The organism is Paenalcaligenes sp. GW821-LYS-B07-1 (assembly GCF_058803365.1).
On the sequence record NZ_CM179516.1, the window covers coordinates 452,420 to 567,762 of the forward strand.

At 50.7% G+C, this 115,343-nt stretch carries 108 protein-coding genes (1 of these 108 cut by a window edge); 51 read left to right on the plus strand and 57 right to left on the minus strand.

Going from position 1 to position 115,343, the window contains the following annotated elements; translation table 11 throughout:
* The 8 genes from AC3QL0_RS02195 to AC3QL0_RS02230 form a co-directional block, all read right to left on the minus strand.
* Positions 1 to 211: the 5' end (the start) of a delta(1)-pyrroline-2-carboxylate reductase family protein gene (locus tag AC3QL0_RS02195; protein ID WP_493009881.1), read on the minus strand. 692 nt of this gene lie to the left of the window's left edge; the window shows 211 of its 903 coding nt (coding positions 1–211); the start codon lies at positions 209 to 211; the stop codon falls past the left edge of the window.
* A gap of 42 nt (positions 212 to 253) precedes the next feature.
* Positions 254 to 844, minus strand: coding sequence for a helix-turn-helix domain-containing protein (locus tag AC3QL0_RS02200; protein WP_493009882.1), 591 nt, complete (start codon positions 842 to 844; stop codon positions 254 to 256).
* A gap of 39 nt (positions 845 to 883) precedes the next feature.
* Positions 884 to 1,609: an ABC transporter ATP-binding protein gene (locus AC3QL0_RS02205; RefSeq protein WP_493009884.1), complete on the minus strand. Its 726-nt coding sequence runs from the start codon at positions 1,607 to 1,609 to the stop codon at positions 884 to 886.
* Entirely contained in the window at positions 1,606 to 2,433 is an 828-nt protein-coding gene (locus tag AC3QL0_RS02210; RefSeq protein WP_493009886.1) for an ABC transporter ATP-binding protein, read from the minus strand. Before AC3QL0_RS02210 ends, AC3QL0_RS02205 begins: the two co-directional genes overlap by 4 nt.
* Positions 2,426 to 3,919: a high-affinity branched-chain amino acid ABC transporter permease LivM gene (livM, locus tag AC3QL0_RS02215; protein ID WP_493009887.1), complete on the minus strand. Its 1,494-nt coding sequence runs from the start codon at positions 3,917 to 3,919 to the stop codon at positions 2,426 to 2,428. The genes AC3QL0_RS02210 and livM overlap by 8 nt, the downstream gene beginning before the upstream one ends.
* Before the next feature lie 3 nt (positions 3,920 to 3,922).
* Positions 3,923 to 4,840: an ABC transporter permease subunit gene (locus AC3QL0_RS02220; RefSeq protein WP_493009889.1), complete on the minus strand. Its 918-nt coding sequence runs from the start codon at positions 4,838 to 4,840 to the stop codon at positions 3,923 to 3,925.
* A gap of 60 nt (positions 4,841 to 4,900) precedes the next feature.
* Positions 4,901 to 6,022 (minus strand): branched-chain amino acid ABC transporter substrate-binding protein, encoded by a 1,122-nt coding sequence (locus tag AC3QL0_RS02225; protein ID WP_493009891.1) that lies wholly within the window; start codon positions 6,020 to 6,022, stop codon positions 4,901 to 4,903.
* Between the two features lie 62 nt (positions 6,023 to 6,084).
* The gene (locus tag AC3QL0_RS02230) at positions 6,085 to 7,266 is read right to left on the minus strand and encodes an NAD(P)/FAD-dependent oxidoreductase (protein ID WP_493009893.1); all 1,182 of its coding nucleotides are present in this window, start codon (positions 7,264 to 7,266) and stop codon (positions 6,085 to 6,087) included.
* A gap of 196 nt (positions 7,267 to 7,462) precedes the next feature.
* Between AC3QL0_RS02230 and amaB the strand changes: the two genes are divergently transcribed.
* From amaB to AC3QL0_RS02245, 3 genes are all read left to right on the plus strand, one after another.
* Entirely contained in the window at positions 7,463 to 8,962 is a 1,500-nt protein-coding gene (gene amaB / locus AC3QL0_RS02235) for an L-piperidine-6-carboxylate dehydrogenase (protein WP_493009895.1), read from the plus strand.
* Positions 8,963 to 9,516: 554 nt separating this feature from the next.
* On the plus strand, positions 9,517 to 9,930 hold the full coding sequence (locus AC3QL0_RS02240) for a YidB family protein (protein ID WP_493009896.1): 414 nt from the start codon (positions 9,517 to 9,519) through the stop codon (positions 9,928 to 9,930).
* Positions 9,931 to 10,106: 176 nt separating this feature from the next.
* Positions 10,107 to 10,454, plus strand: a complete 348-nt coding sequence (locus AC3QL0_RS02245; RefSeq protein WP_493009898.1) for a response regulator transcription factor — start codon at positions 10,107 to 10,109, stop codon at positions 10,452 to 10,454.
* Here the strand turns inward: AC3QL0_RS02245 and AC3QL0_RS02250 are convergent.
* Positions 10,405 to 11,055, minus strand: a complete 651-nt coding sequence (locus AC3QL0_RS02250; RefSeq protein WP_493009899.1) for a hypothetical protein — start codon at positions 11,053 to 11,055, stop codon at positions 10,405 to 10,407. The genes AC3QL0_RS02245 and AC3QL0_RS02250 overlap by 50 nt on opposite strands.
* A 347-nt stretch (positions 11,056 to 11,402) precedes the next feature.
* On the opposite strand from AC3QL0_RS02250, the gene AC3QL0_RS02255 reads away from it, so the two are divergent.
* The 7 genes from AC3QL0_RS02255 (at position 11,403) to AC3QL0_RS02285 (ending at position 22,467) form a co-directional block, all read left to right on the plus strand.
* Complete coding sequence (locus AC3QL0_RS02255; protein WP_493009901.1) at positions 11,403 to 11,894, plus strand: prepilin peptidase; 492 nt, start codon at positions 11,403 to 11,405, stop codon at positions 11,892 to 11,894.
* A 13-nt stretch (positions 11,895 to 11,907) separates the two neighbouring features.
* Positions 11,908 to 12,507 carry a dephospho-CoA kinase gene (coaE, locus tag AC3QL0_RS02260; protein ID WP_493009903.1) on the plus strand — a complete coding sequence of 200 codons (600 nt, stop codon included), beginning with the start codon at positions 11,908 to 11,910 and terminating at the stop codon, positions 12,505 to 12,507.
* Between the two features lie 45 nt (positions 12,508 to 12,552).
* A complete protein-coding gene (gene zapD / locus AC3QL0_RS02265; protein WP_493009905.1) occupies positions 12,553 to 13,308 on the plus strand; it encodes a cell division protein ZapD in 756 nt (251 codons plus the stop codon).
* Between the two features lie 175 nt (positions 13,309 to 13,483).
* The gene (locus AC3QL0_RS02270) at positions 13,484 to 14,737 is read left to right on the plus strand and encodes an efflux RND transporter periplasmic adaptor subunit (RefSeq protein ID WP_493009906.1); all 1,254 of its coding nucleotides are present in this window, start codon (positions 13,484 to 13,486) and stop codon (positions 14,735 to 14,737) included.
* Complete coding sequence (locus tag AC3QL0_RS02275; protein WP_493009908.1) at positions 14,734 to 17,868, plus strand: multidrug efflux RND transporter permease subunit; 3,135 nt, start codon at positions 14,734 to 14,736, stop codon at positions 17,866 to 17,868. Before AC3QL0_RS02270 ends, AC3QL0_RS02275 begins: the two co-directional genes overlap by 4 nt.
* Positions 17,865 to 20,966, plus strand: coding sequence for an efflux RND transporter permease subunit (locus AC3QL0_RS02280; protein ID WP_493009909.1), 3,102 nt, complete (start codon positions 17,865 to 17,867; stop codon positions 20,964 to 20,966). Before AC3QL0_RS02275 ends, AC3QL0_RS02280 begins: the two co-directional genes overlap by 4 nt.
* Before the next feature lie 16 nt (positions 20,967 to 20,982).
* Positions 20,983 to 22,467: an efflux transporter outer membrane subunit gene (locus AC3QL0_RS02285; protein WP_493009911.1), complete on the plus strand. Its 1,485-nt coding sequence runs from the start codon at positions 20,983 to 20,985 to the stop codon at positions 22,465 to 22,467.
* On the opposite strand, the gene AC3QL0_RS02290 is transcribed toward AC3QL0_RS02285, so the two are convergent.
* Genes AC3QL0_RS02290 through AC3QL0_RS02300 form a run of 3 tightly spaced genes read right to left on the minus strand, consistent with a single transcriptional unit; the run spans position 22,464 to position 25,076 of the window.
* Positions 22,464 to 23,189, minus strand: a complete 726-nt coding sequence (locus AC3QL0_RS02290) for a spermine/spermidine synthase domain-containing protein (protein WP_493009913.1) — start codon at positions 23,187 to 23,189, stop codon at positions 22,464 to 22,466. The genes AC3QL0_RS02285 and AC3QL0_RS02290 overlap by 4 nt on opposite strands.
* On the minus strand, positions 23,186 to 24,217 hold the full coding sequence (locus AC3QL0_RS02295; protein WP_493009914.1) for a Nudix family hydrolase: 1,032 nt from the start codon (positions 24,215 to 24,217) through the stop codon (positions 23,186 to 23,188). Before AC3QL0_RS02295 ends, AC3QL0_RS02290 begins: the two co-directional genes overlap by 4 nt.
* Positions 24,210 to 25,076, minus strand: a complete 867-nt coding sequence (locus AC3QL0_RS02300; RefSeq protein ID WP_493009916.1) for an ATP-binding protein — start codon at positions 25,074 to 25,076, stop codon at positions 24,210 to 24,212. Before AC3QL0_RS02300 ends, AC3QL0_RS02295 begins: the two co-directional genes overlap by 8 nt.
* Before the next feature lie 264 nt (positions 25,077 to 25,340).
* On the opposite strand from AC3QL0_RS02300, the gene ispB reads away from it, so the two are divergent.
* The 4 genes from ispB to AC3QL0_RS02320 all read left to right on the plus strand — a co-directional run bounded on the left by ispB (position 25,341) and on the right by AC3QL0_RS02320 (position 28,763).
* Positions 25,341 to 26,306 (plus strand): octaprenyl diphosphate synthase, encoded by a 966-nt coding sequence (gene ispB, locus AC3QL0_RS02305; protein ID WP_493009917.1) that lies wholly within the window; start codon positions 25,341 to 25,343, stop codon positions 26,304 to 26,306.
* 3 nt (positions 26,307 to 26,309) lie between these two features.
* On the plus strand, positions 26,310 to 26,822 hold the full coding sequence (gene mobB / locus AC3QL0_RS02310) for a molybdopterin-guanine dinucleotide biosynthesis protein B (RefSeq protein ID WP_493009918.1): 513 nt from the start codon (positions 26,310 to 26,312) through the stop codon (positions 26,820 to 26,822).
* Positions 26,823 to 26,896: 74 nt separating this feature from the next.
* Positions 26,897 to 28,126 carry a sodium/glutamate symporter gene (gene gltS, locus AC3QL0_RS02315; RefSeq protein ID WP_493009919.1) on the plus strand — a complete coding sequence of 410 codons (1,230 nt, stop codon included), beginning with the start codon at positions 26,897 to 26,899 and terminating at the stop codon, positions 28,124 to 28,126.
* Positions 28,127 to 28,181: 55 nt separating this feature from the next.
* Positions 28,182 to 28,763, plus strand: a complete 582-nt coding sequence (locus AC3QL0_RS02320; protein ID WP_493009920.1) for a DNA-3-methyladenine glycosylase I — start codon at positions 28,182 to 28,184, stop codon at positions 28,761 to 28,763.
* A gap of 164 nt (positions 28,764 to 28,927) precedes the next feature.
* Here the strand turns inward: AC3QL0_RS02320 and AC3QL0_RS02325 are convergent, their stop codons facing one another.
* Both AC3QL0_RS02325 and AC3QL0_RS02330 read right to left on the minus strand, forming a co-directional pair.
* Positions 28,928 to 29,722 (minus strand): exodeoxyribonuclease III, encoded by a 795-nt coding sequence (locus tag AC3QL0_RS02325; protein ID WP_493009921.1) that lies wholly within the window; start codon positions 29,720 to 29,722, stop codon positions 28,928 to 28,930.
* Positions 29,723 to 29,819: 97 nt separating this feature from the next.
* Entirely contained in the window at positions 29,820 to 30,626 is an 807-nt protein-coding gene (locus AC3QL0_RS02330) for a DODA-type extradiol aromatic ring-opening family dioxygenase (protein ID WP_493009922.1), read from the minus strand.
* Between the two features lie 123 nt (positions 30,627 to 30,749).
* Between AC3QL0_RS02330 and pyrE the strand changes: the two genes are divergently transcribed.
* On the plus strand, positions 30,750 to 31,430 hold the full coding sequence (pyrE, locus tag AC3QL0_RS02335) for an orotate phosphoribosyltransferase (protein ID WP_135866630.1): 681 nt from the start codon (positions 30,750 to 30,752) through the stop codon (positions 31,428 to 31,430).
* Positions 31,431 to 31,554: 124 nt separating this feature from the next.
* On the opposite strand, the gene gatB is transcribed toward pyrE, so the two are convergent.
* From gatB to AC3QL0_RS02380, 9 genes are all read right to left on the minus strand, one after another.
* Positions 31,555 to 33,009 carry an Asp-tRNA(Asn)/Glu-tRNA(Gln) amidotransferase subunit GatB gene (gene gatB, locus AC3QL0_RS02340; RefSeq protein ID WP_493009923.1) on the minus strand — a complete coding sequence of 485 codons (1,455 nt, stop codon included), beginning with the start codon at positions 33,007 to 33,009 and terminating at the stop codon, positions 31,555 to 31,557.
* Positions 33,009 to 34,529 (minus strand): Asp-tRNA(Asn)/Glu-tRNA(Gln) amidotransferase subunit GatA, encoded by a 1,521-nt coding sequence (gatA, locus tag AC3QL0_RS02345; protein ID WP_493009924.1) that lies wholly within the window; start codon positions 34,527 to 34,529, stop codon positions 33,009 to 33,011. The genes gatB and gatA overlap by 1 nt, the downstream gene beginning before the upstream one ends.
* Before the next feature lie 6 nt (positions 34,530 to 34,535).
* Positions 34,536 to 34,844, minus strand: a complete 309-nt coding sequence (gene gatC, locus AC3QL0_RS02350; RefSeq protein ID WP_135863806.1) for an Asp-tRNA(Asn)/Glu-tRNA(Gln) amidotransferase subunit GatC — start codon at positions 34,842 to 34,844, stop codon at positions 34,536 to 34,538.
* A gap of 194 nt (positions 34,845 to 35,038) precedes the next feature.
* Positions 35,039 to 35,827, minus strand: coding sequence for an amino acid ABC transporter ATP-binding protein (locus tag AC3QL0_RS02355; protein WP_493009925.1), 789 nt, complete (start codon positions 35,825 to 35,827; stop codon positions 35,039 to 35,041).
* A gap of 5 nt (positions 35,828 to 35,832) precedes the next feature.
* Positions 35,833 to 37,119 (minus strand): NAD(P)/FAD-dependent oxidoreductase, encoded by a 1,287-nt coding sequence (locus AC3QL0_RS02360; RefSeq protein WP_493009926.1) that lies wholly within the window; start codon positions 37,117 to 37,119, stop codon positions 35,833 to 35,835.
* Positions 37,116 to 37,841 carry an ABC transporter permease gene (locus AC3QL0_RS02365; protein ID WP_493009927.1) on the minus strand — a complete coding sequence of 242 codons (726 nt, stop codon included), beginning with the start codon at positions 37,839 to 37,841 and terminating at the stop codon, positions 37,116 to 37,118. The genes AC3QL0_RS02360 and AC3QL0_RS02365 overlap by 4 nt, the downstream gene beginning before the upstream one ends.
* Entirely contained in the window at positions 37,838 to 38,557 is a 720-nt protein-coding gene (locus AC3QL0_RS02370; protein WP_493009928.1) for an ABC transporter permease, read from the minus strand. Before AC3QL0_RS02370 ends, AC3QL0_RS02365 begins: the two co-directional genes overlap by 4 nt.
* 18 nt (positions 38,558 to 38,575) lie before the next feature.
* A complete protein-coding gene (locus tag AC3QL0_RS02375) occupies positions 38,576 to 39,340 on the minus strand; it encodes a transporter substrate-binding domain-containing protein (RefSeq protein WP_493009929.1) in 765 nt (254 codons plus the stop codon).
* 46 nt (positions 39,341 to 39,386) lie between these two features.
* Entirely contained in the window at positions 39,387 to 40,286 is a 900-nt protein-coding gene (locus tag AC3QL0_RS02380; RefSeq protein ID WP_493009930.1) for a MurR/RpiR family transcriptional regulator, read from the minus strand.
* A 285-nt stretch (positions 40,287 to 40,571) separates the two neighbouring features.
* Here AC3QL0_RS02380 and AC3QL0_RS02385 point away from each other — a divergent pair, with 285 nt between their 5' ends.
* The 5 genes from AC3QL0_RS02385 to rodA are packed head-to-tail and all read left to right on the plus strand — an operon-like array spanning position 40,572 to position 46,117.
* The gene (locus AC3QL0_RS02385; RefSeq protein ID WP_135863817.1) at positions 40,572 to 41,615 is read left to right on the plus strand and encodes a rod shape-determining protein; all 1,044 of its coding nucleotides are present in this window, start codon (positions 40,572 to 40,574) and stop codon (positions 41,613 to 41,615) included.
* Positions 41,616 to 41,669: 54 nt separating this feature from the next.
* Positions 41,670 to 42,545 carry a rod shape-determining protein MreC gene (mreC, locus tag AC3QL0_RS02390; protein WP_430221480.1) on the plus strand — a complete coding sequence of 292 codons (876 nt, stop codon included), beginning with the start codon at positions 41,670 to 41,672 and terminating at the stop codon, positions 42,543 to 42,545.
* Positions 42,538 to 43,104, plus strand: coding sequence for a rod shape-determining protein MreD (mreD, locus tag AC3QL0_RS02395; RefSeq protein ID WP_493009931.1), 567 nt, complete (start codon positions 42,538 to 42,540; stop codon positions 43,102 to 43,104). Before mreC ends, mreD begins: the two co-directional genes overlap by 8 nt.
* Before the next feature lie 14 nt (positions 43,105 to 43,118).
* On the plus strand, positions 43,119 to 44,975 hold the full coding sequence (gene mrdA / locus AC3QL0_RS02400; RefSeq protein WP_493009932.1) for a penicillin-binding protein 2: 1,857 nt from the start codon (positions 43,119 to 43,121) through the stop codon (positions 44,973 to 44,975).
* A complete protein-coding gene (gene rodA / locus AC3QL0_RS02405; RefSeq protein ID WP_493009933.1) occupies positions 44,972 to 46,117 on the plus strand; it encodes a rod shape-determining protein RodA in 1,146 nt (381 codons plus the stop codon). Before mrdA ends, rodA begins: the two co-directional genes overlap by 4 nt.
* Before the next feature lie 8 nt (positions 46,118 to 46,125).
* On the opposite strand, the gene mutY is transcribed toward rodA, so the two are convergent.
* From mutY to AC3QL0_RS02420, 3 genes are read right to left on the minus strand one after another with little or no spacing between them, the layout of a single operon-like run.
* Entirely contained in the window at positions 46,126 to 47,205 is a 1,080-nt protein-coding gene (gene mutY / locus AC3QL0_RS02410) for an A/G-specific adenine glycosylase (protein ID WP_493009934.1), read from the minus strand.
* A gap of 3 nt (positions 47,206 to 47,208) precedes the next feature.
* Positions 47,209 to 48,117, minus strand: a complete 909-nt coding sequence (locus AC3QL0_RS02415) for a cell division protein FtsX (RefSeq protein ID WP_493009935.1) — start codon at positions 48,115 to 48,117, stop codon at positions 47,209 to 47,211.
* A complete protein-coding gene (locus AC3QL0_RS02420) occupies positions 48,114 to 48,785 on the minus strand; it encodes a cell division ATP-binding protein FtsE (protein WP_135863831.1) in 672 nt (223 codons plus the stop codon). The genes AC3QL0_RS02415 and AC3QL0_RS02420 overlap by 4 nt, the downstream gene beginning before the upstream one ends.
* A 187-nt stretch (positions 48,786 to 48,972) precedes the next feature.
* Here AC3QL0_RS02420 and AC3QL0_RS02425 point away from each other — a divergent pair, with 187 nt between their 5' ends.
* The 5 genes from AC3QL0_RS02425 to AC3QL0_RS02445 all read left to right on the plus strand — a co-directional run bounded on the left by AC3QL0_RS02425 (position 48,973) and on the right by AC3QL0_RS02445 (position 53,956).
* Entirely contained in the window at positions 48,973 to 49,992 is a 1,020-nt protein-coding gene (locus tag AC3QL0_RS02425) for an amino acid ABC transporter substrate-binding protein (protein WP_493009936.1), read from the plus strand.
* Positions 49,993 to 50,079: 87 nt separating this feature from the next.
* On the plus strand, positions 50,080 to 51,264 hold the full coding sequence (locus AC3QL0_RS02430) for an amino acid ABC transporter permease (protein WP_493009937.1): 1,185 nt from the start codon (positions 50,080 to 50,082) through the stop codon (positions 51,262 to 51,264).
* Between the two features lie 2 nt (positions 51,265 to 51,266).
* On the plus strand, positions 51,267 to 52,361 hold the full coding sequence (locus AC3QL0_RS02435; RefSeq protein ID WP_493009938.1) for an amino acid ABC transporter permease: 1,095 nt from the start codon (positions 51,267 to 51,269) through the stop codon (positions 52,359 to 52,361).
* 49 nt (positions 52,362 to 52,410) lie between these two features.
* On the plus strand, positions 52,411 to 53,151 hold the full coding sequence (locus tag AC3QL0_RS02440; RefSeq protein WP_493009939.1) for an amino acid ABC transporter ATP-binding protein: 741 nt from the start codon (positions 52,411 to 52,413) through the stop codon (positions 53,149 to 53,151).
* A gap of 148 nt (positions 53,152 to 53,299) precedes the next feature.
* On the plus strand, positions 53,300 to 53,956 hold the full coding sequence (locus tag AC3QL0_RS02445) for a YiaD family glycine zipper/OmpA-like lipoprotein (protein WP_135865052.1): 657 nt from the start codon (positions 53,300 to 53,302) through the stop codon (positions 53,954 to 53,956).
* 172 nt (positions 53,957 to 54,128) lie between these two features.
* On the opposite strand, the gene AC3QL0_RS02450 is transcribed toward AC3QL0_RS02445, so the two are convergent.
* The 6 genes from AC3QL0_RS02450 to AC3QL0_RS02475 form a co-directional block, all read right to left on the minus strand.
* A complete protein-coding gene (locus AC3QL0_RS02450; protein WP_493009940.1) occupies positions 54,129 to 54,707 on the minus strand; it encodes a GNAT family N-acetyltransferase in 579 nt (192 codons plus the stop codon).
* Positions 54,708 to 54,989: 282 nt separating this feature from the next.
* Positions 54,990 to 58,643, minus strand: a complete 3,654-nt coding sequence (locus AC3QL0_RS02455; RefSeq protein WP_493009941.1) for a hydantoinase B/oxoprolinase family protein — start codon at positions 58,641 to 58,643, stop codon at positions 54,990 to 54,992.
* 127 nt (positions 58,644 to 58,770) lie between these two features.
* The gene (locus AC3QL0_RS02460) at positions 58,771 to 60,066 is read right to left on the minus strand and encodes a TRAP transporter large permease (protein WP_493009942.1); all 1,296 of its coding nucleotides are present in this window, start codon (positions 60,064 to 60,066) and stop codon (positions 58,771 to 58,773) included.
* 2 nt (positions 60,067 to 60,068) lie between these two features.
* On the minus strand, positions 60,069 to 60,551 hold the full coding sequence (locus AC3QL0_RS02465; protein ID WP_493009943.1) for a TRAP transporter small permease: 483 nt from the start codon (positions 60,549 to 60,551) through the stop codon (positions 60,069 to 60,071).
* Positions 60,552 to 60,566: 15 nt separating this feature from the next.
* Positions 60,567 to 61,535, minus strand: coding sequence for a TRAP transporter substrate-binding protein (locus AC3QL0_RS02470; RefSeq protein WP_493009944.1), 969 nt, complete (start codon positions 61,533 to 61,535; stop codon positions 60,567 to 60,569).
* A gap of 52 nt (positions 61,536 to 61,587) precedes the next feature.
* Positions 61,588 to 62,244: a hypothetical protein gene (locus AC3QL0_RS02475; RefSeq protein ID WP_493009945.1), complete on the minus strand. Its 657-nt coding sequence runs from the start codon at positions 62,242 to 62,244 to the stop codon at positions 61,588 to 61,590.
* 370 nt (positions 62,245 to 62,614) lie between these two features.
* On the opposite strand from AC3QL0_RS02475, the gene AC3QL0_RS02480 reads away from it, so the two are divergent.
* The 6 genes from AC3QL0_RS02480 (at position 62,615) to AC3QL0_RS02505 (ending at position 68,000) form a co-directional block, all read left to right on the plus strand.
* Complete coding sequence (locus AC3QL0_RS02480; RefSeq protein WP_493009946.1) at positions 62,615 to 63,598, plus strand: Tim44 domain-containing protein; 984 nt, start codon at positions 62,615 to 62,617, stop codon at positions 63,596 to 63,598.
* A gap of 158 nt (positions 63,599 to 63,756) precedes the next feature.
* Entirely contained in the window at positions 63,757 to 64,383 is a 627-nt protein-coding gene (locus AC3QL0_RS02485; protein ID WP_493009947.1) for a ubiquinone biosynthesis accessory factor UbiJ, read from the plus strand.
* Positions 64,377 to 65,936, plus strand: coding sequence for a ubiquinone biosynthesis regulatory protein kinase UbiB (gene ubiB, locus AC3QL0_RS02490; RefSeq protein WP_493009948.1), 1,560 nt, complete (start codon positions 64,377 to 64,379; stop codon positions 65,934 to 65,936). Before AC3QL0_RS02485 ends, ubiB begins: the two co-directional genes overlap by 7 nt.
* An 88-nt stretch (positions 65,937 to 66,024) precedes the next feature.
* Complete coding sequence (locus AC3QL0_RS02495) at positions 66,025 to 66,885, plus strand: ferritin-like domain-containing protein (RefSeq protein ID WP_493009949.1); 861 nt, start codon at positions 66,025 to 66,027, stop codon at positions 66,883 to 66,885.
* Positions 66,886 to 66,887: 2 nt separating this feature from the next.
* Entirely contained in the window at positions 66,888 to 67,373 is a 486-nt protein-coding gene (locus AC3QL0_RS02500) for an adenylyltransferase/cytidyltransferase family protein (RefSeq protein WP_493011028.1), read from the plus strand.
* 3 nt (positions 67,374 to 67,376) lie between these two features.
* Complete coding sequence (locus tag AC3QL0_RS02505) at positions 67,377 to 68,000, plus strand: LysE/ArgO family amino acid transporter (RefSeq protein WP_493009950.1); 624 nt, start codon at positions 67,377 to 67,379, stop codon at positions 67,998 to 68,000.
* A 206-nt stretch (positions 68,001 to 68,206) separates the two neighbouring features.
* Here the strand turns inward: AC3QL0_RS02505 and AC3QL0_RS02510 are convergent, their stop codons facing one another.
* The 7 genes from AC3QL0_RS02510 to AC3QL0_RS02540 form a co-directional block, all read right to left on the minus strand.
* Positions 68,207 to 69,511, minus strand: a complete 1,305-nt coding sequence (locus AC3QL0_RS02510; RefSeq protein ID WP_493009951.1) for a TolC family outer membrane protein — start codon at positions 69,509 to 69,511, stop codon at positions 68,207 to 68,209.
* Between the two features lie 43 nt (positions 69,512 to 69,554).
* A complete protein-coding gene (locus AC3QL0_RS02515; RefSeq protein WP_493011029.1) occupies positions 69,555 to 70,235 on the minus strand; it encodes a protein-L-isoaspartate O-methyltransferase family protein in 681 nt (226 codons plus the stop codon).
* A 104-nt stretch (positions 70,236 to 70,339) separates the two neighbouring features.
* Complete coding sequence (locus AC3QL0_RS02520) at positions 70,340 to 71,041, minus strand: 5'-methylthioadenosine/adenosylhomocysteine nucleosidase (protein ID WP_430221454.1); 702 nt, start codon at positions 71,039 to 71,041, stop codon at positions 70,340 to 70,342.
* Between the two features lie 25 nt (positions 71,042 to 71,066).
* Positions 71,067 to 71,891: a bifunctional hydroxymethylpyrimidine kinase/phosphomethylpyrimidine kinase gene (gene thiD / locus AC3QL0_RS02525; RefSeq protein ID WP_493009952.1), complete on the minus strand. Its 825-nt coding sequence runs from the start codon at positions 71,889 to 71,891 to the stop codon at positions 71,067 to 71,069.
* A gap of 5 nt (positions 71,892 to 71,896) precedes the next feature.
* Positions 71,897 to 72,706 carry a thiazole synthase gene (locus tag AC3QL0_RS02530; protein WP_135861874.1) on the minus strand — a complete coding sequence of 270 codons (810 nt, stop codon included), beginning with the start codon at positions 72,704 to 72,706 and terminating at the stop codon, positions 71,897 to 71,899.
* Between the two features lie 77 nt (positions 72,707 to 72,783).
* On the minus strand, positions 72,784 to 73,734 hold the full coding sequence (locus AC3QL0_RS02535) for an ABC transporter substrate-binding protein (RefSeq protein ID WP_493009953.1): 951 nt from the start codon (positions 73,732 to 73,734) through the stop codon (positions 72,784 to 72,786).
* Between the two features lie 62 nt (positions 73,735 to 73,796).
* The gene (locus AC3QL0_RS02540; protein WP_493009954.1) at positions 73,797 to 75,647 is read right to left on the minus strand and encodes a TonB-dependent receptor domain-containing protein; all 1,851 of its coding nucleotides are present in this window, start codon (positions 75,645 to 75,647) and stop codon (positions 73,797 to 73,799) included.
* 370 nt (positions 75,648 to 76,017) lie between these two features.
* Between AC3QL0_RS02540 and metH the strand changes: the two genes are divergently transcribed.
* Together metH and AC3QL0_RS02550 are read left to right on the plus strand one after the other, a co-directional pair.
* A complete protein-coding gene (metH, locus tag AC3QL0_RS02545) occupies positions 76,018 to 79,794 on the plus strand; it encodes a methionine synthase (RefSeq protein WP_493011030.1) in 3,777 nt (1,258 codons plus the stop codon).
* Between the two features lie 5 nt (positions 79,795 to 79,799).
* Positions 79,800 to 80,618 (plus strand): helix-turn-helix transcriptional regulator, encoded by an 819-nt coding sequence (locus tag AC3QL0_RS02550; RefSeq protein WP_493009955.1) that lies wholly within the window; start codon positions 79,800 to 79,802, stop codon positions 80,616 to 80,618.
* On the opposite strand, the gene AC3QL0_RS02555 is transcribed toward AC3QL0_RS02550, so the two are convergent.
* Positions 80,619 to 80,960 carry a zinc ribbon domain-containing protein YjdM gene (locus AC3QL0_RS02555; protein WP_493009956.1) on the minus strand — a complete coding sequence of 114 codons (342 nt, stop codon included), beginning with the start codon at positions 80,958 to 80,960 and terminating at the stop codon, positions 80,619 to 80,621.
* Positions 80,961 to 81,170: 210 nt separating this feature from the next.
* On the opposite strand from AC3QL0_RS02555, the gene AC3QL0_RS02560 reads away from it, so the two are divergent.
* From AC3QL0_RS02560 to yddG, 4 genes are read left to right on the plus strand one after another with little or no spacing between them, the layout of a single operon-like run.
* On the plus strand, positions 81,171 to 81,362 hold the full coding sequence (locus AC3QL0_RS02560) for a DUF3460 family protein (RefSeq protein WP_135861886.1): 192 nt from the start codon (positions 81,171 to 81,173) through the stop codon (positions 81,360 to 81,362).
* Positions 81,363 to 81,371: 9 nt separating this feature from the next.
* Positions 81,372 to 82,250, plus strand: coding sequence for a segregation and condensation protein A (locus AC3QL0_RS02565; RefSeq protein ID WP_493009957.1), 879 nt, complete (start codon positions 81,372 to 81,374; stop codon positions 82,248 to 82,250).
* 25 nt (positions 82,251 to 82,275) lie between these two features.
* On the plus strand, positions 82,276 to 83,118 hold the full coding sequence (gene panC / locus AC3QL0_RS02570) for a pantoate--beta-alanine ligase (RefSeq protein ID WP_493009958.1): 843 nt from the start codon (positions 82,276 to 82,278) through the stop codon (positions 83,116 to 83,118).
* A 17-nt stretch (positions 83,119 to 83,135) separates the two neighbouring features.
* The gene (gene yddG, locus AC3QL0_RS02575; RefSeq protein ID WP_493009959.1) at positions 83,136 to 84,020 is read left to right on the plus strand and encodes an aromatic amino acid DMT transporter YddG; all 885 of its coding nucleotides are present in this window, start codon (positions 83,136 to 83,138) and stop codon (positions 84,018 to 84,020) included.
* A gap of 18 nt (positions 84,021 to 84,038) precedes the next feature.
* Here the strand turns inward: yddG and AC3QL0_RS02580 are convergent, their stop codons facing one another.
* A complete protein-coding gene (locus AC3QL0_RS02580; protein ID WP_493009960.1) occupies positions 84,039 to 85,313 on the minus strand; it encodes a bifunctional O-acetylhomoserine aminocarboxypropyltransferase/cysteine synthase in 1,275 nt (424 codons plus the stop codon).
* 266 nt (positions 85,314 to 85,579) lie between these two features.
* On the opposite strand from AC3QL0_RS02580, the gene AC3QL0_RS02585 reads away from it, so the two are divergent.
* Complete coding sequence (locus AC3QL0_RS02585; RefSeq protein WP_493009961.1) at positions 85,580 to 88,270, plus strand: AsmA family protein; 2,691 nt, start codon at positions 85,580 to 85,582, stop codon at positions 88,268 to 88,270.
* A 37-nt stretch (positions 88,271 to 88,307) separates the two neighbouring features.
* On the opposite strand, the gene AC3QL0_RS02590 is transcribed toward AC3QL0_RS02585, so the two are convergent.
* The 3 genes from AC3QL0_RS02590 to rsmD form a co-directional block, all read right to left on the minus strand.
* Positions 88,308 to 88,565, minus strand: coding sequence for a YfhL family 4Fe-4S dicluster ferredoxin (locus AC3QL0_RS02590; RefSeq protein ID WP_493009962.1), 258 nt, complete (start codon positions 88,563 to 88,565; stop codon positions 88,308 to 88,310).
* 66 nt (positions 88,566 to 88,631) lie between these two features.
* Positions 88,632 to 89,147 (minus strand): pantetheine-phosphate adenylyltransferase, encoded by a 516-nt coding sequence (gene coaD, locus AC3QL0_RS02595; RefSeq protein WP_135861852.1) that lies wholly within the window; start codon positions 89,145 to 89,147, stop codon positions 88,632 to 88,634.
* A gap of 81 nt (positions 89,148 to 89,228) precedes the next feature.
* Positions 89,229 to 89,807, minus strand: coding sequence for a 16S rRNA (guanine(966)-N(2))-methyltransferase RsmD (rsmD, locus tag AC3QL0_RS02600; RefSeq protein WP_493009963.1), 579 nt, complete (start codon positions 89,805 to 89,807; stop codon positions 89,229 to 89,231).
* A 55-nt stretch (positions 89,808 to 89,862) separates the two neighbouring features.
* On the opposite strand from rsmD, the gene ftsY reads away from it, so the two are divergent.
* Entirely contained in the window at positions 89,863 to 91,218 is a 1,356-nt protein-coding gene (gene ftsY / locus AC3QL0_RS02605) for a signal recognition particle-docking protein FtsY (RefSeq protein WP_493009964.1), read from the plus strand.
* 93 nt (positions 91,219 to 91,311) lie between these two features.
* On the opposite strand, the gene AC3QL0_RS02610 is transcribed toward ftsY, so the two are convergent.
* From AC3QL0_RS02610 to AC3QL0_RS02620, 3 genes are all read right to left on the minus strand, one after another.
* Entirely contained in the window at positions 91,312 to 92,202 is an 891-nt protein-coding gene (locus tag AC3QL0_RS02610) for an AraC family transcriptional regulator (protein ID WP_493009965.1), read from the minus strand.
* 3 nt (positions 92,203 to 92,205) lie between these two features.
* Positions 92,206 to 92,841 carry a YbhB/YbcL family Raf kinase inhibitor-like protein gene (locus AC3QL0_RS02615; protein WP_493009966.1) on the minus strand — a complete coding sequence of 212 codons (636 nt, stop codon included), beginning with the start codon at positions 92,839 to 92,841 and terminating at the stop codon, positions 92,206 to 92,208.
* A gap of 210 nt (positions 92,842 to 93,051) precedes the next feature.
* Positions 93,052 to 94,602: a CYTH and CHAD domain-containing protein gene (locus AC3QL0_RS02620; protein ID WP_493009967.1), complete on the minus strand. Its 1,551-nt coding sequence runs from the start codon at positions 94,600 to 94,602 to the stop codon at positions 93,052 to 93,054.
* Positions 94,603 to 94,669: 67 nt separating this feature from the next.
* Between AC3QL0_RS02620 and ribBA the strand changes: the two genes are divergently transcribed.
* From ribBA to AC3QL0_RS02650, 6 genes are read left to right on the plus strand one after another with little or no spacing between them, the layout of a single operon-like run.
* Positions 94,670 to 95,839, plus strand: coding sequence for a bifunctional 3,4-dihydroxy-2-butanone-4-phosphate synthase/GTP cyclohydrolase II (gene ribBA, locus AC3QL0_RS02625; protein WP_493009968.1), 1,170 nt, complete (start codon positions 94,670 to 94,672; stop codon positions 95,837 to 95,839).
* A 14-nt stretch (positions 95,840 to 95,853) separates the two neighbouring features.
* The gene (ribH, locus tag AC3QL0_RS02630; RefSeq protein ID WP_493009969.1) at positions 95,854 to 96,372 is read left to right on the plus strand and encodes a 6,7-dimethyl-8-ribityllumazine synthase; all 519 of its coding nucleotides are present in this window, start codon (positions 95,854 to 95,856) and stop codon (positions 96,370 to 96,372) included.
* 1 nt (position 96,373) lies between these two features.
* On the plus strand, positions 96,374 to 96,853 hold the full coding sequence (nusB, locus tag AC3QL0_RS02635) for a transcription antitermination factor NusB (protein WP_493011031.1): 480 nt from the start codon (positions 96,374 to 96,376) through the stop codon (positions 96,851 to 96,853).
* A gap of 1 nt (position 96,854) precedes the next feature.
* Positions 96,855 to 97,814, plus strand: coding sequence for a thiamine-phosphate kinase (gene thiL / locus AC3QL0_RS02640; protein ID WP_493009970.1), 960 nt, complete (start codon positions 96,855 to 96,857; stop codon positions 97,812 to 97,814).
* A 26-nt stretch (positions 97,815 to 97,840) separates the two neighbouring features.
* On the plus strand, positions 97,841 to 98,347 hold the full coding sequence (locus AC3QL0_RS02645) for a phosphatidylglycerophosphatase A family protein (protein WP_430223763.1): 507 nt from the start codon (positions 97,841 to 97,843) through the stop codon (positions 98,345 to 98,347).
* A complete protein-coding gene (locus AC3QL0_RS02650; protein WP_430221435.1) occupies positions 98,348 to 98,845 on the plus strand; it encodes a CinA family protein in 498 nt (165 codons plus the stop codon). It abuts the gene before it with no gap.
* 3 nt (positions 98,846 to 98,848) lie between these two features.
* Here the strand turns inward: AC3QL0_RS02650 and pyrF are convergent, their stop codons facing one another.
* Complete coding sequence (pyrF, locus tag AC3QL0_RS02655) at positions 98,849 to 99,673, minus strand: orotidine-5'-phosphate decarboxylase (protein ID WP_493009971.1); 825 nt, start codon at positions 99,671 to 99,673, stop codon at positions 98,849 to 98,851.
* 145 nt (positions 99,674 to 99,818) lie between these two features.
* Positions 99,819 to 100,628, minus strand: a complete 810-nt coding sequence (locus AC3QL0_RS02660; protein WP_493009972.1) for a sulfite exporter TauE/SafE family protein — start codon at positions 100,626 to 100,628, stop codon at positions 99,819 to 99,821.
* Between the two features lie 102 nt (positions 100,629 to 100,730).
* Here AC3QL0_RS02660 and AC3QL0_RS02665 point away from each other — a divergent pair, with 102 nt between their 5' ends.
* Positions 100,731 to 101,507 (plus strand): AraC family transcriptional regulator, encoded by a 777-nt coding sequence (locus AC3QL0_RS02665; RefSeq protein WP_493009973.1) that lies wholly within the window; start codon positions 100,731 to 100,733, stop codon positions 101,505 to 101,507.
* A gap of 35 nt (positions 101,508 to 101,542) precedes the next feature.
* Here AC3QL0_RS02665 and map read toward each other — a convergent pair whose 3' ends face one another.
* From map to AC3QL0_RS02685, 4 genes are all read right to left on the minus strand, one after another.
* On the minus strand, positions 101,543 to 102,301 hold the full coding sequence (map, locus tag AC3QL0_RS02670; RefSeq protein ID WP_493009974.1) for a type I methionyl aminopeptidase: 759 nt from the start codon (positions 102,299 to 102,301) through the stop codon (positions 101,543 to 101,545).
* Complete coding sequence (locus AC3QL0_RS02675) at positions 102,298 to 102,510, minus strand: ParD-like family protein (RefSeq protein WP_430221430.1); 213 nt, start codon at positions 102,508 to 102,510, stop codon at positions 102,298 to 102,300. Before AC3QL0_RS02675 ends, map begins: the two co-directional genes overlap by 4 nt.
* Before the next feature lie 149 nt (positions 102,511 to 102,659).
* Positions 102,660 to 104,312 carry a chaperonin GroEL gene (gene groL / locus AC3QL0_RS02680; RefSeq protein WP_493009975.1) on the minus strand — a complete coding sequence of 551 codons (1,653 nt, stop codon included), beginning with the start codon at positions 104,310 to 104,312 and terminating at the stop codon, positions 102,660 to 102,662.
* Positions 104,313 to 104,351: 39 nt separating this feature from the next.
* On the minus strand, positions 104,352 to 104,639 hold the full coding sequence (locus tag AC3QL0_RS02685; RefSeq protein WP_135865183.1) for a co-chaperone GroES: 288 nt from the start codon (positions 104,637 to 104,639) through the stop codon (positions 104,352 to 104,354).
* Between the two features lie 404 nt (positions 104,640 to 105,043).
* On the opposite strand from AC3QL0_RS02685, the gene AC3QL0_RS02690 reads away from it, so the two are divergent.
* Positions 105,044 to 106,000, plus strand: coding sequence for a phosphate acetyltransferase (locus AC3QL0_RS02690; RefSeq protein WP_493009976.1), 957 nt, complete (start codon positions 105,044 to 105,046; stop codon positions 105,998 to 106,000).
* Between the two features lies 1 nt (position 106,001).
* Entirely contained in the window at positions 106,002 to 107,198 is a 1,197-nt protein-coding gene (locus AC3QL0_RS02695; RefSeq protein WP_493009977.1) for an acetate/propionate family kinase, read from the plus strand.
* Between the two features lie 2 nt (positions 107,199 to 107,200).
* Here the strand turns inward: AC3QL0_RS02695 and AC3QL0_RS02700 are convergent, their stop codons facing one another.
* The 3 genes from AC3QL0_RS02700 to AC3QL0_RS02710 are packed head-to-tail and all read right to left on the minus strand — an operon-like array spanning position 107,201 to position 110,147.
* A complete protein-coding gene (locus AC3QL0_RS02700; RefSeq protein WP_493009978.1) occupies positions 107,201 to 108,496 on the minus strand; it encodes a sulfate adenylyltransferase subunit 1 in 1,296 nt (431 codons plus the stop codon).
* Positions 108,496 to 109,407 carry a sulfate adenylyltransferase subunit CysD gene (gene cysD, locus AC3QL0_RS02705; RefSeq protein ID WP_493009979.1) on the minus strand — a complete coding sequence of 304 codons (912 nt, stop codon included), beginning with the start codon at positions 109,405 to 109,407 and terminating at the stop codon, positions 108,496 to 108,498. Before cysD ends, AC3QL0_RS02700 begins: the two co-directional genes overlap by 1 nt.
* Positions 109,404 to 110,147 carry a phosphoadenylyl-sulfate reductase gene (locus tag AC3QL0_RS02710; protein WP_493009980.1) on the minus strand — a complete coding sequence of 248 codons (744 nt, stop codon included), beginning with the start codon at positions 110,145 to 110,147 and terminating at the stop codon, positions 109,404 to 109,406. The genes cysD and AC3QL0_RS02710 overlap by 4 nt, the downstream gene beginning before the upstream one ends.
* A 343-nt stretch (positions 110,148 to 110,490) precedes the next feature.
* On the opposite strand from AC3QL0_RS02710, the gene ahpC reads away from it, so the two are divergent.
* Together ahpC and ahpF are read left to right on the plus strand one after the other, a co-directional pair.
* The gene (gene ahpC, locus AC3QL0_RS02715; protein ID WP_166407082.1) at positions 110,491 to 111,054 is read left to right on the plus strand and encodes an alkyl hydroperoxide reductase subunit C; all 564 of its coding nucleotides are present in this window, start codon (positions 110,491 to 110,493) and stop codon (positions 111,052 to 111,054) included.
* Positions 111,055 to 111,180: 126 nt separating this feature from the next.
* Positions 111,181 to 112,734: an alkyl hydroperoxide reductase subunit F gene (ahpF, locus tag AC3QL0_RS02720; RefSeq protein ID WP_493009981.1), complete on the plus strand. Its 1,554-nt coding sequence runs from the start codon at positions 111,181 to 111,183 to the stop codon at positions 112,732 to 112,734.
* A gap of 57 nt (positions 112,735 to 112,791) precedes the next feature.
* Here the strand turns inward: ahpF and AC3QL0_RS02725 are convergent, their stop codons facing one another.
* Positions 112,792 to 113,706 (minus strand): LysR family transcriptional regulator, encoded by a 915-nt coding sequence (locus tag AC3QL0_RS02725; protein ID WP_493009982.1) that lies wholly within the window; start codon positions 113,704 to 113,706, stop codon positions 112,792 to 112,794.
* Positions 113,707 to 113,801: 95 nt separating this feature from the next.
* Between AC3QL0_RS02725 and scpC the strand changes: the two genes are divergently transcribed.
* Positions 113,802 to 115,310, plus strand: a complete 1,509-nt coding sequence (gene scpC, locus AC3QL0_RS02730; protein WP_493009983.1) for a succinyl-CoA:acetate CoA-transferase ScpC — start codon at positions 113,802 to 113,804, stop codon at positions 115,308 to 115,310.
* Positions 115,311 to 115,343: the final 33 nt, after the last annotated feature.

The following is a 115,343-nucleotide window of genomic DNA, read 5'->3' on the forward strand; positions in this document are numbered from 1 at the left end:
TGACCAGCTTATGTATGCCGATGTCGTGTGCGGTTGCTGGCATGGATAGTAAGGTGGCCCCATTGGGGTAGTCCACGCTTTGACGGGTGGGGGCATGAATGCGGCCTAGGTGATAGTCCTGAGCGGCGTGTGCCAGAGCATCAGTCAGTGCAGGGTAGGGCAATGCGGCGGCAGTGGCCTCTGCATCCAGAACAGCAATAGGGTGATGCATAGTCTCCTCCATGTAGGGTTGGGCTTGTCTCGTAGACAAACGTTATAGTCCTGCTCTAGTGCTGATCCACATCACCTCTGCATCACCGTCATCACCATGATTGATGACACGGTGTAGCATGCGGCTGTCTATATAAAAACAGTCGCCTTGATGCAGGATTGCTGGTTGGTAAAACTCGGTGTGCAGCTCTATGCTGCCGCTGAGCACGTACACGAATTCCTCTCCTTCGTGTCGGCTCCAACCATCTTGTGGATCAATATTGTGTGCTTTGATGCGAGAGATAAACGGCATGATGTGTTTATTCGCCAACTGAGAACACAGCACTCGGTGTTCGTACATAGGCGTTTCATGCCGTTCGCCATTACCTGCTCGCTCTATAGTGCGTCGCCCTGCACCCATATGTTCTTGGGGTGGGGTGAATAGCTCCGCTATATCGACCTGAAACCCCCTCGCCAGACGCAGTAATACATCGTAGGTAGGAGAGCTTAGGCCGTTTTCTATCTTCGACAAACTGGACGAGGCAACACCGGTAGCGCGGCTAGCTTGCTCCAAAGTCCAGCCATGATGCTGGCGCAAAGAGCGTATGCGTTCAGCTAACGCAGATACCGAAGCTTGGACATCTGGATACGTCACGATAGTTTTCCTTATAGGGTGCCAATCAGGCAAAAAACATCAGTGTTTTTTACCGCCTCCCAAGTACGCATCACGCACTTGAGGATTGGCTAGCAACTCATCTCCGGAACCAGTCAGCGTGATTTTCCCATTGGTCATCACATAACCACGACTAGAGAGCTTGAGCGCATGGTAGGCATTTTGCTCGACCAAGAAAATGGTTTTTCCCAGCGAGGTAATGTCTTTTAGTATGTCAAAAATTTGCGCCACGATCAGTGGGGCCAGCCCCAAGCTGGGTTCATCCAGCAAAATCATGTCAGGTCGCCCCATCAAAGAACGCGCCATTGCTAGCATTTGTTGTTCACCACCAGAAAGCGTACCTGCACGCTGGTTACGTCGTTCTTTTAAGCGGGGGAACAAGGCAAACATCTCAGCTTTGTCGGCATCGGCATGTTCCATACCGATGGGCAGCGTGCCTATCAGCAGGTTTTCTTCCACGGTCATAGAAGGGAAGATTCGACGACCTTCCGGTACTTGTGACAGCCCCTGGCGCGCAATGTGGTGTGGGGGTAGCGCGGCGAGGTTGGTGCCGTTGAACAGGATCTCGCCTTTACGTATTTTGGGTAGCCCGAAAATACTCATCAGTAGTGTGCTTTTACCGGCACCGTTGGCACCAATCAAACACACAATTTCGCCACGGTTCACATGCAGGGATACATCATGCAGTACCTGAATAGCACCATAGCCATTACATACGTTTTTAATATCCAATAAGGCTGAGCTCATACCTGCTCCTCTGTAGCCGTGCCTAAGTAAGCAGCAATAACTTTGGGGTTGTTACGTATGTCGTCTGGGCAACCTTGGGCGATTACTTCGCCGTGATCCAGCACCACAATATGATTGGAAATATCCATTACCAACCCCATGTCGTGCTCAATCAGCAGTACGGTAACGCCGAACTCGTCGCGAAGCAGGTGTATCAACGATGCGAGGTGATCGGTCTCGGAAGGGTTCAAGCCCGCAGCAGGCTCATCCAAGCAGATCAACAACGGCTCGGTACACATGGCGCGGGCGATTTCTAAAATACGCTGCGAGCCATAGGGCAGCTCACCTGCCAAACGGTTTGCTTGGTTCGCCATGTTTAAGCGTTCCAACCATTGCATGGCTGTTTCCACGCCTTTGCGTTCCCGCTCTTCAAAACGGTTAGATGCCCACATGCCGCGCCACAGGTTGCCGTCTAAATGGCGGTGTTGGGCAACCAGAAGGTTTTCCAAGACGGTCATGTCTTGGAATAAGCGGATGTTTTGAAACGTACGGGCAATACCTGCACGAGTCACTTGGTGTGATCCACCTACTAGGGGGCGAGTCAGCAGTTTGGCCACTTGTGCGTTGCGGCCATCTTCTCTGTGCAGAGTAATGGTGCCTTCGCTGGCACGGTAAAAGCCCGTGACGCAGTTAAATACCGTAGTTTTACCTGCTCCATTGGGGCCTATAAGAGCAGTAATAGAATGACGCTGCACATCAAAGTTCACGTTGTTGTTAGCAATAATGCCGCCAAAACGTTGGGTTAGTTGACGTACTGTCAGGATGGGATCGTTCGCATTAGTCATGTTTGCCTCCGGCAAAAGCGGGGCGCTTGGCACGGATTAAGCCATGTGGACGCCAGATCATCATCAGAATCATCAGTACACCAAACATCAAAATACGGTAGTCAGCGAGGTCACGTAACAGCTCAGGCAATAAGGTCAGAGCCAGCGCAGCAATCACTACACCCAGCATAGAACCCATACCACCCAACACCACGATGGACAAAATAAGCACCGACTCAAAGAAGTTAAAGGACGTAGGGTTGATAAAGCCTTGGTAGGTGGCAAAGAACACACCTGCAATACCGCCTGCAATCGCACCAATGGTAAAGGCCGACAGTTTGATGGTGACGTGGTTAATACCCAGTGAACGGCAGGCAATTTCATCTTCGCGCAGTGCTTCCCACGATCTGCCCAACGGCATGTAGCGCAAGCGGTTGAAAAATCGCAGGGTGATGGCAACGACGATAAACAGGACTACGTAAATAAATAGAAACTTGTAATCGCCGTTGTATGACAGCCCAAAGAACTCATGGAAAGGTGTATTGCCATTGCTACTGCGACGAGCAAACTCCATGCCAAAGAAGGTGGGGGATGGTGCAGCGGCACCGTTAGGGCCACCGGTAACATCTGCCCAGTTGGTTAATACCAAACGAATGATTTCACCGAAGCCAAGGGTCACAATCGCCAGATAGTCACCGTGCATGCGTAAGACAGGGAAGCCCAGTAATGCACCGCAGGTGCCGGCGACTATAGGTACCAGTAACAGAGCAGTCCAAAACCCGAAATCAAAGTACTGTGCGCCTAATGCTAGCAAGTAGGCCCCTACAGCGTAAAAGCCCACAAAACCCAAGTCCAGCAAGCCAGCCATACCCACTACGATGTTCAGCCCCAGCCCCAACAGCACGTAAATCAGAGCCAGAGTCAGGTTACTGATCCATACCTTAGGTAGTAGGCCAGTGATGTTCAACAAAATAGGTAAGCTCAAACCCGCTAGAAACAACAGGGGTACGTAGATTTTCCAAGCGTTTTTCTGGCCGCGAGGTTTAGGCAAACTCACCCCAAACACGAATAGCACAAACAGGCTGATCAATACCAATGCAGAGCTTGCGCCCACAGCAATCACTTTTTGCCAGCCTAAGAAGCAAGCAAACAGAGCAAACAGCAGGCAACTGCCAAATACGCGCAAATTTTTAATGGCTGAGGGGGCGGAGGTAGACTCTACCGTGATCTCATCCGAGGCATTTTTTTGCTGCAACCGTTGCAGCAAGCGATTACCCGCAGGCAACTGTGCTAATACCGACACGCCAAAGCGCACTACGGTCACTAACAGCGCTAAGTAGATACCGTTCAGCAGTAGTGGTGTGCGTTCGGGCAGGAACTTGAAGTCGTACTGATTCAATACCAAGTTGGTAATGGGACCCAGCAGAATCAAGGTAACCACACCTGCAATTAACGCATCCTTAATGGAGTGGCCCCAAGAAATGGGAGCATGGGAAGTCGTATGCATGGGTTACACCTTTTCCACTGCAGGGCGTCCAAGCAGGCCACTGGGTTTGAAAATCAACACCAGTACCAACACGCTAAACGCAAATACATCTTTGTAGTCACTGTTGACGAAGCCAGCAAAAATGGACTCCAGCACGCCCAGCAATAACCCACCCAGCATGGCGCCAGGTAATGAGCCAATACCGCCTAATACGGCTGCACTAAATGCTTTTAAACCAATAATGAAGCCCACATAGAAATCGAAAGAGCCATAACTCAACGTCACCAGCACACCCGCAATCGCGGCCATGACGGAGCCTATGACAAACACCATAGAGACAATGCGCGCACTGTTAATACCTAAGATCGTGGCCATTTTGCGGTCTTGTTGTACCGCACGGCATTGGCGACCTAGGCTGGTGCCATGAATCATCCATGTCAGGATAGCCATAGCGGCTATGCTCACACCGATGATAATCAGGTTCATCAGGCGAATTTGAATGAAGTTGTCGTCGTCGCCCAAACGGAAGCTGCCAGAGATCAAAATAGGCACGCCTTGTACATTAGGGCCTTGGGCAAGCTGCACGTAATTTTGCAGTACCAACGACACCCCGATGGCGGTAATCAATGGGGCCAGTCTGGTGGTTCCCGTCAGAGGACGATAAACGGTGCGTTCAATAGACCAGCCGTACAACCCCGTGATAGCCATGGTCACAATCAAGGTAGTGAGTAGGGCAAATGGTACAGATTGAATACCGAAAAAAGAAATGACGGCTAAGGTAATGGCGGAAATATAGGCGCTCACCATATAGATGTCACCATGGGCAAAGTTAATCATGCCGATGATGCCGTACACCATGGTGTAGCCGACTGCGATAAGACCATACACCGAGCCCAGGGTCAGGCCGTTGATGATCTGTTGACCAAAGATATAGATGTCCATGGACACAAACTCCAGGTTGGCGGGTAGCGGTTGCTACCCGCCGGGATAAGCGAAAGCGGTTTACTTCAGTTCGGCATATCCACCGTTGTTATCCCACTGGTACATAACATAGTTGGCAACTTGTAAGTCACCTTTGCTATCCCATGCTTTAGGGCCTAATACGGTTTGCACCTGATTGGCTTTCAACCAGTCAGCCAATTCTGTACCGCTGGTGGAGTTGGTTCCAGCCAGAGCGGCGGCTAAGGCTTGTACGCCAGCGTAGGCATACAGCGTGAAGCCATCGGATTTTTTACCCTCTGCGGTCAGTTTGGCTACCACATCTTTACTGCTGTCCATGTTGCGAGGGTCTTGAGGAAAGGTCATGTAGACACCGCTGGCGTACTGGGGGCCACCTGCCGCAGTCACGAAGGCAGGGTCCACAATGCCATCATCGGAAATGAAGGGTTGTTTCATGCCTTGCTCACGCATTTGGCGTACCAGCGTACCTGCTTCACCGTGCAAACCACCGAAGAATACGGCGTCTACATCAGCACTACGCATACGAGTAACCAGCGCGTTGTAGTCACGCTCACCACGGTTCACGCCGTCAAACACGGCAACTTCTACACCCGACGCTTCTACTGCTTTACGAGTGGCATCAGCTAAGCCGCGACCATAGGTGTCTTTATCGTGAATTACGGCAATACGCTTGGCTTTGAGGTCGTTCACAATGAAGTCACCAATCACCAGCGCTTGCTGATCGTCCCTACCCACAATGCGGGTGACGGTAGGCATATTGCGTTCGGTAATGATGGGGTTAGTGGCACCGCATGCCATGGAAAGTACGTCGGCTTCGTCGTAAATTTCAGTGGCGGGAATATGGCTAGACGAGCAGAAGTGGCCCACTACACCTGCCACTTTTTCTTGGTCAACCAAACGGTTGGCAACGGCTACAGCTTGCTTAGGTTCGCAAGCATCGTCACCTTTTACTAGCTCTAACTGCTTACCGTTAACCCCGCCGTTGGCGTTGATTTGCTCAACAGCAGCCACAGCACCAATCCAAAGCTGATCACCAAATGCAGCGTTCGCTCCGGTGAAGGGACCTGCAATGGCGATTTTTACGGTTTCGGCGGCAGATGCGGCGAAGGGAAGCGCCAAGCAAAGCGTGGCGGCCATCATGGAAAAAGCAAACTTCCTTTTCATTTCATTGTCTCCTGATTATTGGAATAGTTGTGCTGCGTTGTGCCTGGTGGCAAAAAGGCGTGTTAGACGACGTTTTTCTCAATCAATGGCTGATTTTCTAAAATGCGCTGCCAGCCTAAGCGAGTGAGATCTAAAGAGCGGAATTGGCCATAAATAATCAATTCACTAAGCGCTCTACCTACAGCAGGGGCTTGCTGCATGCCGTGCCCGCTTAAGCCATTGGCAAAAAGCAGGTGCTGCATGTGGGGGTGTGGACCAAGAATCAAGTTTTGATCCAACAAGTTCATGTCGTAATGACCAGCCCAGCTACGTACCAAACGCAGCGCCTCAAAGCCGGGCACGCGTTCTGCCAGCAGTGGCCATAACAGGTCATCAAATAATTCGTGCTGCACATCGAAGTCGGTGCAAGGAGGGTCTTGATCGGCGGCAGGTGCAATACCTGCAATAAAGCCTTCGCCTTCAGGGCGGAAGTAAGCGCCGGTAGGGTCAATCACCATCGGGCAGCCTGGTACAGCAGCAGGGGAAGTGAAGTAAAACACACTGCGTTTGTGGGATTGCACAGGCAAATCAATGCCAGCAGTCAGGGCCAAGCGGGTAGCGTCGGTGCCGGCTGCGTTAATTACAAATTTGGCATGAATTTGTTCGCCGTTATCCAGTTCTACACCCGTGATGCTGCCATTTTTGTGCAGCAGTTTTTGTACACGTGCCGAGCGATAGGTAGCTCCTAGCGAGATGGCTTTGCGGCGCATGCCTTGCATCATGCCGTAGGCGTCTAACCAACCTTCGCCACTTAGGCCCAATGAGCCGGCCGCCAGGTCGCTGGTATTCATCCACGGGTATTTGGCAGCCAGTTCTGGTGCGTCATACATGTGAATGTTGGCGCCCTCAGCTTGCTGAACTTGCAGGTTGGAGCGCAGCGTTTCCACACCATCACTAGTGGCCAGAAACAGGTAGCCGCCTTCGACGAATGCGGGGTCGGCAGCATCGCCATCCACATCCATGTTGCTTTTGAACTGGCGTAAAAATTCCGTACCAAACATGGACATACGGATGTTTTCCGGGGTGGAGAACTGATGTCGTATAGAGGCTGCGGACAGGGTGGTAGCGCAGTGTTGGTAGCTAGGGTCTTGCTCCAGCACCAGCACCTTACCCTGAAAATCGGGGTTGGAGAGCAGGAAATAGGCGGCTGAACTGCCAGTAGCAGCGCCTCCTACGATCACGACATCAAACAGCTGGGTTTCCATGATGAATAATTCTCCGGTATCGGATACGAGTGGTTGTGCTATGTGATGCTATTATTTTCATAAATGTGAAAATATTTTATTGGTGTTTTCCCTTTGAGTATAAATTTTCCTATACGAAAAATGATATTCTGATTAGAAATACGGTGACCTGCTAGTTGCCGGAACTTTGTCCCCTGTTCATTGGATGGAAATTGCTATGCAAACTGCAGAATTATTAGAAAAGCTGGGTGTGGACGCAGCGAGTATCCGTGGTGGATCGCTGTCGGTTTCTTCACCTGTGGATGGGCAAGAAATTGCTCGCGTCGCGCAGCAAAGCGTTGCCGACGTTGCTGTAGCAGTACGCAAAGCCAAGCAGGCGTACACCGCATGGCGAGCTGTACCTGCACCGCGTCGAGGAGAGTTGGTGCGCTTGTTCGGTGAAGTACTGCGCGAGGAAAAAGAAACCTTGGGCAAACTGGTGTCTATAGAGGCCGGGAAAATCTTGGCCGAAGGTGCTGGTGAAGTGCAGGAAATGATTGATATCTGCGACTTCGCCGTAGGGTTGTCTCGTCAGTTGTACGGTTTGACTATCGCGTCTGAGCGCCCTGGTCACCGCATGATGGAAACCTGGCATCCACTGGGTGTAGTAGGTGTGATTTCCGCCTTTAACTTTCCCGTTGCCGTGTGGTCATGGAATACCACCTTGGCATTGGTGTGCGGGAATGCCGTGATTTGGAAGCCATCCGAGAAAACACCGCTGACTGCCTTGGCTTGCCAAGCGCTGTTTGAGCGTGCATTGAAACGCTTTGGCGATGCGCCAGAAGGCTTGAGTCAAGTGCTGATCGGCGAACGCGATGTAGGCGAAGCCTTGGTAGACAATCACGATGTAGCGCTGGTGTCGGCAACAGGTTCTACGCGTATGGGACGTGAAGTTGGTCCACGCGTAGCAGCTCGCTTTGGTCGTTCCTTGCTGGAATTGGGTGGCAATAACGCCATTATCGTGAGCGAATCGGCAGACTTGAATTTAGCCATGCGTGGCATTTTGTTTGGTGCTATTGGTACGGCCGGTCAGCGTTGCACCACCACTCGTCGTGTGATCGTGCACGAAAGTGTGGCAGATGATCTGTTGAAACGTTTGCGTAAAGCATATGACAGTGCGGTTATTGGTAGTCCATTGGAAACAGGCACATTGGTAGGCCCGTTGATCGATAAAGACTCGTTTGATGCCATGCAAACTGCACTGAAAAATGCGCGTGAGCAGGGTGGTACCGTACACGGCGGTGAACGTGTGCTGCAAGACAAATACCCCAATGGCTACTATGTGAAACCTGCGATTGTGGAAATGCCAGAACAAAGCAGCGTGGTGAAACACGAAACTTTCGCACCGATTTTGTATTTCATGCGTTATACCGATTTCCAAACCGCGATAGACATGCAAAACGATGTGCCACAAGGTTTGTCATCGGCTATCTTCAGTAACGACCTGCGCGAGGCAGAATACTTCTTGTCCGCGAATGGTTCGGACTGCGGTATTGCCAACGTGAATATTGGTACATCCGGTGCTGAAATTGGTGGTGCATTCGGTGGTGAAAAAGAAACCGGTGGTGGTAGAGAGTCGGGTTCCGATGCATGGAAAGTCTATATGCGTCGTGCAACAAACACCATCAACTACTCCCGAGAATTGCCACTGGCACAGGGCATTCAATTCGGCGATTAATCCTAGCGTTTGCCTAGGGCGTTGACCGAAAATGCGCTGTTTAGGCAGCGCATTTTTTGTGGGCCATGGAGGTCGCAGGGCCGTCCCAAGACCGTAAACTCCCCTCGGGGGCAGAGCCTTACGTAGCAAGGCTGTGTGGGGGCATTGAAGGTCGCAGGGCCGTCCCAAGACCGTAAAGCCCCCTCGGGGGGCAGCGCCTTACGTAGCAAGGTTGTGTGGGGGTATTGGAGGTTGCAGGGCCGTCCCAAGATCGTGAATTCCCCTCGGGGGCAGCGCCTTACGTAGCAAGGTTGTGTGGGGTATTGAAGGTCGCAGGGCCGTCCCAAGACCGTAAACTCCCCTCGGGGGCAGAGCCTTACGTAGCAAGGCTGTGTGGGGGCATTGAAGGTCGCAGGGCCGTCCCAAGACCGTAAAGCCCCCTCGGGGGGCAGCGCCTTGCATAGCAAGGCAGCGTGGGGGCATTTTTTGTTTGCATTTGTTTTTTCTCTAGTGCCTGAAAGCGCGGCACAATGTAGCGTCCTTACTTTTAAAAAGTAAATAACGAGGTGTAAACCGTGAGCTTTTTAAACTCTTTGATGTCCGTTGCATCTGCAGCATTAAATCCCGTACAACAAGAACGTGCCAGCCTGATTCCAGCGTTGGTGTCCTTGGTAAATAAGTTTCCAGGTGGCTTGAATGGCTTGATTCAAACCTTCAAACAGGGCGGATTAGCCAAGGTAGTGACATCATGGATGAGCAGTGGTGAAAAGTTGCCTGTGAGCATGGGACAGCTAGAACAAGTATTAGGTCATAAAGCCGTAGCGACGATGGCGGATGACAGTGGCTTAAGCGAAAGCAAAGTGCTGTCGCACTTGACTGAATTGTTGCCTGCTTTGATCGGTGCGTTTTCCGGTTCAAACAATGCTTCTGAATCTTCAGGAGAGCTGGATGTACAAAGCGTTATCGCTATGCTGATGAAAGATCGTTAAGGTGAAATGTAGTGCTTTCAACCCTGCTCACGTTGTAGGGTTGAAAGAGTGGGGTTTGCTAGGTGGATCATTCTGTCATATTGTAACTAAACATAAATATAGATAATATTTGTTACATTGAGGCGGGTAGCTTTAGGCAGCAGGTTTTCTTGCTGTCATTTATTGGAGGCTTTGTGATGCAGACACCACTACAAGAAACCGCTACATGGCTTAATCAGCGCTTAACGGCGCGTGAGCTTCAAGTCATGAAATTGGTCATACAGGGATTGCCGAGCAAGTCTATTGCAGCAAAACTAGGAATTTCGCAGCGTACCGTTGATGCTCATCGAGGTAGCATGTACAGCAAATTACATGTGCGCGGTGCAATGGAGCTGGCACATTTGGTCTTCACGCGGGGGATGCGTAGTCGTTACAGCTTGGCTGAACCGGACGCTGACGCGTTCAACGGTTCAGGCCAAACACAAAATGGCGCTATTACTGAGCGCGATTACATTGCGGAGCAGGACGATCATCCAGTTCGCTGATGGGGTCAATATCCGCTTGGCGGCTCAGTAACGTTTCCAGAGTAGGACGTTGTTGGTTAAACGTTTGAACTTTCATCTGGTTATTGTTTAAGAAACTGAGCTCAGCCAATATCGCCTCATTACTTAACTGCAAAATAATGCGATTAGGCTGGCTGCCTACCTGATACCAGCAACCACTGGTGGCATGTGTCGGGGCAGAGCGGTCAGCTGCTTCAATGCGCATACGCCATACACCGGAAGGGGCTGTCGTTAACGTGGTGCGTAGTGGTACGCACAGCGCATCGGTAGGTGAACACGAGATCGTACCCAAGAATGTGCGTGGCTCCACCAACTCGCGTACCTGACGGCTTTCGATCAATTGCTGATCAGCAGTACGAGGTTGTTCTGCCACTGCATCTTTACCAAAACCGAACTGCAACTGAGAAGCCGCATGATTATGTTGGGCTCTGGCAGAGTTTTGCGCATCATTTTCAGTATCAGAGCGGCTGCTTTGATAGGAAGTAGGCGTAGATTGGCTGGCACAGCCTGCCAATAACGCGCACAGCGCTAGGCCTGTAAGTAGGGAACGGCTTGGGAAAGCAGATGTAGTAGAAGCACGCATGATGCCATCCTGTGCAGGTAAGTGAGCGGATTAAAGAATCATTATAAGGCGGTTCACGACTAAGGATTCCAACAATGCTGTATTTGCTGTGCGCCATTGTGGCGGTTGTTTTTACGGCTTTTTCACAGGGCTGGGCAAAATCGTATGCTCTGATCTTGCAACAGGGTGCAACACCAAATTGTCGCAGCTTATATAGAGCAGTTCAAAAGGCACTCACTAATCCACGCGAGTGGTGGCGTATGCCGTGTTGGCCAAGCTCTTACTGGCACAGAAGCTGTGCGGTGTTTTTGGTAGGGGTAGCTATCTTTTTCTCTACGGTTTATCTTGCTACCGCAGTGCAACGCATTATGCACGATCGCGTTTATTGGGGTGTGGGTCTCTGGTATAGCAGTTTGACTGTGTTGCTATTATTTTTAGTGTGGTGTGATCTATATACGCGCTTATTGCCGGATGCTGTAACGATCCCAATCATCGTGTTACCGTGGTTGATACAAGTGTGGTTTACGGTAATGCTAACTACATCAAGCACAGCATGGTGGTTCGCTGTGGCGCTGTATGCAGGTTATCGTAGTTGTCAGCCTTTTATACAGAAGCCGCCCATAGGGGCTGGCGATATCAAGCTGTATTTGGGGTTATGGGCTATAAGCCCGCAATACCATGCTGGTTTTTTACTGATTTTGATTGCTGCGGTGGCGTGTTGGTTTATACAAGCCTGTTGGCAAAAACGCTGTTTACCTCGCGGAGCATGTGCATTTGGGCCATACTTATGCCTAGCGTATAGTGTGATCAATGTATGGGAGTCCGGCCTGCATGTGGGTTTTCCCCCGTACGGGTTTTAAGGATGCAAAGCCTATGCTAAAAATTGGGTTAACAGGTGGGATTGGGTCAGGCAAAAGCCAAGTGGCAACACTGCTGGAAGAGTGGGGTGCCACCATTGTGGATACTGACTTGGTTGCTCATCAACTGTGTCAGCCAGGTGGTGCAGCCATTGATGCGCTTGCTGAACAATTTGGTTCTGCGTTTATCACGGCAGAACAAGGCATGGACAGACAACGCATGCGCGAGCATGTATTTGCCAACCCGGCAGAACGTCAACGATTAGAGGCGTTACTGCACCCATTAATTTGGGAAGAGGCACGTAGGCAGGTGATGTCTGCAGGAGGTTTGTACGTAGTAGTAGTGGTTCCGCTATTAATAGAGCGAGGCCGTTGGCGTAATCATGTAGACAGAATTTGTGTCGTGGACTGCGATGAGCACACCCAGAAACAGCGGGTGCGTGAGCGTAGTGGGCTGACGGATGAGGTCATTGAGCGTATCATGGGTGCGCAGGCAACCAGAGAGCAGCGTTTGGCTGTAGCCGACGATGTAATTGTGAACGATGGCAAGACCACACTCAGTGCACTTCGTCAGCAGGTCGAGCAGTTGCATCAACAATGGTTGCAACAGCGTTGATACATCAAAGTACGTTTTATTTAGCTATTTAAGGGTTTTTTTCGCGTGATTCTTTACGAGTATCCCTGTAATGAACGTGTACGGGCCTTCCTGCGGGTCGAATATCTGTTTGATCGTCTCCATTACTTTATGGCGGGCGACGATCCCCATTTGCACCAGATAGCCGTTACTACATTGTTCGAGATACTGGATGTTTGTGAGCGTTCAGATTTACGTGGAATGATTCTGCAGGATATTGAGCGTCAGCGTCTGGCCTTATCTGCGCTGCGTGAGCATCCTGGCGTGTCCAGCAAACTGCTGGACAACATGCTAAATGAATTGCAAGAAGTCACTAGCCCGCTGGCAGCTCAAGGGCGCTTGGGGCAAAACCTTAAAGATAACGATTGGCTAGGCAGTTTGCGTGGCCGATTGTCGGTGCCAGGTGGTTGTTCGCAGGTGGATATTCCTTCGTATTATGCATGGCAGTCTAGGCCCGTGGCGCAACGCCGCGCCGATCTGCAATCGTGGTCAGAAGCCTTCCAACCTATGCATGCAGCCTTGATGCTGGTATTACGCTTGCTGCGTGATGCTGGCGATGTGCTAGAGCATACGGCCCACGAAGGGAACTATCAGGAAATGCTGGGTGGAAAATCGTTCCAGCTGTTACGCGTCTGGGTAGACGAAGCGGCTGGCGTATTCCCCGAAATGAGCGCAAACAAGTATGTGTTATGGGTGCGTTTTGCCTTGCAAGACACCACCAATAAACCTGTTCCCTTAACGCGCGACATACATTTCAAATTGGCACGCTGCAATATAGGTTAACAAGCAGGCACTTTCTCTACTGAGAATGGAACTTATTTAGTTACAGAGAGTCACAGGGTGGGCAAGGGCTTGCTGCAGTAGTGGTATCAGGTCCCTGACACACGCTACACAATAACTTGGGGGCGCATAGCCCCTTACTTAAATAAAAATAGCTTTGCTTGTTGGAGAGCAGTGAATGACCAATTCTGCATCCCGCTCAAAATCCCGTGCACGGGTGATATGGTGGTGCTTGTTGATTCTGATTGTAGTAGGGGCCGTTTATTGGTGGCAGTCTAGTCGAACAGCAGGCGGGCAGAATGCCCCTAAAGGCCGTCCAGGCATGATGGGCATGATGATGGGGGCAAAGGTACCGGTACGTGCTGCGCAAGCGCATTTTGGGCAACTTCCGGTATTGGTTCCAGCTATTGGCACAGTACAAGCCTTTAATGTGGTGACGGTACGCAGCCGTGTAGAGGGTGAACTGATAGACATCGCCTTTGAAGATGGTCAGTGGATCAAAGAAGGTGAGCTACTGGCGCAAATAGACCCGCGTGCCTATCAAATACGTCTAGATCAGGCCAAAGCACAACTGGTGCAAAATGAAGCGCAATTGCGTTTGGCGAGATTGGATTTAGACCGCTATAAGCGTTTGTCCAAGCAAGATTCTATTTCATTACAGCAACTGCAGAATCAAGAAGCCTCTGTGCAGCAATTGCAGGGTGCTGTACAAGCTGCAAAAGCAGGTGTGGATGAAGCTCAACTGCAATTGGATTACACCCGCATCACTGCGCCGTTAAGTGGCCGTTTAGGTTTGCGCACGGTGGATAAAGGTAACTTGGTGTCGGCAGGCAGCACAGAGGGGCTGGTGGTGATTACCCAAACCCAACCTATTGCGGCGTATTTCTCATTACCTCAACAAGATTTACAGCGAGTCCAAGAAGCCGTGCATGAGCATGAGCTACTCGCTAATACCGTGTTAGATAGCGGTGAGAAAGTGGTTACTACCACTCGCGCGTCGTATCCCAGTATGGTGTCAGTCACGGTCAATAATCGTAATGGTGAATTGCTAGCCACCGGTGAGTTGATGGCTATTGATAACCAGATAGATGTGAACACCGGTACGGTGCGTATCAAAGCCAGATTTGATAACGAAGACCACAAGCTTTTCCCCAATCAGTTCGTGAATGTGAATGTATTGCTGGGCCAGCAAGAAGGCGTGATTGTTCCTGCACGCGCTATACAAAGCGGCTCTATTGGTGACTACGTGTACGTCATTAATGCTGAGAACAAAGTGAATGTTCGTGCCGTGCAAACCGGCGTCAGTGACGATGTGGATTCCGTCATTCTTAATGGCTTGGAAATAGGTGAGCAAGTGGTTACCGAAGGGATGGACCGTTTGCGTGAAGGCTCTGAAGTGGAATTGATTGCGCCAGAGGGCAAGACACAGTGAACTTCTCACGCCAGTTCATCTTAAGGCCTGTGGCCACCACCTTGGCTATGTTGGCCTTGTTGGGGGCTGGGCTGTTGGGCTACCGGTGGTTGCCGGTGGCGGCATTGCCTCAGGTGGATTACCCCACCATTCAGGTGGTGACTTTATACCCTGGTGCTAGCCCTGATGTGATGACGGCGTTGGTGACATCACCGCTGGAGCGACAGTTCGGGCAAATGTCGGGCTTGGCACAAATGACCTCGTCCAGCTCGGGCGGCGCGTCGCGTATTACCTTACAGTTTGATTTGGGTTTGTCGTTGGATGTGGCCGAGCAAGAGGTGCAGGCGGCTATTAATGCCGCCTCTACTACCTTGCCGTCCGATTTGCCTTCACCACCTATTTATAACAAGGTGAACCCGGCAGATACGCCGGTGATCAGTTTGGCGATAATGTCGCCCATGCTGCCGCTAACGGAGGTGCGTGATTTGATCGATCTGCGTGTGGCGCAGAGGTTATCGCAAATTACGGGCGTGGGGTTGGTGAGTATTGCGGGTGGTCAACGTCCGGCAGTGCGCATACAGGTGAATCCCGAAGCGTTGGCGGCACAGCAGTTAACGCTAAGTAACGTACGCCAGACGGTGGTAGCGGCTAACGTGAATCAGCCTAAAGGTACGTTAAATGGGCCGGTGCGCTCTACCTCCATTAGCGCTAACGAACAGCTGCAATCCGTTGCCGATTACGAAAATCTCATTCTTCGCTATGAAAATGGCTCTGCCCTACGTTTAGGTGATGTGGCTACTGTTGTGCATGCCGCGGAAGATGCACGCCAATCAGCATGGTTTGGTAGCACACCCGCAATTTTGCTGAATGTGCAGCGTCAGCCGGGTGCAAACGTCATCGACGTGGTAGACAAAATTACCGAGTTGCTTCCTTCCTTGCAGCAGGCAATGCCCGCCGGGGTGGATGTGGTGGTAGCGGCTGACCGTACACGTACCATTCGTGATTCTGTTTCGCACGTACAGCAAGAAATGCTGCTGGCGATTGTGCTGGTGGTGTTGGTGACTTTTGTGTTCCTGCGTACATGGACTGCCACCTTTATTCCTGGTGTGGTGGTGCCGCTGTCACTAGCAGGTACGTTCGGCATCATGTTCTTGATGGGCTTCAGTGTAAATAACCTGACCCTGATGGCGCTGACCATTGCCACAGGTTTTGTGGTGGACGATGCCATCGTCATGATCGAAAACATTGCCCGCTACATAGAACAAGGCGAAAAACCGTTAGCGGCTGCATTAAAGGGCGCTAAGCAGATTGGCTTCACGTTGTTGTCGCTGACTTTCTCGTTGATTGCTGTGTTGATTCCATTGCTGTTCATGAGCGATGTGATCGGGCGCCTGTTCCGAGAGTTTGCGCTTACCTTGGCGGTAGCGATTTTGTTGTCGCTAGTGATTTCGCTGACGCTGACCCCTATGATGTGTGCACGCTTGCTGCGTGCGCATAGTGATGAGCCCGCTAATCCATCGGATGCAGAGAAACCTCAGCGTTTTTATCAGCGCATCGTAGCGTGGTTGGGTCATAAAACAGATGTGATGATTCAGCGCTATGACGATGGCTTGAAATGGGTATTGCGCCACCAAGTGCTCACACTATGGGTAGCCGTGGGCACGATGGTATTAACCGCCTTGCTGTATATGGCGGTGCCTAAGGGGTTCTTCCCCGCACAAGATACAGGCATGTTGCAAGCGATTACGGAAGGGCCACAGCGCGCTTCATTCCAAGCAATGTCTAGCCTACAAACACAGGCAGCCGAAGAAATCTTGCGTCATCCAGACGTAGAAAGTGTGACCACGTTTATTGGAGTAGACGGCAACAACGCGACGCTGAACACCGGGCGTATGCAGATCAGTTTGCTGCCACAAAGTGAGCGTTCGCAAGACGCCGTCACTATAGGCAAACAACTGGAAGAAGCAGTTGCAAAACTCCCCGGCTTGCAGGTGTATATACAAACCGTGCAGGAATTGACGGTAGACGACCAAGTTGCCCGTAATCCGTATCAGATGGCCTTGTCTGACCCTGATAAACGGGTATTGGAAACATGGTTGCCATTGTGGGAAGATGCGCTGGCAGCATTACCATCTATTGCGTCGGTGGCTACCGATCAGCAGCCCGGTGGCCAGCAACTAATGCTGGATGTAGATCGTGATACGGCTGCCCGATTAGGGGTGACGAAATCCACGTTAGACGATGTGCTGTACGACGCGTTTGGGCAGCGACAGATTTCTACCATTTATACCCAGTCTGCCCAGTATAGAGTTGTGTTGGAAGTGGCTGAAGGCTACAGAGAGCACCCCGAAAACGTCGCCAATTTGCATATACCTACCAGCAGCGGCACGACAGTACCGTTAAGTACGGTAGCCAGTTGGCGTATTGCGCCCATGATGCTGAGCATAGAAAGGCTGGATCAGTTTCCTTCAGCCAACGTGTCATTCAGTTTGGCTGCTGGCGCATCGTTGTCAGAAGCGGTGGCCGAGATTCAAGCGACTCGTGTGGATATAGGGTTGCCTGACTCTGTAGAGCTGCGTTTCTTAGGGGCTGCCAGAGCCTTTGAAGCATCACTGTCCAGTACCTTGTGGTTGATGCTAGCTGCCGTAGTCACCATGTACATCGTGCTGGGTATTCTGTACGAAAGCTATATACACCCCATCACTATTTTGTCCACCTTGCCGTCCGCCACTATTGGCGCACTGGCGGCCTTGTTATTAGCAGGGCGAGACCTGGACATGATTGGGGTGATAGGCATTATTTTGCTTATCGGTATCGTGAAGAAAAACGCCATCATGATGATCGACTTTGCCTTGGTCGCACAGCGCGAAGAGGGTTTATCGGCACAAGAGGCCATTCATCAAGCTGCTTTACTGCGTTTCCGTCCTATCTTGATGACCACTTTAGCGGCATTGTTTGGGGCATTGCCCCTGATGTTCGCATCCGGTTCGGGTGCAGAGTTGCGTCAACCTTTAGGATTGGTGATGGTAGGTGGTTTGTTGTGTAGCCAAGTGCTTACGCTCTTCACCACACCCGTGATTTATCTATTCTTCGATAGACTATCCACACGCTGGAAAGCGGCTCGCGCTACAGGGAGCGAGGTTAGCGCATGAGGTGGCTAACCCTCTTTATCGTGCGTCCCGTTGCCACCACCTTGGTGTGTTTGGCCATGGTGGGGGCCGGGGGGTTATCGTTGTTTATGCTGCCCGTTGCCCCACTGCCCGAGATGGATTTTCCCATGATCATGGTAGAGGCACGATTGTCTGGTGCTAGCCCTGAAACCATGTCGTCCAGTGTAGCAATGCCGTTAGAGCAATCCTTGGGGTCTATTGCTGGGCTGATGGAAATGACATCACGCAGCTCAGAGGGCTCTACACGTATCACGTTGATGTTTGACCTTGACCAAGACATCAACAATGCGGCACGCGAAGTGCAGGCGGCCATTAACCAAGCACGGCCTATGTTGCCATCGGGTATGCGTGATCCGCCGTCGTATTTCAAAGTTAATCCGTCCTCTATGCCCGTGATGGTGCTGGCAATGACATCGCCTATTGCGACGCCAGCAGAACTGTATGACTTGGCAACCACCATCGTTGCGCAAAAGTTGGCGCAGGTAAAAGGTGTGGGTGAGGTGTCGGTGGGGGGGGCATCGCTGCCAGCGGTGCGTATTAGCTTGAACCCACGCTTGCTGAGCAGCATGGGGGTGTCGCTGGATGAAATACGTAGTGCCTTATCACGTGAAAATGCCATAGGCCCTAATGGGTATTTAGAAAACAATGAGCACCAGTGGTATGTGAACTCAGGGGCGCAGATGAATCGCGCTAATCAGTTCCGTCCATTAATCGTGGCGTGGCGTAACGGTAATCCCATACGCCTGAGCGATGTGGCCTTGGTGGAAGACAGCACGGAAACCTTATATAACGCAGGCTTTTCTAATGAAAAACCGGCAGTATTGTTGATAGTACGTAGGCAAGCAGACGCCAATATTATTGAAACCGTGGATGCGATTCGTGAACGGTTGCCCGATTTTGAAGCCATGATGCCCGCTGATGTGCATATTTCAGTAGCACAAGATCGCACGCCTAGTATTAGGGCATCGCTAGATGAAGCACGTAAGACACTGATCATCGCCATGGTTTTGGTGGTACTGGTGGTGCTGGCATTTTTACGGGATTGGCGGGCAGCGTTAATTCCCGCGATTGCGGTACCAGCGTCGTTGCTGAGTGCCTTTTCACTGGTGTATTTCTTTGGCTTTTCGCTCAACACCATTTCGTTGATGGCATTGATTATTGCCACCGGCTTTGTGGTGGATGATGCCATCGTGGTGTTAGAAAGCGTGATGCGTCACGTGGAAAATGGGGTCAAACCGTTTAGGGCAGCTATACGCGGGGTACGTGAAGTAGGCTTTACCGTATTGGCCATGAGCATTTCGTTGGTAGCGGTGTTCATTCCACTGTGGTTGGTGGGGGGATTGGTTGGTCAGTTGTTCAAAGAGTTTGCCGTTACCTTGTCAGTGGCTATCTTTTTCTCGTTGCTGATCTCGCTGATGCTAACGCCTATGATGGCAGCGAGATTACTACCAGAAACCCCTAAAGCTAAACCCATGCTTCAGGGGGTGAGCCTATTGTTGGGGCGTATAGGCCATGTGTTTGCTGTGGCCTATCAGCGCAGTTTGGCATGGGCATTACGTCATAAGCGCCTAACGCTATTGTCATTGTTTTTGGCCATTGTGATGAATGGCTACTTGTTTGCGGTGATTCCCAAAGGCTTGTTCCCGCAACAAGATACAGGCCAGTTAATGGGCTTTTTCAGGGTGGATAAGGGCACGTCATTTCAAGGTATGTTGCCCAAGCTGAACAAGTTTAGAACGATCTTAATGAATGACCCAGCGGTGCAAAGTGTAGCGGTATTTGCGGGTGGCCAAGGGTCCAGCACCAGTTCTACGATTCTGATAGAGCTTAAGCCATTGGATGAGCGTGATGCCAATGCCAATACGGTGGTTGCGCGTTTACGTGAACAGTTGCAGTCTGAGCCCGGTGCTCGTATGTTTTTGACGCCGCAGCAAGATATATTTGTGGGTGGAGCTGGGCGTGCGGGGGCCTACCAATACAGTTTGCTAGGTAGTGACTTGGCGCTGCTGAAAGAGTGGATGCCCAAGGTACGTAGGGCCATGGCAGCGTTACCTGAGCTTACTGATGTGGAAGCCGATTCTGAAGAACCTGGCTGGCGCGTGGAAATGCAAATTGACCGTGAAAAGGCGACGAGCTTAGGCGTAGACATGGCCTTAATTGCGGCAACCTTGAATAACTCATTTAGCCAACGGCAAGTGTCGGTGGTGTATGGGCGCTTGAATCAGTACAACATTGTGCTGGGCGTAGAAGAGCGTTTTGCCCAAGATGTGGAATCACTTAAACAAGTAGAGGTGATCAGCAAAGACGGTAGTCGTGTACCGCTTTCTGCCTTCACCGATTTTGTGCCAGGTTCAGCACCGTTGAGTGTGAATCACGAGGGTTTATTTGTTTCTGAGAGTATTTCTTTTGCCTTATCCGAAGGCGTGTCGCTAGAGCAAGGCGTGAATGCGATAGAGAAGTCGTTGGCAGAAATCAGTTTACCCACCAATCAAATCCAAACCGGTTTTGGCGGTACTGCTAAGCTGATGCAAGACTCATTGGCGCAGCAGCCATGGCTGATTCTGGCCGCGCTGGCCACCATGTACATCGTGTTGGGTATGCTGTACGAAAGCTATATTCACCCCATCACTATTCTGTCTACCTTGCCGTCAGCAGGGATTGGAGCCTTGTTGGCCTTGATGGTGATGAAAGAAGACTTCTCGGTGATCGCCTTAATTGGGGTGTTTTTGCTGATTGGTATTGTGAAGAAAAATGCCATCATGATGGTGGACTATGCACTGATTGCCGAGCGTCGTGATGGTCTGCCACCGGAGGAAGCGATTTATCAGGCCTGCTTGGTGCGCTTTAGGCCCATCATGATGACCACCATTTCTGCTATTTTGGGTGCCGTACCACTGATCGTCGCTACTGGAGCTGGCGTAGAAATGCGTCAGCCGTTGGGGTTGACCATCGTGGGTGGGTTGTTATTAAGCCAAGTGCTGACCCTCTATACTACGCCGGTGGTGTACTTGTATTTGGATCGTTTCCGTCAACGTTATCTTGCTAAGCGTCGTGAACGCTTGTCTAACCATGCTGCCTAATTTCTCTCGTTTCCTCATGAGTTCTGTTGCGTCCTTGCTATGGAGCAAGCGTACGGTAGGTGTGGCATGTAGCGTGTTGATTGCAGGGTGTGCCATTGGGCCTGACTACCAGCGTCCAGAGTTGGATGTGGGTGTGAATTTCAAGAATGAGGCTATTCAAACTGCGAAGGCGACCGATAACCCTGGTTGGTTATTGGCGCAACCAGCAGATGAACAAATTGGTGTGGTGAAGTGGTGGACTGCATTTAATGATCCATTGCTATCGGAGTTGGTGGGAAAGATGCTGGCGCATAATGCAACCTTGGAGCAATCAGAGGCACGTTATAGGCAGGCATTGGCAGCACTAGGTAGTGCACGAGCCGAGTTTTACCCCACATTAAACAGTTCTGGCAGCTACACACGTAGTGGTTCAGGTTCAAGTACCCCCAGTGCGAGCGACAGTTACTCCATGAGCCTCACCGCAGGGTGGGAACCGGATATCTGGGGTAAGGTACGTCGCTCTAATGAAGCGGCTGAGGCATCACTGCAAGCCAGTCAAGCTGATATTGCTGCGACGCAATTAAGCTTGGCCTCTACGTTAGTGCAAAGTTATTTCCAGGCCAAAAATGTGTGGGTGTCTCAGCAACTGCTGGACCAAACTATTGCCGCGTATGAGCGGGTTTTGCAAATCACCCAAAACCGCTACGAAACTGGTATGTCATCGCGCAGTGATGTGGCTTCGGCACAAGCGCAATTAGAAAATGCACGCACTCAGCGTTTATCGTTGAATAGGCAGCAAGGGCAATTGCATAACGCCATGGCTGTATTGTTGGGGGTAACGCCTGCTGCTATGCAAACCTTAACGTTGGAAGGCTGGCCAACGCTGCCTAGCATGCCGGCTGCGGTGCCGGTACAGCTTCTAGAGCGTAGGCCAGATGTGGCGTCAGCTGAACGACAAATGATGGCGGCAAATGCCAGAATTGGGGTAGCACAAGCTGCTTGGTTGCCCGATTTAACCTTAAGTGCTCAAGGGGGTTACCGAGCCAGTGAATGGTCTGATTGGTTCACTGCACCGGCGAGATTCTGGAGCCTAGGCCCTGCATTGGCCCTACAGATTTTTGATGGTGGTGCTCGTTCAGCACGAGTGGACGATGCGCGTGCCGCTTACGATGCGCAAGCAGCGTCATACCGACAAACGATTCTGGATGCCATCAAAGAAGTGGAAGATGGTTTGGTGCAATGGCAAGGCTTGTCGGCAGAAATGCAGACACAGCAACGTGCTTTGGATGCGGCCCGAGAATCTCTGACGTTAATGCGCAATCAGTATGCCGCAGGCATGGTGGATTTCTTGAGTTTGGCGCAAGTGGAAACCAGTACGTTAAGCACTGAACGCAGCACAATTTCTCTGCAAGCCGATCATTATATCGCTGCGGTGCAGTTGATTGCAGCGTTGGGTGGAGGCTGGGATGCGACTAGTCTGAGCCAGCCTCCGGTATTACAGCAGTCACCGGTGCAAGACTAATCGCCTTGCATCCAGTCTACTAAGTCATCTACCCAGTCGCCTGCAGGCAGGCCCAAACGGGCTTCCAGTATGGCGGATTTTTGGTAGAGCTGTTCAAACTCTATTTCCGGTGCGTTTTTGAATGCAATGGCAATCACGTTGCCATCATGCGACTCGGGTAGCCACGCTACGGCGGCAAAGGTGTCTTGCAGTTGCTGTATGTGGCGGCCATGAACAGATGGGTTACCCAAAATATTCACAGTGAGTATGCCGTCATCACGCAGGCTGCGTGCACAGTTGGCGTAGAAGTCTTCGCCTTCGCAGGCAGGCTCTTGCGCGTCAGCACTGTACAGGTCTACTTGTAGTACATCAATGCTTTGGTCGGGGGCTTCTTCTACGTAGCGGTAAGCGCAGCTCTGCAGCACAGTCAAGTTAGGGCCGTCTTCAGGCAGGTCGAATAGCAGTCTGCAGGTTTGTATTACCTCCGCATTGAGTTCTACTGCCGTCACGTGGGCGGATGAATAATGCTGATGACAAAAACGGGTCAAACTGGCTGCGCCTAACCCCAACTGCACAATATGTGTGGGGTTATCTTGAAATAACGACCACATCATCATTTGCTGTATATAGGTAAGCTCTAGCTGATCGGGGTTTTTCAAGCGCATAACGCCCTGCACCCAGGGGCTACCTAGGTGCAGGTAACGTAGACCATCACGTTCTGAAATGGTTACCTGATCGGTCATGCGTTGTGCCCGATGTGGCGTATGCCGGCAATGCCGTGTGCGCCATGCTCAGTGGCCTCTGCCAACGAGGAGTTGGATTGGCCACCTATAGCAAATACTGGTCTACCTGCTTGCCATGCCAACTCTTGGAAGGCAGCCCAGCCCAAACCTTCTTCGCCAGGGTGAGAGGGGGTAGGTAACACATGGCCAACGACGATAAAGCTGGCGTTTAGCTGTATGGCGGCTTCTAGGTCAGCACTGTTATGCGCCGAAACGCTTACCAGTGCTTTTTCAGGTAACCCCAGTACAGGGTCAGCATGAGCGGTATCGGCTTTAAGCCCCGCTTGTGCTTGCGCGGCCCAGTGCTGAGCATCATTGGCGCGCAGTTGTACACCGTCGCCTTCAGACCACCAGTCTTTAGGGTGTACGCTATTGATCAAACAGCGGGCGCCGTATTTCCAGCACAGTTCTCGGGTAGCTAACCACGCTTGATGCAACATGTCGCGTTGCTCTGCATCGTCAGCAGCGAGTTGTTCCCAAGCTGGTTCGCGGAATTGCACCAGTTGAATGCCATCTTCCAGAGACATTTCCAAGCGTTCTAGCCAAGCATCGGTGTGTGCAGCATCATCTATGTGGCTGAGCAAATAGCGGTTAGGCAGGCTCAACCAGCGCATAGGCGGCTCAGCAGCAGGCAGCACAGGTTCTACGGACAATGGCCAGCACGGTGTGAGCCACGTGAGTTCTTGGCCTTCCACGCCTTTTTCTTCGCCATCCCACGCATCTACTTTGTAAAAAGAGAGGCGGACGATGTTTTTGGGATATTCATGTACGTACTCTATCCAAGGTGTGGAATGCGTTACATCAATATCCAGCTCTTCTTTGAGCTCGCGACGTAGTGCTTGTGGCACGGTTTCGCCGGCTTCTACTTTGCCACCGGGTAGTTCCCAATAACCGGGCCACGGTTTGTCTTCGGGGCGTTTGCCAAACAGTACTTTACCGTCCTCACGCAAAATAAGGCCTACTGCTGCGTGAATACGAGGCTTAGACATAGCGCGCTGCCCAGTCACGTGCGAATTGACGTGCAACACGACCGGAGCGTGAGCCACGGTGCAATGCCCATTGCAAGGCTTCAGTACGGGACTCTTCAATTTGCTCTGGTGTGCAGCCAGCTTGTTGTAGCCAGTGGTTCACGATATCCAGATATTTGTCTTGGCTAAAGGGGTAGAACGACAGCCACAGACCAAAACGCTCAGAGAGAGAAATTTTCTCTTCTACCGCTTCACCGGGGTGGATCTCACCATCAGAGTGTGGTTTAGCTTGCAGATTCTCGCTCATGTACTCAGGAATCAGGTGACGGCGATTCGAGGTAGCGTAAATCAGTACGTTATCACCGGGGGAGGCCACAGAGCCATCCAACACGGATTTCAATACTTTATAGCCAGGTTCGCCATCTTCAAACGACAAGTCATCGCAGAAAATGATGAAGCGTTCAGGACGTCCACTGATCAGGTCAATGATGTCGCCCAAATCGGCCATGTCGTCACGGTCTACTTCAATCAGGCGCAGGCCTTTGTCAGCCAAGCTGCACAGCATGGCTTTTACAAGTGAGCTTTTACCGGTACCACGTGCGCCAGTCATTAGTACGTTGTTAGCGGGTTTGCCTGCTAGGAAATGCAGGGTATTGCGCTCAAGTGCTTCTTTTTGGCGTTCAATGTGGTGCAGGTTATCGGGTTGGATTGCCGCAATATTATGTACAGAATCTAACCATCCTCTAGAGCCTTGTTTGCGCCAGCGAAATGCGTAGGCATTCCAGTCTGTTTCGGGGGGAGCCGGAGGCAGCCAGGCTTCAAGTTGAGCCAGGACGCGTTCGGCACGTTGGATCAGGTTGCTCAGGTCGGGCGTACTCAAAAGAAGTCTCCAAAAGTACGTAGTAAAAGATCTATTATCGCTAAAAAAATGATTATGACTAAAAGGTGCTGTTCTTTCCCTACACACCCTGCGCTCAGGTAGCGATGGCGTGCTGTCGCGAGAGCTCAGAGTTAGTAAAAAACGGTTAGAAGTCAGAAAGATAGTAAGTAGACGCTGCGAAATATAGACAAACCCGTATAATTAGGTGTTTTGCGCAAGCTGTTGCGCGATGTGTATCAACTTTTTACCATTCGGAAATTTGTCTTGAGTCTCCCAGATCTGATGAGCCCTATAGCCGATGATATGCGCGAACTGGACGCAGTCATTCGCGGGCGTCTTAATTCGGAAGTTGTCCTTATTCGTACTATAGGGGAATACATCGTCGGTGCTGGTGGCAAGCGTATGCGTCCGGCAATGTTGTTGCTGGTGGCTAAAGCGTTGGGCTACGAAGGCAGGTTTCACCATGTGTTAGCTGCAGTGGTTGAGTTCATCCACACGGCTACGCTGTTGCACGATGATGTGGTTGATGAGTCCGATATGCGTCGTGGCCGTAGTACTGCCAACGCCGTATTCGGCAATGCTGCCAGTGTATTGGTAGGCGATTATTTATATTCGCGTTCGTTTGAAATGATGGTGGAATGCGGCTCTATGCGCGCCATGTCGGTGCTGTCTGGTGCCACCACGATTATTGCCGAAGGCGAAGTGCTGCAATTATTGAACGTGCACGACCCTGATGTGTCTAGGGAACGTTACCTGCAAGTTGTGCGCTACAAAACAGCTAAGCTATTTGAAGCCGCTGCTCAAGTAGGTGCTATTTTGGCCGGTGCGAGCGATGAGCTAGAAGAAGCCGCTGCTGCCTATGGTCGTCACATTGGCACTGCATTCCAGTTGATTGATGACGTACTGGATTACAGCGGTGATGTGGCTGCGTTGGGTAAAAACGTAGGCGATGATTTGCGCGAAGGTAAGCCTACGCTGCCATTGATTCGTGTCATGGAAGTGGGCACGGAAGAAGAGCAGCAACTGATCAAACAAGCTATTGAAAATGGCGATGGTGACTTTGAAGCAGTAGCTCGTGCTATTCACAACACTGATGCATTGGCCTACACACGTGATGCCGCTGATGCAGAAGTGAAGTTGGCGTTGAATGCGATCCAAGCGTTCCCAGCCTCTGACTTTAAACAAACCTTAATTGATTTTTGCGCGTTCGCGGTCAAACGCGACCGTTAATCTATGGCAGATCTGAGCCGGGTATTTGGCATTATTGGTCGCTCGGGTAGCGGTAAAACTACTCTGGTCGAAGCCATGCTACCTTGGTTTGTAGAGCGCAACATAGAGGTGGCTGTGATCAAACACAGCCACCATCAATTAAGTTTTGAACCCCCACATAAAGATAGCGCCAGATTTCGCACGGCTGGCGCCAGAGAGGTGATCGTGGCATCGCCTTATCAGTACGCGCTGTTTCACTCGTTACATGGGCAAGACGAGCCAACGTTACAGCAACTCGTAGAACGTTTGGGGCCAGTAGATCTGGTGTTGGTAGAGGGCTACAGGCAAGCCGATATCCCCCGTTTAGAAGTACACCGTCCGTCTAGGGGCATTCCCCCTGTCTATGCTGAGAATCAAGGTGTGGTGGCTGTGGCAACAGATGTAGCAGAGTTGACGCAGTGTCCATTACCCTTGTTAGACTTAAATCAGCCTGAGAAAATTGCTGCATTCATTGCTCGCACGTCAGGCGTGTTGTAACGCAGATTGCGTGGCATTACAGCCCATCATCGCCCTGAAAAAACGAGCACGATTTTTCGAGTAGGGAAACACCCATGGATCTAACCACTATTCAGTTGAATATCCCTCAGACCGTTGGCTTAGCCGCTGTGTTCTTAGTGTTGGGAGAGCTAATCAAAGGCCGTGTGCCTGTATTAAGCAAATACTTTATCCCCAGCCCCATTATTGGTGGCTTGCTGTTTTCGGTACTGATATTGATCGGCCACCAAACTGGGGCATTTGAGATTACGCTGTCCAAGGATATACGCGAATTCTTTATGGTGGTGTTCTTCACCACAATCGGGTTTTCAGCCAGTTTAGAACTACTGAAAAAAGGTGGTTTGGCGGTACTGATTTTCTTGGCGGTAGTTGTGGTGTTGGTAGTGCTGCAAAACATCGTTGGTGTAGGTCTGGCAGGCGCGATGGGTGCTAACCCCTTGCTGGGTTTGGCCGCAGGTTCTATTTCCATGACAGGTGGGCACGGTACATCCGGTGCGTTTGGTCCTATCTTGGAAGGTTTGGGAGTAACGGGCGCGTTGCCAGCAGCGATGGCTGCTTCTACATGGGGGCTGGTGTTTGGGTGTTTGATCGGAGGGCCATTGGGTCGCCGATTAATGCAGCGCTACAAAATCAAAGGGCGTGCACACACAGAGGTGTCCGAGTTCGAAACGGATGACTCTCAGGATGTGGCAGCAGTTTCTGCGGATAAAAAACAAAGCAAACAGCACTTGTTGGGCACCATTATGTACACCGTGGTGTTGTTGGCGATTGCCATGGGTATTGGTGTCACGATCACTGATTACTTGGCTACCAAAGAGATCGTGCTGCCAGGTTATTTGGGTGCGATGTTGATTGCCGCAATCATGCGTAACGTCATTGACCTGCGCAAGCTGCGTTGCCCCGAGCACGAAGTGGGCGTCATTGGTGAGGTCGCATTGGCATTCTTCCTGACCATGGCATTGATGGACATGAAGTTGTGGGAACTGGTAGACGTAGCCGGCCCATTGTTGGTGATTCTGGTAGCACAAACTATTTTGATGGGGGTCTTTGCGTACTACGTTACTTTCCGCATCATGGGTCGTGACTATGACGCAGTGACCATTTCTGTAGGTCATTGTGGTTTTGGTATGGGTGCTACGCCTAATGCGGTGGCTAACATGCAAGCTTTCACCAGCAAAAACGGCCCATCCCCTAAAGCCTTCTTTGTGATTCCTTTGGTGGGTTCATTGTTTGTAGACTTTGTGAACGCTCTAGTGATTACGGGCTTCATTAAACTGTTTTCTTAAGCATAGACACGTTGTAGGCCGTTAAACAGCTAGCAGCATAATGTGGACTGACACAATGAGTACGACACAGACAATACGAGTACACACACGCTGCGGCTGGGCCGAAGGCGATGCATTGATGGAGCAGTATCACGATGAGGAGTGGGGTGTTCTCATGCGTGATTCCCGCGAGTTGTGGGAATGCTTAATGCTCGAAGGCTTTCAAGCCGGCTTAGCGTGGATTACTGTGCTGCGTAAGCGCGAAGCCTTTAGGCTGGCTTTTGATAATTTCGACCCTGCTAAAGTGGCGCGTTATACCGAGGCGGACATAGAGCGCTTAATGGCTAATCCCGGCATTATTCGCTCCAGAGCCAAAATCGTTGCCACTATTAAAGGTGCGCAAATCTACGAAGACATGAAAAGTAAGGGCGAAAGTTTCAGCGACTTTTGCTGGTCATTTACCGATGGCAAAACGCTGTTGAACGATGGTGTGACTAGGCTAGCAAGCAGCCCCTTATCTGAACAAATCTCTAAAGCGTTAAAAGCCAAAGGCTTTAAGTTCGTCGGGCCTACCATTACCTATGCTTGGATGCAGGCCATAGGGATGGTGAATGATCATGACGTGAATTGCTTTAGACGCAGCCTCTGCATGTTGTAGCCCTTCATAGCTTCTGTGCCCGGCTTAAGAAAGGGTTTGTAGCCCTGACTATATTCAATACTGCTGTGGGGACGGAGAGGAAATTTTTGTGATTTGGTGTACAAATCACAAAAAGCTTTCCTGCAGTTCCCACAGCGTGTGCGATGAATACGGTCGTCTACGTTTTATAGCGCCCACTCGTACTGAATAGTCAGCGGAGCATGATCACTAAAGCGTTCAGCTTTATAGACCTCAGCATGGCGTGCTGTGGCGGCAATACCGGGAGTAGCGATTTGGTAATCGATCCTCCACCCCACGTTGTTGGCCCACGCTTGGCCACGGTTGCTCCACCATGTGTAGCACTCGGCAGTGGTGTCAGGGTGCAGGCTACGGTATACGTCTACCCACCCCATTTCGCTGAGTACCTTGGTCATCCATGCGCGTTCTTCGGGCAAGAAACCGGAGTTCTTTTGATTGCCTTTCCAGTTTTTCAGGTCAATCTCTTGGTGGGCAATGTTCCAGTCGCCACAGATAATGAATTCACGACCAGTTTCGGTGCGTTCTTTCATCAAGGCATTCATCCATGCCTCAAACCTCTCTAGGAAGCGGTATTTGGCGTCTTGGCGAATATCACCACTGGTACCTGAGGGTAGGTAGGCGCTAACCAAACTCATGTTGCTGAAGTCAGCGCGAATCACACGGCCTTCTGGGTCAAACTCATCACAGCCCATACCCTCGCATACTTTGTCTGCAGGGCTATTGAGGTAAAAACCCACGCCGCTGTAGCCTTTGCGCTCAGCCAGATTGAAGTGGCCTGTGTAGCCCTCAGGGTGACGCATGGCGGCGGTTAGGTCTTGGTCTTGGATGCGAACCTCTTGCATGGCTACCATGTCGGGGGCATAGCTCTTTAACCAGGCAGGTAGCTCTTTTTTAAAGGCAGCACGGATGCCGTTCAGGTTCAAACTCGTAACTTTTAACAACGCTCAATTCTCCCTTGCGATCTGCATGTAGCCGCTATTTTATCCGCCCCATACTCTGCTGACCAGAAAGCCCTCAGAGCATAGGGAAATGCTTAGCTTATGGCGTATCAAAGCGGTAGCTGGATACCGTAATGCCCCCAAAGGCATCTTGCTGGTAGTGAAATCTGTGCACAGCGTCATGCTCGGCAGCACCAACGGCAACAAATAACGGTACCAAGTGATCTTCGCGCGCATGAGCAATACGTGCAGCGGGTGCATTTTCCCAATTCAGCATGGCGGGAATGCGTTGTTTAGGCGTGTCATGCAGCAGCGTTTTTTCTAGCCACGCGTCAAACTGTGCAGAGGGTTCACGGCCGCTAGGGCCTAGATGACGCAGGTTGTGATAGCTCAAACCACTACAGATGATCAACACATTCTCATCGCGCAGGCGTTCAATTGCTTTGCCTAACTGTATGTGCAGGGCAGGATCATAGTGCTGGTGAATAGATAATTGCACCATGGGTACCGACGCATCAGGATAAATACAGTAGGCGGGTACGAAGGCACCGTGATCAAAGCCGCGCTCAGCGTCTATGTGTGCTTCTAGCTGATGCTCGGCAAGCAGCTCCTTAACGCGTTCAGCAAGCTCCGGTTTACCGGGGGCGGCATAGCGCACATCGTAGGTGTGTGCTGGGAAACCGTAATAGTCGTACAGCATGCTGGGGTTGGGGTGGCCTTGTACAGTAAAGCCATGGACGCTTTCCCAGTGTGCGGACACCATCAAAATAGCACTGGGTTTTTGATTACCGAGTTGGCGGGGGATATCTGCTAGCGCAGTACGCAGGGGAGCATACGAGGCTTCAACCTCAGGTATCCAAGGCCAAGGGCCACCACCGTGGGAAATGTAATAAACGGGCAGACGCATGAAATACTCACCAGAAACAGGAAAACAATGTGTGGGATTCAAGCTGTATGGACAACGCCAGACAGGAAGTTCAGCACATAGTATGAAATAATAGGTCTTTTTACGCGCTAAAAGGTTCGTTTTATGGTTGACGCAGTGTCACAACGTCGAGAATTTGTTCAGTTTGCTCTGGAACAGGGCGTTTTGCGCTTTGGCGAATTCAAAGTGAAGTCTGGCCGTTTGAGCCCCTACTTTTTTAATGCAGGGCTGTTCAATACCGGCGCTTCTGTAGCGAAATTGGCGCAGTTCTATGCACAGGCTTTGGTGGATTCCGGTTTGTCTTTCGACATGCTGTTTGGGCCGGCTTACAAAGGTATTCCGCTGGCAACAGCGACTACCTGCGCGTTGGCAGCACATCCTGCTTTGCAAGGCCGTGATATCCCTTTTGCTTTTAACCGCAAAGAAGCCAAAGATCACGGCGAAGGCGGTACCTTGGTAGGTGCGCCGTTGCAAGGCAAAGTGGTAATTATTGATGATGTGATCACAGCCGGTACATCGGTACGTGAATCTGTAGACATCATCCGCGCGGCGGGTGCAGAACCAGCAGCCGTGTTGATCGCTTTGGATCGCATGGAACGTGCCGGTGCGGATGACGCTTTGTCTGCACACTCTGCTGTGCAAGAAGTAGAGCAACGCTATGGTATTCCAGTAGTAAGCATTGCGTCGTTAAGCGACATTATGTCTTTCTTAGATGGCAATGCGGAATTGGCTGCACATCGTGAATCAGTAGCAGCTTATCGTGCCCGTTACGGTGTGAACGCTTAAGGTCGCTACTGAAAGTGTGCGTATTCCTGCAGTTCCCCGGCGAGAGCGATGAATACGATTGTCAGATCCCAATAAAAATGGCCGGATTATCCGGCCATTTTTTAGTTCAGAAAGAACAGAATTCTTAGCCTAATTTGGCTTTAAGAATGCTGGACACCTGACCTGGGTTGGCTTTGCCTTTAGCAACTTTCATGACCTGGCCAATCAGCGAGTTGAAAGCTTTGTCTTTACCTGCACGGAATTGCTCCACGATATCCGGATTAGCAGCAATCACTTCGTCAATCATGGCTTCAATCGCGCCAGAGTCATTGATCTGTTTCAAGCCTTTGGCATCAATGATGGCATCAGCGTCAGCACCGTGATCACCTTCCCACATTGCTTGGAATACATCGCGCGCAATTTTGTTGGAAATGGTGCTGTCAGCAATGCGCAGCAACAGTTTAGACAATTGCTCAGGCGTTACTTTCGCGTTGCTGATATCCAGTTCTTCACGGTTCAGCGCCGCCGCCAATTCACCACTGATCCAGTTTGCTGCCAACTTAGCATTTGCAGTACCAACCAGTGCAGCAACCGCTTCAAAGTAATCGGCGGTACTACGGCTGGCTGTCAATTGTGCGGCATCGTAGGCGCTCAATTGCAGTTCAGCTTCATAGCGAGCACGTTTAGTGGCTGGCAGTTCTGGCATCTGTTGACGCACGGCTTCGATTTTCTCAGCCGAGATGAACAGTGGTGGTAGATCTGGGTCAGGGAAGTAACGGTAGTCGTTAGCGTTCTCTTTGGAGCGCATGCTACGTGTTTCGTCACGGTCTGCATCGTACAGACGTGTTTCCTGAATCACTTTGCCGCCGTCTTCAATCAGTTCGATTTGTCGACGTACTTCATAGTGAATTGCACGTTCCATGAAGCGGAAGGAGTTGATGTTTTTCAACTCACAACGTGTACCGAATTCTTCTTGGCCTTTAGGACGTACAGACACGTTCACGTCTACACGGAAAGAGCCTTCCTGCATGTTGCCATCACAAATGCCCAACCACACGACCAAGCTGTGCATGGCGCGGGCGTAGGCTACAGCTTCAGCGGCAGAGCGCATTTCTGGCTCGGACACGATTTCCAGCAGTGGTGTGCCAGCACGGTTCAAATCGATGCCGGTGGAGGACTCACCGTATGGGCCTGTGAAGTTTTCGTGCAGTGATTTACCAGCGTCTTCTTCTAGGTGAGCACGGGTCAGGTTAATAGTGTGCTCTTTTTCGCCTACAAAGAAGCTCAGCGTACCGCCTTGCACTACCGGCAGACCAAATTGGCTGATCTGGTAGTTTTTAGGCAAGTCAGGGTAGAAGTAGTTTTTACGGTCAAAAACAGACTTAGGTGCAATGTGTGCGCCTACTGCCAAGCCGAAGCAAATTGCTTTGTCGGCGGCTGCCGCGTTAAACACCGGCAGCGTACCAGGCAAAGCCATATCTACAGCGCTAGCTTGCGTGTTAGGGGCCGCACCAAAGCGTGTGCTGCTGGACGAAAAGATTTTTGACTCAGTCGAAAGCTGGGTATGGATTTCCAGCCCTATAACAATTTCCCATTCCATTATTCTGCTTCCGGTTGTCGTTGGTGCCAGTCAGTATCTTGCTGATACAGCGAAGCGAGAGCCAGAATTTGGCCTTCGTTGAAGTAGTTACCTACAATTTGTAGGCCTACTGGCAGTGGGCGGGCATCGTTGCTGAAGCCGCAAGGGATAGACATGGCAGGCAAACCGGCCAAGCTAATACCCAGCGTGTAAATGTCAGCCAACCAGTTGGCGGTAGGATCAGCACTGGTGCTGTCCAACGATGTTGCCAAGGTAGGGGAAACAGGGCCCATGATTACATCGCAGCTGGCGAAGGCTTTTTGCAAGTCGTCAGCAATCATGCGACGTACACGTTGCGCTTGCAGGTAGTATGCGTCGTAGTAACCTTCGGACAGCACGTAAGTGCCTACCAAGATACGACGTATAACTTCGCCACCGAATGCTTCAGCACGTGAGCGGCTGATCATTTCTTCCAAGTTGCTGTACGACGCGCTGCGGTGGCCAAAACGTACGCCATCAAAGCGAGACAGGTTGCTGGAGGCTTCTGCGGGGCTGATGATGTAGTACGCAGGGATAGCTTCGCGTGTCAGTGGCAGCGAGATATCTACACGGGTAGCGCCCAGTTTTTCAAAATGCTGAATAGCAGCGTCAATGTGGCGCGCGATTTCAGGATTCAGGTCGCTAGTAAAGTATTCACGTGGCAAACCAATACGCAGACCAGCCAATGGTTTGGTGCCTTGTTCAGCAAAGCGTTCATTCCATTGTTTGTAGTCATCGCGCACACGCTCGCCAGTATTGGCTTTGCCGTGGCAGTCTTGCAGGCTGGTAGGATCTCGTTCGTCGAAACCGCTCATGGTGCACAGCAGTTCAACCAAGTCGCTAGCGTGGCGAGCGATAGGGCCTGCTTGGTCCAAGCTGGAGCCGTACGCAATCATACCGAAGCGGGATACGGTGCCGTATGTGGGCTTGATACCGCTTACACCGCACCATGCGGAAGGTTGGCGAATAGAACCACCGGTGTCAGAACCCGTAGCGGCCAATGCCAAACCAGCGGCTACAACGGCAGCGGATGCGCCAGAAGAACCACCAGGGGAGTGCAGCTTATTCCATGGGTTTTGGATAGCGCCGAATGCGGAGTTGCGGCTATCAGAGCCCATGGCAAACTCGTCACAGTTCAGCTTACCCAAGTTCACAGCACCAGCATGCTGGATTTTTTCTACGATAGTGGCATCAAACGGGCTGACGTAGTTCGCCAGCATTTTGCTACCTGCCGTAGTGCGCCAGTGACGTGTCACGAACACGTCTTTGTGCGCAATAGGAATACCAGTCAGAGCAGTCGCATTACCACGTGCTAACAAGACATCAGCGGCATCAGCCTGCTGCAATGTCAGGTCGGCGTCTACATGCAGGAATGCATTGAGTTCAGGTTGTTGTGCAATACGTTGCAACGTATCTTGGGCCAACTCGCGTGCGCTAAATGTTTTGTCACGCAACGCCGTGCCCAGACGTTGTAGGGAAGTATATTGGGTGAGTAGGGACATGATGGATTACTCGATGACAGTGGGCACAAGGAACAGGCCGTTATCTTGCGCGGGCGCATTAACCATGAGGTCAGCGCGTTCTGTTTCTGTGGCAGTGGGCGCGGCCTGATCGGGGCGCAGACGCAGGGCGATTTCTTGGATGGCTTCAAGCGGGTGGGCCATAGGCTCTACACCTGTGGTATCAACAGCTTTCAAGCTGCCGATAAGTCCAATAATCTGTTCGAAGTCCTGAGTAGCCTGGTTTGTCTGCTCCGGCGAGAGTTCAATGTGCGCCAGTTGTGCGATGCGAGCGACATCCTGCTGAGAGATTGCCATAGTGATTCCGGAGTATGGATGATATCTGCCTAGCGGCTGCGACGTTCACGCAACCAGCCAAGCAGTCAAATGACGGGAATTCCGTATTTTAGCGCGGCTAATGCTAATACGCACGGCCGCACTGCTAGCCCCATTATAAGGGGCTGAGTTTGCGCTATCCAGCAGACGGTGTGTTGCGAGATGAAAAAGGTGTTTTACAGTATTTGCTGCAGGAAGTTGCGGGCACGTTCTGTTTTAGGGGCTGCAAAGAATTCTGCCGGGCTGCAGTTTTCCAAAATACTACCTTGATCCATAAATAGCACACGCTCAGCCATCTGTTTAGCAAAGCCCATTTCGTGCGTGACGCACAGCATGGTGATGCCGCTGCTGGCAAGTTTGACCATCACGTCCAGCACTTCTTTGACCATTTCAGGGTCTAAGGCGGCAGTGGGCTCATCAAACAAAATGATTTTTGGATCCATGCACAGGGTACGGGCGATGGCAACGCGTTGTTGCTGACCACCAGACAATTGTGTGGGGTATTTTTCAGCGTGGCTGGACATGCCTACTTTTTCCAGCAGCTTACGTGCTTCGGCTTCGGCTTGAGCGCGACTTAAGCCTTTAACGCTCATGGGTGCCAAGGTGCAGTTTTCCAGTACCGACATATGCGGAAATAGGTTGAAGTGCTGAAATACCATCCCTACGTTACGCAGTGTTTGTACGCTTTGTGTGTTTTGCTGCATCACGTTTACGCCATCAATTAGAATGCTGCCTTTTTCTGCAGCTTCTAATTGGTTAATACAACGTATCAGCGTGGATTTTCCTGAACCAGATGGGCCACACAACACAATACGCTCACCTTGGCGTACTTCCAGATTGATATCTCGTAGAGCATGGTATTCGCCATACCATTTGTTCAGCCCTTGTATCTGTATTACCGTCGGATTATTGCTAATAGAGGTTGGAGCGTTATCCGTAGGCTGGGCGTCAAGAAGTTGCGACATGAGTATCAGTTCCGGGGAGAGATAAAACGTTGGGCGGAATAAGGGGCAGGGTCGGTGAATGGAATTTCGCCAGTCATCATTTCAGCCAACAGGCGGCCAGAGGCTGGGCCTAGTGTGAGGCCGTGATGGGCGTGACCGAAGTTAAACCACAAGCCAGTGTGATGTGGTGCAGGGCCGATAATGGGGCGCATATCGGGCGTGCAAGGGCGTCGACCCATCCACGGTTCGGCTTCTACAGCCGCCCCTAATGGCCAGTATTGGCGAGCGATGCGTTCGGCTTCGCGCAACTGTGCAGGGTTCGGTGCGGCATCAGGGCTAGCCAGTTCTACACCAGTAGTCAGACGCACCCCTTGCTCCATAGACGCCAGTACAAAACCCGCTTGGGAGTCACACAACGGATGTTCCGGTGCAGGGGTATCGTCACTAGGCGTGAAGTGCAGGTGATAGCCACGCTTTTGTACCAAAGGAATACGATAGCCTAGCGATTGGCACAGTGGTGTGGCGTCGGGACCCAGCGCAATCACAACTTGTTTGGCGTTAATAGCGCCTTGGCTAGTGGTTGCTGTCCAGACAGAGTCCTGTTGCGCTAAGGCATGCACGTGGTCTTGTATAAAACTGCCGCCGCGCTGTGTGAACAGCTCGGCATAGCCTTGTACCAATGCGCCGGGTGCGGAAACCGTCCACGGGTCTAGCCAATGTATGCCGCCTACCAAGTTATGTGTGGTGGCCAGAGCGGGCTCACTGCTGCGTAGCGCTGTAGCGTTCAATATTTGGACTTGCAGATCATATTGCTGGCTCAGGCGTTTGGCTTGTACCGCTGCACTCGCAAAAGCTTGTTGGTCACGGTAAATATCAATCCAGCCTTTCTCGCTAATGCGATGCTGCTGATTAGCGTCACGTATAAAAGGCGCGTGCTCGGTAATGCAGCGCTCAATTAAGGGCAGCATGTCGTTTGCCGCAAAGGCTAGACGTTTGGGAGACGACTCTTTCCAGTAGCGGTACAACCATGGGGCCAGCGCGGGCAATGCTTTCCATTGAAAGCGTACATCAGGTTGATGATTACCTGCGTAGCGCAGTAAGGCTGCCGGGCTATGTGGAAATGCGTAAGGGATGACGCTTGCACGTTCAATTAACCCTGCATTACCAAAACTGGTGCCTTGGCCCGGGGCTTGTTTATCGATCAAACCTACACGCAATCCACGTTGCTGTAGATGCAGTGCGGTGCTTACGCCCAGAATGCCGGCGCCCAGCACCAGCACATCTAGCGCTGAGGTAGAGAGAGTGTTACTCATGATTCGTGCAGAATGTGGCGTGACAAATGAGACTCTATGCGACGAAGGAGCCTACGGATGATTTCCACAATAATTAAGTACAGTACGGCAGCCCAGAGGTACACCTCGAAGTTAAAGCTGCGCGAGAACGCGAGTTTGGCTACGCCCATCACATCATAAACAGTCACCAAGGATGCAATCGCACTGGCTTTGATCATGAGGATTAACTCGTTACCCAGAGGGCCAATGGCCACTAGGGTAGACTGCGGCAAAATGACTTTGCGCATGGCAGTCCAGCGTTTCAGGCCCAAAGCACGGCAGGCTTCGTATTGGCCTTTAGGTATGGCTTGCAAACTACCACGGAAAATTTCAGCTTGATAGGCGGCAGTGTTTAGCGTGAACGCCAAGAGGGCGCAATACCAAGCATCGCGGAAGAACCACCACAAGCCCACGTCTTTCCAGAAAGTCGTCAGCGAGCCCAAACCGTAGTACAGCAAAAATAGCTGTGCCAACAGGGGAGAACCCCTGAAGAAATAAATGTAGCCGCGACAACTGTATTGCAACAGTGGGTTTTTGTTCAAGCGTCCTAGCGCTAGAAGCAGGCCCAAAACCATGCCCAGCGTATACGAGAAGGCCACTAGTTTGATGGTTACCCACAGGCCATCCAGCATGCGCATACCATAACGTTCTAGCAGGCTCGCGTCTAAAAAGGAGGACAGTATGTTGAAGACGGTTTCGTTCATGACCGTGCCTCTTGGTGGTGTCGGCCGAAATAGCGTTCGGCACGGTTAAACACTACGCCAGATAATGCAGACAAGAGTAGGTAGAGTACGCAGGCGGTGCTGTAGAACAAAATAGGCTCTTTGGTGGCAGTGACAGCCAAGTTGGTTTGACGCATAAGATCAACCAAGGCAATGCTGGATACCAATGAGGAATCTTTAAGCAGGGTGAGCCAGTTATTGGATAAACCGGGCAGCGCAACGCGCATCAACTGGGGCAGCGTAATGCGCAAGAAGGTAGTGCGTTTGGATAAACCTAATGCACGGGCGGCTTCTAGCTGGCCTTTGGGGATGGTTTTAAACGCACCACGCCAGACCTCACTGGAAAAGGCAGCCAACACTAAACTGAACGCAAACACCGCAGCAGCAAAGGCATTGATGTGAAATTCAGTTTCGTATCCCAAGCGTTTTAGAATGCTTTGAATCCCCATTTGCGCACCGTAGTACACCAGCAATAGGGTCAGCAGCTCAGGCAATCCGCGGAATACAGTAGAGAAAACAGTAGCCGCCGCACGCGGGAGGCGTCGGCGGGAGCGGGTGCCAACCGCAACCAGCAGCCCTAAGGGCAGGCCAAAAGGGATACAGCATAGAGTCAGGGAAATGGTTACCAGTGCACCCATTAAGAGTGCACCGCCCCAGCCCCCCTGCCCAAAGGAAAGCAGGCTTAGCAGATCAAGCATGTGAAAAGTCCGTCTTGCTTATTGAACGCGGAAAATGTCCATGCCGAAGTAACGCTGGGAAATATCCTGATACGTACCGTCTGCGCGGATTTCTTCAATAGCTTTGTTAAAGCGCTCGCGCAGTTCGTCTTCGCCTTTACGCAGTGCTACGCTGGTTTTGCCTTCTGTGCCGGGCAAGTCGCCCAACAGTTTGCAGCAACCTTCGCTGTTTTTCTCTAGCCACTCTAGCAGTGGGAATTTGTCGTGTACGATCGCATCCAAACGGCCGCTGATTAGGTCAGCACCTGCTTCATCTGGAGTAGGGTACAAGCGCACGTCAGAACCAGCTTTGCCGTATACATCTTCAGCGTACATACCTTGAGTAGAGGCAGATTGAGCGCCGACGATGCTGTCTTTCATGGCTTCAGCAGAGGTGTCTTTAATGTCAGAGTCCACAGGTACTGCTACCGACAATACGGTGTAGTAGTAAGGCTCGCTAAAGGCTACGTGCTGTGAGCGCTCTTCAGTTTCCACCATGGAAGACACTACGGCATCAAACTTCTTGGCTAATAGCGCAGGGATAATACCATCCCAATCTTGAGCTATCAGTTCACACTTCACCTGCATTTTGTCGCACATCGCATTGGCGATATCTACGTCAAAACCGTACAGCTTGCCGGAAGCATCAACGGCGTTAAACGGAGGGTAAGCGCCTTCAATACCAATACGAATAGTTTCTTGAGCTTGAGCAGAAAACGCTGTGAGTGCGCCAGCAAGGCAAAGAGCTTTAAGCGAGAGTTTCATGATGAAGGACTCCAGTGTGTAAGTGGGTGCGTCTGGCGCACGGGAGTTAGTTAGGCGAGGAGTTCAGGTCGAATGATGTGTAACCAACGAACTCATGATTCAGGCTGGCAATCTGATTCAGACGTTTCTCCGCCTGGCTCTCCAGCAGTACAAAAACCTCATTGACCAGCAAATGGGCCAGCACCAACATGGGTGCCGTGCACTCCCAGAAGAGGTCTATCTCGGTAGGAACACGTAGAACTTCGTCAGCATTTGCATCGGCCCAATCGCAAAAGGGGTCGGTGACTAGCGTGACGGGAAGGCCTCTTTCACGTGCTTTTTGGCACAGCAATAAAGCATGGGAAGAGTAACGACGTGCGTCAAAAACAATAAGTGTTGCATTGTCTGGATGTGTGAGCAAGGCTTCACTAAAGTGACCAGCAGCATTATCCACGATTTGTACGCCAGGGCGTATATATTGCAACAAATGGGCCATGCTAGCGGCCACACCACGCTCAGTTTGAAAACCAGCAATCAATACTTCTGGCTTATACGCCAGTCGCTGAGTGATGGTGCTCCAAGAGGGCGAACGAGTAAGTTCATACACGCGAACTTGCGCAGCAATGCTGAGTTCCAGACTGCGTGCGTAATCGTGCGGAGCGGTATCAGTACGGCGAGCAAGAAAATCTTGCATACGTTCGCCTTCTAACCAAGGGCTATTGCCCAAGTCGTCACGCAGATTTTGTTTCAAGTCTTTAAGATGTTTGAAACCTAACTGTCTACAGAAACGTCCTACTGTGATTTCGCTTAAGCCTAGTTTTTTGGCGAGGCTGGCAGAAGTTTCAAACGGTAAGGTACCTAGATTGTTCAGCATGTGGCCTGCAATACGACGCTCGGAGGCTGTTCCCTCTAGATGGGACTCTTCTAAGCGTTGTAGTAAATGAGAGCGAGGACGTGCTGAATTCATGTGTAATCTGATAGTTTTCTAACATTTTTCGTATTATGACAGGATTCTATCCTGGAGGATTTGGGGGAATCCCTAATCTGTGTACGAAAAAAAAACATTTAGTAATGAATATAGCCGTATCAGCCCCTAATTCTGTCAAATGGGCGGGCGATAATACGTTATCATTAATCCTTTAGGGTATTTTGTGTGTTCGTCACGGTGCCTTGGGCTGAAAGCGCTGGCATGCTGCGACGAATGGCGCGGTACATACCTACTAGTTTCCCACTTACAACTTATAGCGCGCCCATGTTCGGATTCCTACGCAGTTATTTTTCAAGCGATATGGCAATCGATCTCGGTACGGCCAACACCCTTATTTACGTAAGGGGCAAAGGGATCGTGCTGGACGAGCCTTCCGTCGTCGCAATTCGCCATGACGGCGGACCTAACGGTAAAAAAATTATTCAAGCTGTTGGTCACGAGGCTAAACAGATGTTGGGTCGAGTACCTGGCAACATTGAAGCCATACGTCCCATGAAAGACGGCGTTATTGCCGATTTCACGGTTACCGAACAGATGCTTAAGCAGTTCATCCGTATGGTGCACCCACGCAGCATGTTCGCGCCTAGTCCACGTATTATCGTGTGTGTGCCTTGCGGCTCTACACAGGTTGAACGTCGCGCGATCCGCGAATCAGCATTAGGTGCTGGTGCTAGCCAGGTGTACTTAATCGAAGAACCTATGGCTGCAGCTATCGGGGCCGGTTTGGCCGTATCCGATGCAAGCGGTTCCATGGTGGTGGACATCGGTGGTGGTACTACCGAGGTAGCGGTGATCTCCTTAGGTGGCATGGTGTACAAAGGTTCTGTACGCGTAGGTGGCGATAAGTTTGATGAAGCGATCATCAACTACATTCGTCGCAACTACGGCATGCTAATCGGCGAGCCTACTGCTGAACGTATCAAGAAAGAAATTGGTTCTGCTTTCCCTGGTACCGAGGTTCGTGAAATCGAGGTTAAAGGGCGCAACCTATCCGAAGGCGTGCCACGCAGTTTCACTGTGTCTTCCAACGAGATTCTGGAAGCGCTAACCGACCCTTTGAATCAAATTGTTTCGGCAGTCAAAATTGGTTTGGAACAAACTCCACCAGAATTGGGTGCTGACATTACCGAGAAAGGCATTGCCCTAACTGGTGGTGGCGCTTTGGTGCACGATTTGGATCGTTTGCTGCAAGAAGAAACAGGCTTGCCTGTAGTCGTAGCAGACGACCCACTGACATGTGTGGTACGTGGATGTGGGGAAGCACTGGAACACCTAGAAAAACTGGGTGCGGTGTTTATTTACGATTAATGATCGTCTCACCCGGCGGGTGATCTACTTGCCGGGTTTCTGTTCGGTTCATGCATGCAAGAACAAAGCTCGATTCGGCTTTTTAGGCGTGGGCCCTCTGCAGAGGTACGAGTAGCAATTTTTGTGATTCTGGCATTGGCGCTGATGATAGTAGATGCGCGCAGTTCATTGCTGGAACCCGCTCGTCGGGCGTTGTCCGTGATTGTGTACCCCTTCCAGCGGGCTGCGATGGCCCCCGGTGACTTGGCTTCCTATCTGAGTAGTTGGCGAGACTCAGCAGCCTTGGTGCGCACAGAAAAAGAAGCTCTGCAACGTCAGCGTGTAGAGTTGGCGCAGTTGTCCACGCATGCGGCGCAACTCTCAGTAGAGAACGAACAATTACGTCGTTTGCTGCAAGTCGCAAACGCCGTGACACAGCCGTCGGTGGCAGTAGAGGTGCTGTATGAACCTCCTAATGCCTTCAACAGGCGTCTGGTCTTCAATAAAGGTTCTTCCCACGGTATTCAAGCTGGTATGCCCGTCATTGATGACGGTGGTGTAGTAGGCCAGATTGTGCGCGTCACACCGTATACCGCAGAAGCCGCACTGATTACCGACGACAAACTTTCTATACCGGTACAAATTTTACGTAGTGGGCTACGTCTGATAGCTTTTGGTGGTGGCGTAGGGTCACGCATCGAAGTACGTTACCTAAGCTCTGACGTAGACATAGAAGTAGGCGATGTGCTGGTGACCAGTGGTATTGGTGGGTTATTCCCTGCAGGCTTGCCCGTGGCGCGCGTAGATAGCGTAGACCGTGATGTAGCAACTGGGTTTGCTGTAGCCGTAGGTACACCGTTGTCTTATCCTGAGCGTTACCGACACTTTTTGGTGCTGTTGGTAGAAGAATCCGAAAGAAAATCTCTAGAGCAGGAGGACGTGGATGAATAAGCCAGCAGGGCGTGATTCACGCCAAGGCTCGTCTCTTAGCTCATTGCGACCCATAGATTCCTCACCCTTCAAAAACGAATCCAGTGGTTGGCTAGTTTGGGGTTCGGTATTTTTGGTTTGGGTACTATCCATGCTGCCGTGGCGGCACTGGGAGTACGCACCCGATTTCCTGATGCTGGTTATAGCGTTTTGGACACTGCACGAGCCTCGCAAGGTCAATATGTTGATGGCCTTTGTCTTGGGCTTGTTGATGGATGCGCATGATTCCAGCTTTTTAGGCGAACACGCAATGGCCTATGTGCTGGCATGTTATGGCGTGATTGCATTGTCCAGACGCTTGCTGCTGTTTGGCGCGTTTGCACAGATGGTGTATTTGTTGCCGGTGTTTTTTATAGCAAGCGCCATACCGCAATTCTTGCACGCATGGTTTGCCGGTGAATGGGCGGGGTGGTCTTGGGGGCTAGCCGCACTTTTAACTGGTGTGCTGTGGCCTTTGGCTGATTTCCTATTGTTATTGCCACATCGCAGATTGGATGAGGCGGATGATGGTTCGGCATAACGGTAGAGCCTGCCATGTTCGAGTTTAAAAAAACCTCTCGACTACATAAACAACGTACCTTAATACGTGCTTGGGTTGCCGGCATTTTAGGGGTGGGATTGTTGGCATTGTTGGGCGCGCGTCTGTGGTATTTGCAAGTAGACCGTTATGAAGGTTTGGCCGCTAGAGCTGACCGTAACCGTATTGCGGTGGTGCCCATTGCACCTAGACGTGGTGAGATTACCGATAGAAACGGAGTAGTACTGGCGCGTAACTATCGCGACTACACCCTGAGCGTGGTCCCTGCCCAAATTGAGGGTACGGTAGACGAACTATTAGATAGCTTGGGTGAGATTGTTTACCTTAGCGAGCGCGATCGCCGCCGTTTCAAGCAAGCCTTAGTACAAAACAACCGCTATAGCGATATCTTGCTACGCAACAGCATCAACGAGGTCGAAGCCTCGTGGTTTGCATCACATGCATTTAAATTTCCCGGTGTGAGTTTGCAGGCTCGTTGGGTGCGTGAGTATCCACAGGGCGAATCGGCTGCCCACGTTATTGGTTATGTAGGTCGTATTTCTGAAGCCGATGAACAGCGCTTAGATGAGTCAGGCGAGTTGGGTAACTACCGTGGCACGTTGAACATAGGCAAGAAAGGCATTGAAAAGTCGTGGGAAAGAGAGCTGCACGGTAGAACCGGCTTAGAAGAGGTGGAAGTTACCGCCTCTGGTAGACCTGTGCGTGTGTTGAATCGCGTGGACCCTGTACCCGGTCAAAACTTACAGTTGTCTATAGATATTGGGTTGCAGCGCGAGGCTGAAAAGCTCTTTGAGGGGCGGCGTGGCGCATTGGTAGCTATAGAACCCAAAACGGGTGAAGTGCTGGCTTTTGTGTCGGCACCGTCGTTTGACCCCAATTTGTTTGTAGACGGTATTGATGTAGAAAGCTGGCGCAAGCTGAACGAGTCGCCTGATCACCCATTAATAAACCGTCCATTGTTTGGTACATACCCCATCGGGTCTACCTATAAGCCCTTTGTGGCGTTGGCGGCGTTAGCGTTGAATAAGCGTGGTGCCAACGAGCGTATCTCTGACCCAGGTTATTACGAATTTGGTGGCCAGCGTTTCCGTAATGCAGGTAATGCGGCTTATGGTCCTACCAATATGCACCGAGCACTGGTGGTGTCATCTGATACCTATTTCTACTCGCTAGGCCCAGAAATTGGCGTTGATGCTCTGCACGATTTCAGTAAACAGTTTGGGTTTGGGCAAATTACAGGCATTGACTTGGATGGGGAGCGTCGCGGTATTTTGCCGTCGCGCGAATGGAAGCGCCAAGCCTATAAAAAACCTGCTGATCAGCGCTGGTACGCCGGTGAAACCATTTCTGTAGCGGTGGGCCAAGGGTATAACTCGTTTACCTTACTGCAGTTGGCACAAGCTACCTCTACCTTGGCGAATGATGGGCTGTACATCAAGCCGCACTTGGTACGCCAAACCGTAAATACCGAAACTGGCGAAAGTGCTTTGGCGGTTAGCGAGCCGTCGTATCAAATTCCTATAGACCCTGCGCACATCAAAGTAGTGAAAGATGCATTGGCTGATGTGATTAAGTCGGGTACGGCCAGACGTGCTTTTGCGGGTGCCAAGTACCAGGCAGCGGGTAAAACGGGTACCGCACAGGTGTTTAGCTTGCGTGGTAGCAAATATAGAGCCTCGGCTATTGATGAGCGGTTACGAGATCATGCCTTGTTCATGAGCTATGCGCCGGCCAATGATCCTGAAATCGCTATTGCCTTGATTGTAGAAAACGCAGGTTGGGGGGCTACCCAGGCAGCTCCTATTGCCAGACGTCTGTACGACTACTGGTTAGAGGAGCGTAAGAAGTCATGAAGCGTTTGATGCAATGGGGGTTGAGAGCAATCACCATCTTCGATTGGCCACTGTTGTGCCTGCTGTTGCTGTTGGGAACACTGGGTTTAGTGGTTATGCATTCTGCCGTAGGCAGTACCGATTGGCGTTTTGCTGACCAATCCAGGCACTTTGTGGTGGCCTTCTTTGTGATGTGGATAGTGGCGTTGATCCCCTTGCCATGGATTATCCGTATTACGCCGTATGTGTATGCATTTTCTATTGTGCTATTGCTAGGCGTAGAGTTTCACGGCGAAGCCAGTAAGGGTGCTAAACGTTGGTTAGATTTAGGTATAGCGCGTATCCAGCCCTCTGAAATGTTGAAAATCACCGTTCCGCTAATGTTGGCATGGTATTTCCATCATTACCAAGGGGCCAAGATGAAGCTGATGGATCTACTGATCGCCGGCGTTCTATTGGCCATTCCATTCTTACTGATTGTTCGTCAGCCCGACTTAGGTACTGCGTTGCTGGTGTTTGCGGTAGGTTTCAGCGTGATTTATTTCGCTGGCTTGTCTTTTTGGTTGCTGGTTCCAGTAGCTGTTGTGATTACAGTGGGCCTAGGTTTGATTCTGTATTACGAAGACACCTTATGTACGCCTGGTTTTGACTGGGTGGTGCTGCATGAATACCAGAAAGGGCGGGTGTGTACGTTACTGAATCCGGGGATGGATCCCTTAGGGAAAGGTTTCCACACTATACAGTCCATGATCGCAGTGGGCTCGGGGGGCGTCTATGGTAAAGGCTACATGATGGGTACGCAGACCCACTTAGACTTTATCCCTGAGCGTACTACCGACTTTGTGTTTGCTGTGTTTGCCGAAGAGTTTGGCTTATATGGCGGCATTATGCTGCTGGTGTTGTATGCCTTGGTGATTATTCGTGGGCTAAGCATTGCTGCACATGCGAGTAATACCTTTGGGCGTTTGGTAGCCGGTTCGCTTGCAATGATGATGTTCGTTTATGTATTTGTGAACATCGGTATGGTCACAGGTATTCTGCCCGTCGTCGGGGTGCCGCTGCCTTTTATGAGCTATGGTGGTACTGCGCTGCTGACCTTGGGTGTAGCGTGTGGCTTATTGATGAACATCTACAGATATAAGCCACCTAGCTTGAACCCCTAACCCCAGATTTAGAACAGCGTTGCTGCCTCGGTTTTTGGGTTGGGGTACAACCCATCCAACAGTTTACGTATGGGGGCAGGAAGTGCCGCGTCGGGCAGGGCTTCTAGCGGTACCCAGTGTTGGTTAGCGCGGCGTTCCATAGTGTCTGTGCTTTGCACAAACCATGGGTTGATATGTAGCTTGAAGTGGCTAAACACATGCAACATCGCAGCCATTCTAGAGTCCTTGGGTAAAGTGATACCCAAAGATTGGCTGAAGTCTTTTAGGCCGTCTAAGGTTTCAAATTGTGGAAGCGTCCATAAACCACCCCAAATACCATGATCGGGCCGCTGCTCTAGCAAAACATGCCCATCTGACTCCACAATTACTACATGGCATTCGCGTTCAGGTTGAATTGCTCGTGGCTTACGCGTGGGCAACTCTGCTGTCTGTTGGTTGGCATGCGCATAACAGTCCGACACCAGCGGGCATTGCTGACAGTTAGGCTTGCTGCGTGTACAGAGCATAGAGCCTAAGTCCATCAGTCCTTGGGTATAGGTAGCCATGTCCAAATCAGTAGGGCTACGTTCTACCGTTTCTTCGGCCAAGGCCCACAACTTCAGCTCGATTTGACGTTGTTGTGGATGGCCATGAATACCAAAGTAGCGGGTAAAGACGCGTTTTACGTTGCCATCCATGATAGGGCTACGTTCGCCAAAACAGAAGGATGCAATGGCTGCAGCCGTAGAGCGGCCTATACCCGGTAAAGTGGCGAGTTGCTCACTACAGGGGGGGAATTCGCCACCATAGTCACTCATGACTTGCTGTGCGCAGCGGTGCAAATTGCGTGCGCGGGCGTAATAGCCCAAGCCCGCCCAGTAAGGCATCACCTCATCTTGAGTGGCGCTAGCGAGGTCGGCTACGGTAGGAAAGCGCTCTAAGAAACGCTGGTAATAATCAATCACCGTAGTGACTTGGGTTTGCTGCAGCATGATCTCTGACAGCCACACCCTATAAGGCGTACGTTGTTGCTGCCAAGGTAGGTGATGACGGCCATGCTGCGTTTGCCACGCGACAACTCGCGCGGCTAGATTTTCTGTACTGCTCATAACTTAAAACTGCGTACTGCGGGTAACGGACCATCTGGCTGCCAAAGCGGCAATCAGGGCGATGAGCACGGCAGCTGCTAGCAGGCTCAGGCCATCAGGCAGGTGCAGTTGCACATGTTGCTGGTAACTGGCAGCCAGACGATTCAAGGCTTCACTTAATAATGGCAAGGCCAGCCATGCTAACAGCACGGCTACCAAGCTTGATGCTATACCAGTGATAGCACCTTGGTATAAAAATGGTCTGCGCACGAAGCTTTCGGTAGCACCTACCAAGCGGGCTACGGCAATTTCTTCACGCTGGTTTAGTGCTTGCAAACGCACCGTATTGAATACGGTAGCAATCATAATCACTGCTACACAGAGGCTGAGCAAACTAAGCGCTACACGTATAAATTGCAGTAATGAATCCAAGCGTTTTAACCAGTCGCTGTCTAGCTGTACGCGCTCAATGCGTTCGGTGGTGGCAAGCTCAGACGCCAAACGTTCAGCCACACCGGTTTGATCGGGAGCGTCTTTAAGGCTGAGTACCACGCTGTGTGGCAGTGGGTTTTCACCCAAGGTGCTTAACGCATCTGCCCACAGAGGGTTCTTTTTCAATTCGTTATACGCTTGATCACGGCTGATTAACGTGCTGGAAAGCACATCATCTGCATACTTCTGGTGTAAGTCACCAGTGAGTTTCTGTGCTTGTTCTAAGGACGTGTCTAGCTTCAGGTACAGCGTGATTTCGGGGTTAACAGGTAGGTCTTTTACTAGTGGTTGAGCGGACACCAGCAAGGCCCAACCAATCAATGGTGCTGCCAAGGTGAGGGCAATGACCAGAATGTTGGCTAGCGATGAAAACGGTTGATGAATCAGTCGGCTAAAGGCTGTGCTTGCGGCATAGCGGTGTTGACGTAACCAGCGGTTCATAGTGGTACACCTGCGAAATCAGAAAAACGTCCCTCTTCAATAAGCAGGGTACGGCGGGCGTATTGAGCCATCAGTGCGCGGTCGTGCGAAGCAATTAAGGTTGTGACGCCAACACGGTTGAAATCCAGAAACACATCCATGATGCGTTTAGCACTGGCGGCATCTAAGTTAGCCGTAGGCTCGTCGGCAATGACGATGGCAGGGCGATTCACAATGGCTCTGGCGATAGCCAAGCGCTGTTGTTCGCCACCGGACATCTCTATAGGCGTAAAGCCTTCTTTACCTGCTAAACCCACTTTTTCCATCGCGGCACGGGCGCGTTTTAGTGCTACCGAGCGCTCTACGCCTTGTACTTCCAAGGGCAGCAGCACGTTATTGATGGCGCTGCGGTCATACAGCAAATGGGTATCTTGCAGGATCACGCCTACTGCACGGCGCAAATAAGGACGTGCACGAGCAGCAAGCTGGTCTACGCGTTGTTCCTTCAGATAAATACTGCCGCGGCTAGGAGCTTCCAAGCCACCAATAAGTTTCAGTAATGTGGATTTACCCGCACCAGACGGGCCTGAAACAAAAATAAAGTCACCACCTGCAATTTCAAAGTTGATGTCCGCAAGAATGTTTTTTCCGCGGCCGTAAGATTTGAAAACGTGTTGAAACCGGATCATGGCATGAGACTGGCAGGAAACGATGAAGGGAATCGGAGTTAACTCCGAGCGCACGTCTATTTTATCGCTAAAGGGAAAGTGCGGATGTTTTAATCTGTGTGTAATGAGTAGGATGGATAAAATTTGACCAAAGTTAGCAGTAGGATCAGCTGTATTTACCACAAGTAAATCTCTAGAGGAGACGTTCATGAAAATCGTAAAAACGATTCTGTTGGGCTCTGTGGCAGTATTGATGAGTTCTGGTGTGACTTATGCAGCAGAAACCTTAGATAAGGTGAAGCAAAAAGGTTTTGTGCAATGTGGTGTACACGTAGGTTTACCAGGCTTTTCCATTGCCGATAGTAAAGGGCAGTGGGGCGGTATAGATGTGGACTTATGTAAGGGTATTGCTGCGGCTATTTTTGGTGATGCCACTAAATTCAAAGTAACTCCGCTGACTACACAGCAGCGCTTTACCGCATTGCAGTCAGGAGAAATCGACGTACTTACACGAAACAGTACAGCCACCATGGCGCGTGATACCACGCTTGGCCTGATTAGTGCGGGTGTTAACTACTATGACAGCCAAGGTGTCATGGTGAAGAAAAGCTTAGGTATTGATAGTGCTACCGAGCTAGATGGAGCAGCAATTTGTGTGCAGCCAGGCACCACCACTGAACTTAATTTGGCTGACTGGTTCCGCTCTAATAATTTGAATTTCAATCCTGTCGTCATCAACAACCCAGACGAAGCCATGCGCTCTTTCTTGGCAGATCGTTGCGATGGCTTTACCACCGACAAATCTGGTTTAGCCGCGATGCGAGCCGCACAGGCTACCCCCGATGACTTCATGATCTTGCCAGAAGATTTCTCCAAAGAACCGCTAGGGCCAATGGTGCGCCAAGGCGATGAAGAGTGGTTCTTATTGGTACGTTGGGTGCTAAACGCTATGAACGAGGCGGAAGAGTATGGTGTAACGTCTAAAAACGTCGATGATCAACTGAAAAGTGATAACCCAAACATACAGCGTATCTTGGGTGTATCAGGGGAAATGGGCAAAGGCCTGAAGCTGGATGACAAATGGGCCTACAACATCATCAAGCAAGTTGGTAATTACGGAGAGGTATTTGATCGTAACCTAGGGGAACCAACACCCTTGAAATTGGAACGCGGTTTGAACGCTACATGGAAAAATGGTGGTTTAATGTATGGCTGGCCAATCCGTTAAGCAGTAGCTACATTCGGTGGCCAGATCAGACCGGAAGGGGTTCTTCCGGTCTGCCACTACTTGGCTGTTTGAAGAGACAGACGGAATATGGCAAAGCATAAGCACAACCATACCACTACTAAAATTCATTTTTCCTGGAATGATCCGTTCATAAGAGGGATCATCTACCAGGTCATCATTATTGGTTTGTTGGCCTTTGGCGTGTGGTACTTGGTCAGCAATACCTTGCACAACTTAGCTGTGCGCAATATCTCTACCGGCTTTGATTTTTTAAATCGTGAGGCAGGTTTTGGTATTGGTGAAATGAGCATCGACTATCAGCCCTCCGATACGTACGGGCGCGCGATCGTTGTGGGCTTGATTAATACCTTGAAAGTGTCGGTGATAGGCATTGTGCTTGCCACTATCTTGGGCACGCTACTGGGTATTGCGAGGCTTTCCAATAACTGGTTAGTGAAGAAAGTCGCAGCAGTGTATGTGGAAGTTATGCGTAACGTACCGCTGTTGCTGCAACTGTTTTTCTGGTATGCCTTAATTATTGAGTCCTTGCCGCGCCCTAAAGATGCGTATGTACCTTTGCCTGGGGTGTTCATGTCTAATCGCGGGCTACAAGTGCCCACGCTAGAGGGGCATGCGTGGAGCTGGATTGTAGGCGGGTTGGCAATAGCGATTGTCTTAAGCGTACTGTTTGCGCATTGGGCCAGAAAGCGTCAAGAGCAAACAGGTATCATGCCGCCAGTGTTGCGGGTAAGTGGGTTGTTAATTGTGATCGTGCCTGCATTGCTGCTGTGGATAAGTGGCGAAGGTTTGCACCTCAGCTTTCCTGAGTTGCGCGGTCTGAACTTCAGAGGTGGTACTTCCTTAAGCCCTGAGTTTGCGGCGTTGTTGCTGGGTTTGGTGGTGTATACCTCGGCCTTTATTGCCGAGGTGGTGCGTTCTGGTATTCAAGCCGTGAGCAAAGGCCAGTGGGAGGCCGCAGAGTCTATAGGTTTGCCACGTAGCCTGACCTTAAGATTAGTAATTTTGCCGCAGTCGTTACGAGTCATCATCCCACCCATGACTAGCCAGTATCTGAACTTAACGAAAAACAGTTCATTGGCGGTGGCAATTGGCTATCCAGACATTGTTTCAGTGGTGAACACTACCTTGAACCAAACTGGGCAGGCCATTGAAGGTATCTTGATTATTATGGCGGCCTATCTGACCGTGAGTTTGTCCATTTCTGTATTCATGAACTGGTATAACCGGCGTCTAGCCTTGGTGGAGCGCTAATCATGAGTACTAAACCTGTATCACCTGTACTGGCTCCTCCGCGCCAACAAGTAGGCGTGTTGGGGTGGTTGCGCCAAAACCTGTTCTCCACACCACTTAATACCCTATTGACGGTGTTGGTGGCATGGCTGCTATTGATGTCTATTCCTGCTCTAGTAGAGTGGGGGTTAATTAATGCCGATTTCACGGCAACGTCTGCACAAGAATGTAGAGAAGTCACTGGTGCCTGTTGGGCATTCATCGTAGAAAAACACCGTTTAATTTTGTTTGGTGTGTATCCCTTTGATGAGCAGTGGCGTCCCTTATTGGCATCGTTGGTGCTGATACTCATGTTGGTGCTGAGCTGTATACGCCGTTTCTGGAATGCTTGGATGGCCGTGATTTGGACCATAGGGCTAACCGGCTTTGGTGTGCTCATGTGGGGCGGTATCTTTGGCTTGAGCTATGTGGATAACAGTCGATGGGGTGGTTTGCCTTTAACGCTGATGTTATCTACCTTCGGTATCGCATTCGCTTTCCCGCTAGGTGTGTTGCTGGCGCTGGGCAGACGCTCTCATTTGCCAGCAGTTAAAGCTGTGTCGGTGATCTATATTGAGCTGATTCGTGGCGTGCCGCTGATCAGCTTATTGTTTATGTCGTCGGTGATGTTGCCGCTGTTCTTACCAGAAGGCTTCAGCATCGATAAGTTATTGCGTGCGCAAATTGCCATCATCTTATTTGCTGCGGCGTATATTGCTGAAACTGTGCGTGGTGGTTTGCAGGCTGTACCTAAAGGGCAGTACGAGGGGGCGGAATCCATTGGTTTGAACTACTGGCAAACCATGCGCAAAATTGTGCTGCCGCAAGCGTTGAAAATCGTCATTCCGCCCTTGGTGAGTATCTTTATTTCCTTATTCAAAGATACTTCGCTAGTGGTCATCATCGGGATTTTCGACCTAACACAAGCCGCTAAAGTAGCCTTGGCCGATGCGGCATGGCGAGGGTATAGCACGGAAGCCTATCTGTTTATCGCCGCTATTTATTTTGTGTTCTGCTACAGCATTTCCCGTTATAGTCAGTCACTAGAAAAAAGTCTGAATTATGGACAGCGCTCCTAAGCAAAACGTCCAGTCCCCATGTTGATCTTGGGTTGAGAAGGAGTTCTTTATGGCAGAGCAAGCCATCATTCGTCTGGAAAACGTACACAAGTGGTACGGTGAGTTTCATGTATTGCGGGACATTACTCTGCAAGTAGCCAAAGGTGAACGTATTGTGATTTGTGGCCCATCGGGCTCGGGTAAGTCTACGTTGATTCGCTGTATTAACCGTTTGGAAGAGCACCAACGTGGACATATCTACGTTGATAACATGGAGCTCACTAACAATCTCAAGCAGATAGACGCCGTACGCAAAGAAGTAGGGATGGTGTTTCAGCACTTCAACTTATTTCCACACTTAACGGTGCTAGAAAACCTCACACTAGGCCCAGTGTGGGTGTTGAAGCAGCCCAAAGCAGAGGCCGAAACCAAGGCGTTAGAGTATTTAGATAGGGTACGTATTCTGGAGCAAGCCAACAAATACCCAGGGCAACTATCGGGTGGTCAGCAGCAGCGCGTGGCCATTGCCAGATCGCTGTGTATGAATCCCAAAATCATGCTCTTTGATGAGCCCACCTCGGCACTGGATCCAGAAATGGTGAAAGAGGTATTGGACGTGATGACTGGTTTGGCCGAGTTGGGCATGACCATGCTGTGCGTGACCCACGAAATGGGTTTTGCGCGCAAAGTGGCTGATCGCGTGATCTTTATGGATCAAGGTGAAATTATTGAAGTCAACACGCCAGATCGTTTCTTTGATCACCCAGATAACCCACGTACAAAAGAGTTCCTAAGCCAGATCCTGCGCTAAATAGAGCGGACTTCACTAATTTGTCAAAATTGGTGAATCAACTGGTGTGTGCTGTACAACTTACCAGATAATACATAGCTGTTAGATACCGTTACAGCATGTCCGTACTCTATACCGGAAACCGGTAGTTTTTTTAGGAATAATACTTATGAAAACCTCTTTAAAACTCAACAGGCTAGTGGCATGCATAGGCGCAGCAGCAGTAATGACTGGCTGTGCAAGTATGGAAGGTAAAGGCGGCGATACCGCAATGGGTTCTGGAATTGGTGCGGCGATTGGTGCTGGGTTAGGGGTATTGATTGGCGATAGCACAGAAGGTGCATTGATCGGTGCAGGCATTGGCGCAGTCGCTGGTGGCATCGTAGGTTATAACTGGTCAGCCATCAAAAATGATGTAGAAAAATCCGGGGCTAGCGACCTAGGTGTGGCGGTGACTGAAATGCCAGATGGCACCTTGCGAGTACACATTCCTAGCAACGTGTCTTTTGAGTCTGGGCAGTACCAGCTCAAACCTGCATTGTTGCCCGTTTTGGATAGCGTAGCTCGTGCGTTGATTCAGCACCCAGAATTGCGTGCTAAAGCGATTGGCTACACCGATAACACGGGCTCCTTACAGTTGAATCAAACTCTGTCACTAGAACGAGCTCAAGCAGTGACAGGCTACATGGCTAACCAAGGCGTACCACCCTCACACATGATGGACGAAGGCCGTGGTCCAAATAATCCTATCGCTAGCAACGACACACCTGAAGGCCGTTCGTTGAACCGCCGTGTAGAGTTGTTCTTGTATGCAGTGAAGCCGTAGCGATTTCAGAGCAGCGAGCAGCAATGAAGCCTCGGGAGACCGGGGCTTTGTTGTTTGTGTAGCTTACACACTCACCAATGCAGCAAGGAGTCACTCTATTAAGAAATACGTGGAAAGAGCTGGTGTGTTTACTGTGGAGCGGCCCGCTGGATGCCTATACCAATTAATAAGGTTAAGCTGCCAGCCCTTCAGTAAGTGTTGCGTGCGTTATGTCATAGACCAGCTTCTCGTACTCGTCATTCAAATAGCGCATACGTTTAGTCGCAACGAACCCTAGACTACGATACAGCTTACCCAGATTTGGTTTAGCCACATCAGCTAACAGACCTACCTTGCTAAAGCCCTGAGCATCAGCTTCCGCAATTACTGCAATCACCAACTGCTTAGCAATACCGCCACCACGGTGCTCAGGATCCACGGCCAGCGAGTCTATATAAATCTCGTCGTCATCTGACTCCCTAGGAAAATCGCCGCCCTGACTGTCCAGAGCAGAATAGCGGTCCTCATCCGTGCCTTTAAAAAACAGAATACACCCAACCACTTGCTCGCCCTTACGCGCCAGAATCACGTTTTGATAGCTAAAATAAACATCAGTACGAGCGAAGTCCTGCTCATATTTGGCAAGCGCTTCAGCCAATGTTGGTTTGCCTGAAATTGCCATGACAGCATCTTCATCAGCCAGTGCGATTAGTCGCACAGCGGCTTTAGCATCGGTTTTTTTGGCTTTTGAAAGAGTTAAATCTTTTGGCATAAGGCACCACATCATCATATTGAAACCCGGTGTAGCGATGTCTCGTTGCTTAGGGTAATAACGTGGTCAGGCTACGTGGGTGAGACAGTATTTTCCTGCATCATGCTTTAGTCGCCAAGATAAGTGCCATCTAGGAAATTGATGAAAAGTGATGGGTAATGCTTAGGTTTCGAGTGCTAATTAGCCTTGTGACGAGTAGGTTGATGTGGGGCAACCCATAAAAAAAGGGGATGAACAAAAACCACACGTTCATCCCCTGCACCAACTAATTACCGCAATGTATTACGCTTTGCCGAAACCGCCACCACCTGGGGTTTGGATCACGAACACATCACCAGGTTGCATCTCTGCAGATCCCGTTGCACCAATTTCTTCTTGGCTGCCATCCGTACGAATTACATAGCTTCTACCTACTTCACCTGGCTCACCACCTTCCAGACCAAACGGCGCTACACGGCGACGGTTAGACAAGATAGAAGCCGTCATGTTTTCTAGGAAGCGTACGCGACGAGTACCGCCGTTACCGCCAGATGCTGCACCTTTACCGCCGCTATTAGGGCGAATAGTGAAGCTTTCTAACAGCACTGGGAAGCGCCATTCCAGTACTTCAGGGTCAGTTAGTCTGGAGTTAGTCATGTGGGTTTGCACCACGTCTGTACCATCAAAGAGCTGACGCTCACCCGTTTCTGGGTGATAACGGAAGCCTGCGCCTGAGCCACCCGAGATAGTCTCGTAGTACTGGTGCGTGTTATTCCCAAAAGTGAAGTTGTTCATGGTGCCTTGAGCGGCAGACATTACGCCCAATGCACCGTATAGTGCATCAGTAATGACTTGCGAGGTTTCCACGTTACCGGCCACTGTCGCTGCTGGTGGGTTCGGGTTCAGCATGCAACCTTGTGGGATTTTTACGGTGATAGGTTTCAGGCAGCCAGCGTTCATCGGGATGTCGTCATCTACCAGTGTGCGGAATACGTACAACACCGCAGCCATACACACGGCCGATGGCGCGTTGAAGTTGTTTTCCAACTGTTCAGAGGTGCCAGTGAAATCAATTACAGCACTACGAGTAGCAGCGTCTACTTCTACGCTCACGTTAATGACGGCACCGCTGTCCATTTCATAACGGAAATGGCCATCTTTCAGCACACCGATCACACGGCGTACCGCTTCTTCAGCGTTATCTTGTACGTGCTGCATGTAAGCTTGCACCACGTCCAGACCAAAGGTGCCTACCATGCGGCGCAGTTCTTGCACGCCTTTTTCGTTGGCAGCAATTTGAGCACGCAAGTCAGCAATATTCTGTTCTACGTTACGAGCGGGATGTGGGCCACTACCCAGCAAGTCACGTAACGCTGCTTCACGCATCAAACCGTTTTCTACCAGTTTGAAGTTGTCGATCAACACACCTTCATCAATCACCGTACGGCTGTTTGGCGGCATGGAGCCGGGGGTAATACCGCCCACGTCTGCATGGTGACCACGTGATGCGACAAAGAACAGAATGTCTTTACCTGCCGTATCAAACACAGGAGTGACTACAGTGATATCGGGTAGGTGAGTACCACCGTTATACGGGTCGTTCAGTACGTAGCTGTCGCCTGGGCGCATTTTGCCACTGTTACGACGAATCACGGTTTTGATACTTTCGCCCATGGAGCCCAAGTGCACCGGCATGTGAGGCGCGTTAGCAATCAGGTTGCCATCGGCATCAAACAAGGCGCACGAGAAGTCTAGACGTTCTTTGATGTTGACCGAGAACGCTGTGTTCGCAAGGGTTGCACCCATTTGCTCAGCAATGGACATGAACAGGTTGTTGAAGATCTCCAGCATCACTGGATCAACATCAGTACCAATCGCGTTCTCACGACGTTGTGCTACAGCACGAGTCATCAAGATTTCACCACCACCCAAGATTTCCAACTGCCAATCGGGTTCCACAATGGTCGTGCCGCTAGCATCACAAATGATGGCTGGGCCTAACAGGTGGGAACCGGGTTGCAGGTCTGCTCGTTGGTAAATTGGGCATTGATGCTGTTGATCGTGCGAGAACAACGCTGCGGTGCTGGCGGCGTTTGCGATTTGCGCACTGGCAGCAGGGGCTGCGGCAGCCACAGGGCTTTGCTCGGAGCTTGCACCAATGGCTTCTACCGATACGGCTTCTACGATGAGTTTTTTGTCTGGCATCAAGAAGCTGTAGCGCTGCAAGTAGCTGGCTTCAAACTCAGCTTGCATCGCTGCTAAGTCGCCGTAGTTCACCAGCAAAGCAGAGTCTGTACCTTCGTAGCGCAGGTGAGCACGTTGCAGCATTTTGATGCGTTGTGCCGGTACACCTTGAGCCAAGACTTCGGCGCTGGCTTGTTCACCCAACAGTGCCAGTTGCTCTTCGTACAGGGGAATATTAGCGGTGTTCAGTTCGGCTTCCACGCTGATTTCACGCATGGCGGTAATGTCAGCCAAGCCCATACCGTAAGCAGACAACACACCAGCAAAGGGGTGAATCAAGACGCGGCTAATACCCAAAGAGTCGGCCACCAAGCACGCATGTTGACCACCCGCACCACCGAAAGAAACCAAGGTGTAGCGGCTGACATCGTAACCACGCTCGATGGAAATTTTCTTCACAGCGTTGGCCATGTTGGCTACAGCAATGTTCAAAAAGCCTTCAGCTACCTGTTCTGGTGTGTGATCACGACCCGTGCTGGCTTTGATTTCAGCAGCCAACTCGGTGAACTTCTGGCGAACGATATCGCGGTCCAGTGGCTGGTCAGCTTTGGGGCCGAAGATGCTAGGGAAAAATTCAGGTTGGATTTTGCCTAGCATGACGTTGCAGTCCGTCACGGTCAGAGGGCCACCATTACGGTAGGCGGCTGGACCAGGGAAAGCGCCGGCAGAGTCTGGGCCAACACGCATACGAGCGCCATCAAAGTGCACAATAGAACCACCCCCCGCCGCAACGGTGTGGATGTTCATCATTGGAGCACGCAGACGTACACCCGCCACAATGGTTTCAAAGGTACGCTCAAACTCGCCGTCATAGTGAGAGACATCGGTAGACGTACCGCCCATATCAAAGCCGATTAATTGCGATGCACCGGCAGCGGCGGCTGTACGAGCCATGCCCACGATACCGCCAGCAGGGCCTGACAATACGGAGTCTTTACCTTGGAAGGAGTGTGCCGAGGTCAAACCACCGTTGGACTGCATGAACATTAGGCGTACGCCATCTAACTCGCTGGCAACGCGGTTCACGTAACGACGCAAAATGGGGGATAGGTAAGCATCGACCACGGTGGTATCGCCCCTACCTACCAGTTTCATCAATGGGCTGACTTCGTGGGAAACCGATACCTGACCAAAACCCATCTCACGCGCCAATTCGGCGATGATTTGCTCGTGTTGGGTGTAGCGGTAGCCGTGCATCAGTACAATAGCCAGTGCGCGGTAACCAGCATCGTAGGCTTCTTGCAGTTGTGCGCGTACAGCGTCTTTATCTAGTGCTTTTTCAACCGTACCGTCAGCGTGAATACGCTCGTCCACTTCTACCACGTGTTGGTACAACAGCTCAGGTAAGTGGATCTGACGATCAAAAATACGTGGTCGGGCTTGGTAACCAATACGCAGCGCATCTTTAAAACCACGTGTGATGAACAGTACAGTAGGTTCGCCTTTACGCTCTAACAGGGCATTGGTAGCGACCGTTGTACCCATTTTCACCGCTTCGATCAGCTCGCTAGGAATAGGGGCATCCACTGCCAAGCCCAACAGGTGACGAATACCTGCCAGTGCGGCATCCGGGTATTGAGCAGGGTTATCAGAAAGCAATTTGTGCGTAAGCAAATGACCGTCGGGGTGGCGGGCCACGATGTCGGTAAAGGTGCCTCCACGGTCTACCCAAAATTGCCATTTAGAAGTTGGGAGCGTTGTATCTTGTGTCATACCAAGTCCTTCGTTGTAGCGTCGTAGGAATAATTCAGCGTAAGGGGGGCCGGACCCCTGTAAACAGGGGCCTAAGCATTGTTAGTAAGTTAAGGTGGCTGCCTGCCGTGTACAGCAGGCAGCGGTGTTACATAGCGTTAGGTAACCACATGACAATTTCCGGGAAAATGGTGACCAGCGCGGTGGCCAAGACCAGTATCCAGAAAAACGGTAGTGCCATCTTCACCAGTTCAAACAAGTTTTTGCCGGTGATGTTTTGAATAACGAAAAGGTTAAAACCAATAGGTGGCGTAATTTGTGCCATTTCTACGGTCAGAATTAGGTAAATACCAAACCAGATAGGATCAATACCCGCAGCTAGTACAGTAGGCATTAATACCGACGTGGTTAGCACGATCAGCGAAATACCATCCAAGAAAGCGCCCAGCAGGATGAAGAACACAGTTAGCGCGGCAATCAAGGCGTAAGGGCTAAGGTTCAGCGAAGCAATCCATGATGCTAGGTTGCTAGGCATACCCGTAAAGCTCATAGCGCTGGTCAGGAAGCTGGCACCAATCAAGATGAACGAGATCATGCATGAGGTACGTACTGCACCCATCAAACTGGCGGAAAAGGATTTCCAGTTCAGCGAACGACCTACACCAGCAATAATCAGCGAGCCAATCACACCAATAACGGCTGCTTCGGTAGCAGTTGCAATACCAGCGTAAATAGAACCGATCACACCAGCGATCAGTAACACTACAGGTAGCAACAAGCGCAAGCGGTACAGTTTTTCGCGCAGGGTGATTTCTTCTACTTCTTTAGGAATACCACCAGGATTGCGCAGTGACCATAACGCGATATAGCCTGAGAACAGGAAGATCATCATGATGCCGGGCAAAATACCAGCAATAAACAGCTTGATGATAGAAACCTGTGCCGCGACGGCGTACACAATCATCACGATAGAAGGTGGGATCAGCAGGCCCAATGTACCGGCACCGGCGAGCGAACCAATACTGATGCCTTCATCGTAACCACGGGACTTCAGCTCTGGCAGTGAAATACGGCCAATGGTGGCAGCTGTAGCAGCAGAAGAACCGCTCACCGCAGCAAAGATACCGCAGCCTACTGTATTGACGTGTACCAAGCGGCCGGGCAGGCGTTGTAGTAGTGGGCCCAAGCCTTTGAACATGTCTTCAGCAAGACGAGTGCGATACAGAATTTCGCCCATCCAGATAAACAGCGGTAAGGCCGTTAATGACCAGCTAGCGGCTGAGTCCCATGCTTTGGTAGCAAAAATAATACCGGCAGGATTATCGGCGAACAGCATCAAACTGATCATGCCGCACGCTACCAAAACGATAGCAACCCATACCCCCATGCTCAATAATAAGAGCAGGGATATAACGAGGATTATGGCTTGAGTTAAGTCACCCATGATCAGTTCTCCTCCAGTGGCTGGTTACGCAGACAGCAAACAAGCCGACGGAACAGCATGAGTGTGAAAATACAGAGGCCTATGGGCATGCCAAATTGTGGAATCCACATAGGTACAGTCACGATGCCTGATGAAACATCGTTAAATTGGTAGGATTCGTAAACGAACTCCATCACGTAGTACGACATCCAGATGCTGAAACCCAATGCCAGTAGTGTTGCCAACAGCTCGTAGGGTTTGTGCAAACCTTTAGGCAAGAACTGCAGAATCAGGGTTACGCGAATGTGTTCACCGCGTAGCATGGTGTAAGGCAGCGCCAAGAAAATAGAGGAAGCCATGGCCCATGCCGCAAACTCGTCTGAACTGGGGATCATTTTCCCCATCATGCGACTAACGATTTGGGCTGTGACCAAAATTCCAATGAGGCAGAGAAAGCATGCAGCGACTACGCCGCATGCTTTGGCCACGTGTTCTAGCCATTTCATAAACAATCAGCCTGTTTAGTTACCGCGGTAGGCATCAAGGATTTTCTGTCCATCAGGGCCTGCTTTAGCTAACCATTCGTCAGCCATGGTGGCACCGATCTTTTGCATATCAGCACGAACAGCGTCTGGTGGAGGCAATACAGTCATACCGTGATTGCTCAGCGTTTTGGTCAATTCTTCGGTACGTTCTCTACCCATCTGCCAGCCACGTGTTTCTGCACGCTCAGATGCTGCCAACAAGGCTGTTTGCTCGGCTTCGCTCAGGCGAGAGAAAGCGCGTTTGTTCACGATAACGAAGTTCAGCGGGATGAAAGCTTGCACATCGTAGTAGTGAGACACGTAATCCCATGCTTGAGTATCTACACCGGTGGAAGGTGAGGTGATCATGGAATCAATCACACCGGTAGAGAAAGCTTGTGGCACTTCTTGGGAGTTCACAGTTGTTGGGGTAGCACCCATCAGTGTGGCCAAACGGCTGGTGGCTGCGCTGTAAGAGCGGAAGCGGGAACCGTTTAGATCATCCAAAGAGCTGATTTCTTTCTTAGTGTAGAAGCCCTGTGATGGCCAAGGAGCTGCATACAACAGCATCAAGCCTTGTTTGTCCAAGCGCTCAGTGATAGCTGGTTTAGCCAGATCCCACAATCTTTGGGCGTCATCAAAGGAGGTAGCCAAAAACGGTACGCTATCAACTTCATACAGTGCGTCTTCGTTACCGTTAATGGACATCAGCGCTTCACCAATTTGGATCACGCCTTGTTGTACGCCACGTTTTACTTCTGGGCGTTTCAACAAAATACTGTTGGACTGCACGTTGATTTTCAAGGAGCCATTGGTGGCTTCATCAACGTCTTTAGCAAACTCACGTACGTTAATAGTTAGGTAGTTGTTATCAGGCTGTTCGGCGCTCATGGTCCAGGTGGTAGCAGCTTGGGCTGTACCAGCCAAGGCCAACATACAAGACACGGTTAACAGTTTTTTTATCATTTTAGTAACTCCTCCAACGAGTGAAAAAAGTGCTACGGGATAGGATATGACGTTAGCGAGGTTGTAGATCGCTGGAACGCAAATCCCACAGCAAGGAGAAGGTGGTGGCACAGGTGCCATCCAACTTGAACTCCTCAATAATCCAACGAGACACGGCAGCAGCTACCGGTTCGGTGGTCGTGTCGATAATCAACACGGGTTCCAGTATACGGTTGGATGTGTCTTCCGATGGTAAAGGGGTAGACAGCTCCGTATCTGGGGTAAGCAGACGTAGTGCCAGAACGCCATCCATTTGTTTTTGGATTTGTTTGGCAATATGACTGACTTGTTCGGCGGTAGCTTGATCACCTAAGGTAATCAATGCAATAGCAGCACCTGTACCAAAGCCAGCCAAGGGCTGTACTTTCATGACGCGGCGCTGGCTGTTTTGCATACGGCTAAAGTTGCTCAGCGACCAAGCTGTTTGGTGCTGGAATGCCTGCTGATAAGTAGGGCTATGAAATACCGAGATATCTTCGGTGCGGTATAGCGCTAGGTAGCGGCGTTCGTTTTGTGGGTTTTTGTAGCGTCTGGCCCAGCAAAAGCCTGGGATGGCAGCGCGTTCTTCCATATGTTCGCGGTCATACCATTGGTTGAAGTCGTCCTCGTAAGTAGGATCAACATTCGTCCAGATGAACAGTTCACCTGGTGTGCGCTGGGCAGAAATCATACAAAAGTCCCCAATATAGTAGGTATAGGTTCAGGCTATTGTGTGCAGACTCGGCTTTATGCTCAATCAGTTTATTTTGGTGTTGAGTGATAAGAAATATTTATAGGCCCCGCAACGCCAGTGTTTAAAGGCGATTGTGGTGTATTGACAGGGTGAGCTAAGGGGCCAAATAGGGGGAAAACCCGATGCTGAGAAAAAGCTCAAATGCAGGGTCTGCCACAGTATGGTGATTTTTTTGTAATTAATGGTGGTGCAAAAGGCTAGCTTTATGCTAATGTTCAGCTTCTAGTAAGCTATTTGTCAGGCTGTGTCTGACAAAGCCCTCATAAGACACACGACACATGATGTAGTCGTGAGCAAGGAGTCATAGATGATTTCGCAACGATTTTCCCGTGTGCTGGCAACGATGCTGATCGCGGTATCAGCCGCCGGTATGCTGGCAGTTTCCTTTGATGCAGAAGCACGCCGCATGGGCGGTGGCAAAAGCCTTGGCCGTCAGTCCTCGAACGTGACTCAGCAACGTCAAGCTGTTACGCCTCCAGCAGCCGCTAACACTGCTCAACGTAGCGCAGCACCAGCTGCGGGCGCAGCGGCAGCAGGCACAGCAGCTAAGTCGGGTATGTCCCGTTTCTTGGGCCCTCTGGCCGGTATCGCTGCTGGTCTAGGTATTGCAGCATTGTTGTCCAGCATGGGGCTGGGCGGCGCGATGTTGGAATTCCTGTCTAGCGCAATCCTGATCGGTATTGTGGTCTTTGGCGTGATGTTCTTGATCCGTCGTTTGCGTGGTGCAGGCACTCGTACTGCCACTCAAGGTGCCGGTAATGTGAATAATCAATACCGTCAGTCTAACGACCCAGGTATGCAGCCTCAGTACCCACGTGCTGCTCAGCCAGCACCTGCCGCGCCAGTTTCTGCTGCACCTGCAGCGGCTACTTACGCAGCGCCAGAGCAAACCGAGGTTGATCCTAGCTGGTTCATTCCTGCTGACTTTGATATCACTTCTTTCTTGGCAAACTCCAAACAGCGCTTCGTGGAAATCCAAGCTCTGTGGGATAAAGGTGATGTAAACGCACTGCGCGAATACTTGACCGATGATTTGCTGATCGAAGCCACGCCACAAATTCAACAGCGTGAAAGCGATGACAGTTCCACCGAAGTGGTATTGCTGAATGCTGAATTGCTGGGTATCGAGAAAGTAGCAGGTGGTCACTTAGCTAGCATTCGTTACTCCGGTATGCTGCGTGAAGGTCAAGGTACAGAAGCGTTCCGCTTTGAAGAAGTATGGAACCTGTACAAAGAAGACAACGCTGGCTGGCTGGTGGCTGGTATTCAGCAGTTGACTGTCAACGACTGATAGAAGGTTGTTGGGTCATCCTAGCGACAAACGCTATACCTATACCGTGGTGTAGCGTTTGTTTTTATCCTTGTTGTGTACGTGATAAACAAGGCTACGGGTTACACTAGGGCATTTCCTATGTTACCTGCAGGGTGATCGTGTCAGAGGCAAATTTCATGTCAGTAGTTCCGGATTTCTTGCATCCTGCTCGCATGGGGGTGCGCTTGATCAACCGATTGTTAGTGCGCGATGAATGGGCACAGGCACGGTTGGCGGCGTTTTCCGGGCATAGCGTGCGTGTAGAGGCAGGGCTGTTGCGGTTTCAATGCAGTATTACCGCCAATGGCCAGCTACAACATTGCGACTCTTCTGTTTTGCCTGACGTGACACTAACGTTACCGGCAGAACGGCTTTCTCAAATCCCTTCAGTACTACAAGGTGGTGACCCCTCCGCGCTCACGCAATTGATGCGTATTGAAGGTGAGGCTGCACTCGCTAATGTGGTAGCCGACTTAGCGCAGTCACTACGCCCTGATGTAGAAGGTGAGTTAGCCGCTGTGGTAGGTGATATACCGGCTGTGCGTTTGCTGTCAGGGGCTAAAAGCCTTTTTGATGGCAGCCGTAAAACAGTACGCAATGCCGCAGAAAACCTGGGTGAATATCTGGGTGAGGAAAGTGACCTATTGGTGTCACACAGTCGTTATCAGATGTGGAAAGCGCGCTTCCAACAAGTGGAGCAAGCACTAGAGCGCACCGAGCAAGCTGTACAACGTCTTGAGCAGAAAAAGAGGTTGTCATGCTGATGAGTTTTTGCCGTTTCTTCTACATTCTTTACATCGCTTTTAAGTACCGTTTAGATGAGCTAGTGCTGTCCAGCATTCGTCATCCGTGGGCGGTGCGTTTGCTGCGTATTGTACGGTTTGGGCGTGCTCCTAAGCTGCCGCGTGGTGAGCGTTTGCGTTTGGCATTGGAATCCCTAGGGCCCGTGTTCGTGAAATTTGGGCAGGTGTTGTCCACACGACGTGATTTGATTCCTTTGGATGTGGCCGAAGAGCTTGCCTTGCTGCAAGACCGTGTGCCACCGTTTGATTCTCAAGTTTCAGCCAAAATCGTAGAGCAGGCTCTGGGTGCGCCTACCAACCAACTGTTTAAGCATTTTGAGGTAGACCCTGTTGCGTCTGCGTCTATTGCACAAGTGCACTTCGCTGTACTGCATAATGGCCGTGAAGTTGCCGTAAAGGTACTGCGCCCAGGTATGCGCGAGGTCATCGACAAAGATTTGGCGTTGATGCGCACCATGGCACGGTTAGTAGAAAAAACGGGGCCGGATGGCCGTCGTTTGCGCCCGCGTGAAGTTGTTGCTGAGTTTGAAAAATACTTACACGACGAGCTGGATTTAATCCGTGAAGCCTCTAACTGCAGTCAGTTACGTCGTAATTTCGTCGAGACGCCTGAACGTGTTGAACTCTTGATGGTGCCTGAGGTGCACTGGGATTATTGCGCCCACAATGTGTTCACTATGGACAGAATGCGTGGCATTCCCGTTAATCAGATTCAACGCTTGCGTGATGCAGGGGTAGATCTGAAACAGGTGGCGCGTAAAGGGGTAGAGATTTTCTTTACTCAGGTGTTTGCCGATGGTTTCTTCCATGCAGACATGCACCCAGGCAATATCCGTATTTCTGATGATCACGATACTTTCGGACGCTACATTGCACTGGATTTCGGTATTGTGGGGTCGTTGTCAGAGTTTGATAAAAACTATCTGGCACAGAATTTCTTGGCTTTTTTCCGTCGCGACTATCGTCGTGTGGCACAACTGCATATAGAGTCAGGTTGGGTGCCCGCCGATACGCGCGAAGAAGAATTGGAGGGGGCGGTGCGTGCGGTATGTGAACCGCACTTTGATCGCCCCTTGTCACAAATATCGTTAGGGCAGGTGTTGTTGCGCCTGTTCCAAACATCGCGGCGCTTTAATGTGGAGATTCAGCCGCAATTGGTGTTGCTGCAAAAAACCTTGTTGAACGTCGAAGGTATGGGGCGTGATCTAGATCCAGAGCTGGATCTATGGGATACCGCCAAACCGTATCTAGAAAAATGGATGTATCAACGTATTGGGCCACAGGGCCTGAAGCAGCAACTTAAAAAGGAAGCCGGTCAGTGGGCACAGATCATGCCACAGTTGCCACGCCTGGTTTTCGATAATCTGAGTCGGCCAGATACTACGCCGGTGGTCCTACAGGAATTACGCCAGTTACGCACGGCACAAGAGCAGAACAATAGGTTAATGACCGTATTGTGTGCATTGTTGGCTGTGATCGTAGGTCTGGTGCTGTGGGCTGTGAAAGTACTGTAGTGCCACATCAACGATGTGTGGCACTGACATAATTCTGAGAACTACACCCCCTAAGATGGAGTGTAGCTTTACCCTCTAAGGATGAGAGATGTTATATCCCGAGTTGTTCAAATCCATGGAAGCTGTACGCTGGAACCTGTCTCACGACATTCCCTGGGATGACTATGATGCGTCCAAGCTGACCGATGAACAGGCTTATACCATCAAGATGAATGCCATTACCGAGTGGGCAGCGTTGCCCGCAACGGAAATGTTCTTACGTGATTTTCGTAGTGACAGTGACTTTTCGTCCTTCATGTCGATTTGGTTCTTTGAAGAGCAGAAGCACTCTTTGGTGCTGATGGAGTATCTGCGTAGATTCCGCCCTGAGTTGGTGCCTACCGAGGAAGAACTGCACAACGTACGTTTTGAGTTTGATCCCGCCCCTGCCATGGAAACCATGATGTTGCACTTCTGCGGCGAGGTGCGTTTGAATCACTGGTATAGACGTGCTGCCGATTGGCACACAGAGCCGGTTATCCAAGCCATATACAAAATTGTGGCTCAAGATGAAGCCCGTCATGCTGGTGCGTACCTGCGTTACATGCGCCGAGCTTTGACTACGCCTAACGAAGCAACCAAACTAGAAACGCGCTTGGCGTTTTCTAAAATTGGCGTGTTGATGGCGTCTGCGCACCGTACAGCGCAAGCGTTGCACCCCACCAATTTGCACGTTAATAAAGACATGTACCCAGAAGACACTGTGCAATCCAAACTGCCGTCACCTGGTTGGTTGGAGCACTGGTTGGATGACCAAATCCGCTTTGATAAAGAGTGGGAAGGTAAAGTGTCCACCCGTATTCTGCACAACATGTCGTTGTTAATGGGCGAAGACTTTAAATCGGTGCAAGAGCTAAACCGTTACCGTAAAGACTTGAGCAAACAGCAGCAACTTATCGTAACGGCCTAACGATTATGGCAATCACCTTTGAGCAAAAAATCTACACACCTGAAGCACTGGCCAGCGCGGTAGAGCGAGGCGAACTGCCACGTCCGTTGGTATTTACGAATGGTGTGTTTGATATCTTGCACCGTGGCCACGTGAGCTATCTGGATGCGGCATCACAACTGGGCGCAAGCTTGGTTGTGGCCATCAATACCGATGCTTCTGTGCGCCGCTTGGGTAAAGGGGATGACAGGCCGTTAAATGGAGAGCAAGATCGTGCTGCATTGTTAGCAGCACTGTCTTCCACCACCGCAGTGACGTTCTTTGCGGAAGACACACCAGAAGCCATTATTGCCGCCTTAAAGCCCGATCTCATCGTGAAAGGTGGTGATTACGATATGGAAAAACTCCCCGAGACAGCCTTGGTGCGCAGTTGGGGTGGTGATGCAGTAGCCATAGACTTTGAGTTCGACAGATCCACTACCGCGCTGGTGCGCAAAATCCGGCAGTAACTCATGGAGCAGGCTTTTTTACAAGGCGCAGTATTAGGCCTAGGCTTGATTGTGGCTATTGGTGCCCAAAACATCTTCGTGCTGAAGCAAGGTTTATTACGCCAGCATGTATTCTGGGTAGCCTTAATCTGCACAGTGTGCGACATCATTTTGATGGGTGCAGGTGTGTTTGGGGTAGGCACACTGCTGAGCCAAAATGCAACGCTGACACGCGTGTTGGCCTTTCTGGGCGCCGCATTTGTAGCGTATTACGGCTTCAGGGCGTGGCGCAGTGCTTGGTTAGGCAGCAGTGGCATGCACTTGGATGGCAGCGCCGCTAAAGTCAGCTTAAAACGCGTGGTACTGATCACCTTAGCTATTACCCTGTTGAACCCGCATGTGTATGTAGATACATTGCTCTTGGTGGGCGGTATTGCTGCTACCTACGAAGAACAGCATAAGCTGGGCTTCTGGCTAGGTACCAGTGCAGCATCTATCGTGTGGTTCTTCTCTATCGCCTATGGTGCGGTGTTGTTATCACCGTGGTTACGTAGCCGTTTAGTATGGCGAGTGATAGATACGCTAATTGGCGTATTTATGATGTGGATTGCTTGGTACTTAGTCCAATACGGAATAGCCAGCGCGTAACTGGTTTTGACAGCTAAAACCTACGCTATCACTTAAGAAAGGGCAGTAAACCTGCCAACATGCAGAACTTTCGAGGGACGGAGAGGGAACTTTTTTGATTTGGTGTCTCAAATCACAAAAAGTATTCCTGCAGTCCCTAGCGTGTGCGATGAATGTTGTGCTCCCCAGTATGTGCGATAAACACCGCCACCGATAAGGGGGCGTGTTTACACCGCCGGCTGTGGTTGATCCAGCAGCGCATCTAACGCCTGCAGATCATCATCATTCAGCGTGCCCGCAGCTTCTTTCAAACGCAGGCTATTTAACAGCGTGTCATAACGTGCTTTGGATAACGCACGTTGTGTTTCGTACAGCTGTTGCTGCGCATTCAAGACGTCAATGTTGATACGCACACCCACCTCATAGGCCAACTCGTTGGCATCCAATGAAGCTTGACTAGAACGCTCTGCCGCCTGTAACGCGCGTACCTGTAGCAGCCCCATATTCACATCAGTGAAGTATTGGCGTGCAGCGGTAATCGCATTGCGTTTAGCGTCTTCTTTCTCGAAATTCTGCTGCTGTAAGCGAGCCGTTTGCTCACGTACACGCGAAGAAATGGCACCACCTGAATACAGCGGGATATTCAGTTCTAAGCCTATGCTGCTATCTAGCGCACGGGGTGAGCGACTGTCTTGGTACACGCCTTGTTGATTGCTGCTGCCAGTACGGGCCTGTAAAGACAGGGTAGGGGCATGCTCATTTTTAGCGGCATCCAAGGCTGCTTGGGTGCTTAACCAGTTCAGTTCAGCCTTTAGAACACTAAGATTACTTTGTGAGGCTTGTGTGGCCCACGTTTCTGGTTGCGCCGGTTCTGGTGTGGGCAGGTTATTGGTAGATAACCCATTGAGTACCGGAGCAGGCTCAGCAATCAGAGCTTCTAGTGCTTGCTGCTGTACTTGTAAGAGGCTTTCGGCGCCCACAATAGAGCTGTTCACCAAATCTAGCCTAGCTTTGGCCTCATAAGCGTCGGTGATAGAGGTCCCACCTAGCTCAAACGATGCTTCGGCTGATTGTAATTGGTGAGTAACGGCTTGGCGTTGGGCATACAACGAGCGCAGTGTATCTTGCGCAGTTAGCACGTTAAAGTAGGTTTGTGCCACGCGAATCATTAGCTGTTGGCGCGCTTGTTCTTCATTTAGAACAGCTACGGCAGCTAAGTGTTTGGAGCGTTCGTAGAGACTGTAGGCTTGCAAATCAATAATCACCTGACTAAGCGTCAGATTCCATTGATTCATGTTGCTATGGCCATGTTGCTTAAGTGTGCTGGCCCTACGACGATCAGTAGTGCCTGCTTGAGCATTTCCCTGCAGGTGGGGTAATAGCTGTGCTTTAGCCTGATTGATTTGCTCTTGGTCAGCGGTGCTGGCATAGCGTGTGGCGGCATAAGCCGGGTCACGAGCTAAAGCCAGCTCCCAAATATCAAGCAAACCTGCCGCAGAGGCAGGTAATGCTGTGTACAGGGAGCTGAACAATAGGATGCTCAGCGTGCGCCGCAAAGGGCGACGACGGGAGCGATTAGAATTTGAAATGCGAAATAGCCGTACCATGCAAAGCTTTGATGTTGGTATCAAAAAGAAGTTCCACGTCAAAACTTGCCGCACTAGTACGCGTGATACGGGTCACGGTCATTACAGGTTGCTGGCCAACGACTGCTACCAAACGGCCACCAATAGCCAACTGATATTTCAGCGCATCAGGTATGGTAGGAACCGAGCCAGTCAGCAAAATTGCATCGTATTCGGTAGTACCCCAGCCTGCGTGAGCATCGCCAGTTTCAACGGTAACATTCGTGATTTTGTTACGTTGCAGATTGTTTTTTGCAAAGCCAGCAAGCGTACTGTTGATTTCAATAGAGGTCACTTGCTGGCACAAACAGGCCAGCAAGGCGGCTTGGTAGCCCGAACCTGTACCGATTTCAAGTACGCCATCAGACGGTTTGAGTTGCAGCTCTTGAGCTAGACGGGCTTCCAAGCTGGGGAACAGCATGGCTTCACCTGTATCTATACCGTCAACAATCAGTGGCAGCTCGGTGTCGGAAAAGGCGGCGCCTTCCATTGAAGGAGGAACAAAGCGCTCACGCTTTACCTCAAACAGGGCAGCAAGCACATTCTCATCAGACAGGTGCCAAGGGCGGATTTGTTGCTCGATCATGTAGTAGCGGGCACGTTCGAGCTCAGACAGCGCGTGAATGTTCATAACGTCCAATAAGCGTTTGGTTAGTCGTACAGAAATCTGATTATAGGACAGGATGTCTGATACTGCTTTGTTCAAAAACAGACTTTTCTATCCAGTACTTCAAGTCATGGGCAAGCAGGCAGCATTTGCTGCAGAAGAATACTAGCATTCTGCACCGCAATACTCATAAATTGCTCAAAATCCATGTTGGCGCCGTCATTGGCATTGTCGGAAATAGACCGAATGCAAATCACAGGCACCTTATTCAGGTAGCACACTTGCGCAATACTAGCACTTTCCATCTCGCAAGCAAGTGCATTGAACTGCTGGTGTATCCAGCGGCTTTTTTCTGGGCAAGCAATAAATTGATCCCCGCTGGCAATGCAGCCAGTGCTGACCTGATGCCCAGTAATGTGGCTGGCAGCAGCCTGAGCCAATTTACGTAGCGTAGGGTCAGTAGGGAAGTACAGCGTATCCATACGGAAGATCTGTCCTGGCGGCAAGCCTAGGGCAGCGATATCCATATCATGCTGTACCAAGCAATCAGCAATCACTACATCACCGGGGGAAATGCCAGGGCCTATGCCCCCCGCAATCCCTATATTGATGACACGGCTTACAGCGAATTCAGAAATCAGTATTTGTGTGCAGGTAGCGGCATTCACCTTACCCACACCACAAATTACCGCAACAACAGGTTTGCCTGCGAACAGGCCTTGGTGAAACTGCATGCCAGCACGTTCATGAGTACTGGCATGATCCAAATGCTGCAGGACGATTTCTAATTCTTCCTGCATGGCCACAATAATGGCGGTGCTATGTGTCATAACTACAGTGGTGACTCAGACCAAATCAAGAATTAACAGGTGGCCACCAGTGGTGGAAATGATGCACTGGCCCGTGGCCAGAGCCAATTTGCATTTCGTGTGAACGGGCGATGGCTTTAAACAAATATTGTTTAGCCAGTTTTGCCGCCTCAACTGCATTGGGTGTTTGAGGCAGCAATGCCGCTAATGCTGCTGACAAGGTGCAACCTGTGCCATGTGTGTTCTTGGTTTGGATGCGCAAAGCAGGCATTTCTACCATTTGATCGCCGTTAAACAGCAGATCAGGGCAGTCGTCACCAGGTAGGTGGCCACCTTTTAGAAATACCCAGCGTTCTTTGCCATCATCAATGAGCTTATGCAGTTTCTCGGCTACGCCATACATTTCTTTGATTGTCTCTGCAGGACGAGCTTCCAGCAGTACTCCGGCTTCAGGCAGGTTAGGCGTAATCATGGTGGACTGTGGCAGCAGCTGTTCACGCAGGGCGTTTACTGCTGGTTTTTCCAAAAGCAAATTACCGCTTTTAGCCACCATGACGGGGTCTAACACCAGGTGCTTGGGTTTCCAATGCGCCAAGCGGTCAGCAACCACTTCAGTCACGCGTTGTTGCCCCAACATGCCCAGCTTCACCGCATCAATACGCACATCGTCAAACAGCGTATCAATCTGCAAGGCCACAAAAGCGGGGTCCACTGGCAAGATGCCAGTCACGCCTTTGGTGTTTTGTGCAGTCAGTGCTGCAATCACACCGTTAGCATAGGCGCCAAGCGCGCTCATGGCCTTTACATCGGCCAATACGCCAGCACCCCCAGAGGGGTCTACGCCGGCGATGGTCAGAGTACTGGGAATCATAGACTTCACTTAGAACGAGAATGAATCATGCCTTCAACAGGCGAGCTAGGGTCTGCATCGTAATATTTGCGAGGTACACGGCCAGCAAGGTACGCATTACGGCCAGCTTGTACGGCTTCTTTCATGGCCAATGCCATGCGAATTGGGTCGCGAGCACCTGCAATCGCGGTGTTCATCAACACGCCATCACACCCTAATTCCATACCAATCGCTGCATCCGAGGCGGTACCTACACCAGCATCTACCAAAACGGGTACGGAAGATTGGTCGATAATCAGGCGCAGGTTCCATGGGTTAATAATGCCCATACCGGAGCCAATCAGTGATGCCAATGGCATGATGGCCACACAACCAATGTCTTCCAACATCTTGCACTGAATAGGATCGTCAGAGCAGTACACCATGACATCAAAACCTTCGCTGACCAGTGTTTTGGCGGCAATCAAGGTTTCAGGCATGTTTGGGAACAGGTTTTGGGCGCTGCCCAGCACTTCCAGTTTCACCAACGAGTGGCCATCCAGCAATTCACGCGCTAAGCGCAGAGTGCGTACAGCGTCGTCTGCAGTAAAGCAGCCGGCGGTATTAGGCAAAATGGTGTAACGGGAAGGAGGAACGTAGTCCAGCAGGCTAGGCGCGTTAACGTCTTGGCCGATGTTAGTGCGACGGATGGCGACGGTAACAATTTCTGTACCACTGGCTTCAATCGCTAGCTTGGTTTCTTCGAAATCCTTGTATTTCCCTGTGCCTACTAGCAGACGGGACTGATAGGATTTACCAGCAATAACAAATGGATCGGCAGGAGTAGTAATGCTCATGGTGGTGATGCTCTAGTGGTATGACAGAAATGCTAGGGTTATCCGTAGCGTCAAAACCTTAAAGGATAATGCATTTATCAGGGTTTGGCAGGGCTTTTGCCATGCTGCGTCGCAGCATGTTGATTTGCTCGTACGTGATCCACATAGCCGCACAGTTGCTCGGTGGCATCAATCAATCGAGGGCCGGGTCTATAAAGTAGGTCAGGTGAGATACCAAAAAAGTGTCCTGCGATGGCGGCAGGTAGTTGGTGCTGTTGCCAGTAGTGCAGGCGTTCTTGTTGCGTTAGAGTAGAGGGCTGAGAGACGATCACCACTTGTGGATTACGTAAAAGCAGCTCTTCGGGTAGTACTTGTGGAGCAGCTACCGTGCTGTGCGCATAACTATTTCTAGCGTTGCAGGTGGCTAGTACGTCAGCGATTAATGGGTCGTTGCCGATGGTATAGATGGGGTCGTGCCCCAATTCTAAATATACCGACATAGTAGACTTTCCCTGTAGGGCAGGGCTGGCGAGCGCATCTAAACGATCATCCAACTGCTGTGCAACAGGGCAGGCAATATCACGGGTATTAAATAGCCAACCCAACCGGCGTATTTCCTGGGGAATATCGCGTAGACGGGTAGGGCGAGAATACAGTAATGGGATGCCTAAGCGTTCTAGCGTAGGTTGCATGGAGGCAAGCGTACTGCCCGGTAACCACGCAAAAATAGCATCAGGTTGTAGTTCTAGCAGGCGTTCGGGGTGCAGCGTGATGCCATCCCCTATACGTGGCAGTGTGGTGGCAGCTTTGGGGTAGTCGCTGCTGCTTACTGTCGCAATGATGGCGTCATCAGCTCCAGCGGCATACAGCAACTCGGTCAGATGTGGAGCAAGACTAATCGCCCGTTGAAATGAGGGTGAGGGGGCTGTGCTGCTGCATGGATCATCAGGGATGCTCAATGTCTGCTGTGCATGCGCAGGTTGCACTAATACGGTGAAAGGCAGGAGAACCGAGATCAAACAACAGCGTGTTTTATGCACTATGCCCATGAGCATTGTTTCCCTAGATGAAACCGCTGCCTGATTAACGTGGTCAGGCAGCGGCGGTAGGCTTACATGCGCCAGGTCAGGTTTACAAACACGTTAGAGCCAGGAGTGTTGTAGCCGTATGCATACTCATAACGTTTGTTAAAGACGTTATCCCAACGTACAGAGGCCGTAACGGATTTACTGAAATCGTATTTTGCTGTCAGGTTCACCAAGCTGAAGCTGCCCAAGGTGACGTCTTTTGCAGGGAATGAGCGGAAGTCTTGATCTGAACGTTTAGCCGTCCACGAGTACTCTGCACCTACTTGCAGGTTAGTGAAACTGTAGTTAGCACCCAGTCGGTACACTTGCGCAGCACGACGAGTTAGGCGGTTGTCGGTTTCTTTATCGCGAGGGTTAGTTAAATCAAGGCTACCCCATAGCGACAAGTCGTCGAACTGTTGATCGAACATCAACGAGTAACCTTTGATCTTGGCACGATTGGTGTTGAAGTACTCGCCGTTAGGGCCACCGGCAAAGCGCCAGTTAATCAAGTTGTTAATGCGATTTTGGTAGGCGACCAGTTTCACAGAGCCTGTGTCATGGGTGTAGGCAATACGCGCTTCCACGTTTTTGGATGTTTCAGGCGATACGGTGGAAATCTGCGCGCTTTGGTTCACGTAGTCTTCGTACAAGGTAGGCATTTTGAAACCTGTGTTGTACGAAGCCCCTACCGTCCAACGGTTGGTGATGTCGAAGTCATAGGCTACAGCGCCTGTAGTGCGGCTGGTATGGCTCGCAATACGGTCATGGCGTAGGCTTGCTTGCGCATGGTGTCGGCCGTAGTTCAAACTGTAAATCAGCGCACCAGCATTGCTGTGACGTTTAGCGTTTAAGCTGGTGTAGCCAGCCTGTTTGCCTCGCTCATCATTGTGTTCCAGCAGAGCAGTCAGCGTTTGGTATTGGCCCAGCGTGACGTCGTTTTGCCATGCGTAGTTACGCAAGGTGGTTTGGTAGGACGAGGTCTCTACGTTAAAGCTGCTGTAACCCTGACGCGTTTCACGCGTTTCGTTAACGCTCAGCTTGCTAGTCCAGTTACCGAAGAATTTATTGGTAGAGCTTAAGCCATACGCTTGCTGGCGTGTCGCACTGGATTCTTGGCCGGTGTAGCCGGTAAATTCACCATTAATGTATGACGAGAATAGGTGAGCATCCAGACGATGTTGATCTGAAAATATATAACCTAAGTCGGCTTTGACACTATTGCTTTCGTAGCCGTCTGCGCGTTTAGATGCTCCTACATCAGAATGGGCGTTGGTAGAGCGGAAGCCGTCGCTATTGGCCATAGAGCCAATCAGGTTGTACGACAAACCATTGCTTTGACCGGAAAAGCCTATGCTGCTTTTGAACAGGCTGTGTGTACCAATCCCCATCTCTCCCCAGAAAGCCATAGGTGTATCGGTTTGGCCTTTTTTGGTGATGATGTTGATCACGCCACCAATGGCTTCTGAACCGTACAAGCTACTGCCAGCACCACGCAAAATTTCGATGCGCTCAATTTGGGCAGGATTAATCGCATTAAAGTTAACAGCATTAGAGATACTGCTATTAATACGTACGCCATCAATCAATACCAATACGTGGCGGCTATCCGTACCACGCATGAAAATTGACGTAGGGGTTTGGGGCCCACCGGTGGTGCTAATTTGAATACCGTGCTCACGTGATAGCAATTCAGCCACGCTGCTTTGACCGGCTTTTTCCAAAGTAGCTCTATCAATAACGCTGACGTCACCCACAACTTCGCTTTCCAACTGCGCCACACGGCTAGCAGTAACGACAATGTTGTCTAATTCGGAAACGGGTTCGGCGTGTTGTGCTACGGCACAAATAGGGAAGGCACAGGCTAGCAGCGCAGCCAGACTAGTTGTTTTCATGATGAATCCTGTAAGGCGCGCGACCCCGCACACCACACTAAAAACAGGCTACGCCTAAGTTGCTGGCTAGCCACAAATACTCAGGGATATCAGGGCTCGGTATCGGGCTGACATGCATGGAGCATGAGTACCGTTGCGGGGGCAGCGCTGTTTATTCTATGAAATAGGGCCAGGCTTCCCGATGAACAGAGTGATTTTCTGTTCAGCTACATAAGAAAAGTAAATCTTAGTATGTACCTTGATATGCAAGGGGAATTTAGCATAGCACCCATGCGGGGGTACAATACATCTCTTTGGCTGTGGTGTAAGCGAGTCGTTTTTTACACTACCTACGCAGCGCTTGACGATTTTCAGGATTTTGCTCGTGACCGTGTCATATCCCGCTATTCCATACCCCGTATCTTCGTACACCCGTGCAGGGGATTTTGTACAGTTGTTGGCTGATCGCATTGTGATTCTGGATGGCGCGATGGGCACCATGATCCAGCGCTACAAACTAAGCGAAGCAGATTTTCGTGGTGAGCGATTCAAAGATCATCACAAAGATGTACGGGGTGATAACGAGCTGCTGTCGTTGGTGCGCCCAGACGTTATTGAAGCCATACACCGCCAGTATTTGGAAGCGGGTGCAGATGTGATCTGTACCAACACATTTGGGGCGACAGAGGTCGCCCAGAGCGATTACGCGTTGCACGGCATCGCCTATGAACTGAACGTCGCATCAGCGCAAATTGCACGTAAAGTCTGTGACGAGTTTATCGCTAAAGGTCAGCGTCGCTACGTGGCAGGGGTGTTGGGGCCACAACCCAAGACAGCTTCTATTTCTCCCGACGTGAATGACCCGTCCGTGCGTAATGTCACCTTTGAAGAGCTGCGTGATGCCTACACCGAACAGCTCAATGGCTTGATTGATGGTGGCGCCGATATCGTACTGATAGAAACTATCTTCGATACCTTGAACGCTAAGGCTGCAATTTTTGCCGTTGAGTCTGTCTTTGATGAGCGCAAAATCCGCTTGCCGGTGATGGTGTCTGGTACGGTGACGGATGCTTCGGGCCGTATTTTGTCAGGCCAAACGGTAGAGGCTTTCTGGAACTCGGTACGCCATGCTAGACCCGTCACCATTGGTTTGAACTGTGCGCTGGGCGCAGCGTTGATGCGCCCCTATATCGCCGAGCTGTCCAAAATCTGCGACACCTACATCTGTGTGTACCCCAATGCAGGTTTACCAAACCCGATGGCAGAAACAGGCTTTGATGAAACCCCTAAAGACACCTCTGGTTTATTGCACGAGTTTGCTGAAGCAGGGTTAGTGAATATGGTGGGCGGTTGTTGTGGTACGACGCCAGAACACATTCGTGCGATTGTGCAGCAAGTGCAAAACCTCCCACGCCGCCAAGTGCCCGAGATCCCTGTACGCACCCGCTTGTCAGGTTTAGAGGCTTTGAACTTTGATGAGCAAAGTCTGTTCATTAACGTGGGTGAGCGTACCAACGTGACGGGTAGTAAAGCCTTCTTGCGTTTGATCCGTGAAGAGCGTTTTGAAGAAGCTTTGTCGGTGGCGCGCCAGCAGGTAGAGAACGGTGCGCAGATCATTGACATCAATATGGATGAAGCCATGTTGGACTCGGTTGCCAACATGCGTAAATTCTTGAACCTGATTGCTTCTGAACCCGATATTTCTCGTGTTCCCATCATGGTGGATAGTTCCAAATGGGAAGTGATTGAAACGGGTTTGCGCTGCATTCAAGGTAAAGCGGTGGTGAACTCCATCTCACTGAAAGAGGGCGAAGAGTCTTTCTTGGCGCATGCGCGTTTGTGTCGTAAGTACGGTGCGGCAGCCGTGGTGATGGCCTTTGACGAGCAAGGGCAGGCTGACAGTCTAGAGCGACGCAAAGAAATTTGTGCGCGTGCGTACTGGATGCTGGTGAATGAAGTAGGCTTCCCGCCTGAAGACATTATTTTTGACCCCAACGTCTTTGCGGTCGCTACCGGTATTGATGAGCATAACAACTACGCGCGAGATTTCATCGAAGGCGTGAAATGGATTCGTCAGAATCTACCTCATGCTCGTATGTCGGGCGGTATTTCTAACGTTAGTTTCTCGTTCCGTGGCAATGAAGCCATGCGTGAAGCCATTCACACCGTCTTCCTGTACTACAGCATCCGCGAGGGGCTGACCATGGGGATTGTGAACGCCGGTCAGCTAGGTGTGTACGCTGATCTGGATGAAAAAGTACGCAATATGGTGGAAGACGTCATATTGAACCGTGCTGATCCCGTCGCTAAAGAAGGGCCTGATGACGAGCGCAGCTCCACTGAGCGGTTGGTGGAGTTGGCCGAGAACATCAAAGGTTCTGGTGCTAAACGCGAAGAGGATCTTACGTGGCGTGAACAACCTGTACGTGCCCGTTTGGTGCATGCGTTGGTGAATGGTATCACCACCTTTATTGTGGAAGATACGGAAGAAGTACGCCAAGAAATAGCCAATGCTGGTGGTCGTCCTATTGAGGTCATTGAAGGGCCATTGATGGACGGTATGAACGTGGTGGGCGACTTGTTTGGCGAGGGCAAGATGTTCTTGCCACAGGTAGTGAAATCCGCCCGTGTGATGAAACAAGCCGTGTCGCACTTAGTGCCTTTTATTGAAGAAGAAAAACGCCAAATTGCGTTGGCTGGTGGCGATGTGCGCTCTAAGGGCAAGATCGTCATGGCGACGGTGAAAGGCGACGTGCACGATATCGGTAAAAATATTGTGACCGTGGTGTTGCAATGTAATAACTTCGAAGTGGAGAACATGGGCGTGATGGTGCCATGTGCTCAAATTCTAGAAAAAGCCAAAGAAGTAAATGCCGATATGGTGGGCTTGTCTGGGTTGATTACACCTAGCTTGGAGGAAATGAGTTATGTCGCCTCTGAGATGCAGCGTGACCCGTATTTCCGCGAGAAAAAGATTCCGTTGTTGATTGGTGGTGCAACCACTAGTCGCGTGCACACCGCAGTGAAAATTGCACCTCATTACGATGGACCAGTGATTTACGTACCGGATGCCAGCCGTTCGGTAGGGGTGGCAACCAACTTGATGTCAGACAGTCGTGATAACTACGTGCAAGAAATTGCTGAAGAATATGACATGGTACGTACGCGTCATGCGAATCGCAAAGAAACACCGCTGATCAGTTTAGAGGATGCTCGTGCTGATGCGCCGCCTATAGACTGGGCTAATTACACGCCACCACGCCCCAAGTTCATTGGTAGACGTACCTTCATTAACTACGATCTGGCTGACATTGCACGCTTCATAGACTGGACGCCATTCTTCCAAACATGGAGCCTCTTTGGTCGCTTCCCACGTATTTTGGAAGATGAGGTAGTAGGCGAGCACGCTAAACAGCTGTACGCCGAAGGCCAAGCGATGTTGAAAAAAATTATCGAAGGTCGCTGGTTGCAAGCCAATGGTGTGGTGGCCTTCTACCCAGCCAATAGTGTGAATGGCGATGATATCGAGGTGTACAGCGATGAGACGCGTTCCGAGGTGCTGTTCACATGGCGTAACCTGCGTCAGCAAACTGTGAAACGGTCTGGCGTACACAGTAAATGTTTGGCTGATTACATCGCACCTAAAGAAAGCGGCATCATTGACTACATAGGTATGTTTGCGGTGACGGGTGGTTTGGGTATAGAAAAGCATTCCGAGCGCTTCCAAGCAGAGGGCGATGACTATTCAGACATCATGCTCAAAGCGTTGGCAGACCGTTTTGCTGAAGGCTTTGCAGAGTGCCTACACGCTCGGGTACGTACTGACTTGTGGGGCTATGTGTCTGAGGAAGACTTGGATAACGAAGCCTTGATTGATGAGCGTTACCAAGGTATTAGACCTGCTCCAGGTTACCCATCTTGTCCTGAGCACGTGGTGAAAGCAGATATGAACCGTGTGATGCAGTGGGAAGATATCAACATGCAGCTGACCGAAAGTTTGGCGATGTTCCCTGCTTCCAGTGTGTCGGGTTTCTACTTTAGCCATCCAGACGCACAGTATTTCAACGTAGGCAATATTGATGAAGACCAGTTGCAAGACTACATACAGCGTTCCGGCAGAGACGAAGACGATGTACGTAGATCGTTAGCATCAGTATTGCGTGGGTAGTATTCATGGGACGCACAGAAACCATTACGTCTTCAGATCACGCCGCGAATACGCGGCGTAGAGCATTAGGCGAGTTCTTGCGTAGCGTGCGTGAACGCACACGACCAGAAGCATTGGGGCTGCCTGCGGGGAGTCGACGCCGTACCCCAGGTTTGCGACGTGAAGAAGTTGCGCAGTTGTGCGACATCAGTGTGACCTGGTACACCTGGATGGAGCAGGGGCGAGAAATCGCTATCTCTCCTACCGTGTGTGCACGCTTGGCGGGCGAGTTGCGTTTGGGACGAGCCGAGCGTCAATATCTGTTTGAATTGGCAGAATGCGCTGATCCTGAGCATGGCGAGCTGCAGACTCAACTGCCAGACGGCTTAGAAGATTGCGTACGCAGTATTGCCGCCCCTGCTTATATTCTGGATAGATGCTGGAATGTGCTGGCGCGCAACGACGCCTTATTGCGGTTGTTTGATGGCTGGCCAGATAGAAACCCAGCCCCTAACTTATTGCACTACATTTTCCTAGATCCTGCCGCCCGTAGCTTGGTGGTGGACTGGGAGCAGCGTGCAACACGAGTAGTGAGTGAGTTTAGGGGGGACGTAGGGGCGCATGTAGACGAACCTGAACTACACGCGTTGTTGCAGTCGTTGTTATCGACTAGCCCAGTATTTGCACAGTGGTGGGGCCGACAAACAGTGGTAGAGCGTGAGGGTGGTTTGCGCAGCTTTTCCCATCCAGAGGATGGGGTGCTGCACTTCAGGCAATACACCTTCAGGCTGGCTATACGGCCAGACTGTAAGTTAGTGATGCTGATTCCTCAAAAAGACGACTAATTAGGCTTTTTTCAGGAATTCGGCTTTAAGCTCGTAGCTGACGCCATCAATTTTGCAACTGACTTCATGGTCGCCTGCAACAATACGGATACCACGTGCTTTGGCACCTTTTTTCAAGGTAGTAGAAGAGCCTTTTACTTTTAGGTCTTTGATCAGGTGAACATCATCACCGTCTTGCAAAGGCGTACCGTGTGCATCTTTGATCTGGCGTTCATCGGATTCGGCAGTGTTCTCTTCGGCGTGAATAGACCACTCATGCGCACAATCAGGGCAAACGTAGAACTCACCGTCTTGGTAGGTATGTTCGCCAGAGCAAGATGGACAGGAAGAGGGGTGTGTCATGGAAACTCCAGTCTAAGGGAATTAAGCATTAATTCTATGATTTTGACTGCAGATGTTAGCATAAGGCGTTTTTTTTTCGCTTTGCGCTAAAACGTATAGAAAGAAGAATGACGTAACTGTAGCCGGGTTTACACGGCAGGCTCTGTTTATGGGCGGGTTTGCAGTAAACTCAAGGTTTGGTGAATGCTATTTGTTAAGTGTGCGGTGATTATGGCCAAGAATTACGAATCTGAAATTACACAATTCCTGAAAGGCTTCAAACAGGAACATCCAGAAACTGACAACCGTCAACGCGAAGGTCGCGGTCGTTTGTGGGACAAACAGCTGGATGCTGAGCTGCAGGAAGGCTACCGTGCCGGACGTGTGGCACAACCAGCCTATGTGTACTACTCCAACGACTAATGTTGTGTGATGGCTGAGTCAGCCGATTCACAGATCACATCAACCGATGGAGGGGCTGTTGCCCCTTCGTTACTTGATGCAGAGATATTTGCGCGTTTGTATGGGGAACCTTTGTTTAAGGTTCCTCAGGATCTTTATATTCCTCCAGATGCCCTCAAGGTGTTCCTAGAGGCCTTTGAAGGCCCATTGGACTTGCTGTTGTATCTGATACGTAAACAGAACTTCAATGTGCTAGATATTCCTATGGCGCAGGTGACGGGTCAGTACCTGGCCTACGTAGAGGAAATTCGTCGTACCAACTTAGAGTTGGCGGGTGAGTATTTGCTGATGGCAGCATTGCTGATAGAGATTAAGTCTCGCATGCTGCTACCAGTTAAAAAATCAGACACCGACGAAGAGGTGGAAGATCCACGAGCCGAGCTGGTGCGACGCTTGCTCGAATACGAACGTATGAAAATGGCATCGCAAAAATTAGATGCGTTGCCACAGTTGGGACGTGATTTTGAACGTGCCCATGCACATCTAGATTTACATGTAGAGCAGGTACTGCCGGATATTAGCCCCGAGGATCTTAAAGATGCTTGGCGCGACATCATGCGTAGGGCACAGCTGAACCGTAGCCATACCATTACCCGTGAGCAGTTGTCCGTACGCGACCACATGAGTCAAATATTGCGTCGTTTGAATGACGCACAATTTTTAGAGTTTACAGCCCTATTCATAGAGCGAATCGAGGAAGGCGATGCAGTTCCTGTCCTTGTTGTGCACTTCTTGGCCATGTTGGAGCTGGTGCGCGAATCGCTGGTGGAAGTAACTCAAACCGAACCTTATGCCCCCATTTATGTACGCCTAGCCTTTGTGCGTACCGAGGGCTCTTCTATTCAATAATGCCGTTCTGGTATTGGAGTTTTCAGTGAAAGTTGTACACACCATTCAGGAGCTACGCGACCATCTGCAGGGGCAGACTCGGGTTGCATTTGTGCCTACCATGGGCAACCTGCATGAAGGGCATTTGGCGTTGATGCGTTTGGCGCGTCAGCACGGTGACCCAGTCGTGGCCAGTATTTTTGTGAACCCACTGCAGTTTGGTCCAAACGAGGACTTCAATCAGTATCCACGTACATTGCAGCAAGATATAGACAAGCTAGAAGCGGCGCGCGATGTATATGTGTTGTTCGCACCGTCAGAAAAAGAAATGTACCCAGAGCCGCAAAGCTTCCGTATTGATACGCCTAAAGGTTTGGGTGATATCTTGGAAGGTGAGTGCCGTCCAGGTTTCTTTGAGGGCGTGAGCACCGTGGTGATGAAGCTGTTTTCTTGCGTGCAGCCACGAGTAGCCGTGTTCGGTAAAAAAGATTACCAGCAGTTGATGGTGGTACGTAGCATGTGCCGCCAGTTCCAATTGCCTGTAGAGGTATTGGCACACGAAACTGTACGTGAAGAAAGCGGTTTGGCGTTGTCTTCGCGTAATCGCTATTTGAGCGAGCAAGAAAAAGCCAAAGCGCCTCAAATGTATGCCTGTTTACAAGCTGTACGCGCGCAAATCCAAGCCGGTTGTACTGATGTGGCTCAAATCGAGCACGACGCTGCACAACGGTTGGCCTTGGAAGGCTGGGATGTAGATTACCTTACGCTGCGCCGTCAACGTGATTTGCTCACACCAGAATCAGACGAGATCAAAGCTGGTGAAGCCTTGGTTGCATTAGGTGCTGCCAAACTGGGTAGCACACGCTTGATCGATAACTTGGAAATCTAAAAAGGCAGGCCTTGGGTATGCCTTCAGCAAAGAAAGCCACGCTTATAGGTTTGCTTGCCGTATTGTTATGGAGCCTGATCGTAGGCTTAATACGCGGGGTCAGCGAAAGCTTTGGTGCGGTAGGAGGTGCGGCGCTGATTTACAGTGTGGCATCACTGATTTTGTGGGTAAGCGTAGGTTTCCCTAAGGTGCGAGAATTCCCACGCCGTTATCTGGTGTGGGGCAGCGTGCTATTTGTGCTGTATGAGCTGTGTTTGGCCTTATCCATAGGCTATGCCAGCCATGCTAGGCAGGCAATAGAAGTGGGAATGGTGAACTATCTATGGCCTACGCTAACAATTGTCTTTGCCATTCTTTTCAATAAGCAAAAAACCACGTGGCTGATCGTGCCAGGTTTTGTGTTGTCTATGCTAGGCGTGGCGTGGGTATTGGGTTCAGATCACGGTTTGGATCTACCCGGCATGTGGGTGAATATTCAAGAAAACCCACTGAGCTATGGGCTGGCCTTGTTGGGGGCGTTGATTTGGGCGGCCTATTGCACGGTCACCACACGCATTGCGCAAGGTAAAAATGGCATCACGCTATTTTTTATGTTGGTAGCGATGGCGCTGTGGGGGATGTACGCCGTGGGAGAGCAGCCATCTATGCATTTCAGCGTGGGCTCATTGGTGTATTTGGTGTTAGCTGCCATTGCAATGGGCTTTGGTTATGCAGCGTGGAATGTAGGAATTTTGTACGGAAATGTGACGTTGCTTGCTGGGGCGTCGTACTTTATTCCGGTATTTTCGGCAGCCTTTGCGGCATTGCTGTTGCGTACACCGTTGTCATGGTCATTCTGGCAAGGTGCGGCAATGGTGTGTGTAGGGTCTGTGTTGTGTTGGCAGGCTACCCGCAAGAGGTAGCCTTACCTAAACGCTAGCTTATTTAGCAGCGTCCAATGCTTGGGTCAAATCAGCCAAGATGTCATCAATGTGCTCAATCCCGATGGACAAGCGCACCATATCCAAACTTACACCCGCAGTTTCCAGCTCTTGCTCGTTTAACTGACGGTGTGTGGTGGTGGCTGGGTGGCAAGCCAACGATTTGGTGTCACCGATGTTAACCAAACGAGTGATCAGTTTCAGTGCATCAATAAAGCGTGCACCGGCTTCACGACCACCTTCAATACCGAAGCTCAAAATCGCAGCAGGTTTGCCGCCCATGTAACGTACTGCCAAATCGTGCTCTGGATGCTCTGGCAGACCCGCGTAGTTCACCCATTTTACTTGTGGGTGTTTCTGCAAGAATTGTGCCGCTTTCAGGGCATTTTCTGTGTGACGTTCCATGCGCAGGGGCAGAGTCTCAATGCCTTGCAAGATTTGGAATGCATTGAATGGAGACAAGGCTGCACCAGTGTTACGCAGAGGCACTACGCGGCAGCGGCCAATAAATGCAGCTGCGCCAAAGGCTTCGGTGTACACCACACTATGGTAAGACGGATCAGGCGTATTCAGGATAGCAAAACGTTCTTTGTGCTCAGCCCAAGGGAATTTACCGGAATCCACGACTGCGCCAGCAATGGTTGTACCGTGGCCACCCATGTATTTGGTCAGTGAGTGCACCACGATATCTGCGCCGTGTTCAAACGGGCGGCAGAGCGCTGGGGATGCAACGGTGTTATCCACAATCAGTGGTACGCCATGACGGTGAGCCAAGTCAGCCAAGGCTTGAATGTCTACGATGTTTGCGCCGGGGTTGCCGATGGTTTCGCAGAATACGGCTTTGGTGCGTGCATCAATCAGGGCTTCGAGTTTGGCTAATTCGTTATGGGCTGCAAAACGAACCTCAATGCCTTGACGTGGAAACGTGTGCGCAAACAGGTTATAGGTGCCGCCATAAAGTTTACTCACCGAAACAATATTGTCACCCGCCTCAGCGATGGTTTGTATAGCATAACTAATAGCCGCCATGCCGGATGCTACAGCTAGGGCAGCAACACCACCTTCCAGTGCCGCAACGCGCTCCTCCAACACAGCATTGGTTGGGTTCATAATGCGAGTGTAGATATTACCGGGTACCTTCAGATCAAACAGATCCGCGCCATGTTGGGTATTATCAAAGGCGTAAGAGGTGGTTTGGTAAATCGGTACGGCAACAGCTTTAGTAGTTGGATCAGGGCTGTAACCAGCATGAACGGCAAGTGTTTCCAGTTTCATAATGGGAGCGGGCAAAGAAGGTAAGTGAAATAATCGCAGGTAATATATGCATCGTACCGGTGGCTGACTGGCTATAGTTAGACAGAAAGCAGATTTCTATATTTCTTTTGGTAATGTGCAACCGGCTGATAGTACGATTGTAGGCTTATTGCTGGAAAAACACACTTTTTTACAGTGTGATGCGCAGTACCAATGGTTGCGGTAGCATGCAGGCTGGAAGCGTGAAAGCTCAGCACAAATGGATGGAACGGTGGTTTGAGGACTAAATGAAAGTGTGGTTCAAGCGTAGCCTATTAGGCTTGGTAGTGATTTTCATCGTGGCATTAGTAGGTGCCGCCATTTTCTTGCTGACTTTTGATCCTAATGCCTACAAACGTAAGCTAGAAGAAATCGTCTACGAGCGCTACCAACGTACCCTTGCTATAGAGGGTGAAATAGAACTGTCCTTATTCCCCCGTATAGGTTTGTCTGTTAACGGCGTGTCGTTGTCTGAGCGTAATAGCAACCAAACCTTTATGTCGGTAGACAGTGCTCGCTTTGCCGTGGCGATTTGGCCGTTGATGTCCAACCAATTCGTGGTGGATCATGTCTCGCTAAATGGCTTTAAGGTTTGGCTTGAGCGCGAAAAAGACGGCAGCTTTAATTTTTCCGATTTACTTGATGACACCGCACTGGAAAACGAGCCGGCTTCTACAGCCAGTTCAGGCGGTTGGATCATAGGTTCTGCACACGCTGCTGAAGTAGAAAACCCAGCAGAAGGTACCGTGTCTGCCGAACCAGCACCCACTGAATCCGCTAAAGAAGAAGAGCTTGGCTCCGAACTCAGCAAAGTATTGGCGAGCTTAAAAGAGGCTGTGAGTCCAGATACAGGTAAAACACAATTTCAAATTGATATTGCGGGCCTAGATTTCCGTGAAGGCGAAGTGCACTACTACGACCATATCTTAGGTGGTGGTGGGCAAATCGTAGGCTTAGACATGAACACTGGGCGCATGACCTTTGGGCAGCCTTTTGATCTGAAGTTTAAAGGCCGTCTACAAGGAACCAAACCACATATGGAGGCAGCGCTGGATGGCCAAGCATTGCTGCGTCTGGACCCTTACAGTCATATCTACGCTGCTCAGCGTATCAATGTGCAAGTACAAGGAGATGTGGGTAGCTACAAAACCGAGCAGCTGCAGCTTAAAGGTGGTGTGGAATACCAATCCTTGGTGGGTGTGGTGCGTGTACAAGGCATGGAGCTTACCTCCCAAGGAGAGCTGGTCAGTCGAACTATGCCGCTCTCTGATGTACAGGCAAGCCTGAGCATTCCAGATCTAGTTTATGCAGGCCAGCATTCGTTATTACGTATTCAACGTATGGCACTGCGTACCAAAGGTAAGTACGAGCATGATTCGGTAGAGCTGGCTTTGGATGTGCCTGATGTGTACACAGACAGCAACTCTGCGGAGATGAAGTCTCCTATAGTGGGTAGCTTTATCCGCTCTGGTGTGAACTCTACAGGCGTTAAATTGCGCATAGAAGATCTTAGCGGCACGGATCAACAGTTGCGGGCTGAGCGCTTCAGCGTAGACACTGTCTTAAAACAGCCTTTGCAGGCTTGGGTATTGAAAGTGGCTAGCCCCTTGGTATGGCAGCGCGAACAAAAAGAGCTGTCTTGGGAAGGGCTTAAAGGAGTATTTAGCCTTGAGGATGAGGGTTTACCTAATCAGCGTGTAGAGGCAGATGTCGCAGGCTCGTTGACGTGGGTAACGCCCGTAAATCAGTGGAATACGCATCTGGATATTGGTGAAAGTGCAGGGCGTATTGCGTTGGATGCACGTTATCAGCCGCAAGCAGCTCCAAATCTGGATTTCACCATGCAGGTGCAAGACACCGATTTCGCCAATTGGATTCCATCCGCCGAGGTGCGTAAGCAGCGTGGTCGAGTGGTGTCGGGCGAGCAGCAAGATGCAGAAGAAAAATTTGTGGGTCCAGTGGCTGGTACAGTCATGGACTTAGGTTTCTTGAACAAATACACCGTACAGGGCAAAGCACAGCTACAAAATGTGAAAGTGGGCAAGCTCACGCTAGAGCAGCTCAAAGCAGATTTAGGCATAGGCCAAGGTGAGCTACTGTTGAAACTCAACAGCGCAGAGTTCTACCAAGGTAGCTTGTTGAGTGAGCTGCGTTTGAAGGCGGATAGTAGTGTGCGTGCTTCGGTAGATGCCTATGGCATCGAGTCAGGCGCGATCTTAGAGGATGCGTTTGGGCAAACCCGTATGAGCGGTAAGAGTGATATCAGTGCTCGAGTCACCGCCTCGGGGCATACACCTGCAGCCTGGTTGCGCAGCCTAAGCGGTACGTTTAACTTGGATACCGTAGATGGCCGTGTTTATGGTCTAGATGCCTTTGAAACACTAGCAAGTGTTGTGGACGTGGCTAAAAATGCGTTTAGCCCTCAGTTACCGCCTCTGGCGTTAGGCTTTGACTTACGCCGTAGCACCAGTTTTTCGGCCTTGAGTTTGCAGTCTACCTTGCGCGATGGCGTGTTGAGTTTTAACTCTATGTTGGCAAATTCACCTGATTTACGTATCAGCATGCGTAAACCATCGTCCATCAATTTGGTGGATCAGAGTTTGGATTTGACCTTAGAGTTCCGCCTACAAAGCCAGATGCGTAACAACGCGAATGCCAGTTTGTTGAAAGAGCTGTTTAGGGTAACTGTCCCAATACAACTGGTGGGCTCTCTCTCGCATCCAGAGCACAGAATCTTGTGGAATGAGATCAGCAGCAAATTGGTACAGCAGGCGCTGGAAAATGGCTTAGTAGAAAAGTTAGTGGGTCAACCCTTGTTGGATACGCTGATGGATGCTCGCGAAACAGGTGCAGCACTGACTAAGCGTGTGGAGCAAGCCGCACCAAGCCGTAGTTTGGGAGTGTTGTTTAGAGATTTGTTGGGGGGTGTAAAACCCTAATAAAAAACGGGGCTGATAGCCCCGTTTTTTTGTCTGTTTAGGCTTCAGTCAACCCAGCGAGTTTCTGAAATTTCTTCAGTAAGATCTCTTGGCTTTCTTGATGCTCAGGGTGCACTTCAATGCACTCAACAGGGCAAAAGACAATGCACTGTGGCTCGTCAAAGTGTCCCACGCATTCAGTACAGAGTGAAGGATTGATCTCGTAGATCTCTTCACCCATGTAGATAGCGGTGTTGGGGCACTGCGGCTCACAGACATCGCAGTTAATGCATTCTTCGGTAATGGTAAGGGCCATGGCTATTGCAAAAGCTAAAGCAAAACAATGAGTTCAGTGTATACCGTCTGGCCCTTCTTTGCCGCTTTAACCCTTTTTAGCGAGTAGTTCTTGTTGTTCGCGAGCGATACGTGCTTTGCTGACCAACCAACGTTCTACGGAAGGGAATACAAACTTGCTGACATCGCCACCCAAAATAGCAATCTCACGCACGATAGTGCCAGAGATGAACTGGTATTGGTCAGACGGAGTCATGAACAGGGTCTCAACTTCAGGCAACAGGTGGCGGTTCATACCAGCCATCTGGAATTCATATTCGAAGTCGGACACAGCACGCAAACCACGCACGATGACTCGACCATCTTGTTCACGTACAAAGTCTTTGAGCAAGCCGGCAAAGCTTTTGACTTCCACATTGGGGTAATGGCCTAGGACTTCTCGGGCAATCTCCACGCGCTCCTCCACGCTGAAGAATGGCCGTTTAGCTTGGCTATGAGCAATACCCACCACCACGTGATCAAACAAGTTCGCCGCACGGCGTACTAGGTCTTCGTGGCCACGAGTAAAAGGGTCAAAGGTACCGGGGTAAACAGCTGTAATCATAAGATATTATTAATTATCGATGAGAGTGGTAGCAAATGTTGCGCAGAACAATACTGTCACGATGAATATGTAGTTATGGCGTTAGGCATTATTATCTGTTTTTTGCGCTGCAGCAAACATGAACAGTGAATAATACACACTTCCTGCTCGTTGCTCTCGTAATGGCGTAAGAAACTCAGGGGCAGTAATAGTATTTTCAGACTCTACATACACCAGAGCATCCGGAGCTAAAATACGAGGTAGTAGGGGCCAAACCTTCTCCAGCCATTGCTGGTTGAAAGGGGGATCCAGAAAAACCAGATCATAAGGCATTTCAGTACGTTCCAAAACATGCAGAGCATCGCCCGCATGGATACGTACAGACAGGGCATCTAGCTTGTTGCGTATTGCCCTCAGCGATGAAATGGCGTTTGGGTTGTTTTCTACCATTTGTACATGCGCGACGCCGTGCGAAGCTGCCTCAAAACCCAAGGCACCTGAGCCGGCAAACAAGTCCAGCACGCGTTTGTGCTGAAAATCGTCCTGCCAGAAATGGCGTAACCAATTAAAGAGAGTTTCGCGTACACGATCAGGAGTAGGGCGTAGCCCTGCCGCTTCCGGTACAGTGATAGGTGTGCGACGGTATTCCCCGCCTACAATACGGATTGTGTGTTTTTTCATGGGCGCGTAGTATCGCCAGTGGCGTGATCCAGAATTTTGCTTAAGTGTAGATTGTATGTTCAGTTTTTTTAAAAGAAAGAAAGCCGCAAAAGAAGAGGCTGTTGTCAACACGACGCACGAGCCACTTCAGCCCGCAGCGGTAGAGAACCCTGTGCCAGAGGTGCCCGAGGCTGAGGCCGTTGTGCGCGCACCCGCGCAGGTAGAGGTTTTAGCACCCGATGATGGCATTTTTAAAGAGCATGCGCGGGAACTACCAGCCGTGTCAACGGCTGATGAGCCAGTGGTGGAAGCACAACCTGTAGTGCAGACTATTGTTGAGCCAGAGCCAGAGCCAGAGCCAGAGCCAGAGCCAGAGCCAGAGGTTATCGTGGTTGCGGAAGTAGAACAACGCGATAACATCGTTGCCGAACCCGAACCCGAACCCGAACCCGAACCCGAACCCGAACCCGAACCCGAACCCGAACCTCAGCCTGCGCCGCAAGCAGAGCCAGTGAAAGGCTCTTGGTTGTCACGTCTACGACAAGGGTTGTCTCGCACGGGCCAAGCCATTGGCGGTATTTTCGTTGGCGTTAAGGTTGATGAAAACCTGTTCGAAGAGCTAGAAACCGCATTGATCATGGCAGATGCCGGTCTGGAGGCAACCGAGAAGCTGCTGACAGAGCTGCGCGCCAAGGTGAAAAAAGACCGTATCGCTCAAGCTGAGGATGTAAAAATCGCCTTGCGCGAAATTCTGACCAATCACCTTAAAGTGTTGGAAAAGCAATTTGATCTGACTGCAGCCAAGCCATTGGTGGTGATGATTGCTGGTGTGAATGGTGCAGGTAAAACTACGTCCATCGGCAAGTTGGCAAATGATTTCCAAGCTAAAGGTGCATCCGTGCTGTTGGCAGCAGGCGATACGTTTAGGGCAGCGGCTCGTGAACAGTTGATCGAATGGGGCGCACGTAACAATGTGGCGGTAATTGCTCAAGATGGTGGTGACCCTGCTGCGGTAGCCTTTGATGCCGTCAACGCTGGTAAAGCACGAGAGACTGGTGTGGTGATGGTGGATACTGCTGGTCGTTTGCCTACCCAACTGCACCTGATGGAAGAGTTGAAAAAAATCCGTCGCGTGGTAGCTAAAGCAGACGGCAGCGCGCCGCACGAAGTACTGCTAGTAGTAGATGGCAATACTGGTCAAAATGCGTTGTCGCAGATTAAAGCCTTTGATGCTGCCATTAACCTCACTGGTTTGGTGGTGACTAAACTAGACGGTACCGCTAAGGGTGGTATCTTGGCCGCTGTGGCTGCGGGTGGCCAAGGTGTACGTCCTGTGCCTGTATATTGGATTGGTGTAGGCGAAGGTATTCACGATTTGCAGCCATTTGTGGCCAGTGAGTTTGCGTCGGCACTGCTGGGCGATAGAGCCTAAGTATCCTTTGCACAAAGACATGCCACCTGAATCCTACAGGTGGCATTTTTTATGTCATTACGCCTATGTGTGCCACCAACAGCGTTATTGCTATCAGCGAACCCCAGAAGGCAGGTAGCCAAAACGAGCACGGAATCGTTCAGAAAATCGTGCAGGGGACTGGTAGCCGCAAGCCTGCGCAACATGCGGAATACTCCAGGATGTGGTTTGTAGCAGCATCAGGGCATGGTGCATACGGGTGTCTATCAGCAGGTTTTCGAAACGCACGCTTTCACTGGCAAGACGTCGCCGTAGTGTGGCCTCGCTCATTGCCAATGCTCGCCCAGCCTCGTGTGCGGTCCAGGCCTGATCTGGTGCTTCGCTAATCAATGTGCGTAAGCGACCAGCCGTTCCGCTCTGTTTGGCCCCGCGAAAGACATGTCCTCGTTCAGCAAGCGCAAAGAGTAAATCTATGAGCCTGCACTGTAGTCGTTCGTCGCTGACACGTTTGATGTCCACGCTTTCTAGTACCAACTGAAACGTAGCGGTTAGGTCTTCGTCCAGCGCTGTTAGTGTATAAGGAACCTGTTTAGCACCACCAGGGGCAGGAGCGTAGCTAGTGCGCTGAAATGCTTCTAGTAAGGGTGCCGAGAGAGTCAGAAAAATAGAGCGGAAGCACTTCTCGTGATCATCTGGCGTTTTTACTAAATTGACGCAGGTGCCCGGTTCGACGAGCAGCAACGATGCCCGTGCGTCAATCGCAAGTGGATGCGTGTCATCATCCAAATCCAAACGACCCGCTGCGATCAGCAGTACGGTGGCGTCATGGAATAAAAATCCCGGAGTATGTTGAACTCGCGTCAGAACAGGCTGTGCCAGTGCGCACAAGCCGCGCCGAAGCACGGGGGTACCAGATGGTAGCTCCCAGTGCTTGTGAGCCTCGGCGTGTGAGGTCGGTGAGGCAGTTTGCCGTGGCTCTACGAGGCGCAGTTTGTTCTGATTCACAGGTTAGTTCAATGGTACGGATGGGTTGAGACTGTACAAACCGGTGAGGCTGGCTTGTCCCAGCACAGGGGCGGCCTTCAATGCGGCGAGCACGTTGGCGCCTGTGAGTGGCCCATTTACCGACAGAGAGGGGGTTGCCAACGCATAGACCGTGAAAATGTAGTGGTGAACGAGTGTGTCATTCCAGGGTGGGCATGGACCATCGTAGCCATGGTAGTCACCCTTCATTTGATCGTCGCCGGCGAACCACGCTGTGTAGTCGTTGACGCCGTGGCGCATGCCGCCCATCGTAGAGGGACCTGGTTTGCCGCGTGGTGTGACGCCATCTGAATGCGAGCCTGCAGCGATCTCTGTAATGCTGGCGGGAATGTCTAGCAGTAGCCAGTGAAAGAAGTCAATTCTTGGTAGGTTGGCAGGAACCTCACGACCTTCCTGATTCACGTCGTCACCGCAACTTGGCACATCAGGGTCGTGACACACAATGACAAACGACTGGGTGCCTACTGGGACATCGTTCCATGCAAGATGTGGATTGCGGTTTGTTGAGAGAGCAACGTGCTGGGCAGCATCTGGCACGGCGAAAGCAAATTCGCCAGGAATGGCCTGACCGTCCTTGAAACTGTGACTGATGAGTTGCATGTGAGGTGTGGTCCTGTGGATAGTTAAAAGCATGTTGTGCTGAGTGGAGCACAACTGATGGCCATTCTACGGGCGCAGGTATTCCTCTAAGGCACCATATCCAATCAATTATTTCACATTCCCAATCAAAATGATCCCTTTTGATGGGTTTGGTGCGGTTTTGAGCGTGTAGCACACGCTCATGCCGGTTTTCTTTTAGACAGGTAGGTCTTATTCTGGATAAGCAGTATGTACCAACTGCTTCAGCACTTTCTTTGCTTGCTTCACGTAATGTTGTCGCGTGGCAGTTAGCCAACCTAGCGCCCAATAGCGTTGCTCTGGGTCATCCAAATGCTGCTGGCACCATTCGTGGGTGACATCGCAGTCAGTGATTTTCCCCAAAAAGTGCTGTGTGTTACGCAGTGCATCGTATAGCGGTCTATGCGATGAGGTACCTAGAAACTCCAAGCAATAACGCAGAGTTTTAATGCGGTTACGCAGTCTGTGTTGTTGGCGCTGACTCAGCTCGGCAAAGTTTTGGCTACGCAATTGAATGGACTGTAGTTGAGCACGCAATACGGCATGTAAGGCCAAATAGGGTTTGGGCTGTGCGTCGTGGCTTTCTTCCTCAACCAGGCTTTGGCCACTTAGCAGTTGGGCGAGGTTGCTTAATAAACAGCGCTGAAAACTGGCGCTGGCCGCCAATTGCTGTATCTCTGCGCTGGTGCTGGCAGTAGTAGGTAGCACCAAGGCAGGGCCAGGTAAGCCAGCTAACATCAGACGAGGCAGAGTTTCTAGACTCAGTAAGTCAGAATCTCTTGCTTCTCCAAACATGGCAAAAAATGGGCGCATTTCACGTGTGACAGCCTGTTCTGCTGTGCTCATCCATGGGCTGAATAAACGTCGGCAGGAACGTAGTCTGCGCATCCCTACACGCATTAAGGCCAAGTAGGTGGCTTGCTGTTCTTCATCGGCTTCGTGACCATCAATGCCCGCCAACAATGACGCATTACGGATAATTTGCCCCAGATACAGCAGAGCACTGTCCACATACCCTTGTTGCAGGTTATGGATGGTAGGAAAGGCGTGAGTGTGCAGTCTATAGGCTTGATACAGCGCATCATGTACGGCTTCACCACTGGTGGCGCCGCAGTCTACTATCTGTGCCAAAATATCACCGCGTTCTGATTTGCTACGCAAATCAATGATGAGGCCAAATTGCTCCATCCATTGGCCACCCAGTTGGAAAATACTGGCTACATTGCCTTCAATTAGTTCAAACTCAATTTCGTTGACGGGCAGTTCTACGTGGCCGGATTGGATAACGCCATTGTCCAAGGCGATCTCTATGATAGAACCTGCGCAGTCTAAGCGTACGTGTTGACGCTCTATGCGTGTTTCATAGCGTGGAGCCAATTGTGCTGCATGTTGTTGTACTACCTCAGCGGCAGGTAGGTTGTTGTAGAGCGTCAAATCCAGTGTGGGCGTGGGGCGCACATGGTTGTATTCCAGCTTTGACAGCTCATCAGGGCCAGCAGCTTTTAGAGTTTGAATCCATTGCTCGCCTTCTAGGCGTAAACGCAGGGCAACACGAGCTTTGGCCAGCGTGCGAGACGGTGTGTCAAAGTAAATAGCATGTAGGGGCTGGATGGAAGGGTTTAATGCTGCAATCTGATCCAGTAGCCCCTTCCGGCTCTGTTCAGGCACATACAGTTTCAGCTCGCGTTCTAGCACAGGGATGACAAAAGTGTTGGGTTGATGAGTGATATTGGCACACGCCATCAGCGTATTGTACGAATTTGCCGTGCAAGCGCTAAAATGGAGCTATCTACTATAAAGCAGGAACGTCATGAGTCATACAGTACAGACAGAGCTTTCCGAAGCGGATATGCAACAGGCAATTTCATCCGTGACCGAGATCGTGGCTGAGCTACGGGCTGGTCGGATGGTGATTCTGGTCGATGAAGAAGACCGAGAGAATGAAGGCGACTTGGTAATGGCGGCAGAATTTGTCACGCCAGAAGCCATTAACTTCATGGTTACCCATGCACGCGGACTGGTGTGCCTGACCCTGACCGAGGAACGTTGCTTACAGCTGGACCTGCCCCTGATGGCGTCCCGTAATGGCACTCGCTTTGGTACAAATTTCACGGTGTCCATTGAAGCCGCAGAAGGCGTGGCTACCGGTATTTCAGCTGCTGACCGTGCTCGCACCATTAAGGCTGCCGTAGCGCACGATGCTAAACCCGCTGATTTGGTACAGCCTGGCCACATTTTCCCCGTCAAAGCGGTGAATGGTGGTGTGCTGGTACGTGCCGGTCATACTGAAGCAGGTTGCGATTTGACTCGCATGGCAGGGCTTACTCCTGCTGCCGCTATCTGTGAAATCTTGAAACCTGATGGCAGCATGGCACGTTTGCCAGACCTGATCGTATTTGCGCGTGAACATGGCCTGAAAATCGGTACGATTGCCGATTTGATCCAATACCGTAGCGAACACGAATCCATGGTTGAGCGGCTGTTCGATAACGAATTGGCCACGCCTTGGGGTAAGTTTCAAGCGATTGGTTACCGTGACTTAGCATCAGGTGCACTGCACTTGGCGTTACAACATGGCACTATTTCGCCAGACACCGAAACGCTGGTGCGTGTACACGAGCCAACAACTGTGTTGGATTTACTGTGTTCAGAAGGCAAAGAGCACAGTTGGACAGTTGCTGGCGCATTGGATGTCATTAAACAGTCCGAGGCTGGTGTCGTGGTGCTGATGAATTGCCAAGGCGAGGCTGACACCTTGTTTGAACAGTTCTCCGCACGCCAAGCCGAGGGATCCTCTGCTACAGGTGAACAACGTCAACACCGCTACGATTTACGCACTTACGGTATTGGTGCACAAATCTTGCGTGATTTGAATGTGGGCAAAGCGCGATTACTGGCTCGTCCACGTAAAATGCCAAGTATGGCAGGCTTTGCCCTGACCATTACGGGTTACTATAGCGAACCAACTCATTCTGCTTGATCGGAGCCGCCACTATGAATCCTTATATTGTAAATCCTGACTTTAACGGCGAAGGCCTGCACGTAGGTATTGTTCGTGCACGTTTCAACGAAGAAATCGGTACAGCGCAGCTGGAAGCTTGCGTGGCAGAACTGGTGGCGTTGGGTGTAGATGCACGTGACATCACTGTGCTGTCTATTCCTGGTGCTTTGGAAGCGGGTTTGATTTTGGCTCAAATGGCTGAAACAGGCGAGTTCGATGCATTGGTTGCATTGGGTGCCGTAATCCGTGGTGAAACCTACCACTTCGAAATTGTCAGTAATGAAAGCGCAGCGGCCATCAGCCGTGTGTCGCTGGAAATGGGCATACCTATTGCCAACGGTATTCTGACTACCGAAAATGATGAACAAGCGCAGGTGCGCGCTGCTGAGAAAGGCCGTGATTGTGCCCGTACAGCGGTAGAAATGGCCAACTTGATGGCATTGCTAGAACCCGACTTCGATGAAGAAGACGAGTTCGAAGAGGAAGAAGATTTTGACAACGACGACGAATAAAATGCCGGGTAGTAACGGTCGCCAGAACCCCACTCGCAGTGCCCGTAGACGGGCACGCGAGTTTGCGTTGCAGGGGATTTATGCCTGGTTGATCCGTGGTGTTGATGGTACGCGCGAAGCGGGTGCTATTGATGCACACATACGCGGCGAAGAATACTTTAACGACGCCGATGCACAGTGGTATCACACGCTGTTTTACGGGGTGATTCAAGAGGCACCAGAATTGCGCGAGCAGTTCATGCCACACGTGGATCGTCCTTTGGAAGAGCTGTCTCCCATTGAGCACGGCATCTTGTTGCTGGGTAGCTATGAGTTAGCCCATCACGTAGAAGTGCCTTACCGTGTAGCCATCAACGAGGCTGTTGAGTTGGCAAAAGAATTTGGTGGCACTGATGGCTTCAAGTTCGTGAATGGTGTTCTAGACCGAGTGGCAGCGGCAGTACGTCCTGCTGAAGTGAAGAAATACCAGAATCGCAGCTGAGTTGCCTAAAGAATTTGATCTAATCGCACAGTATTTCACCCGTCCTGCCCCTGAAAAGATGGTAGGGGTTGGTGACGACTGTGCGATTTTTTCATTACGCCCAGGCTATGACTTGGCTACCAGCACCGACCTGTTGCTGGAAGGGCGGCACTTTTTCTCGGATGTAGATCCCTATTTGCTGGGCCGCAAAGCGCTGGCTGTAAATTTGTCAGACCTTGCGGCAGCGGGTGCTTCAGCGCGTGCTTGTTTGCTGAGTTTGGCATTGCCGTCGGTAGATGAAGCATGGTTAGCAGGCTTTAGTCGTGGCTTTCTGGAAATGGCGGATGCGCACCATTGCCCCTTAATTGGTGGTGATACGACCCGATCACTGGATCACATTACGATTGGTGTGACGGTAATGGGCGAAGTACCCAGAGGTAAAGCGTTATTGCGTAGCGATGCGCAAGAGGGTGATGACATTTGGGTCACGGGGTATCTGGGGGCTGCAGACCTAGCATTACGCTATTTAAGCGGCAACCTAGAGCTAGACTCACAGCGCTTGCAAGCCTCTAGAGCGGCCTTGGAAAACCCGGCACCTCCTGTGTCGTTTGCGACGCACCTACCCGGTATGGCACACGCTGCTATCGATATTTCTGATGGCCTAGCACAAGATTTAGGCCATATTCTAAAAGCCAGCCAATGCGGCGCGGAACTGATGCTGGCAGATCTTCCTATGCATGACGCTCTACGTGGTCTATCTACCGATCTACAGAATGAAGCCATGTTGGCAGGTGGGGATGTATTCCAGTTGTGTTTTACCGCTGCTGCAACACAGCGCGACGCGCTGCAAGTGTTGGCTGAGCAACATGATATTGTGGTGCATCGTATTGGCCGCATCGTTAACGGTTCTGGCCTACGTGTAGTAGATCAGAACGGACAACCTATTCTCTTAGCTCATCAAGGTTTTGATCATTTCGCCTGATGATGCCTGTGCGACAGGAAACAAGCATGGTTAAAGATTACTCTCAACAGTCTCGCCCTTCCTTGCGTTGGGTGTTTGAGCGCCCTGAGCGCATTGTGGCCTTCGGCTTTGGCAGCGGGGTGATCTATCCTGGCCCCGGTACCTGGGGAACCGTACTGGGTTGGGCGCTGTGGTTGGTGCTTGGGCAATTTATGCCGCTGTGGTTGGCCCTAACCGTAGGGGGCGTGGGCTTCTTGGTAGGGTGTTGGGTCAGCCAAAAAGTGGGCGATGAGTTGGGCGAGCCAGATCACAGTGGTATGAACTGGGATGAAGCCGTTGCGATGTGGTTGGTGCTGTGCTTTACACCGGCCTCGTTATGGGCACAGCTCTGCGCATTTATTCTGTTCCGATTTTTTGATATTGTTAAACCGGAACCTATTCGCTTCTTAGACCGTCGTTTTAAAGGTGGTTTTGGGGTGATGCTGGACGATTTACTTGCTGCGCTTTATGTGGTGATTATCATGGCGCTATTGGTACGTTTCGAGGTGTTCTAAATGCTGAATACATCCATTATTGAGTTGGCTGCTGCATTAGGTGACAAACTGACGCGAGAAAAGCTTTTTCTGGCGACAGCAGAGTCTTGCACAGGTGGTTTGGTAGCAGGTGCTTGCACGGCTATTGCAGGCTCCAGTAACTGGTTTGAGCGTGGGTACATCACCTACAGCAATGAAGCCAAGCAAGAAGAGTTGGGTGTGAATACTGATACGCTAGAGCGTTTTGGTGCGGTAAGCGAAGAAACTGCCATGGAAATGGCGGCAGGGGTATTGGCGGTAGTGCCTAAGGCAGATTTAGCGGTGTCTACTACAGGCATTGCTGGACCGGGCGGGGCTACAGCAGGTAAACCTGTAGGTATGGTGTGTTTTGCGGTGGCTAGGCGTACAGAAGAAGGTGTTACTGCGCGTGCTTATACACAGCTTTTTGAAGGTGATAGAGCGCACGTACGCGAACAGGCTGTGCAGTTTATTTTGCACAGCGCATTCACGTCATTGTAGAACTTAACGACCGCGCGCTTGATTGATAGCGTCGCGAGTTTGGCGAGCCGCTTGTGCAGCGGCCTCACGCCAATCTTCACCTTGGCTAGCGTACAAAATAGCGCGTGATGAGTTGATCATCATGCCATTGCCTGTGCTGCTAGCGCCTGCTGCAACAGTGGCAGGAATATCACCACCTTGAGCCCCAATGCCTGGAATCAATAGAGGCATATCGCCTACGTGCTGACGTACGGCGGCGATTTCTTCAGGGAATGTAGCACCTACCACCAAACCGCACTGACCATTCTTGTTCCATTTGTTTGCCACGAGTTCGGCTACATGCAGGTACAAGGGCTGACCGTTTTCCAATTTCAGGAATTGTAGGTCAGAGCCGCCAGCGTTAGAGGTGCGGCACAGTACGATGACGCCTTTGTCATCCCATTCTAAGTATGGTTCTACTGAGTCAAAGCCCATGTATGGGTTCACGGTAACGGCATCGGCTTGGTAACGGCCAAAGGCTTCTAAGGCGTAATGATTGGCGGTAGAGCCAATGTCACCGCGTTTGGCATCTAAGACTATAGGCAGCCACGGGTAATGTTCACGTACGTATTGGCATAGTGCTTCCAACTGTTCTTCAGCAGCACCTGACGCAAAGTAAGCGATTTGGGGTTTGATACCGCAAGCGTATTCGGCTGTAGCGTCTACGATTTGGCGGCAAAACTCGAAAATAGCATTAGGGCGATCACGCAACTCGGCAGGAAATCGGTTGGGATCGGGGTCCAAGCCCACCATCAAAAGTGAGTTGGTTTGATTCCAGGCGTGTTCTAGTTTGGAGTTGAAGGTGTTCATGTGCGTGCGTGATGGGGGCTAAAGAAAGGCATCAACCTAGTGTTGATGCCTGTTGGGACGGACTACATTATATGACAAAGCCCTGTGCATGGCATGGCAGTGCAACAGGGCGGTCATTACAGGCTGTACTTTGTGGTACGTGGGATCACACTACTATCATCACGCCTAGTACAAGACAAAGCAGCAAAATGTAGATTTTGGCGTGTATGCGATCGGGGATACGGCCAATCCAACGTGCGGCTAATCGTATGCCTATCCACGACCCTACTACCAGAATTAAGCAGGCTGCTAAATCTACATAACCAATGTGCCAAGCGCCTAGTGATACGGCATCGCGGGATGCCAGCACCATGTAGGTTAAGGTGCCGGAAATCGCCATAGGCAATGACAGAGGGTTAGCCATGGCGGTAGCGCTGGTCATGCTGGCGCCACGTCTACGCATTAACGGCACGGTCATCACACTACCGCCTACGCCCAACAATGCAGCAAAACCACCAATCGTAATGCCTAGTGATGCCAACTGCAGTGGTGGCATGGGGCGTATATTGTTTTGGCTTTCGTGCAAGAAACCAGGTCTAAACAAACTATCTAGAATGGTGAGTATCAGATAAATAATGAATGCCCAGCGTAGCCAGGTGGCATTCAAGTTCAATGCTGCCGTTGCACCGATCACGGCACCAATCGCAATGTAAATCAGGAAAGGGCGTATTAAGTCCCAACGTAATGTGCCAGCGATGAGGTGGCGTCGTGTGGCTAAAGCTGTACCAAAGATCATCACGCAAGTAGACGTGGCCACGGCAATATGCATAGCTGCTTGGCCTATTTCGCTTTGCGTACCATGCAGCGCTAGCAACAAGGTATACAGCAGTGGTACCACAATAAAACCACCGCCAAAACCGAATAACACTGTGGTGACACCAGTCAGCACACCAAAGCCTAAGAGTAGCCAGTACATGATCAATCTCTAGAATTAAAACTGTACTATAGGCACGCTAGTTCTGGCCTGCTTTCGCTTATTGGTCAATAATAAGTGAGTTTAGGCCAAACAGAGAAAGTTATGCACAATGTACGACTCAGAGAGGTAGAGGATGTTGACCGCCCTGTGTTGGCGATAGGTACAGACTACGCGCCGGGTACGCTATTGGATACGCACAGCCATAGGCGAGCGCAAATGCTGTATGGCATGAGTGGGCTGATGGAAGTGGATACTGCAGCAGGCGCGTGGGTGATTCCACCGTACAGTGGCGTGTGGATTCCTGCTGGGCAGCCTCATCGTGTACGTATGCAGGGGGTTAGTACACGTAGTTTATACATAGAACCACAGGCAGCACCTAGAGCAACAGAGCAATGCGAGGCGTTGCTTATTTCACCGTTATTGCACCATTTGCTCTTGGCATCTTTAGATGTTCCCGCGCTTTATGACGAAGCAGGGCGCGACGGGGCATTGATGCAATTACTACTGTACGAGGTAGGGCGTGCGCCTGCCATGCCACTGTTTGCTCCATTGCCGCATGATGTGTCGCTAGCAGAGCAGTGTAAAGCTTTCTTATTGCAGCCTAGTATCCAATCCCCCCCTGATGCATGGGCAGAATCTTTACATAAAAGCTTACGCACTTTCACGCGATTTTTTAGACAACAGACAGGCATGTCATTTGGTGAGTGGCGTCAGCAAGCTTGCTTAATGGCTGCATTAACGAGATTGTCCACAGGGCAATCGGTGACACAAGTTGCATTGGACTTGGGGTATGAAAGCCCTGCAGCATTTTCTGCAATGTTTAGAAAAAAATTGGGGCGGTCACCGTCAGCGTTTAGGCAAGCAGATTTGCCTGCCTAAACCAATGCTAAGGGCGTTGAAAAGCATGAACGCAGTTATTTCTCTTCATCGCGTAGAGTGAGCACTTTAACGCCAGTGCGTGTGACAGCAACAGTATGCTCAAATTGGGCAGAAAGCTTCCCGTCGTCAGTAACTACCGTCCAGCCGTCGTGTTCGGTATGCACGTAGTAGCTACCTTGATTCAACATAGGTTCAATGGTGAACACCATACCTTCTTTTAAGGCCTGCCCAGTTTTGGGTTTGCCCCAGTGCAGTACATCAGGCTGCTCGTGCATTTCTCTACCAATGCCGTGGCCACAGTAGTCCCGCACAACAGAATAACCATGCAGGCGTGCGTGGCGCTCAATGGCATGGCCTATATCACCTAGTCGCGCACCAGGGCGCACAGCACGAATACCTTTCCACATGGCTTCGTAGGTAATTCGTACTAATTGCTTGGCGGCTGGCGATACGTCACCCACCAAGTAGGTTTTGCTGGAGTCAGCAATAAAGCCATTTTTTTCCAACGTAATATCGAAATTCACGATATCGCCGTTTTGTAGAATGTCTGTGTGTGAGGGCATGCCATGACACACTACATTGTTGGGTGAGGCATTGAGGGCATAGGCATAGCCGTATTGACCCTTGCTAGCAGGGCGAGCGTGTAGCTCATGAACAATGAAGTGATCAACGATGTCGTTGATCTGCATGGTGGTCATGCCTATCAAGTTGTAGCGATCTAAATGTGCAAAAACAGAAGCCAGCAGTTTTCCTGATTCTGCCATCAGGGAGAGCTCTTCGGGGCTTTTAATCATAAGGATGTGCTACTTGCCGATTGAGGGTCTACGCCTGCGGCTTGCAGTTCACGAGCGACCAACTCATTGAATGGCACGGTGGGGTTCATTTCGCACAGCATGCCCATTTTGATCCAGAAAGCGGCTTGTGCGTTGATGGATCTGCAGGTGACAGCGCTTGCTTTGCGTAGTTGATCGTGCAGCTCATCGTCAATATTTACTATACCCATATACTACCTATATACGAAACGTATATGAATCATATCATATGGGATGTTTGTGATGTAAAGCAGCAAAGAAAAAACCCTGCAGCAATGCTGCAGGGTTTTTAGAGGGGTTTCACGCTTTTGCTAAGCAAGGCGCGAAGGAGGATGGGGGTTTAGAAGCCGCCCATGCCGCCCATACCACCCATGCCGCCCATGCCGCCCATGTCAGGCATACCTTCTGCCTTGTCATCAGCGATTTCGGCAACAGCAACTTCAGTTGTCAGCAACAGGCTGGCTACGGAAGCAGCATTTTGCAGAGCTGTACGTGTTACTTTGGTTGGATCCAGAACACCAGCAGCTACCAAGTCTGTGTACTCGCCTGTGGAAGCGTTGTAACCGTAGTTACCTTCGCCAGCAGCAACAGCGTTTACTACTACGCTTGGCTCGTCGCCAGCGTTAGCAACGATAGTGCGCAGAGGAGCTTCGATAGCGCGCAGTACCAGTTTGATACCAGCGTCTTGATCCAGGTTGTCGCCTGCCAGTGCAGCAACAGCAGAGCGAGCACGAATCAGAGCTACGCCACCGCCAGGAACGATACCTTCTTCTACCGCAGCGCGAGTGGCGTGCAGAGCATCTTCCACGCGAGCTTTTTTCTCTTTCATTTCTACTTCAGTAGCAGCACCAACGCGGATCACAGCAACACCGCCAGCCAGTTTGGCTACGCGCTCTTGCAGTTTTTCACGATCGTAGTCGGAAGTTGCTTCTTCGATCTGAACGCGGATTTGTTTTACGCGTGCTTCGATGGATGGGCTGTCGCCTGCGCCATCAATGATCGTTGTGTTTTCTTTAGCTACTTCGATGCGTTTGGCTTGACCCAGGTGCTCAAGAGTAGTTGTTTCCAGAGACATACCGGTTTCTTCGGAAATCACGGTACCGCCAGTCAGGATAGCGATGTCTTCCAGCATAGCTTTACGACGGTCGCCGAAGCCAGGAGCTTTAACAGCAACAGTTTTCAGGATACCGCGGATGTTGTTCACAACCAGAGTAGCCAGAGCTTCGCCTTCAACGTCTTCAGCAATGATCAGCAGAGGACGGCTGGATTTAGCAACTTGCTCCAATACTGGCAGCAGGTCACGGATGTTGCTGATTTTCTTGTCGAAGATCAGGATGAAAGGCTCATCCATTGCAGCAACTTGTTTGTCTGGGTTGGTGATGAAGTAAGGAGACAGGTAGCCGCGGTCGAACTGCATACCTTCTACTACGTCCAGTTCGTTTTCCAGGGATTTACCGTCTTCAACAGTAATCACACCTTCTTTACCCACTTTGTCCATTGCGTTAGCAATGATTTCGCCGATGGATGTATCGCTGTTTGCAGAGATAGAACCAACTTGAGCGATTTCTTTGCTAGTTGCGCATGGGCGGGACAGTTTGCGCAGTTCTTCAACTGTTACAGCAACAGCTTTGTCGATACCACGTTTCAGGTCCATTGGGTTGATGCCAGCGGCAACGTATTTCAGACCTTCTTCAACGATGGCTTGAGCCAATACAGTAGCGGTAGTAGTACCGTCACCAGCGTTGTCGGAAGTTTTGGAAGCAACTTCTTTCACCAACTGAGCGCCGATGTTTTCGAATTTGTCTTTCAGCTCGATTTCTTTAGCAACGGAAACACCGTCTTTAGTCACGGTAGGAGCGCCGAAAGAGCGATCCAGAACTACGTTACGGCCTTTAGGGCCCATCGTTGTTTTTACAGCGTTAGCCAGTGTGTTTACGCCGCGTACGATACGTGAACGGGCGTCATCACCAAAAAATACTTGTTTAGCAGCCATTGTATATTCTTCCTAGAATTTGATACGTGAGACGTAGGGTTACTCGATGATCGCGAGAACTTCTTCTTCGCGGATAACCAGCAGCTCTTCGCCGTCTACTTTGACAGCCTGGCCTGCGTATTTGCCGAACAAAATTTTATCGCCGACTTTCAGGTCCAGGGGCTGAACCTTGCCGTCATCTGTGCGTTTGCCGGGGCCTACTGCAACTACTTCACCTTGATCAGGTTTTTCAGCAGCGCTCTCAGGGATAACAATACCGGAGGCAGTGGTGCGCTCGTTGTCCAGACGCTTTACGATCACGCGATCGTTCAGAGGACGTAGTGCCATGGTTGAACTCCTGTTCAAAAAAAGCAAATAAATTTGATAAAAATGGTTCGGGAGAAGTGTTAGCACTCAACCCGAGAGAGTGCTAATAATTATAAGGGCGAAAATTTGTAATTCAAGAGCCTATATACCTAGGGGGTGTAAGTGTTTCTCCTAGGAATTAGTTGTCTTGGATGTTTCACCTAAGCAGCATGACTACATGCGAATTAGGGGATTGCCCTCTACCTCTACGCACCCATTATTTATACATGGGGGTAGTCAGGTCGCTTTCAAGCTGCTGTTACATCTTTAGTGTGCGTAACAGGTGGTAGTGCTTGCGCTGTCACAAGGTAGTCAAAGCCCAAGTATGATGTACTGATAGATATGTTTTTATGTGATTGCTGTTCTGTTTAGGGAGAGTGCAAAGCATGTCCGGGTCCAGTCTTTATGACCAATTTATAACGTTGGCGAAAAATCAGGAAAAACGTGTGTGCGCTGTGGCGCATCCCTGCGATGAAGTTTCTCTGACCGCCGCTTTGGAAGCGCGCGAGCAAGGTTTTTTTGATTTGGTGTTGGTAGGGCCGGAATCCCGCATCAAAGCGGTAGCCAGCGCGCATCAGTTAGACATCTCTGGCGTGCGCATCGTCAATGCAGCGCATAGCCACGAGTCAGCTGAAATAGCAGTACGCGAAGTCATGGCAGGGCGTGCTGAGCTGTTAATGAAAGGCAGCTTGCATACTGATGAATTGATGCACGCAGTATTGGCTACCGATGGCAAAGGCTTACGTACTGAGCGCAGACTCAGCCACGTATTTTTGATGGATGTGCCACGCTATTCTGATTTGCTGTTCATTACGGATGCGGCAATTAATATTCATCCAGATCTCACCACCAAAGCCGATATCGTGCAAAACGCCATTGATCTGCACTACGGTTTAGGGTTGGGGCAGCCGCGTGTGGCGTTGCTGTCAGCGGTAGAGCAAGTGACTGCCAAAATTCCTAGCACCTTAGAAGCCGCAGCGCTGTGCAAAATGGCCGACAGAGGGCAAATTACTGGCGGATTAGTAGATGGGCCGTTGGCCTTGGATAACGCGATTAGCGTGGCAGCGGCTGAAATCAAAGGCATACATTCTCCAGTCGCTGGCAGGGCACAGATTCTGGTCGTGCCTGATCTAGAGGCCGGTAATATGCTGGCGAAAAATCTAAGCTTTATGTCGGGTGCTAAAGCAGCAGGTATTGTGCTGGGTGGGCGTGTGCCTATTATCTTGACCAGTAGGGCAGATAGTGGCGAAACACGTTTGGCATCTTGCGCAGTAGCGTCGGTGTATGCTGCCTATCAGCAAGCGCAACGTGCTGCTGCATTGTTGGCTCAGCAGGAGTCATAGCATGAGCATTGATACCTTATTGGTGGTGAACGCGGGTAGTTCCAGCCTAAAGTTTCATGTGTATGCTCTAGACCAAGAGCAAATTGAAGGGCTACGTTTTTGGTTTGGTGGCCAAGTATCGGGTATTGGTACGCCACGTGCGGTGCTAAAGGTAAAGGATTCTGATGGCAAAGAGCTGATCAACCAGAAGCTCAGCGAAGAAGAAGCGAATAACTTACGGCAAGCACAAGATTTGTTGGCGACATGGCTAGCTACGCAATTAGACAAAGCGCCTGTGGCGGTAGGTCACCGCATCGTGCACGGCGGTGTCAAAATGACAGGTAGTCGAGTGATTGATGATGAGGTGTTGTGGTATTTAGATAGCTTGGCACCACTGGCGCCTTTGCATCAGCACAATAACTTGGCTCCTGTGTCGGTGATTAAAGAGCGTTGGCCAGAGATGCTGCAAGTAGCGTGTGTGGATACGGCGTTTCACTGTTGCCAAAGCACCATGGTGAACCACTACGCATTGCCTGAGAAGTATTATGAGCAAGGCGTGCGCCGTTATGGGTTTCACGGGTTGTCGTACCAATATATTAGTGAATACTTGGCGGCTAACATTCCACGGTTGCATCAGGGACGAGTACTGGTTGCGCACTTAGGTTCAGGCGCGTCAGCCACGATGGTGGTGGATGGGTTAAGTCGTGAAAGTACGATGGGCTTTACGGCGTTAGATGGCCTACCTATGGCAACTCGTCCTGGGCGTTTAGATGCGGGTGTGGTGTTGTGGTGGATGCAGCAGCAAGACATGACAGCCGCTCAAATCCAAAACCTGCTCTATAACGAATCAGGCCTCAAAGGTATATCCGGTATTAGTGGTGATATGCGTGAGCTGTTAGCAAGCGATGCGCCATCTGCAAAGTTAGCGGTGGATTATTATGCCTACCGTGTTGCAGAAAGTTTGGCGGGGCTGTGCGTGTCCGCACAAGGTGTGGATGCGTTGGTGTTCACCGCAGGGGTGGGTGAGCACAGTCCAGAAATACGTGCTCGTATCGTGGCGCATTTGGGGTGGTTGGGGTTAGAGCTGGATGTTGAAGCTAACACCGCCAACCAGCCCTTAATTTCTACCCCTCGTAGCAAAGTGGAAATACGGGTGATTCCTACAAATGAAGAATTGGTAATCGCCCGCGAAACTTTGCGCCACTATAGCGAGCAATAGCATTAGCGCAACATGCCGGCCGCTGCCGTTTGGTGAGTGGCCGGATCAATCAAAATAAACGCACCTGTAGCGGGTTGAGTTTGATAGGGCTCGTTCACTAACGGATCGCGTACAGTCAGGCTAATCGATGCTAGATCATTCATGTGCAGACTCTGCGAGCCTGAAATAGGCTCTAAGGTCTCAATATCACGCACGTGGTGAATGGCAGTTAGTTTGGCTTGAGTGAGTCGTGTGCCCTGTTTCAGTAGGTAGTGACGTGCCGGGTTAAGGGCCGTTGTGTCCAGCCAGCATAGGTCTGCTTCCAAGGTGCGCGAGAGCGGAAGGTTTTCGGTAGCCAGACTAATTAAATCACCACGCGAAATATCCAACTCTTTATCTAGTGTCAGGGTCACAGCGTCGCCGGCTTGTACGCTGCTGACGGCTTGCCCTGAACGTAGTAACGATGTGATGGTAGCGGTGGTTTGGCTAGGCCATACGCGCACGCTATCGCCTATGCTTAAGGTGCCGCGCTGTAATTGACCAGCGTAGCCACGAAACGCCTGTGCGCTGTGTCCGTCATGGCGTATCACCCATTGTATGAATAAACGCGCTTCGGGTTGTGGAGCAGGCGTTTCAGTGGGCAATTGCTCTAGTCGCTGTAGCAGCGGTAAATCGCTAAACCAGGGCGTGTGTGCTGAGGCTTGGCTGATATTTTCGCCCTGTAATGCAGAGACTGGAATGGCATGAAAGCTTTTGATGCCAACTTGTGCAGCAAGCTTGGCGTAGGACGCGGTGATGGTCTTGAACACGTTTTCGTCCCAATCCACTAAGTCCATTTTGTTGACTGCGACGATAATGTGCGGGATGTTCAACAACTGGGCAATAGTAGAGTGGCGGCGAGTTTGGGTAAGTAGCTGACCATCACGTGCTTTGCTAGCATCAATCAAAATGATGGCTGCTTGTGCAGTAGAAGCGCCCGTAATCATGTTGCGGGTGTACTGCTCGTGCCCCGGCGCGTCGGCCACAATAAACTTACGTTGTGGGGTGGCGAAGTATCTATAGGCAATATCTATAGTGATGCCTTGCTCGCGCTCGGCTTCCAGGCCATCAGTCAATAACGCCAAATCAGGTTCGCTGGCAGTGGTGCGGCGATATTTGGATTTGTTGATGGCAGTGAGCTGATCGGCAAAAACCCCGCGAGTATCTAACAGCAGTCTACCGATCAAGGTAGACTTCCCATCGTCTACCGAGCCAGCAGTGATGAAACGCAGTACGTCGGTGGTGTTGGCGTTCACCCAAGATTCATTGACGGTATTCATTAGAAGTATCCTTGTCGTTTGCGGTGTTCCATGGAGGCTTCAGAGCTTTGGTCATCCATGCGCGTGGCTCCACGTTCGGTCAGCGTAGCTAGAGCGGTTTCGCGGATGATGTCGGCAGGCGATGCAGCATCAGATTCCACGGGGCAGGTGCACGAAATATCCCCTACAGTGCGAAAACGTACTTGTACGCGTTCAATGAGTTCGCCTTCTTGTGGTGGTGTGAGCTCGGTATTGGGGATCAATAAACCATTGCGACGTACTACCTCACGTTCGTGAGCGTAATAAATGGGCGGTAGGGCAATGTCTTCACGCAAAATGTATTGCCATACGTCTAGTTCCGTCCAATTGGAAATAGGGAAGGCGCGCAGGTTTTCGCCGGGGTGTATGTGCGTGTTGAATAGATGCCAAAGTTCGGGGCGTTGGTTTTTAGGGTCCCATTGGCCAAACTCATCGCGGAACGATACAAAGCGTTCTTTGGCTCTGGCTTTTTCTTCATCACGTCTGGCACCGCCAATGCAGGCATCAAAACCAAATTCGGCGATAGCTTCTAGCAATGTGACGGCCTGCGCCCCGTTGCGCGACGAGTTTGCGTGACGCAATACCACCGTGCCGCGATCAATAGAGTCTTCTACGGAACGCACAATCAAGGTTTCGCCAAGCTCAGCGGCGCGTTGATCTCTAAAGGCAATTACTTCGGGGTAGTTGTGGCCCGTATCTATATGCAGCAAAGGGAAGGGCAGTTTGCCAGGTCTGAATGCTTTTTCAGCCAGCTTCAGCAGAACGGCAGAGTCTTTACCGCCTGAAAATAACAGTGCAGGGCGTTCACATTCGGCAGCGACCTCCCGCAGCACGTAAATGGCTTCGGCTTCTAGCCAGTCCAAATGGGTACGAGGGGAAGGAAGGGCACTCATGATAGCTCCTGTGTAGTCGAAGATTGAGACAAGGGGGCGGCGTGCAAACCGCACTCCACACTATGGCGTTGTTCCCACCACCAGCGGCCTGCGCGCAGGTCTTCGCCGGGGCGGATGGCTCGGGTGCAAGGGTCGCAACCTATAGAGGGATAGCCTTGGTCGTGCAGCGGGTTATAGGGAATATCCAAGGCACGGATGACTTCCCATACGTGTTCGGTGTGCCAATCGCACAAGGGGTTGAATTTTTCCAGCCCGAACTGCATATCGTGTTCATGTGCTTGCAGTTGAGTACGTGTTTGCGATTGCTCACGGCGTTGTCCGGTGATCCACGCTGATTTGCCCTGCAGATAACGTTGTAGTGGCTGCACTTTGCGCAGTTGGCAACAGGCTTGGCGTAACGGTAGGCTGTCGTAAAACGCGTACGCACCATGCTCGGCAACATGGGCGTTTACCGCTTCTGTGTCGGGATGCAAAACTGTAATAGCGCTTTGATATTGTTGCTCTACCCGTTTTGCTAGTGCCAAGGTTTCTTTAGGTAAACGACCGGTGTCTAGCATAAAACTGGTAATAGCAAGGTTTTGCTGACGTATGGCGTGTTCTATCACCATGTCTTCGGCAGCCAACGAGTTGGCAAAAACCGCATCAGGATACTGCTCTGAAATCAGTTGTAGTTGATCCAGTAGTTGCGCCCAGAGATTTTGGGTGACTGTTGATATTTGTTGTACGGCAGAAGAGGTCATGGCGCTATAGTCAGTATTAAACAGAAGATGGCGTCAGGTTGGGTGGCCTGGCAGGGGTATGTCTATAGGCCATTGTCTGTTCCCCTTGCGGTGAAAGGAACGAACTAAAAGTTGGTTTCTTATGGCGGTTGTCTATATGGAGCGGCAAACTGATAGCGTTGTCAGTGCTTTGCGTAAGTTGGGTAGGCCTGTTACCATGGAGTTAGTGAGATTATTACTACTTCGATATGGTGATAGATAAAATCAATCAACAGTATTGTATTAATCAATTTCACAAATCAAGCAGTGCTTCCTATAATGGAATCACTAACTAATTGCTAATCACTGAATGGAGATACCTAGCATGTCTTTAATCAACACACAGATTCTTCCTTTCAAGTCTCAGGCTTATGTGAACGGTGAGTTCAAAGAGTACACAAACGAAAGCATCGCCGGTAAATGGGCGGTGTTCGTTTTCTACCCAGCTGACTTCACTTTCGTGTGCCCAACAGAATTGGAAGATCTGGCTAACCACTACGATGAGTTCAAGAAAATGGGCGTGGAAGTGTTCTCCGTTTCCACAGACACTCATTTCACACACAAAGCATGGCACGACACTTCCGAAGCTATCGGTAAAGTTCAGTACCCAATGCTGGCTGATCCTACACAGCAATTGTCTCGTAACTTCCAAGTGCTGATCGAAGAAGAAGGCATGGCACTGCGCGGTACATTCGTTGTGAACCCTGATGGCGTGATCAAAGCCATGGAAGTGCATGACAACGGTATTGGCCGTGATGCTAAAGAATTGCTGCGTAAAGTTAAAGCAGCTCAGTACATCGCCAAAAACCCAGGCGAAGTATGCCCAGCTAAATGGGAAGAAGGTGCTAAAACACTGACTCCTTCCCTGGATCTGGTTGGCAAGATCTAAGGATTGATGCCTAGGTTTACGGAGTAGATTGCTACTCAGTAAACCAATTATCCGGCCCTGTGTGGGCCGGATATCTGGACACTAGTCTGGATTACTATGTAACTAATTATTTCAGAGGAGCCCTTCATGCTGGATGTCAACTTAGTCACTCAACTTAACGCGTACTTAGAAAAAATCACGCAACCAATTGAGCTGGTTGCGTCGCTGGACGACGGGGCCAAATCTCTGGAACTGCGTCAGCTGCTGGAGCAAATTGCAGGTCTGTCCGACAAAATCACGTACCGTGAAGATGCTGACAGTGCTGAACGTAAACCATCATTCAAGATCAACCGTGTAGGCTCCGATATTAGTGTGGCCTTCGCCGGTATCCCTCTGGGTCACGAGTTTGCCTCTTTAGTGTTGGCACTCTTGCAAGTGGGCGGCCATACGGTACGTTTGGATGATGACGTTGCGGAGCGAATCCGTAATTTAGAAGGTGACTTCAATTTCGAGGTCTACTACTCACTGAGCTGCCAGAACTGCCCCGATGTAGTGCAGGCGTTGAATGCAATGGCGGTCATTAACCCGCGCATCCGTCCTGTGGCCATTGATGGTGCGATTAATCAGGCAGAAGTTGAGAAACGTCAGATTATGTCCGTGCCTACCGTGTTCTTGAACGGTGAGGTATTCCACCATGGTCGTGCTAATGCCGAAGAGCTGTTGGCCAAAATGGGTGGTAACGATAGCGAAGCCCAAGCTGAAGCTATTAATAAACGTGAAACCTTTGATGTGTTGGTAGTGGGTGGTGGTCCTGCTGGTGCAGCCGCTGCGGTATATGCTGCACGTAAAGGTATTCGTACAGGTGTAGTGGCCGAGCGTTTTGGTGGTCAGGTCATGGATACGATGTCCATCGAGAACTACATTTCTGTGCTGGAAACAGAAGGGCCTAAATTGGCTGCTGCTATGGAAGAGCATGTGAAAGTCTACGGTGTAGATATCATGAACACGCAGCGTGCCCAAGAACTGATTCCAGGCAAAGAAATTCAGGTAAAACTGGAAAACGGTGGTGTGTTGAAAGCTAAAACCGTAATCTTGTCCACAGGTGCCAGATGGCGTCAAATGGGCGTGCCTGGCGAAGAAGAATACCGCAACAAAGGCGTGGCTTACTGCCCGCACTGCGACGGTCCGTTGTTCAAAGGCAAAGATGTAGCCGTAATTGGTGGTGGTAACTCGGGTGTAGAAGCAGCTATTGATTTGGCTGGCTTGGTGAAACACGTCACGTTGCTTGAGTTCGGTGAAAGCCTGCGTGCAGACGAGGTACTGCAACGTAAATTGCGTAGCCTGTCTAACGTTACTGTCTTGACCCAAGCACAAACTACAGAAGTGCATGGTGATGGTGCCAAAGTAACGGGTTTGCAATACACCAACCGTGCTACAGGTGAAAGCCATAAAGTGACATTGGATGGTGTGTTTGTACAGATTGGCTTAGTGCCTAACACAGAGTGGTTGAAAGGTGCAGTAGACCTGTCCAAACACGGTGAGATTGAAGTCGATAGCCGTGGTCAAACCTCCGTGCAAGGTGTGTTTGCTGCCGGTGACGCCACTACGGTTCCGTACAAGCAAATCATTATTGCTGCGGGCCAAGGTGCTACAGCTGCACTGTCAGCCTTTGATCACTTGATCCGTAGCTCAGTGGAATAAGCAGCAATTACTACTATGTAGTACATGCCCGTCTGGTACGAACCAGACGGGCATTTTTTATTCGCTGTCTTGCAGACTCTCGGGCACCCATTGTCCGCCCAATATTTCTTCGCAGCATTGTAGCCATGCCCGAGCTGCTAAGGATAAATAGTGCCCATTCCATACCGATGCCACTTCCCAGCGCAATTGTTCAGGAGCTAAGGGGAGGGCTTTAAGGTGAGTATGCGGAAAACGGGCTAAAAAAGGCTCTGGCAGTATGGCCACGCCTAGGCCTGAGTTCGCGAGCGATGCTACCCAGTCCCATTGGCTACTTTGTGCCACGATATGAGGGCGTAGACCTTCTTTAGCAAAGGCTTGTCGTAACAGACGTGTCAGGCCAAACTCATTGCCCATCCAGATTTGTGGGATGTTTTCTAAATCTTGTATCTGCAAGGTTTTGCTCTTGGACGAGAAAAATGAGGTATTCCCCAATGCCCATACTTGGTGCGATACCACAGCCTGACTTTGCAGTGCTAAATCCGAAGCTACCGGCAAAATACTGAAGCCCAGCTCTAGGTCTTGCGAGGCCACCTGTTGTTCTATGGCCGGGCCGGGTAGCTCTTTGATGTACAGTTGTATGTCGGGGTAGCGCTTGGCAAAGGTGGTCAGCACATCGGTAAACAGCAGGTTAATCATGGGGGGAATCCCCAGCGCTAATCTACCTTGCTGCAAGGCTTGGGTCTGTCTGACATCGATTTCCAGCCGCTGTATGGCGGCTAATACCTCTTGGCCACGTTCCCACACAATACGTCCGCTATCGCTCAGTAAGAATTGTTTGGCTTCCCTGATGATGAGGGTATCGCCAAAGTCATCTTCCAGTTGCCGCACCATTTTGCTCACCGTGGATTGGGTGACTCCCATATGCTGCGCTGCAACGGTAAAGCTACGCTGGCGCACGGTTTCAATGAAATATTGCAAGGCTCTGACGTTCATAAATTTGACATGGATAAAAGGAATGTTAGCCAATCATTTTATTCATAATATCAATGATATTCTGCCTCCACAATCACTAGAATCAGGAGATTAGAATGTTCAAAGACCGCATACGATTAGCATCGCTAGAGCAAAAGGTTATGACTGCTGGGCAGGCGGCACGCTTATTCAGCGATGGTATGACAGTGGGTATGAGTGGTTTTACCCGTGCGGGTGACTGTAAAGCGATGCCAGTAGCATTGGCAGAACGCGCTAAACAGGAAACTTTGCGTATTAATCTGCTGACTGGTGCGTCACTAGGTAATGGCAGCGATGGTTTGATGGCTGAAGCAGGGTTGTTGGCCAAACGCTCGCCTTTCCAAGTGGATTCCACACTGCGTAAGAAAATCAATGCAGGCGAAGTATTGTTCTGTGACTATCATTTGTCGCAACCTGCTGAGCAGTTGCGTGCACAAGGTGGTCGTCCTGTAGATATCGCTGTGATTGAAGCGGTAGCTATTGCAGAAGATGGTGGCATTGTGCCCACAACGTCGGTGGGTAACTCTGCCAACTTTGTGGCTCAAGCCAAGCAAGTGATTGTGGAAATTAATTTGAGCATGCCTGTAGCACTGGAAGGCTTGCACGATATTTATATCCCAGAAGACAGACCTAATCGTCAGCCTATCCCTATTACTGAAGTGTCCGAACGCATTGGCCAAACTACCATTAAGGTAGATCCAGCGCGTATCGCTGCTATTGTGATTACGGATGCACCTGATAGCCCCTCTACTGCGACGCCTCCTGATGCTGAAACCAATGCGATTGCGGCACACGTAGTGCAATTCTTGCAAGGCGAAGTAGAAGCTGGCCGACTGACAGAAGAGTTGTTACCTTTGCAGGTGGGTATTGGTTCTATTGCCAATGCTGTGACCTACGGTTTGGCCGAGTCGTCATTCAAAAATCTCAGCATGTACTCTGAAGTACTGCAAGACAGTGCAGTAGCGTTGTTGGACTCCGGCCATTTGCGCTTTGCGTCAGCATCGTCGGTGACATTGACGGCGCCTGTAATGAACAAATTCATGGACAACCTAGAGCGTTACCGTCATCAGGTAGTGCTGCGTCCACAAGAGATTAGTAACCACCCTGAGCTCGTGCGTAGATTGGGCATTATCGCGATTAACGCCGCCTTAGAATTTGATATTTACGGCAATGTGAACTCCACACACGTGAGTGGCACACACATGATGAACGGTATTGGTGGTTCGGGTGACTTTGCCCGTAATGCCCACCTATCCATCTTTGTGACGAAATCTTTGGCTAAAGGTGGTGATATCAGTCGTGTAGTACCAATGGTCTCGCACGTGGATCATTGCGAGCATGACGTTGATGTATTGGTTACTGAGTGCGGTTTGGCTGATCTACGAGGTCTGGCTCCGCGTGAACGTGCCGTCAAGATTATTGAAAATTGTGTACACCCCGATTTTCGCGAAACAATGGCTTCTTACTTTGAGCGCGCCTGTCAGCGTGGCGGTCACACACCCCACCTCTTAGAAGAGGCATTGTCCTGGCATTTGCGCTACGAGCAAACTGGGTCTATGCGTGAAACAGCAGATGCTGCTGTGTAACGTGTTTTGAAAAAACCATACTTGTGGGTTTTT

Coding starts and splice junctions, on each gene's coding strand:
- AC3QL0_RS02205 (WP_493009884.1), bottom strand. CDS start 1,609: ATGAGCTCAGCCTTATTGGATATTAAAAACGTATGTAATGGCTATGGT.
- AC3QL0_RS02210 (WP_493009886.1), bottom strand. CDS start 2,433: ATGACTAATGCGAACGATCCCATCCTGACAGTACGTCAACTAACCCAA.
- livM (WP_493009887.1), bottom strand. CDS start 3,919: ATGCATACGACTTCCCATGCTCCCATTTCTTGGGGCCACTCCATTAAG.
- AC3QL0_RS02220 (WP_493009889.1), bottom strand. CDS start 4,840: ATGGACATCTATATCTTTGGTCAACAGATCATCAACGGCCTGACCCTG.
- AC3QL0_RS02225 (WP_493009891.1), bottom strand. CDS start 6,022: ATGAAAAGGAAGTTTGCTTTTTCCATGATGGCCGCCACGCTTTGCTTG.
- AC3QL0_RS02230 (WP_493009893.1), bottom strand. CDS start 7,266: ATGGAAACCCAGCTGTTTGATGTCGTGATCGTAGGAGGCGCTGCTACT.
- amaB (WP_493009895.1), top strand. CDS start 7,463: ATGCAAACTGCAGAATTATTAGAAAAGCTGGGTGTGGACGCAGCGAGT.
- AC3QL0_RS02245 (WP_493009898.1), top strand. CDS start 10,107: ATGCAGACACCACTACAAGAAACCGCTACATGGCTTAATCAGCGCTTA.
- AC3QL0_RS02250 (WP_493009899.1), bottom strand. CDS start 11,055: ATGCGTGCTTCTACTACATCTGCTTTCCCAAGCCGTTCCCTACTTACA.
- AC3QL0_RS02255 (WP_493009901.1), top strand. CDS start 11,403: ATGCACGATCGCGTTTATTGGGGTGTGGGTCTCTGGTATAGCAGTTTG.
- coaE (WP_493009903.1), top strand. CDS start 11,908: ATGCTAAAAATTGGGTTAACAGGTGGGATTGGGTCAGGCAAAAGCCAA.
- AC3QL0_RS02270 (WP_493009906.1), top strand. CDS start 13,484: ATGACCAATTCTGCATCCCGCTCAAAATCCCGTGCACGGGTGATATGG.
- AC3QL0_RS02280 (WP_493009909.1), top strand. CDS start 17,865: ATGAGGTGGCTAACCCTCTTTATCGTGCGTCCCGTTGCCACCACCTTG.
- AC3QL0_RS02285 (WP_493009911.1), top strand. CDS start 20,983: ATGAGTTCTGTTGCGTCCTTGCTATGGAGCAAGCGTACGGTAGGTGTG.
- AC3QL0_RS02290 (WP_493009913.1), bottom strand. CDS start 23,189: ATGACCGATCAGGTAACCATTTCAGAACGTGATGGTCTACGTTACCTG.
- AC3QL0_RS02295 (WP_493009914.1), bottom strand. CDS start 24,217: ATGTCTAAGCCTCGTATTCACGCAGCAGTAGGCCTTATTTTGCGTGAG.
- mobB (WP_493009918.1), top strand. CDS start 26,310: ATGGCAGATCTGAGCCGGGTATTTGGCATTATTGGTCGCTCGGGTAGC.
- gltS (WP_493009919.1), top strand. CDS start 26,897: ATGGATCTAACCACTATTCAGTTGAATATCCCTCAGACCGTTGGCTTA.
- AC3QL0_RS02320 (WP_493009920.1), top strand. CDS start 28,182: ATGAGTACGACACAGACAATACGAGTACACACACGCTGCGGCTGGGCC.
- AC3QL0_RS02330 (WP_493009922.1), bottom strand. CDS start 30,626: ATGCGTCTGCCCGTTTATTACATTTCCCACGGTGGTGGCCCTTGGCCT.
- pyrE (WP_135866630.1), top strand. CDS start 30,750: ATGGTTGACGCAGTGTCACAACGTCGAGAATTTGTTCAGTTTGCTCTG.
- gatB (WP_493009923.1), bottom strand. CDS start 33,009: ATGGAATGGGAAATTGTTATAGGGCTGGAAATCCATACCCAGCTTTCG.
- gatA (WP_493009924.1), bottom strand. CDS start 34,529: ATGTCCCTACTCACCCAATATACTTCCCTACAACGTCTGGGCACGGCG.
- gatC (WP_135863806.1), bottom strand. CDS start 34,844: ATGGCAATCTCTCAGCAGGATGTCGCTCGCATCGCACAACTGGCGCAC.
- AC3QL0_RS02355 (WP_493009925.1), bottom strand. CDS start 35,827: ATGTCGCAACTTCTTGACGCCCAGCCTACGGATAACGCTCCAACCTCT.
- AC3QL0_RS02360 (WP_493009926.1), bottom strand. CDS start 37,119: ATGAGTAACACTCTCTCTACCTCAGCGCTAGATGTGCTGGTGCTGGGC.
- AC3QL0_RS02365 (WP_493009927.1), bottom strand. CDS start 37,841: ATGAACGAAACCGTCTTCAACATACTGTCCTCCTTTTTAGACGCGAGC.
- AC3QL0_RS02370 (WP_493009928.1), bottom strand. CDS start 38,557: ATGCTTGATCTGCTAAGCCTGCTTTCCTTTGGGCAGGGGGGCTGGGGC.
- AC3QL0_RS02375 (WP_493009929.1), bottom strand. CDS start 39,340: ATGAAACTCTCGCTTAAAGCTCTTTGCCTTGCTGGCGCACTCACAGCG.
- AC3QL0_RS02380 (WP_493009930.1), bottom strand. CDS start 40,286: ATGAATTCAGCACGTCCTCGCTCTCATTTACTACAACGCTTAGAAGAG.
- AC3QL0_RS02385 (WP_135863817.1), top strand. CDS start 40,572: ATGTTCGGATTCCTACGCAGTTATTTTTCAAGCGATATGGCAATCGAT.
- mreC (WP_430221480.1), top strand. CDS start 41,670: ATGCAAGAACAAAGCTCGATTCGGCTTTTTAGGCGTGGGCCCTCTGCA.
- mreD (WP_493009931.1), top strand. CDS start 42,538: ATGAATAAGCCAGCAGGGCGTGATTCACGCCAAGGCTCGTCTCTTAGC.
- mrdA (WP_493009932.1), top strand. CDS start 43,119: ATGTTCGAGTTTAAAAAAACCTCTCGACTACATAAACAACGTACCTTA.
- rodA (WP_493009933.1), top strand. CDS start 44,972: ATGAAGCGTTTGATGCAATGGGGGTTGAGAGCAATCACCATCTTCGAT.
- mutY (WP_493009934.1), bottom strand. CDS start 47,205: ATGAGCAGTACAGAAAATCTAGCCGCGCGAGTTGTCGCGTGGCAAACG.
- AC3QL0_RS02415 (WP_493009935.1), bottom strand. CDS start 48,117: ATGAACCGCTGGTTACGTCAACACCGCTATGCCGCAAGCACAGCCTTT.
- AC3QL0_RS02420 (WP_135863831.1), bottom strand. CDS start 48,785: ATGATCCGGTTTCAACACGTTTTCAAATCTTACGGCCGCGGAAAAAAC.
- AC3QL0_RS02425 (WP_493009936.1), top strand. CDS start 48,973: ATGAAAATCGTAAAAACGATTCTGTTGGGCTCTGTGGCAGTATTGATG.
- AC3QL0_RS02430 (WP_493009937.1), top strand. CDS start 50,080: ATGGCAAAGCATAAGCACAACCATACCACTACTAAAATTCATTTTTCC.
- AC3QL0_RS02435 (WP_493009938.1), top strand. CDS start 51,267: ATGAGTACTAAACCTGTATCACCTGTACTGGCTCCTCCGCGCCAACAA.
- AC3QL0_RS02440 (WP_493009939.1), top strand. CDS start 52,411: ATGGCAGAGCAAGCCATCATTCGTCTGGAAAACGTACACAAGTGGTAC.
- AC3QL0_RS02445 (WP_135865052.1), top strand. CDS start 53,300: ATGAAAACCTCTTTAAAACTCAACAGGCTAGTGGCATGCATAGGCGCA.
- AC3QL0_RS02450 (WP_493009940.1), bottom strand. CDS start 54,707: ATGCCAAAAGATTTAACTCTTTCAAAAGCCAAAAAAACCGATGCTAAA.
- AC3QL0_RS02455 (WP_493009941.1), bottom strand. CDS start 58,643: ATGACACAAGATACAACGCTCCCAACTTCTAAATGGCAATTTTGGGTA.
- AC3QL0_RS02460 (WP_493009942.1), bottom strand. CDS start 60,066: ATGGGTGACTTAACTCAAGCCATAATCCTCGTTATATCCCTGCTCTTA.
- AC3QL0_RS02465 (WP_493009943.1), bottom strand. CDS start 60,551: ATGAAATGGCTAGAACACGTGGCCAAAGCATGCGGCGTAGTCGCTGCA.
- AC3QL0_RS02470 (WP_493009944.1), bottom strand. CDS start 61,535: ATGATAAAAAAACTGTTAACCGTGTCTTGTATGTTGGCCTTGGCTGGT.
- AC3QL0_RS02475 (WP_493009945.1), bottom strand. CDS start 62,244: ATGATTTCTGCCCAGCGCACACCAGGTGAACTGTTCATCTGGACGAAT.
- AC3QL0_RS02480 (WP_493009946.1), top strand. CDS start 62,615: ATGATTTCGCAACGATTTTCCCGTGTGCTGGCAACGATGCTGATCGCG.
- AC3QL0_RS02485 (WP_493009947.1), top strand. CDS start 63,757: ATGTCAGTAGTTCCGGATTTCTTGCATCCTGCTCGCATGGGGGTGCGC.
- ubiB (WP_493009948.1), top strand. CDS start 64,377: ATGCTGATGAGTTTTTGCCGTTTCTTCTACATTCTTTACATCGCTTTT.
- AC3QL0_RS02495 (WP_493009949.1), top strand. CDS start 66,025: ATGTTATATCCCGAGTTGTTCAAATCCATGGAAGCTGTACGCTGGAAC.
- AC3QL0_RS02505 (WP_493009950.1), top strand. CDS start 67,377: ATGGAGCAGGCTTTTTTACAAGGCGCAGTATTAGGCCTAGGCTTGATT.
- AC3QL0_RS02515 (WP_493011029.1), bottom strand. CDS start 70,235: ATGAACATTCACGCGCTGTCTGAGCTCGAACGTGCCCGCTACTACATG.
- AC3QL0_RS02520 (WP_430221454.1), bottom strand. CDS start 71,041: ATGACACATAGCACCGCCATTATTGTGGCCATGCAGGAAGAATTAGAA.
- thiD (WP_493009952.1), bottom strand. CDS start 71,891: ATGATTCCCAGTACTCTGACCATCGCCGGCGTAGACCCCTCTGGGGGT.
- AC3QL0_RS02530 (WP_135861874.1), bottom strand. CDS start 72,706: ATGAGCATTACTACTCCTGCCGATCCATTTGTTATTGCTGGTAAATCC.
- AC3QL0_RS02535 (WP_493009953.1), bottom strand. CDS start 73,734: ATGGGCATAGTGCATAAAACACGCTGTTGTTTGATCTCGGTTCTCCTG.
- AC3QL0_RS02540 (WP_493009954.1), bottom strand. CDS start 75,647: ATGAAAACAACTAGTCTGGCTGCGCTGCTAGCCTGTGCCTTCCCTATT.
- AC3QL0_RS02550 (WP_493009955.1), top strand. CDS start 79,800: ATGGGACGCACAGAAACCATTACGTCTTCAGATCACGCCGCGAATACG.
- AC3QL0_RS02555 (WP_493009956.1), bottom strand. CDS start 80,960: ATGACACACCCCTCTTCCTGTCCATCTTGCTCTGGCGAACATACCTAC.
- AC3QL0_RS02560 (WP_135861886.1), top strand. CDS start 81,171: ATGGCCAAGAATTACGAATCTGAAATTACACAATTCCTGAAAGGCTTC.
- AC3QL0_RS02565 (WP_493009957.1), top strand. CDS start 81,372: ATGGCTGAGTCAGCCGATTCACAGATCACATCAACCGATGGAGGGGCT.
- yddG (WP_493009959.1), top strand. CDS start 83,136: ATGCCTTCAGCAAAGAAAGCCACGCTTATAGGTTTGCTTGCCGTATTG.
- AC3QL0_RS02580 (WP_493009960.1), bottom strand. CDS start 85,313: ATGAAACTGGAAACACTTGCCGTTCATGCTGGTTACAGCCCTGATCCA.
- AC3QL0_RS02585 (WP_493009961.1), top strand. CDS start 85,580: ATGAAAGTGTGGTTCAAGCGTAGCCTATTAGGCTTGGTAGTGATTTTC.
- AC3QL0_RS02590 (WP_493009962.1), bottom strand. CDS start 88,565: ATGGCCCTTACCATTACCGAAGAATGCATTAACTGCGATGTCTGTGAG.
- coaD (WP_135861852.1), bottom strand. CDS start 89,147: ATGATTACAGCTGTTTACCCCGGTACCTTTGACCCTTTTACTCGTGGC.
- rsmD (WP_493009963.1), bottom strand. CDS start 89,807: ATGAAAAAACACACAATCCGTATTGTAGGCGGGGAATACCGTCGCACA.
- ftsY (WP_493009964.1), top strand. CDS start 89,863: ATGTTCAGTTTTTTTAAAAGAAAGAAAGCCGCAAAAGAAGAGGCTGTT.
- AC3QL0_RS02615 (WP_493009966.1), bottom strand. CDS start 92,841: ATGCAACTCATCAGTCACAGTTTCAAGGACGGTCAGGCCATTCCTGGC.
- AC3QL0_RS02620 (WP_493009967.1), bottom strand. CDS start 94,602: ATGGCGTGTGCCAATATCACTCATCAACCCAACACTTTTGTCATCCCT.
- ribBA (WP_493009968.1), top strand. CDS start 94,670: ATGAGTCATACAGTACAGACAGAGCTTTCCGAAGCGGATATGCAACAG.
- ribH (WP_493009969.1), top strand. CDS start 95,854: ATGAATCCTTATATTGTAAATCCTGACTTTAACGGCGAAGGCCTGCAC.
- nusB (WP_493011031.1), top strand. CDS start 96,374: ATGCCGGGTAGTAACGGTCGCCAGAACCCCACTCGCAGTGCCCGTAGA.
- AC3QL0_RS02645 (WP_430223763.1), top strand. CDS start 97,841: ATGGTTAAAGATTACTCTCAACAGTCTCGCCCTTCCTTGCGTTGGGTG.
- AC3QL0_RS02650 (WP_430221435.1), top strand. CDS start 98,348: ATGCTGAATACATCCATTATTGAGTTGGCTGCTGCATTAGGTGACAAA.
- pyrF (WP_493009971.1), bottom strand. CDS start 99,673: ATGAACACCTTCAACTCCAAACTAGAACACGCCTGGAATCAAACCAAC.
- AC3QL0_RS02660 (WP_493009972.1), bottom strand. CDS start 100,628: ATGTACTGGCTACTCTTAGGCTTTGGTGTGCTGACTGGTGTCACCACA.
- AC3QL0_RS02665 (WP_493009973.1), top strand. CDS start 100,731: ATGCACAATGTACGACTCAGAGAGGTAGAGGATGTTGACCGCCCTGTG.
- map (WP_493009974.1), bottom strand. CDS start 102,301: ATGATTAAAAGCCCCGAAGAGCTCTCCCTGATGGCAGAATCAGGAAAA.
- AC3QL0_RS02675 (WP_430221430.1), bottom strand. CDS start 102,510: ATGGGTATAGTAAATATTGACGATGAGCTGCACGATCAACTACGCAAA.
- groL (WP_493009975.1), bottom strand. CDS start 104,312: ATGGCTGCTAAACAAGTATTTTTTGGTGATGACGCCCGTTCACGTATC.
- AC3QL0_RS02685 (WP_135865183.1), bottom strand. CDS start 104,639: ATGGCACTACGTCCTCTGAACGATCGCGTGATCGTAAAGCGTCTGGAC.
- AC3QL0_RS02690 (WP_493009976.1), top strand. CDS start 105,044: ATGTCCGGGTCCAGTCTTTATGACCAATTTATAACGTTGGCGAAAAAT.
- AC3QL0_RS02695 (WP_493009977.1), top strand. CDS start 106,002: ATGAGCATTGATACCTTATTGGTGGTGAACGCGGGTAGTTCCAGCCTA.
- AC3QL0_RS02700 (WP_493009978.1), bottom strand. CDS start 108,496: ATGAATACCGTCAATGAATCTTGGGTGAACGCCAACACCACCGACGTA.
- cysD (WP_493009979.1), bottom strand. CDS start 109,407: ATGAGTGCCCTTCCTTCCCCTCGTACCCATTTGGACTGGCTAGAAGCC.
- AC3QL0_RS02710 (WP_493009980.1), bottom strand. CDS start 110,147: ATGACCTCTTCTGCCGTACAACAAATATCAACAGTCACCCAAAATCTC.
- ahpC (WP_166407082.1), top strand. CDS start 110,491: ATGTCTTTAATCAACACACAGATTCTTCCTTTCAAGTCTCAGGCTTAT.
- ahpF (WP_493009981.1), top strand. CDS start 111,181: ATGCTGGATGTCAACTTAGTCACTCAACTTAACGCGTACTTAGAAAAA.
- AC3QL0_RS02725 (WP_493009982.1), bottom strand. CDS start 113,706: ATGAACGTCAGAGCCTTGCAATATTTCATTGAAACCGTGCGCCAGCGT.
- scpC (WP_493009983.1), top strand. CDS start 113,802: ATGTTCAAAGACCGCATACGATTAGCATCGCTAGAGCAAAAGGTTATG.